At 64.0% G+C, this 114,415-nt stretch carries 102 protein-coding genes, 2 tRNA genes and 1 pseudogene (1 of these 105 cut by a window edge); 49 read left to right on the top strand and 56 right to left on the bottom strand.

Annotated elements, in window-relative coordinates:
* From IGS55_RS17670 to IGS55_RS17645, 6 genes are all read left to right on the top strand, one after another.
* Positions 1-263: the end of a hypothetical protein gene (locus IGS55_RS17670; RefSeq protein WP_230516795.1), read on the top strand. Its footprint begins 1,108 nt before the window's first position; the window shows 263 of its 1,371 coding nt (coding positions 1,109-1,371); the start codon falls outside the window, past its left edge; it ends in the stop codon at positions 261-263.
* Positions 256-990 (top strand): hypothetical protein, encoded by a 735-nt coding sequence (locus IGS55_RS17665; RefSeq protein WP_219329729.1) that lies wholly within the window; start codon positions 256-258, stop codon positions 988-990. The genes IGS55_RS17670 and IGS55_RS17665 overlap by 8 nt, the downstream gene beginning before the upstream one ends.
* 8 nt (positions 991-998) lie before the next feature.
* The gene (locus IGS55_RS17660) at positions 999-3,830 is read left to right on the top strand and encodes an ATP-binding protein (RefSeq protein ID WP_230516685.1); all 2,832 of its coding nucleotides are present in this window, start codon (positions 999-1,001) and stop codon (positions 3,828-3,830) included.
* Between the two features lie 5 nt (positions 3,831-3,835).
* The gene (locus IGS55_RS17655) at positions 3,836-4,834 is read left to right on the top strand and encodes a DUF4424 family protein (protein WP_230516684.1); all 999 of its coding nucleotides are present in this window, start codon (positions 3,836-3,838) and stop codon (positions 4,832-4,834) included.
* A gap of 2 nt (positions 4,835-4,836) precedes the next feature.
* A complete protein-coding gene (locus IGS55_RS17650; RefSeq protein ID WP_230516683.1) occupies positions 4,837-5,415 on the top strand; it encodes a nucleotidyltransferase family protein in 579 nt (192 codons plus the stop codon).
* Positions 5,416-5,503: 88 nt separating this feature from the next.
* Positions 5,504-6,313, top strand: coding sequence for a hypothetical protein (locus IGS55_RS17645; protein WP_230516682.1), 810 nt, complete (start codon positions 5,504-5,506; stop codon positions 6,311-6,313).
* Positions 6,314-6,323: 10 nt separating this feature from the next.
* On the opposite strand, the gene IGS55_RS17640 is transcribed toward IGS55_RS17645, so the two are convergent.
* Positions 6,324-6,842, bottom strand: coding sequence for a hypothetical protein (locus IGS55_RS17640; protein WP_070305427.1), 519 nt, complete (start codon positions 6,840-6,842; stop codon positions 6,324-6,326).
* A gap of 221 nt (positions 6,843-7,063) precedes the next feature.
* Here IGS55_RS17640 and IGS55_RS17635 point away from each other — a divergent pair, with 221 nt between their 5' ends.
* Both IGS55_RS17635 and IGS55_RS17630 read left to right on the top strand, forming a co-directional pair.
* Positions 7,064-7,216, top strand: a complete 153-nt coding sequence (locus IGS55_RS17635) for a hypothetical protein (RefSeq protein ID WP_175444616.1) — start codon at positions 7,064-7,066, stop codon at positions 7,214-7,216.
* 24 nt (positions 7,217-7,240) lie between these two features.
* Complete coding sequence (locus IGS55_RS17630; RefSeq protein WP_034753464.1) at positions 7,241-7,480, top strand: hypothetical protein; 240 nt, start codon at positions 7,241-7,243, stop codon at positions 7,478-7,480.
* 153 nt (positions 7,481-7,633) lie between these two features.
* Here IGS55_RS17630 and IGS55_RS17625 read toward each other — a convergent pair whose 3' ends face one another.
* Together IGS55_RS17625 and IGS55_RS17620 are read right to left on the bottom strand one after the other, a co-directional pair.
* Positions 7,634-12,049 (bottom strand): translocation/assembly module TamB domain-containing protein, encoded by a 4,416-nt coding sequence (locus IGS55_RS17625; RefSeq protein WP_329958129.1) that lies wholly within the window; start codon positions 12,047-12,049, stop codon positions 7,634-7,636.
* An 8-nt stretch (positions 12,050-12,057) separates the two neighbouring features.
* Entirely contained in the window at positions 12,058-13,956 is a 1,899-nt protein-coding gene (locus IGS55_RS17620; RefSeq protein ID WP_230516680.1) for an autotransporter assembly complex protein TamA, read from the bottom strand.
* 220 nt (positions 13,957-14,176) lie between these two features.
* On the opposite strand from IGS55_RS17620, the gene queC reads away from it, so the two are divergent.
* Complete coding sequence (gene queC, locus IGS55_RS17615) at positions 14,177-14,890, top strand: 7-cyano-7-deazaguanine synthase QueC (RefSeq protein WP_230516679.1); 714 nt, start codon at positions 14,177-14,179, stop codon at positions 14,888-14,890.
* 77 nt (positions 14,891-14,967) lie between these two features.
* Positions 14,968-15,885, top strand: a complete 918-nt coding sequence (locus IGS55_RS17610; protein ID WP_230516678.1) for a sterol desaturase family protein — start codon at positions 14,968-14,970, stop codon at positions 15,883-15,885.
* Here the strand turns inward: IGS55_RS17610 and IGS55_RS17605 are convergent.
* The gene (locus IGS55_RS17605) at positions 15,869-16,588 is read right to left on the bottom strand and encodes a helix-turn-helix domain-containing protein (protein WP_230516677.1); all 720 of its coding nucleotides are present in this window, start codon (positions 16,586-16,588) and stop codon (positions 15,869-15,871) included. The genes IGS55_RS17610 and IGS55_RS17605 overlap by 17 nt on opposite strands.
* Positions 16,589-16,812: 224 nt before the next feature.
* On the opposite strand from IGS55_RS17605, the gene IGS55_RS17600 reads away from it, so the two are divergent.
* Positions 16,813-19,851 (top strand): sensor domain-containing diguanylate cyclase, encoded by a 3,039-nt coding sequence (locus tag IGS55_RS17600; protein ID WP_230516676.1) that lies wholly within the window; start codon positions 16,813-16,815, stop codon positions 19,849-19,851.
* On the opposite strand, the gene IGS55_RS17595 is transcribed toward IGS55_RS17600, so the two are convergent.
* Positions 19,852-20,226 (bottom strand): hypothetical protein, encoded by a 375-nt coding sequence (locus tag IGS55_RS17595; RefSeq protein WP_230516675.1) that lies wholly within the window; start codon positions 20,224-20,226, stop codon positions 19,852-19,854.
* A gap of 211 nt (positions 20,227-20,437) precedes the next feature.
* On the opposite strand from IGS55_RS17595, the gene IGS55_RS17590 reads away from it, so the two are divergent.
* Entirely contained in the window at positions 20,438-20,674 is a 237-nt protein-coding gene (locus tag IGS55_RS17590) for a hypothetical protein (protein WP_072457088.1), read from the top strand.
* A 121-nt stretch (positions 20,675-20,795) separates the two neighbouring features.
* The gene (locus IGS55_RS17585) at positions 20,796-21,305 is read left to right on the top strand and encodes a hypothetical protein (RefSeq protein ID WP_034753470.1); all 510 of its coding nucleotides are present in this window, start codon (positions 20,796-20,798) and stop codon (positions 21,303-21,305) included.
* A gap of 176 nt (positions 21,306-21,481) precedes the next feature.
* Here the strand turns inward: IGS55_RS17585 and IGS55_RS17580 are convergent, their stop codons facing one another.
* The 5 genes from IGS55_RS17580 to IGS55_RS17560 form a co-directional block, all read right to left on the bottom strand.
* Positions 21,482-24,649 (bottom strand): efflux RND transporter permease subunit, encoded by a 3,168-nt coding sequence (locus IGS55_RS17580; protein ID WP_230516674.1) that lies wholly within the window; start codon positions 24,647-24,649, stop codon positions 21,482-21,484.
* Positions 24,650-24,674: 25 nt separating this feature from the next.
* A complete protein-coding gene (locus IGS55_RS17575) occupies positions 24,675-25,880 on the bottom strand; it encodes an efflux RND transporter periplasmic adaptor subunit (protein WP_230516673.1) in 1,206 nt (401 codons plus the stop codon).
* 12 nt (positions 25,881-25,892) lie between these two features.
* Positions 25,893-27,125, bottom strand: a complete 1,233-nt coding sequence (locus IGS55_RS17570; RefSeq protein ID WP_230516672.1) for a TolC family protein — start codon at positions 27,123-27,125, stop codon at positions 25,893-25,895.
* A 91-nt stretch (positions 27,126-27,216) separates the two neighbouring features.
* Positions 27,217-27,570 (bottom strand): cation efflux protein, CzcI family, encoded by a 354-nt coding sequence (gene czcI, locus IGS55_RS17565; protein WP_230516671.1) that lies wholly within the window; start codon positions 27,568-27,570, stop codon positions 27,217-27,219.
* Positions 27,571-27,599: 29 nt separating this feature from the next.
* On the bottom strand, positions 27,600-29,147 hold the full coding sequence (locus tag IGS55_RS17560) for a C13 family peptidase (protein WP_230516670.1): 1,548 nt from the start codon (positions 29,145-29,147) through the stop codon (positions 27,600-27,602).
* 185 nt (positions 29,148-29,332) lie between these two features.
* Here IGS55_RS17560 and IGS55_RS17555 point away from each other — a divergent pair, with 185 nt between their 5' ends.
* Positions 29,333-31,279: a GAF domain-containing sensor histidine kinase gene (locus IGS55_RS17555; RefSeq protein ID WP_230516669.1), complete on the top strand. Its 1,947-nt coding sequence runs from the start codon at positions 29,333-29,335 to the stop codon at positions 31,277-31,279.
* Positions 31,280-31,529: 250 nt separating this feature from the next.
* On the opposite strand, the gene IGS55_RS17550 is transcribed toward IGS55_RS17555, so the two are convergent.
* A complete protein-coding gene (locus tag IGS55_RS17550) occupies positions 31,530-33,035 on the bottom strand; it encodes a DUF3369 domain-containing protein (protein WP_230516668.1) in 1,506 nt (501 codons plus the stop codon).
* Between the two features lie 438 nt (positions 33,036-33,473).
* On the opposite strand from IGS55_RS17550, the gene IGS55_RS17545 reads away from it, so the two are divergent.
* Positions 33,474-33,977: a DUF3016 domain-containing protein gene (locus IGS55_RS17545; protein ID WP_230516667.1), complete on the top strand. Its 504-nt coding sequence runs from the start codon at positions 33,474-33,476 to the stop codon at positions 33,975-33,977.
* Between the two features lie 73 nt (positions 33,978-34,050).
* Here IGS55_RS17545 and IGS55_RS17540 read toward each other — a convergent pair whose 3' ends face one another.
* From IGS55_RS17540 to IGS55_RS17530, 3 genes are all read right to left on the bottom strand, one after another.
* On the bottom strand, positions 34,051-34,209 hold the full coding sequence (locus IGS55_RS17540) for a hypothetical protein (RefSeq protein WP_230516666.1): 159 nt from the start codon (positions 34,207-34,209) through the stop codon (positions 34,051-34,053).
* An 82-nt stretch (positions 34,210-34,291) separates the two neighbouring features.
* On the bottom strand, positions 34,292-34,735 hold the full coding sequence (locus IGS55_RS17535; protein WP_034753479.1) for a thioesterase family protein: 444 nt from the start codon (positions 34,733-34,735) through the stop codon (positions 34,292-34,294).
* Positions 34,736-34,891: 156 nt separating this feature from the next.
* Complete coding sequence (locus IGS55_RS17530) at positions 34,892-36,343, bottom strand: PQQ-dependent sugar dehydrogenase (RefSeq protein WP_230516665.1); 1,452 nt, start codon at positions 36,341-36,343, stop codon at positions 34,892-34,894.
* 276 nt (positions 36,344-36,619) lie between these two features.
* Between IGS55_RS17530 and IGS55_RS17525 the strand changes: the two genes are divergently transcribed.
* Positions 36,620-37,726: an S-(hydroxymethyl)glutathione dehydrogenase/class III alcohol dehydrogenase gene (locus IGS55_RS17525; RefSeq protein ID WP_230516664.1), complete on the top strand. Its 1,107-nt coding sequence runs from the start codon at positions 36,620-36,622 to the stop codon at positions 37,724-37,726.
* Positions 37,727-37,842: 116 nt separating this feature from the next.
* Positions 37,843-38,076 (top strand): hypothetical protein, encoded by a 234-nt coding sequence (locus IGS55_RS17520; RefSeq protein ID WP_152252186.1) that lies wholly within the window; start codon positions 37,843-37,845, stop codon positions 38,074-38,076.
* Between the two features lie 4 nt (positions 38,077-38,080).
* Here the strand turns inward: IGS55_RS17520 and IGS55_RS17515 are convergent, their stop codons facing one another.
* Complete coding sequence (locus IGS55_RS17515; protein ID WP_230516663.1) at positions 38,081-39,085, bottom strand: GlxA family transcriptional regulator; 1,005 nt, start codon at positions 39,083-39,085, stop codon at positions 38,081-38,083.
* Positions 39,086-39,200: 115 nt separating this feature from the next.
* Between IGS55_RS17515 and IGS55_RS17510 the strand changes: the two genes are divergently transcribed.
* From IGS55_RS17510 to IGS55_RS17500, 3 genes are all read left to right on the top strand, one after another.
* Entirely contained in the window at positions 39,201-42,134 is a 2,934-nt protein-coding gene (locus tag IGS55_RS17510) for a polymer-forming cytoskeletal protein (protein ID WP_230516662.1), read from the top strand.
* 89 nt (positions 42,135-42,223) lie between these two features.
* Complete coding sequence (locus tag IGS55_RS17505) at positions 42,224-42,922, top strand: dienelactone hydrolase family protein (RefSeq protein ID WP_230516661.1); 699 nt, start codon at positions 42,224-42,226, stop codon at positions 42,920-42,922.
* A gap of 140 nt (positions 42,923-43,062) precedes the next feature.
* Positions 43,063-43,479 (top strand): SRPBCC family protein, encoded by a 417-nt coding sequence (locus IGS55_RS17500; protein ID WP_230516660.1) that lies wholly within the window; start codon positions 43,063-43,065, stop codon positions 43,477-43,479.
* 47 nt (positions 43,480-43,526) lie between these two features.
* Here IGS55_RS17500 and IGS55_RS17495 read toward each other — a convergent pair whose 3' ends face one another.
* Complete coding sequence (locus IGS55_RS17495) at positions 43,527-45,143, bottom strand: M28 family peptidase (RefSeq protein WP_230516659.1); 1,617 nt, start codon at positions 45,141-45,143, stop codon at positions 43,527-43,529.
* Positions 45,144-45,277: 134 nt separating this feature from the next.
* On the opposite strand from IGS55_RS17495, the gene IGS55_RS17490 reads away from it, so the two are divergent.
* The 3 genes from IGS55_RS17490 (at position 45,278) to IGS55_RS17480 (ending at position 50,605) form a co-directional block, all read left to right on the top strand.
* Positions 45,278-46,159 carry an alpha/beta fold hydrolase gene (locus IGS55_RS17490; protein ID WP_230516658.1) on the top strand — a complete coding sequence of 294 codons (882 nt, stop codon included), beginning with the start codon at positions 45,278-45,280 and terminating at the stop codon, positions 46,157-46,159.
* Between the two features lie 200 nt (positions 46,160-46,359).
* A complete protein-coding gene (locus IGS55_RS17485; protein WP_230516657.1) occupies positions 46,360-48,513 on the top strand; it encodes a DEAD/DEAH box helicase in 2,154 nt (717 codons plus the stop codon).
* 436 nt (positions 48,514-48,949) lie between these two features.
* A complete protein-coding gene (locus IGS55_RS17480) occupies positions 48,950-50,605 on the top strand; it encodes a methyl-accepting chemotaxis protein (RefSeq protein WP_230516656.1) in 1,656 nt (551 codons plus the stop codon).
* Between the two features lie 33 nt (positions 50,606-50,638).
* On the opposite strand, the gene bamE is transcribed toward IGS55_RS17480, so the two are convergent.
* The 5 genes from bamE to IGS55_RS17455 are packed head-to-tail and all read right to left on the bottom strand — an operon-like array spanning position 50,639 to position 54,068.
* Positions 50,639-50,947, bottom strand: a complete 309-nt coding sequence (bamE, locus tag IGS55_RS17475) for an outer membrane protein assembly factor BamE domain-containing protein (RefSeq protein ID WP_230516655.1) — start codon at positions 50,945-50,947, stop codon at positions 50,639-50,641.
* A complete protein-coding gene (locus IGS55_RS17470; RefSeq protein ID WP_230516654.1) occupies positions 50,944-51,732 on the bottom strand; it encodes a hypothetical protein in 789 nt (262 codons plus the stop codon). The genes bamE and IGS55_RS17470 overlap by 4 nt, the downstream gene beginning before the upstream one ends.
* 49 nt (positions 51,733-51,781) lie before the next feature.
* Positions 51,782-52,141 carry a nucleotide pyrophosphohydrolase gene (locus IGS55_RS17465; RefSeq protein ID WP_230516653.1) on the bottom strand — a complete coding sequence of 120 codons (360 nt, stop codon included), beginning with the start codon at positions 52,139-52,141 and terminating at the stop codon, positions 51,782-51,784.
* Positions 52,138-52,599 (bottom strand): GNAT family N-acetyltransferase, encoded by a 462-nt coding sequence (locus IGS55_RS17460; RefSeq protein WP_230516652.1) that lies wholly within the window; start codon positions 52,597-52,599, stop codon positions 52,138-52,140. The genes IGS55_RS17465 and IGS55_RS17460 overlap by 4 nt, the downstream gene beginning before the upstream one ends.
* Before the next feature lie 35 nt (positions 52,600-52,634).
* The gene (locus tag IGS55_RS17455) at positions 52,635-54,068 is read right to left on the bottom strand and encodes a cytochrome P450 (protein ID WP_230516651.1); all 1,434 of its coding nucleotides are present in this window, start codon (positions 54,066-54,068) and stop codon (positions 52,635-52,637) included.
* Between the two features lie 108 nt (positions 54,069-54,176).
* On the opposite strand from IGS55_RS17455, the gene IGS55_RS17450 reads away from it, so the two are divergent.
* Positions 54,177-55,034, top strand: coding sequence for a helix-turn-helix domain-containing protein (locus tag IGS55_RS17450; RefSeq protein ID WP_230516650.1), 858 nt, complete (start codon positions 54,177-54,179; stop codon positions 55,032-55,034).
* Positions 55,035-55,073: 39 nt separating this feature from the next.
* On the opposite strand, the gene ilvB is transcribed toward IGS55_RS17450, so the two are convergent.
* Positions 55,074-56,825, bottom strand: a complete 1,752-nt coding sequence (gene ilvB / locus IGS55_RS17445) for a biosynthetic-type acetolactate synthase large subunit (RefSeq protein WP_230516649.1) — start codon at positions 56,823-56,825, stop codon at positions 55,074-55,076.
* Positions 56,826-56,924: 99 nt separating this feature from the next.
* Here ilvB and IGS55_RS17440 point away from each other — a divergent pair, with 99 nt between their 5' ends.
* Positions 56,925-57,386, top strand: coding sequence for an Lrp/AsnC family transcriptional regulator (locus IGS55_RS17440; RefSeq protein ID WP_034784295.1), 462 nt, complete (start codon positions 56,925-56,927; stop codon positions 57,384-57,386).
* A gap of 95 nt (positions 57,387-57,481) precedes the next feature.
* Complete coding sequence (locus IGS55_RS17435) at positions 57,482-59,980, top strand: TonB-dependent receptor (protein WP_230516648.1); 2,499 nt, start codon at positions 57,482-57,484, stop codon at positions 59,978-59,980.
* Here IGS55_RS17435 and IGS55_RS17430 read toward each other — a convergent pair.
* Both IGS55_RS17430 and IGS55_RS17425 read right to left on the bottom strand, forming a co-directional pair.
* Complete coding sequence (locus IGS55_RS17430) at positions 59,977-60,624, bottom strand: response regulator (protein ID WP_230516647.1); 648 nt, start codon at positions 60,622-60,624, stop codon at positions 59,977-59,979. The two genes, IGS55_RS17435 and IGS55_RS17430, sit on opposite strands and share 4 nt — an antisense overlap.
* 8 nt (positions 60,625-60,632) lie before the next feature.
* Positions 60,633-61,544, bottom strand: a complete 912-nt coding sequence (locus IGS55_RS17425) for a histidine kinase (RefSeq protein WP_230516646.1) — start codon at positions 61,542-61,544, stop codon at positions 60,633-60,635.
* Positions 61,545-61,973: 429 nt separating this feature from the next.
* Here IGS55_RS17425 and IGS55_RS17420 point away from each other — a divergent pair, with 429 nt between their 5' ends.
* From IGS55_RS17420 to IGS55_RS17400, 5 genes are all read left to right on the top strand, one after another.
* A complete protein-coding gene (locus IGS55_RS17420) occupies positions 61,974-62,789 on the top strand; it encodes an NF038120 family PEP-CTERM protein (protein ID WP_181877962.1) in 816 nt (271 codons plus the stop codon).
* A 1-nt stretch (position 62,790) separates the two neighbouring features.
* Positions 62,791-65,955 (top strand): S8 family serine peptidase, encoded by a 3,165-nt coding sequence (locus IGS55_RS17415; protein ID WP_230516645.1) that lies wholly within the window; start codon positions 62,791-62,793, stop codon positions 65,953-65,955.
* A gap of 157 nt (positions 65,956-66,112) precedes the next feature.
* Positions 66,113-66,730: an AIM24 family protein gene (locus IGS55_RS17410; RefSeq protein WP_181877963.1), complete on the top strand. Its 618-nt coding sequence runs from the start codon at positions 66,113-66,115 to the stop codon at positions 66,728-66,730.
* A 17-nt stretch (positions 66,731-66,747) separates the two neighbouring features.
* Complete coding sequence (locus tag IGS55_RS17405) at positions 66,748-67,389, top strand: AIM24 family protein (protein ID WP_034753503.1); 642 nt, start codon at positions 66,748-66,750, stop codon at positions 67,387-67,389.
* Positions 67,390-67,392: 3 nt separating this feature from the next.
* The gene (locus tag IGS55_RS17400; protein WP_034753505.1) at positions 67,393-68,130 is read left to right on the top strand and encodes an AIM24 family protein; all 738 of its coding nucleotides are present in this window, start codon (positions 67,393-67,395) and stop codon (positions 68,128-68,130) included.
* A 1-nt stretch (position 68,131) separates the two neighbouring features.
* Here IGS55_RS17400 and IGS55_RS17395 read toward each other — a convergent pair whose 3' ends face one another.
* Together IGS55_RS17395 and IGS55_RS17390 are read right to left on the bottom strand one after the other, a co-directional pair.
* Positions 68,132-68,932 (bottom strand): enoyl-CoA hydratase, encoded by an 801-nt coding sequence (locus tag IGS55_RS17395; protein ID WP_230516644.1) that lies wholly within the window; start codon positions 68,930-68,932, stop codon positions 68,132-68,134.
* 42 nt (positions 68,933-68,974) lie between these two features.
* Complete coding sequence (locus IGS55_RS17390) at positions 68,975-69,604, bottom strand: head GIN domain-containing protein (protein WP_128141199.1); 630 nt, start codon at positions 69,602-69,604, stop codon at positions 68,975-68,977.
* Positions 69,605-69,779: 175 nt separating this feature from the next.
* Here IGS55_RS17390 and IGS55_RS17385 point away from each other — a divergent pair, with 175 nt between their 5' ends.
* Positions 69,780-70,337: a flavin reductase family protein gene (locus IGS55_RS17385; protein ID WP_034753508.1), complete on the top strand. Its 558-nt coding sequence runs from the start codon at positions 69,780-69,782 to the stop codon at positions 70,335-70,337.
* A 50-nt stretch (positions 70,338-70,387) separates the two neighbouring features.
* Here IGS55_RS17385 and gdhA read toward each other — a convergent pair whose 3' ends face one another.
* From gdhA to IGS55_RS17335, 10 genes are all read right to left on the bottom strand, one after another.
* Positions 70,388-71,731 (bottom strand): NADP-specific glutamate dehydrogenase, encoded by a 1,344-nt coding sequence (gene gdhA, locus IGS55_RS17380; protein ID WP_230516643.1) that lies wholly within the window; start codon positions 71,729-71,731, stop codon positions 70,388-70,390.
* Between the two features lie 211 nt (positions 71,732-71,942).
* A complete protein-coding gene (locus tag IGS55_RS17375; protein ID WP_230516642.1) occupies positions 71,943-73,190 on the bottom strand; it encodes a DUF819 family protein in 1,248 nt (415 codons plus the stop codon).
* 183 nt (positions 73,191-73,373) lie between these two features.
* Entirely contained in the window at positions 73,374-74,735 is a 1,362-nt protein-coding gene (trhP, locus tag IGS55_RS17370) for a prephenate-dependent tRNA uridine(34) hydroxylase TrhP (protein ID WP_230516641.1), read from the bottom strand.
* A gap of 175 nt (positions 74,736-74,910) precedes the next feature.
* On the bottom strand, positions 74,911-75,156 hold the full coding sequence (locus IGS55_RS17365; protein ID WP_230516640.1) for a DUF1059 domain-containing protein: 246 nt from the start codon (positions 75,154-75,156) through the stop codon (positions 74,911-74,913).
* A 66-nt stretch (positions 75,157-75,222) separates the two neighbouring features.
* Positions 75,223-77,577, bottom strand: coding sequence for an acyl-CoA dehydrogenase (locus IGS55_RS17360; RefSeq protein WP_230516639.1), 2,355 nt, complete (start codon positions 77,575-77,577; stop codon positions 75,223-75,225).
* Positions 77,578-77,700: 123 nt separating this feature from the next.
* Complete coding sequence (locus IGS55_RS27905; RefSeq protein ID WP_268991886.1) at positions 77,701-78,033, bottom strand: collagen-like protein; 333 nt, start codon at positions 78,031-78,033, stop codon at positions 77,701-77,703.
* A gap of 392 nt (positions 78,034-78,425) precedes the next feature.
* A complete protein-coding gene (locus tag IGS55_RS17350; RefSeq protein ID WP_230516638.1) occupies positions 78,426-78,647 on the bottom strand; it encodes a hypothetical protein in 222 nt (73 codons plus the stop codon).
* Positions 78,644-79,075, bottom strand: a complete 432-nt coding sequence (locus IGS55_RS17345) for a VOC family protein (protein WP_230516637.1) — start codon at positions 79,073-79,075, stop codon at positions 78,644-78,646. The genes IGS55_RS17350 and IGS55_RS17345 overlap by 4 nt, the downstream gene beginning before the upstream one ends.
* A gap of 20 nt (positions 79,076-79,095) precedes the next feature.
* The gene (locus IGS55_RS17340; RefSeq protein WP_230516636.1) at positions 79,096-79,548 is read right to left on the bottom strand and encodes a helix-turn-helix transcriptional regulator; all 453 of its coding nucleotides are present in this window, start codon (positions 79,546-79,548) and stop codon (positions 79,096-79,098) included.
* A 118-nt stretch (positions 79,549-79,666) separates the two neighbouring features.
* Positions 79,667-79,742 (bottom strand) — tRNA-Phe (locus IGS55_RS17335).
* Positions 79,743-79,861: 119 nt separating this feature from the next.
* On the opposite strand from IGS55_RS17335, the gene IGS55_RS17330 reads away from it, so the two are divergent.
* Positions 79,862-80,632, top strand: coding sequence for a hypothetical protein (locus IGS55_RS17330; RefSeq protein ID WP_230516635.1), 771 nt, complete (start codon positions 79,862-79,864; stop codon positions 80,630-80,632).
* 20 nt (positions 80,633-80,652) lie between these two features.
* Here IGS55_RS17330 and IGS55_RS17325 read toward each other — a convergent pair whose 3' ends face one another.
* Positions 80,653-81,093 carry a hypothetical protein gene (locus tag IGS55_RS17325; RefSeq protein ID WP_230516634.1) on the bottom strand — a complete coding sequence of 147 codons (441 nt, stop codon included), beginning with the start codon at positions 81,091-81,093 and terminating at the stop codon, positions 80,653-80,655.
* Between the two features lie 220 nt (positions 81,094-81,313).
* On the opposite strand from IGS55_RS17325, the gene IGS55_RS17320 reads away from it, so the two are divergent.
* Positions 81,314-82,297 carry a cytochrome-c peroxidase gene (locus IGS55_RS17320; RefSeq protein ID WP_230516794.1) on the top strand — a complete coding sequence of 328 codons (984 nt, stop codon included), beginning with the start codon at positions 81,314-81,316 and terminating at the stop codon, positions 82,295-82,297.
* Positions 82,298-82,416: 119 nt separating this feature from the next.
* Here IGS55_RS17320 and IGS55_RS17315 read toward each other — a convergent pair whose 3' ends face one another.
* The 3 genes from IGS55_RS17315 to IGS55_RS17305 all read right to left on the bottom strand — a co-directional run bounded on the left by IGS55_RS17315 (position 82,417) and on the right by IGS55_RS17305 (position 88,126).
* Entirely contained in the window at positions 82,417-84,816 is a 2,400-nt protein-coding gene (locus tag IGS55_RS17315) for a S9 family peptidase (protein WP_230516633.1), read from the bottom strand.
* A gap of 92 nt (positions 84,817-84,908) precedes the next feature.
* Positions 84,909-87,185 carry a putative bifunctional diguanylate cyclase/phosphodiesterase gene (locus IGS55_RS17310; protein WP_230516632.1) on the bottom strand — a complete coding sequence of 759 codons (2,277 nt, stop codon included), beginning with the start codon at positions 87,183-87,185 and terminating at the stop codon, positions 84,909-84,911.
* 134 nt (positions 87,186-87,319) lie between these two features.
* Positions 87,320-88,126, bottom strand: a complete 807-nt coding sequence (locus IGS55_RS17305) for a YggS family pyridoxal phosphate-dependent enzyme (RefSeq protein ID WP_230516631.1) — start codon at positions 88,124-88,126, stop codon at positions 87,320-87,322.
* 92 nt (positions 88,127-88,218) lie between these two features.
* On the opposite strand from IGS55_RS17305, the gene ptsJ reads away from it, so the two are divergent.
* Positions 88,219-89,520 carry a MocR-like B6 salvage transcription factor PtsJ gene (ptsJ, locus tag IGS55_RS17300; protein WP_230516793.1) on the top strand — a complete coding sequence of 434 codons (1,302 nt, stop codon included), beginning with the start codon at positions 88,219-88,221 and terminating at the stop codon, positions 89,518-89,520.
* Positions 89,521-89,553: 33 nt separating this feature from the next.
* Positions 89,554-90,273, top strand: coding sequence for a glutamine amidotransferase-related protein (locus tag IGS55_RS17295; protein ID WP_230516630.1), 720 nt, complete (start codon positions 89,554-89,556; stop codon positions 90,271-90,273).
* A gap of 91 nt (positions 90,274-90,364) precedes the next feature.
* On the opposite strand, the pseudogene IGS55_RS17290 reads toward IGS55_RS17295, so the two are convergent.
* Together IGS55_RS17290 and IGS55_RS17285 are read right to left on the bottom strand one after the other, a co-directional pair.
* Positions 90,365-90,628: pseudogene (locus IGS55_RS17290) on the bottom strand (transposase); the annotation flags it as partial.
* Between the two features lie 140 nt (positions 90,629-90,768).
* A complete protein-coding gene (locus IGS55_RS17285) occupies positions 90,769-91,074 on the bottom strand; it encodes a PsiF family protein (RefSeq protein WP_034753527.1) in 306 nt (101 codons plus the stop codon).
* A gap of 264 nt (positions 91,075-91,338) precedes the next feature.
* Between IGS55_RS17285 and IGS55_RS17280 the strand changes: the two genes are divergently transcribed.
* Positions 91,339-91,878, top strand: a complete 540-nt coding sequence (locus IGS55_RS17280) for a DUF2058 domain-containing protein (protein WP_070223805.1) — start codon at positions 91,339-91,341, stop codon at positions 91,876-91,878.
* 159 nt (positions 91,879-92,037) lie between these two features.
* Here the strand turns inward: IGS55_RS17280 and IGS55_RS17275 are convergent, their stop codons facing one another.
* The 3 genes from IGS55_RS17275 to IGS55_RS17265 all read right to left on the bottom strand — a co-directional run bounded on the left by IGS55_RS17275 (position 92,038) and on the right by IGS55_RS17265 (position 93,155).
* Positions 92,038-92,469 (bottom strand): VOC family protein, encoded by a 432-nt coding sequence (locus IGS55_RS17275; RefSeq protein ID WP_230516629.1) that lies wholly within the window; start codon positions 92,467-92,469, stop codon positions 92,038-92,040.
* 20 nt (positions 92,470-92,489) lie between these two features.
* Positions 92,490-92,942, bottom strand: a complete 453-nt coding sequence (locus IGS55_RS17270) for a helix-turn-helix transcriptional regulator (RefSeq protein ID WP_230516628.1) — start codon at positions 92,940-92,942, stop codon at positions 92,490-92,492.
* A gap of 137 nt (positions 92,943-93,079) precedes the next feature.
* A tRNA-Phe gene (locus IGS55_RS17265) sits at positions 93,080-93,155 on the bottom strand.
* A 186-nt stretch (positions 93,156-93,341) separates the two neighbouring features.
* Here IGS55_RS17265 and dkgB point away from each other — a divergent pair.
* From dkgB to IGS55_RS17225, 9 genes are all read left to right on the top strand, one after another.
* On the top strand, positions 93,342-94,166 hold the full coding sequence (gene dkgB / locus IGS55_RS17260) for a 2,5-didehydrogluconate reductase DkgB (protein WP_230516627.1): 825 nt from the start codon (positions 93,342-93,344) through the stop codon (positions 94,164-94,166).
* Between the two features lies 1 nt (position 94,167).
* Complete coding sequence (locus tag IGS55_RS27900; protein ID WP_262984190.1) at positions 94,168-94,302, top strand: hypothetical protein; 135 nt, start codon at positions 94,168-94,170, stop codon at positions 94,300-94,302.
* Positions 94,303-94,368: 66 nt separating this feature from the next.
* On the top strand, positions 94,369-95,613 hold the full coding sequence (locus tag IGS55_RS17255; RefSeq protein ID WP_230516626.1) for an FAD-dependent monooxygenase: 1,245 nt from the start codon (positions 94,369-94,371) through the stop codon (positions 95,611-95,613).
* A gap of 168 nt (positions 95,614-95,781) precedes the next feature.
* Positions 95,782-96,498, top strand: coding sequence for a DsbC family protein (locus tag IGS55_RS17250; RefSeq protein WP_223279140.1), 717 nt, complete (start codon positions 95,782-95,784; stop codon positions 96,496-96,498).
* Between the two features lie 132 nt (positions 96,499-96,630).
* A complete protein-coding gene (locus IGS55_RS17245) occupies positions 96,631-97,089 on the top strand; it encodes a (2Fe-2S)-binding protein (RefSeq protein ID WP_230516625.1) in 459 nt (152 codons plus the stop codon).
* A 10-nt stretch (positions 97,090-97,099) separates the two neighbouring features.
* Complete coding sequence (locus IGS55_RS17240; RefSeq protein WP_230516624.1) at positions 97,100-99,373, top strand: xanthine dehydrogenase family protein molybdopterin-binding subunit; 2,274 nt, start codon at positions 97,100-97,102, stop codon at positions 99,371-99,373.
* Positions 99,374-99,386: 13 nt separating this feature from the next.
* Positions 99,387-99,995: a nucleotidyltransferase family protein gene (locus tag IGS55_RS17235; RefSeq protein ID WP_230516623.1), complete on the top strand. Its 609-nt coding sequence runs from the start codon at positions 99,387-99,389 to the stop codon at positions 99,993-99,995.
* Positions 99,996-100,022: 27 nt separating this feature from the next.
* Positions 100,023-101,909 carry a M61 family metallopeptidase gene (locus IGS55_RS17230; RefSeq protein ID WP_268991883.1) on the top strand — a complete coding sequence of 629 codons (1,887 nt, stop codon included), beginning with the start codon at positions 100,023-100,025 and terminating at the stop codon, positions 101,907-101,909.
* Between the two features lie 172 nt (positions 101,910-102,081).
* Positions 102,082-103,299, top strand: a complete 1,218-nt coding sequence (locus tag IGS55_RS17225) for a GGDEF domain-containing protein (protein WP_230516622.1) — start codon at positions 102,082-102,084, stop codon at positions 103,297-103,299.
* Here IGS55_RS17225 and IGS55_RS17220 read toward each other — a convergent pair.
* The 7 genes from IGS55_RS17220 to rpe form a co-directional block, all read right to left on the bottom strand.
* Positions 103,250-103,723 carry a hypothetical protein gene (locus tag IGS55_RS17220; RefSeq protein WP_230516621.1) on the bottom strand — a complete coding sequence of 158 codons (474 nt, stop codon included), beginning with the start codon at positions 103,721-103,723 and terminating at the stop codon, positions 103,250-103,252. The two genes, IGS55_RS17225 and IGS55_RS17220, sit on opposite strands and share 50 nt — an antisense overlap.
* A 20-nt stretch (positions 103,724-103,743) precedes the next feature.
* Positions 103,744-104,544, bottom strand: a complete 801-nt coding sequence (gene trpC, locus IGS55_RS17215) for an indole-3-glycerol phosphate synthase TrpC (RefSeq protein ID WP_230516620.1) — start codon at positions 104,542-104,544, stop codon at positions 103,744-103,746.
* Positions 104,545-104,578: 34 nt separating this feature from the next.
* Positions 104,579-105,622: an anthranilate phosphoribosyltransferase gene (trpD, locus tag IGS55_RS17210; protein WP_034753540.1), complete on the bottom strand. Its 1,044-nt coding sequence runs from the start codon at positions 105,620-105,622 to the stop codon at positions 104,579-104,581.
* A 65-nt stretch (positions 105,623-105,687) separates the two neighbouring features.
* The gene (locus tag IGS55_RS17205; RefSeq protein ID WP_092719017.1) at positions 105,688-106,251 is read right to left on the bottom strand and encodes an aminodeoxychorismate/anthranilate synthase component II; all 564 of its coding nucleotides are present in this window, start codon (positions 106,249-106,251) and stop codon (positions 105,688-105,690) included.
* 1 nt (position 106,252) lies between these two features.
* Positions 106,253-107,749, bottom strand: coding sequence for an anthranilate synthase component I (trpE, locus tag IGS55_RS17200; RefSeq protein ID WP_230516619.1), 1,497 nt, complete (start codon positions 107,747-107,749; stop codon positions 106,253-106,255).
* 269 nt (positions 107,750-108,018) lie between these two features.
* Complete coding sequence (locus IGS55_RS17195; RefSeq protein WP_230516618.1) at positions 108,019-108,723, bottom strand: phosphoglycolate phosphatase; 705 nt, start codon at positions 108,721-108,723, stop codon at positions 108,019-108,021.
* On the bottom strand, positions 108,723-109,397 hold the full coding sequence (gene rpe / locus IGS55_RS17190; RefSeq protein ID WP_034753544.1) for a ribulose-phosphate 3-epimerase: 675 nt from the start codon (positions 109,395-109,397) through the stop codon (positions 108,723-108,725). The genes IGS55_RS17195 and rpe overlap by 1 nt, the downstream gene beginning before the upstream one ends.
* A gap of 164 nt (positions 109,398-109,561) precedes the next feature.
* Here rpe and apaG point away from each other — a divergent pair, with 164 nt between their 5' ends.
* Positions 109,562-109,936 (top strand): Co2+/Mg2+ efflux protein ApaG, encoded by a 375-nt coding sequence (gene apaG / locus IGS55_RS17185; RefSeq protein WP_034753698.1) that lies wholly within the window; start codon positions 109,562-109,564, stop codon positions 109,934-109,936.
* A 24-nt stretch (positions 109,937-109,960) separates the two neighbouring features.
* Here apaG and IGS55_RS17180 read toward each other — a convergent pair whose 3' ends face one another.
* A complete protein-coding gene (locus IGS55_RS17180) occupies positions 109,961-110,107 on the bottom strand; it encodes a hypothetical protein (protein WP_230516617.1) in 147 nt (48 codons plus the stop codon).
* A gap of 49 nt (positions 110,108-110,156) precedes the next feature.
* Between IGS55_RS17180 and mltA the strand changes: the two genes are divergently transcribed.
* On the top strand, positions 110,157-111,386 hold the full coding sequence (gene mltA, locus IGS55_RS17175; protein WP_230516616.1) for a murein transglycosylase A: 1,230 nt from the start codon (positions 110,157-110,159) through the stop codon (positions 111,384-111,386).
* Positions 111,387-111,420: 34 nt separating this feature from the next.
* Here mltA and IGS55_RS17170 read toward each other — a convergent pair whose 3' ends face one another.
* Together IGS55_RS17170 and IGS55_RS17165 are read right to left on the bottom strand one after the other, a co-directional pair.
* Positions 111,421-111,858 carry a universal stress protein gene (locus IGS55_RS17170; RefSeq protein ID WP_070312619.1) on the bottom strand — a complete coding sequence of 146 codons (438 nt, stop codon included), beginning with the start codon at positions 111,856-111,858 and terminating at the stop codon, positions 111,421-111,423.
* Positions 111,859-111,995: 137 nt separating this feature from the next.
* The gene (locus IGS55_RS17165) at positions 111,996-113,297 is read right to left on the bottom strand and encodes an MFS transporter (RefSeq protein ID WP_230516615.1); all 1,302 of its coding nucleotides are present in this window, start codon (positions 113,295-113,297) and stop codon (positions 111,996-111,998) included.
* Between the two features lie 76 nt (positions 113,298-113,373).
* On the opposite strand from IGS55_RS17165, the gene IGS55_RS17160 reads away from it, so the two are divergent.
* On the top strand, positions 113,374-114,150 hold the full coding sequence (locus IGS55_RS17160; RefSeq protein WP_092719025.1) for an enoyl-CoA hydratase: 777 nt from the start codon (positions 113,374-113,376) through the stop codon (positions 114,148-114,150).
* A 33-nt stretch (positions 114,151-114,183) separates the two neighbouring features.
* On the opposite strand, the gene IGS55_RS17155 is transcribed toward IGS55_RS17160, so the two are convergent.
* On the bottom strand, positions 114,184-114,415 hold a 232-nt coding region (locus tag IGS55_RS17155), incomplete at its 5' end, for a hypothetical protein (protein WP_230537234.1).

Below are 114,415 nucleotides of genomic sequence, written 5' to 3'. Positions count from 1 at the left end.
CGAAATCGGTGCCCGTGCAGGACTCGCTGCTGCCTGCCAGCTTTGCCGTGGCGTCGTACCGCGCCTCGATGCTGCCGCTGCTGGGCGACGTCTCCGAAGCGAGCTTGCAAGGCTCGACGGCCGAACTGGCCCGCTTGCCGATCACCTTTACACCGACCGACGAGATGGTCCAACTGACCGACCCCCACGTGGCGGCCATGTCGATCGCCTCGCTTTCACTGAATGTTTCACTTGATTTAGATAGCGGCACCGCCGATGAATGACGATTCCCAAATCCTGATTGCGCGCCTGCTCACGCATCAAACCCTGCGCCGCGACGACAAGCTCGTCAAACGCGTGCTGTCCGACGAGCTGTTCCGCGCCGAGATCGATGCGCGACTGCTGGCCTGCGGCTTGAAGCTGCTCGACAACGTGTATGCCGACCACGTGACTTTGGCACTGACGCGCACCATCGAGCCGAAGATCTTCGGCGCGCGCGATGTGTGGCAAAACAATAATTTCGGTTTGGCGCGCGATGGCGTGGCCTTGCTGGTGGTGCTGTGGGCGCAGATCATCCTGCCCAAGCGTGAACGCCAGGAAACGCACCAGCATGCGGACGACGATCAGAACGATATGTTCGGCACGGAAAAGCCGCTGCCGCGCGCGGAAGACGCGTCGATCGGCATTTCCTACAAGGCGCTGCTGTCCGACTTCGGTGACAAGCTGGGCAAGAAGACGCGCATGGACATGAATTTGGGTACCTTGGCCAAGCTGGGCTTCATCGAGCGGCGCGGCGATTTCATCCTGGAAGGTCCGTTGCTGGACCTGATGATGGACACGGACGTGTTGAAAGAGCGCATCATCAACGGCGCCCTGGCCGACGTATTCAAGCGGGCGCCGGCGCGCCTGGTGGCCATCGATCCTGACGCCGATCTGGCAGACGACCTGTCCGCCGACATCGGCGACCTGCCTGACGCTGGCGACGAGCCCGCGTCCGACCTTCCTCACTGAAAGCGCCCATGTTTCATATCAAATCACTTGAACTGGTGCACTGGGATTACTGGCAGCGCATCAAGAATATTCCGCTCGACGCGAAGATCATCACCATCGCGGGCCAGAACGGTTCGGGCAAGACCACCTTGCTCGACGCCTTGCGCACCCTGTTCGGCCTCGACTGTTCGATGGGGCGCACGTATAAACACTATGCGCGCCACTCGGGCCAGCAGACGGCCTGGCTGCGCGCCGTGGTCGACAACAAGAACGTGGGCAAGCAGCTGTCGAACCGCCCGTTCCGCAGTTCCGGCTTCTTCAGCGACGATGAAGTGACCCTGTTTTGCCAGATCCAGAAAAATGGCGGCGACTGGAAGCGCCAGTATCTGATGCGTCCGGGCAATGTGCAGATCGAGGACATCACGGATGCCAACGACTGGCTCGGCGTGGAAAACTACCGCAAGCGCCTGGCCAACGCGGGCCTGTCGCCAGCCATGTCGAAAGTGCTGGCGCTGGAGCAGGGCGAGACGGACAAGCTGTGCGAATATGCGCCGCGCCAGCTGCTCGATCTGGTCTTCCAAGTGTTTGGCGACAAGGAAGTGCTGGATGCCTACGACGAAGCCAAGCGCCACCAGCGCGACACGGAAGTGGAGCTGAAACGTTTCGAGACGGAACTGGAAGCGTCGAAAACCAACCTGGAAGGCTTGCGCCTGCGCGTGGCCAATTACCACCAGTGGGAAGGGCTGCATAAAGAGCGCCGCAACCTGCTGGAAGAAGTGCTGCCCAGCCTGCAATACCACGAGGCGCGCGAAAAAGCGGCCATCGCCAGCCGGCAATTGCGCGATGCGCGCAAGCCGATGGCGCAGGCGGACCAGCAGCTGACCGATAAACGCAATGCGCTGGCTGCGCAAGCCAAAGCCCTGTCCGACGCGCAGATGAACGAAACCCTGCTGGAGCAGGAATCGATCGGCCTGCAGAGCCGCCTTTCCCTGATCAATGCCAAGCTGAAACCGCTGGACAGCCTGCTGGAACAGAAGGACCGCTTGCAGAAGCTGGCGGCGGACTCGGGCAGCGACATCGCCGAAGTGGCGGCCCAGCTGGAACAGAAGGAAGCGGAACTGCTGCGCCAGCGCCAGCAGCGCGACGCCTTGTCGGCGCGCATCGCGGGCGAGCAGGCGACGATTGCAGCATTGCAAGGCAAGACGGCCATGCCGGAGCCGGACAATGTGCGCGGCATGCGCCGCGCGCTGCGCGACGCGGGCATTGCCCACGCGATGCTGTCGGACATCGTCGAAGTGACGGACAGCCGCTGGCAGGGCGCCGTCGAAGGCGTGCTGGGCGGTTACGCCTCGGTCGTCTTGCTCGACAAGGCCAAGGATGCGGCCGCCGCTTACCGTCTGGCCGAGAAGGAGCGCTACCGCCACTTCATCGTGCCCGACCTGGTCACGGCGCCCGTGGCGAAAGACGAGAGCTTGCTGGCCGTGGTGAAATTTTCCGCGCCCGTGCCAAGCTGGCTGATCGAGCAGCTGTCGCGCATTGCCCGCGTCGATTCCGTCGAAGCGGGCTTTAAATTGGGCAACCACGAAGAGTGGATCACGCCCGAGGCCTACCACCGCGAACGCCGCGGCGGACGCTCGCTGTTCGTGGAAGCATCGCGCTACCGCTTCGGCCAGGCTGGCCGCAGCGGCCGCCTGGAAGCGCTGCTGCGCTCCTTGCCGGGCCTGGAAGGCCAGGAAGACACGCTCACCCTGGCGATCTCGAAGCTGGCGGCCGAAGTGGGCGCCCTGAAGGCGCGCATCGCCGGCGTCGACGCGGCCAAGGAACTCAGTGCGCGCCAGGAAGAATTCGCCGAAGCGCTGCGCAATTCGAAGCCGCTCAAGGAAGAGCGCCTGGAAGTGGGCGGGCGCCTGGGCGAGCTGCAAAACCTGACGAAGAACGCCACCGTGGCGCGCACGCGTGCCGATACGGTGTGGCAAAACGCGCGCCTGGCCTTGTCGGAAGCGGAAGCCGGTTCGCGCCTTGGCTACAAGAAGCAGATTGAACAGCGCGCCGAGCACGCGCGCGCCTTGCTGGCCCTGCGCCACGCATGGCGCCATCTGCCGAAAAGCTGGCGCCGTCCCGCGCGCCGCGCGGCGCTGGTGGCCGAGCACCAGAATGCGCACCAGGTCGATCTGCGCGTGGCCAGCCTGCAAAACAGCCTGGCGCGCGACGACTGGGAACTGGACGCGACCGTCATCGACCAGCACCACCGCCTGTCGGACCAGCTGCACGGCCGCCAGTCGGAAACGGACGAGCGCCGCTACCAGAACAACCGCGCCATCGAAGCGACGGGCAATGCCCGCGGCGCCTACATGGAGCGCTTGCGCTACACCATCAAGACCTACAGCAAGAACATCAAGGAGCTGGGCGAACTGGCCGGCATCGAAGTCCATGCCGACCCCGTGCGCCTGGAAAACGACGACGTGCAGCTGTCGCAGGCGGGCTTGCACGTGCGCTTCAAGTTCGACGGCAAGGGCGTCATCGGCATGAACGATGGCGAAGCGTCGGGCGGCCAGCAGGTGATGAAGTCGCTGGTGTTGTTGATCGGCCTGCTGAAATCGGAAGACGGTTCCGGCGGCTTCGTCTTCATCGACGAACCGTTTGCCCATTTGGATATCCGCAACATTCAGCTGGTCGGCGAATTCCTGAAGAACACGGAAGCGCAATACCTGATGACGACGCCGCTGACGCACAACACGGATGTCTACGATCCGTCGGAGCTCACTTTGATCACCAGCAAGAAGAAAAAGGATACCCAATGGGCGCAACCGATTTTCGTGCTGCAGCGCCGGGTCGATCCGGCACCGGGCAAGGCGGCGTGATGATCATGCGCAAGCTGGTTCTGGCCACGGCCCTGTCGCTGGCATTGGCAGCCACGGCCGTGGCCAACGACGGCATCGGCTCCGTGAGCGCGGGCGGCATCCTGTTCGGCAAGACGGATGCCGTGGCCATGAAAAAGGAAGTGCTCAGCGTGAGCACGGACTTGATCAAGGTCGAGTATGAATTCCTCAACGAGTCGGCCAAGGATGTGGAAGAGACGATCTTCTTCCCGCTGCCCGAATACTCGTCCGGCTACCATGGCTCGCCCACGTATTACGGCCAGCCGCAGCAGTTCACCGTCGACGTCGATGGCAAGCGCAAGGACTATCAAACGACCTTCGTCGCCAAGCTCGACGCCGAGGACGTGACGGCCCGCTTGCGCCAGCTGGGTCTGTCGGATGCGCAAATTGCCTATTTCCCCTCGCACACGCCGTTCGACAAGAAGGTGGCGCCGCTGACGGCCGCGCAGAGCAAGATCATGATACGCGAAGGCTTGCTGGCCCAGCTGTATGACGAGGAATGGGTGCCGGCCTGGACCGTCAAAGTCATCTACCTGTGGCAGCAGAAATTCCCCGCCGGCAAAGTCGTGCGCGTGCGCCATCAATATGCGCCGTTCGTCGCGGCCGGTCCGGGCGCGTCCTACCTGGGCGATGGCGATACATTTGAAAAGAAATACTGCGGCGACAAGGCCTTCTACAAGACGTGGAACCGCCTGGCGGCCAAGCAGGGCGAGAGCGGCTTCGTCAATGCTGTCTGGGTGTCGTACATTCTGACGACGGGCAACACGTGGAAGAATGGCATCGAAGACTTTACCTTGAACCTGATCAAGGGCAAGCCGGACGAGCTGATCAGCCTGTGCTTCCCCGGCACGTTCACGAAAATCAGCCCCACCACCTTGCAAGTCAAGCTGCGCAACTTCCATCCGAAGCAGGATCTCGACGTGTACTTCGGCAATGTCGAAAGCGCGGGCGACCACGACGGCGTGGCGCCACGGATCCGGCCATAGGAATGAGCACGCAGGAAGCGCTGGCCGCGCGCCTGCGCGCCATCGCCCGCGCCACGCCGTGGTGCATGCAAGCCCTGCGCGCCGTGGCGCAGCTGGGCTTGCCCCACTGCTGCATCGGTGCCGGCGCCGTGCGCAACCTCGTGTGGGACGCCTTGCACGGCTACGCGCAACCGTCGGCATTGAGCGACATCGACGTGGCGTATTTCGATGCGCACGATGTGCATCGGGAAAGCGAAACGCAGTTGCGCCAGCGCCTGGAAATCGTGCTGCCCGGTGTGCCGTGGGAAGTGTGCAACCAGGCCCGGGTGCACCTGTGGTTTGAAGATGACTTTGGCTACGCCGTGCCACCGTTGCTGTCGCTCGACGACGCCATCGCTTCCTGGCCCGAGTTTGCCACTTCGGTTGGCATCTATCTGCAGCCTGACGGCGAGATCGGCATCATCGCGCCGCATGGCCTCGATGACCTGTTCGCCATGGTGGTGCGACGCAACCCCGCGCGCATCAGCGAAGACGGCTATGCGCAACGCCTGGCCAGCAAAAACTATGCGGCGCGCTGGCCGCGCGTCACCCTCATCGCCTGAGAAAAATGATGGTTTAAAAGCAAGTAAATGCACTGTGGATACAGATTGCCTATAATTGCCAATTTCTCAATAGTGTTCTGCTGATTCCATGTCCCTGTCCATTTCCATGCCGCTGCGCCGCTTCGGCCGTTTGTTCTGCCTTTCCTCCGCCCTCGTGGCGCCCGCCGCCTGGGCCGACAGCTACAGCGATTTCCAGCAAGCGAGCGGCCAGCTCGAAGCGCTGATGGCCAAGGTGGCGCCGCAAAGCGGCTTGCCGCGTCTGGGCGACCCTGCCGTGGCGGCATTGTTTGCCCATATCGCCGATGGCCCCCGCCTGTTCCAGGCGCCCGTGGCCGCGCTGCAAGACATGAATCAGAGCGTGGCCGTGTGCGAGCGGGCGACCAATCTGGGCAAGGCGTATTACACGTTTGGCCTCGCGCGGCCGCTGCCGTTGTCGGGCGCGGAGCCGCAGCAGGCGCGCAGGGAACAAGTGACGCAGAACCTGGCCGATTACGGCGATGAAATGGCCGCCTTGTTCGCCTTTGGCATGCATTGCCATGCGCACTTGATTGGCTTGATGGAAAAGGAGTTCAGCAGCCAGCCCTTGCAGGAGGTGAGCAGTGCAGAGCGTATGCGCGCCCGCGCCTTCAGCAAGGGATCGAGCACCATGTTTGTGAACGTGGTGCAGTTCGTGCAAGTGCCGTTCTGGAACGTGGCGCAAAAGCAGCGGATGCTGGAAGCGGCGGCGCAGCACGCCGCGGCGAATGCCAATTTGATGGCGCCGCCCTTGCGCGAGCGTTTGCTGACCAGTCTGGCCGATGCGGACAAGGATCTCGATCCGGCCCTGGCGCCGGCGCTGGCGGCGATACGCCAGGCGCTGTCGGTGACGATGTGTACCGGCCTGTGCCAGTACTACTGACTGATGTGACTTACTCGGATGCCTGCAGCGGCTTGTTGCGCTGGCGCCAGCGCACGAGGCCCCACGCATACACGGCGTAGTAGCCGATGACGAGGCCGTAGGCGGCCATGGTCAGCGGACTCTGGCCGAACGGCGGCGGCGGCACGGGCACGTCCAGGCGCGTGTTCAGGTAGATTTCCATGCCGCGGTACAGCAGACGGGCGATGAACAGCATCGTGACGGCCAGGCCCAGGTAGCGGTGCTGGGTAAAGAAAAAATCCTTGCCGACCTGTTCGAAGCGCGTCAGCTTCAAGCCCAGCACGCCCAGCCAGCCGCCGGCCAGCGCGCCAGCGCCCAGGCTGGACAGGGGCAAGAGCTCGAATTTCGTCGTCGTTGCCAGGAACAGCAGCAGCGCGGGAAAGACGATCGCCACGCTCCAGTGGCGCCACAGCTGCGACTTCTGGCGCGCCACCAGTTTCTTCAGGCGCGAATAAATGCGCCAGACCAGCAGCGGGACCAGGAACAGCAGGGCGAGGGTAGTGGTTTCCATGTAGACATTCAGGTGCGGGTAAAACAGCGATTGTAAGCCAGATGGGGACGGGCGGCGATGCTTGTCAAACAGCAAAAGTTGCTGGTTGACATTTACATGGCATGAACGCACTATGCCCTGTCACATCATGCTGTGGCCGCGGACGCGAGGCCGGCAGGCAAATATGGGCAGCGGCACGCATCTCGTGGTATGGTCTTCCTTTGCCCGCAGGGAGGCCAGCCATGTCAGTCATCCATACCCACCGCGCGCCCGACCCGGCGCCCGTCGATGAACCCATGCCGGCGCCGGAGCCGCAAGAAGCGCCCGGGCGCCAGCCGGGGCCCGTGCACCCGGTGCCGCAGGACGATCCCGTGCCGCACCCGCATCCCAGTTAATCTCTTCAAGAAAGGCTGTTTTAGATGGCAATTGTCAAGGAAGTCTACACACGCAAAGTCAGCGGAGAATCGTTCGACTATGAACTCGACTACACCCAGGGCGCGGACGTGGCCTGGATTGCGCGCGTGTACCACGACGGCGTGCTGAAAGGCTCGCCGCACGGCGCGCTGACGGCCAACGTGCTGTCCGGTCCCGCACTGGAACAGTACCTGCGCGCCTACGTCGAAGGCATGATCGAGCGGGGGCTCGACGTGGCCGAGTAAGCTGTTTGCGTTAGAGCAAAGAAAAGGGCGCCGAGGCGCCCTTTGTGTTTCTGGTGGTGTCGGATGACGCGCATGCACATGTACCGTAGGTCGGATTAGCCCGCCAGGGCGTAATCCGACAACATGGTTGGCACCACGATGGCCACGACCAATCTAATCAAACGCCCACGTATACAACACGTCCAGCGCATTGTTCGTGCCCGTCTGGAATTGCAGGGTGATGCGGCGGTTCAGCTTATAACGGAGCTTGACCAGGCTCGTCGCCGTGCTGGTGCCTTGCTCGAACGTCAGGTAGGCGCGCGACGACAGGCGCTTGCCGACGGTGACGACCGTGCTTTCCAGCCCTTGCGCCTGCGACAGGCCCACTTCGTCGAGGCCCAGCGAATTGGCCAGCTTGCCTTGCAGGCCGCCGCCGGAGCCGCCGAAGAGGGCGCCGGCCGCCGTCGTCAGGAGGGCCATTTCATCTCCGGCCGCCGTTTCCGCGCCGTGACCGAGGATCAGCCAGGCCAGCTTGTCGCTGTCCGACACGCTCGGCGTGGACACCAGCTTGGCCGTCGGCGCCTGGGCCGTACCGCGCACTTCCACGCCCGCTTCCACGTTCGTTTCCGACAAGGCTTCGCCTTCGGGGCGCTTGCGCACGGCCAGGATGTTCAGCGACGGGTTATCGTAGGCGCCCGTGAAGGCGATCAGGCCCCGTTCGATCGACAGCTTCTGCCCGTAGGCCGCGTACTGGCCGCTGGTGACCTTGATGCTGCCCGTCACGCGCGGCGCGGCGCGGTTGATGACACGCGCGCGCACATTGCCCGCCAGATCCGCGTCGATGCCCATGCCGCGCAGGTGGAAGGCATTGCCCAGGTCGAACTCGAGGTCGATATTCAGGGGCAGCGACGGCGCTTCCTTGCCGCCCTTGACTTCCTTGCCCAGCACCACGACGTCGCTGCTTTGCGTCGGCGTGTCTTGCGGGGCCAGTTCGATCAGCGCGCGGTTGGCCTTGAACTTGCCCTCGAAGCTGAAACGCTTGTCGTTGCGCACCAGCGTGCTGTTGCCCGACAGGACCAGAGTGCGGTCGGGGCGCGACAGCGCCTGCAGGCGGTCGGCCAGCAGTTTCAGTTCCAGGCTCGCTTCGCCATTCGCAAAGCGCACCCAGCCATCGGCCTGCACCTTGCCGTCGCCGCCGTCAAAGCTCAGGCGCTGCAATTGCAATTGATCGCCGGCCAGCTTGGCTTGCAGTACGCCATTGCGCAATTTCAAGCCCTGGTCGGCCCAGTTCACGAGCAGCTTGCTGCCGTTGATGTCGCCATTCAATTGCGGCGCGCCGATGGTGCCGCTGCCGGACAGGGCCACCTTCAGGGCGCCGCCCAGTTCCAGACCCGGCTGGCCCGTCAGCGGCGCCAGCCACGCCAGCGAATCGATATTGGTGGCGCCCGTCAGCGAGAGGGCGCTGTCGTTGCTGATGCGTCCGCCCAACATTTGCACGGTGGCATTGATGTCGCTCTGGCCCGCGCGCGCGCCGTCGAGTTTCACGGCCAGGCGCAATTGCTGGTTGGCCACATCCACTCGCGCATCGAGCGTGCGCAAGCCCAGCGCCAGCGGCTGTTCCACGCCCACCGTCACGTCGCCTTTTTCGCGGTAGATGTGCAGCATGCCGGCCAGGGACGGATCTTTCTGCTTGGCCGTCGGCACCTGCATGTCGAGCGACCATTGCGCGCCCAGGGTCAGGTCGCTGCGCGCATTGGCTTGCAGCGCGGGAATCACTTGCGCCAGATAGGTCAGCGCCACGCCGGCCGCCTGGCCGGAACTGGTCCAGCGGGGGCCGTTCTTGACGAGGCTTTGCATGGTGATGCTGCCCGCCGGCAGTTTGATGACGGTATTGCCCACGCTGATCTGCTCGGGCTGGCCCAGGCCCGCCACGCCACTGCCGGCAGGGCCTGCCACTTTCACGGGCACGGGCGCTTGCAGCACGAGCGCATAGCGGCCCTTGTTTTGCAGGCTGTCGATCGTGCCCGTCCAGCTGGCGCCGCTCTGGCTGCCGCGCACTTGCACGGTGGCGTCGAAATCGTCATTGCGCGCCGCCAGGCTCACCGTATGGCTGCCGCGCGTGCCCGTCGTGCCCAGGCGGGCGCTGGCCAGCTTGAAGGTGGGTGTGCTGTAGCCCGTGATCTCCAGGCTGCTGACCATGGGGTCGAGCGCGCCCTGGCCAGTGCCCACGCTGGCGCTGCCTTTCACGGCTTTCAATTGCTGGTCGCCAAAGAAGGTCAAGTCCTTGCCGTCGAGCGTCAGTTGCGCGGCGGGCGCGTCCATCTTGCCGGAGACGGAACCGGCCGCATGCAGCACGCCGGCAAAGCGCGGTCCCAGGGTCGACAGTTGCGGCGCATCGAGCTTCCACGTCAGCTGGTCCGTGGCGCCGCCGAGCGCGCCCTTGGCCAGCAGGCTGTTCGGTCCCAGGCGCAATTCCGTATCGACGCTGTCGATGCGCTTGGCGTTGGCCGACAGCTTGGCGTAGCCGGCCAGCGGGGCGTTTTGCAAGGTCGATTCGCGCAGGGCCAGGTTCAGGGCCACCTGCCAGTCGCTCGTCAAGCGGCCGCTGCCGTTGAAATCCGCATTGACGTTGCCGTTCGGCAGGGATGCGCCAAACGCGGCCGGGTTGATCTTTTGCAGGGACCCCGTCATTTTCAATTCCGCCTGCTGCTTGGCTCCCGTCAAGCCCACTTCGCCGCTGGCGTGGATGGCGCTGTCGGGTGCGGGACGCTTGCCGCTGGTCAGGCCCAGGCCCTTCGCATCGGCAACAAAGCTCGTGCGCGGCTGCTGCATGGTGCCCTGCACCACGCCGCTGGCCAGCACCGTGCCCAGCAAGTCGCCCTGCAAGGCGGAAAGTTGCCGCGCATCGACGTTCCAGTTGAGTTTCTCGCCGGCGCCGCCAAAGTTGCCCTTGGCCGTCACGTTGTTCTTGCCCAGCGCCAATTGCACGTCGATGCCGCTGAAGTGGGCCGCATCGGCCGTCAGCTTGCCCTTGCCCGACAGGGGCTGGTCGAGCAGCTTGCTGGGGCGCACGGTGAAGTCCGCGTTCGCCAGCCATGTTGGTGCCACGTGGCCATTCGCGCGTACCTCGAGGTTCAGGTCGGCCACGGGAAAGGCGCCGAAGTCGGCGGGATTGAGACGGCTGGTGCTGGCCACGGCCTTGAACGGTTGCTCGTCCTTCAGGCTGATCTGGCCCGTCGCATGGACGCTGCTTTTGCCCGCTTGCAAGGTCGCCTTGCGCAGTTGCACCAAGGAGTCGGCCAAGGTCGCTTCCACGTCCAGGCGCAGCTTGGCTTCACCGAGCTTGGCGCGCAGGGTCTGCATCTTGCCGTCGCTGTCGAGCACGATATCGCCGACGATCTTGGTGCTGTTGATGCTGCTGTAAATGTGCTGCAAGTCGATCTTGTCCGTGTGCAGGGTCAATTGCGCATTGCCGATGGGCGCGTCGGCCGCGTCGCGGTTAAGCTTGCCGCCGCCCGTGAATTTGCCCGCGTTGCCGAAATCGATGATGGCCGACTCGAGCGTCGTGGCCGTCAGGGTGCCGCCCAGGCGCGCCTCGAACTGGCGCAGCGGCAGCTTTTGCTGGTCGATGGGGCCCGGCGTGGCGTGGTTGAGGATGGCCAGCTTGCCCGACACGGTTTGCGCGTTGGGGCGCGTGTCGATGGCGGCGTCGAGTTCCAGGCTCAGGTCCGCCTGCGGCAAGGTGGCGTCGAACTTGCCCGGATTGATGTTGCGGCCACGGATGCTGGCCGAGCGCAGGATGATGACGGGGTCGAACGGCGCCAGCGCCAGCCGGGCGTCGGCCGTGGCCGCGCCCGCGCTGCCCTTGGCCGTGACGTTCAGCACGCTCAAGTTGCCGCCCAGCTGCAGCGCCAGGGCGGCCGGTTTTTCGCCGGCCGGTGGCGTCACTTGCGTCAAGCCGGCCTTGCCTGACAGTTTGAATGGCTGCGTGGCGGCTATCGTCGCGCTGGCCGTGGCCTGGCCGAACGGCGTCAGGGCCGACGCGTCGTCCAGCTGCCATTGCGACTTGTCGCCCGACAGGGTGAAACGGATTTTTTCAAACACCGTGTTGCCGCCCGCGCTGACCAGGGTCACCTTGTCCAGGCGCGCGTCGGCAATGCCGATCCTGAACGGCGCGGCCAGGCTGGTGGGCATGGTCGACGGTTCCTCGGACGGCGCCGTGCTTTCCACGGACAGGCTGGCCACGTGCAGTTCGCTGATGGCGATACCTTCCGAGAAGAACTGGAACGGCGACCAGTTGATGTCGATATTGTCGGCCGTGATGTGCTGCGTCTTGCTGCGGTAGCTGACGTGGCCCAGGTGCATGCGGTTGTACAGTGAACCGGACACGCCCGACACTTCGATCTCGCCGCCGCTGGCGCTGGCCACTTTTTGCACCAGCATCTGCAAGGTCGATTCGCGGCCCAGGAACCAGAAGGCGCCGCCCAGCACCACGGCCAGGCTGGCGACGGCGATCAGTACGTAGCGCATCGCCCGGCGCGTTTTTTTGGCCGGCGGCGGAGGGATGGCGCCGGGGGATTCGGTAGTCATATCGGACATCAGAAAGTGAATCCCAGAGAGAAGTGCAAACGGTAGGCGTGGACGGCGTGGCCATATGCCACGTCGACATTGATGGGACCGACGGGGCTCTTGTAGCGCCCGCCCAGGCCGTAGCCCGATTTCGGCGTCATGGCCTCTTTCATGGTGTCGGCCGCGTTGCCGGCGTCATAGAAGGCGGCGATGGCCCACTTCGGCTTGAACCAGTACTGGTATTCGGCGCTGCCGGTGAGCATGTAGCGCCCGCCGACGGTAGCGTCGCCCTCTTTGACGCCCAGTTCCTGGTAGGCATAGCCGCGCACCGACTGGTCGCCGCCCGCGCGGAACAGGTAGACGGCCGGCACGCCGCGTTTTTCCTTCGAGCCCAGCGCGCCCATTTCGCCGCGCACGATCAGCTCGCCCTTTTCACCGAGCGGATGGTAATACACGGCCTTGCCGGCCACGCGCACGAAGCGCTCGTCCGTCAGCACGGGCAGCAGGGCGCCGCCCACCTGGGCGTTGATGACATAGCCCTTGGTGGGGAACAGCAGGCTGTCGAGGCTGCGCTTGGTGATGGCATAGGTCAGCGGCAAGCTCTTGCTGCGCGTCTGTTCCAGGCCCACGACGGTTTTGTTTTCACTGAGGAACTCGAACGTCAGGCTGCGCTCGAGGTTGGTGCCGCCCCAGTTGCGCTTGGCCGAGATGGTCGTCACAGCCGTGATTTCGTTGGAAATGTCGCTGCGCTCGAACGAGGCGCCCGCGCTGTCGTTGTAGCCGCGCTCGGTCGTTGGAAAGTAAAAATTGGCGTGCGCCGCCTGTTTCTTCGTTTCCATGGTGATCGCGCTCTTGAAGCGCGTGCCCCACACGTTCAGGTTGTCATAGTTGAGCTGGGCGCGATTTCCCGTGTTGGTACTGAAACCGAGACCGGCGCTGACGTTCTGCTGCTTGTTTTCCGTCACGCGCACGACCAGCGGCAGCTGCGGCGCGGGGCCGCGGTTGGCGGGCTTGGCGTCGGGCGCGGCGCCGGCGGCATCGGCTTGCTGGCTTTCCTGGCCCGCCTCGATCTGCTCGCTGAGGATGCTGCTCATGTCGGCGCTCACTTCCACGCTGGCAAAGTAACCGGTGTCCTGCAGGCGCGCCTGGAACGATTGCAGCGCCGATTCGCTGTAGTACTCGCCCGGACGTATCTTGTCGAGGTTGCGGATGATGCTGGCATCGTAGCGCTTCAAGCCTTCGATGCGCAGTTCGCCAAAGCGCAGCTCGGGGCCGCTGTCGAGCACCACCAGCAAGGAGACTTTGTGCGTTTCCGGGTCGACCACGGCTTGCGTATCGACCAGCTGTGCGCGCGGGTAGCGCGTCTGCACCACTTCGCGCAGCAGCGCGCGCTTGGCCGCTTCCCAGTCGGACTGGCGAAACACGCTGCCCGTCTTCAGGGCCCAGCTGCGCTTCAGCGCTTCCGTATCGTAAGGCTCGCTGGCGGCCAGCGGCGGTGTGGGGTCGAAGCCGCGCAATTCCAGCTCGACCTTGTCGATGGTCGCGGGCTGGCCCGGGTCGACGTCGACGATGACGACGGGCTTGGCGCCCGTCGTGTCGACGCGCACCGTGACGACGGGCGTGTAGTAGCCGGCCGTGGCGATGAGGTTTTTGGCTTCCTCGGGCGTAGCGCGCACGAGGCGGCGCAATTGCTCGCGGTCCATGCGCGGGTTGCCGCGGAAGCGTTCCAGGTCCAGGTTTTTTTCGAGCAACTCATCGAGGTCGCCGGGCGCGTTGACCTTGACCTCGTACTGCAGCGGCGCTGGCGCCGCTTCCGTGGCGCTGGCGCTCTCTGGCGCGGCATCCTGCGTGGCCTCTTGTGCGGCGGCATGGGCGGCAGGAAACAGCAATATGGCACCGCCGGCGGCCGCCAGTGTCAGTTGACCCATTACTTTTGCCACTACTTGTGCCAAAATTCGTGGTCGTATCGCCTTGCCGGCAGTCGTATGCCGTATGGGTCGTGCAGAAAACATGGTGCTCCAGATAAGTAAATGCTGACTGCATGTTACCGGAATAGGTAAACTGATGGCGGACGAATAAGTATTTTTTGCGCAGGGAATCATGTTTTCCCGCGCACTCGGACAGAATAAAACTGAAAAGAAAGAAATTATGCTAGCAACGGACTCCGCACTGGTGCTCTTTAGCGGTGGACAAGATTCCACCACCTGCCTGGCCTGGGCCCTCAAGCACTATAGCCGCGTCGAAACCATCGGCTTTGATTATGGCCAGCGCCATGCGATCGAACTGACCGTGCGCCCCGGCGTGCTGGAACAGATGCGCCAGCAGTCGCCCGAGTGGGACAGTCGCCTGGGCCAGGATCACATGATCGACCTGTCCCTGATTTCCGCCATTTCCGATACGGCCATGACGCAGAACGTCGAGATCGTCATGCAGGAAAACGGCTTGCCGAACACTTTTGTTCCTGGACGCAATCTGCTGTTCATGACGGTGGCCGCCACCGTGGCCTACCGCCGCGGCTTGACGGTGCTGGTGGGCGGCATGTGCGAGACGGATTTCTCCGGCTATCCGGATTGCCGCGACGATACGATGAAGGCGCTGCAAGTGGCCCTGAACCTGGGCATGGACACGCGCTTGAAGCTGGAAACGCCGCTGATGTGGCTGGACAAGGCGCAAAGCTGGGACCTGGCGGAAGACCTGGGCGGCCAGCCGCTGGTCGACCTGATCCGCAGCGGCACGCATACGTGCTACCTGGGCGAGCGGGGCCAGTTGCACGACTGGGGCTATGGCTGCGGCACTTGCCCCGCCTGCGCCCTGCGCGCGAATGGCTACCAGCAATACGCTGCGAGAAAAGCGCTGAAGTAACAGGTTGCGCCGTTTCTTCAAGCGGCGCGGCAGGGAGGCCAGCCATGCTGTGGTTTTTGCCACAGGAGCGTCTTGCCATGAAATCCCTCTTTGCCGCGCTGTACGGCCCCGTGTTCTGGGCCGGCTTCATCGGCGCCGCCGCTTGCCTGATCGCGGCGTGCCACTATTCCCTGTGGGCCTTGCCGCCCTTGCTGCTGCTGGCCCTGCTCACTTCCTTTCTTGCCGAACGCTATCTGCCGTATGACGGCGCGTGGAACCACGGTCACGGCGACGGCTGGCGCGATACGCTGCACGCGCTCGTCAATGAAGCGCTCTACCTGCTGGGCCTGGCGGCCTTTCCCGTGCTGGCCGGGCACCTGGCGCTAGGCCCATTCTGGCCAGTCCAGTTGCCGTTCTGGGCGCAGCTGCTGCTGGCGATCCTGATTGCCGATTGCGGCATCACGCTCGTGCATTACCTGAGCCACCGTTATTATTTTTTGTGGAAACTGCATGCCGTGCACCACAGCGTACAGCGCATGTACGGTTTCAACGGTTGGATGAAACATCCGCTGCATCTGCTGCTCGAAGCGGCGGGCGGCATGCTGCCCTTGCTGCTGCTGGGCATACCGGAGAAGGTCATGGCCGTGCTGGCGTTTGCCGTGGCGATCCAGCTGTTGCTGCAGCACGCGAATGTCGACATGCGCATGGGGCCGCTGCGCCACGTGTTCGCGTGGGCACCCTTGCACCGTTTTCACCACATGAAGTATGGCACGGCCGGCGACGTGAATTTCGGCCTGTTCTTTACGTGCTGGGACCGCCTGCTGGGCACGGCGTTCGACGCGCCCGGCTACCGCATGCGGGGCGAGGACCTGGGCATCGGCAGCCGTCCCGATTATCCCGTCGCTTATGGACCGCAGCTGCTGGAACCGTTCCGCTCGGAAGAGGGCGTGCGCGCGCCCGCGCTGCCGGCCGGCTTGCAGCAGGCGCTCAATCGTGCCGTCAATCGAGCAGCTTGACGTCGAGCTGGCGCAAGCTGCGGTCGGCGCGCACGCCGAACAGGCTGCGCATGGTGCGTGAAAAATGCGCGGCATCGGCAAAGCCGGCGCCGTGGGCCGCCTGCGTCAGAGTACTGCCGAGCAAGATGAAACGGATGGCCAGGCGCAAGCGGCGCCACAGCACCAGCCGCCGTACGGGCAAGCCCAGCTGGGCGCTGAACAGGCGTTCCAGCTGGCTCAGCGACAAATGCGCGGCCTCGGCCACGGCGGCCGCGCTGACCTTGCCGGACAAGAGCGCATCGACCTTGTCCAGCGCCCGCAGCAGGCGGGGATCGGGCAAGCGCTCGCGCGGCTGCGCCTGCAGCGCGGCGGCCAGGCTGTCGAGGCTGGGTACGCCGGCGCTGGCGGCCGCCGCCAGCAGGGCCGCGCCACCCAGGCGCTGCGGCTCCGCATAGATGGTCAGCATGGGGGCCGGCGCGGCCACGATGGCGTGCGGGCGCAGGCTGTCGACGAGCAAATGCCGCGCCGTGTGGACGATGCCGTCGAGCTCGGCCGTGAAAGGCGCTCCCGTGCTCAGCATCAACTGGTGCGCATAATGGGCGTGGCTGTCCGTGGCGCCCGCTGCGCCATGCAAGATGGCAAAGTCCGGCGCCAGCCAGAGTGTTCCCTGCCAGCTATCTTGCTGCAAACGCGGCTCCTCGGTGATGGATTGCGGGGCGATCATACCAGTGTCGGGCGATGGTTTTCATGGCATCGAATTTTCCTGGAGTACCCATCATTGCATCGATGAAATATGTGCTCTTTTTAATACAATATTCAGCATTGCAAGGGCGCCCGCTGTAACGTACTATCATTCTCATCGACTACCGATGGTAGTTGTACAGCCCGCTGCCAGCCCTGTTGCCGGCCGTGAAATGGTTTGATGTTGGTCCTGCCTGTCAGCCTGTCATGTCTACACGCGCGTCTTCGTCGTGGTTTGCCAAGCCAGTGTCGCACTGGGTGGGACCGCGCGCGTTGGCCGCGCTGGTGCTGGCGCTGTGCCTGGGGTTGACGTATGGCGCCTGGCGCAATGCCCATGATGCCAGCGAACAGCAGGTGCAGGCCGATTTCGATTTCCGCGTGCGCGAACTGGTGGGCAACATCGCCGGCCGCATGCAGACCTACATCCAGGTGCTGCACGGGGTGCAGGGACTGTATGCCAGTTCGCAGGAAGTCACGCGCCGCGAATTTCATGCCTATCTGTCGGTGCAGCAGGTGGACCGTCACTTTCCCGGCATCCACGGCATCGGCTACCTGCCGCTGTTGCCCGGCGCCGCCCTGGCGCGGCACGAGGCCAGCGTGCGCGCGGAAGGCTATCCCGGCTATGCCGTGCGTCCGCACGGCCAGCGTGCCTGGCATGCGCCCATCACCTATCTGGAACCTTTAAGCGACAGCAACCTGTTGGCCTTCGGCTATGACCTCTGGTCCGAACCCGTGCGCCGCGCCGCGCTCGAGCAGGCGCGCGATACGGGGCGGGCCGCCATGACGGGCAAGATTCACCTGGTGCAAGATGGCGGCAGCGACCAGGCGCATGGCTTCCTCGTCGTGCTGCCCGTGTACGGGAATAGTGTGCCGCATGGCACTGTGGAACAGCGGCGCGCCGCCTTGCGCGCCTGGGTGTTTGCGCCGTTCCGCATGGACGACCTGATGGCGGGCGTGGGCGGCGAGGCGGCGCGTCAGCTGGACCTGGAAATCTATGATGGCGCGCAACTGGCCGAGGCGTCCCTGATGTACGACAGCTTGCCGGGCGGCTTTTCCTCTGCCGCGTCGGACAGCCTCGTGTCGCGGCAAGTCATCACCATCGCCGGCCGACCCTGGACCTTGCGCGTGCGCGCCATGCCGGGCTTCGATGGCGAACTGCTGGCGCGGCCCCGTCTGGTGGCCTGGACGGGTGTGCTGGCCAGCATCGTGCTGGCGCTGGCCGCCTGGCTGCTGGCGGCGGGCCGCGCCCGCGCCCAGGCGGCGCTGGCGCGCTCGAGCGAACTGACCGGCCAGTTGGAGCAGGGGCAGGCGAGCGTGCTGGCGATGGCCGAGGCGGCGCAGCGCAGCCAGGCCATGCTGCGCAGCATCCTCGATTCGACCATCGATGGCATTCTGGTCGACAATATCAATGGCCGCATCTTCACGTCGAACCGGCGTTTCCGCGACCTGTGGCAAGTGCCCGACGCGCTCGACTGGCAAGCCGATGGCGCGGCGCTCGTGCGTCACGTGGAAAGCCAGCTCGAGCAGGCGGCGCCTTTCCTCGGAGCACGCACCCACGCGCCGCACGGCCACCGTGAGCGGCGCGACGTGCTGCACCTGCGCGATGGACGGGTGGTCGAACAATATGTGCGCAGCATGCAGTTGGGCAATGAGCAGGCGCGCTTGTGGACTTTCCGCGATATCAGCGAGCGCAGCCAGATGGAACGGCGCGAGCATACGCGGCGGCAAGTGCTGGAAATGCTGGCCACGGGCGCGCCGCTGGAACGGGTGCTGGAAAGCGTGGTGCTGAGCGTGCAAGCCGACCATCCCGCCATGCTGTGCAGCATCTTGCTGCTCGATGAAAGCCGCCACCGCCTGGTGCTGGGCGCGGCGCCGAGCTTGCCCGCGTTTTTCAACCTGTCCAGCCATGGCCATGACCTCGACACCTTGCAGGGCGTGCATGGCATCGCCGCGCAAGCCGTGCGCGACGGCCAGCGCGTGATCGTCGGCGACTTGCATGCCGCTGCGCAGGAAACGATGGAACTGGCGTGCCGGGCCCAGCTGCAATCGTGCTGGGCCGAGCCCGTGCGTGGCGGCTCGGGCAAGCTGCTCGGTGTGCTGATGGCGTATCACCGCCAGCCGACCTTGCCGGGCGCCGCGCATCTGGCGCGGTTGAGCGAGGCGGCGCACCTGGCCGGCATGGCCATCGAACAGGCGCAGGTGGCGCTGGCCCTGCGCGCCGGCGAAGCGCGTTTCCGCAGCCTGTACGACCATGCGCCCGTGGCCCTGTGGGAACAGGACTGGTCTGCCGTGCGCGCCGCGCTCGATGCTCTCGAGCAAGCGGGCGTGCGCGATCTGGGTGCCCACTTCCAGGCCAATCCGGACGCGCTGCGGCGGCTGGCGGGGCTGGTGCGCATCATCGACGCGAACGGCGCCGCGCTGGCGCAGGTGCGGGCCAACGAGGACGACCAGCGCCGTGGCGCGCTGAGCCTGGCGCAGAATTTTGACGACAGCGCCTTGCCCCGTTTCGGCGATGCGCTGCTGGCGCTGGCTGGCGGCGCCCACCTGTACGAGTGCGAGAGCAGCTTCGTGCGTCTCGATGGCGCGGCGCGGCAAAATGAATTGAGCTTGCTGGTGATGCCCGGCCATGCGGACAGCCTCGATTTCGTCATGGTGTCGTCGCTCGATATCACCGAGCGCAAGCGCATGAACGCGGAATTGCTGCAGCTGGCCACCACGGATTTCCTGACCGGCTTGCCGAACCGGCGCCACTTCATGGCGTCGCTGGAAAACGAGCATGCCCGCTTGCAACGCGAGCTGGCCAGCTGCGCCAGCGTGCTGATGCTCGACATCGATCACTTCAAGCGCGTCAACGACGAGTATGGCCATGCCGTCGGTGATGCCGTGCTGCGCCACCTGGGCGCGCAGATGTGCCAGGCGCTGCGCAAGGTCGACGTGCCGGGCCGCGTGGGCGGCGAGGAATTCGCCATCTTGTTGCCGGGCACGGATCTGGGCGCCGCCGCCGTGTTTGCCGAACGGCTGCGCCGGCGCGTGGCGGAAAGTTCGCTGACCATCGATGGCGGCACGGTGATCACCATCACGGTGAGCATCGGCATGGCCGCCATGGCCGGTACCGATGCCGATTGCGACGCCGTGCTGGCGCGCGCCGACGAGGCGCTGTACCGGGCCAAGCGGGGCGGGCGCAACCGCATCGAACAGAATGACGGCGGCGGCGACGGCGTGCTCAGCAAGTTTATGGCGCAGTGATTACAGGCTGTGCTGACGCGCTTGCGCCTGCTTGCGGTTGCGGCTGACGATGAGCCAGACGATGGCGACGGGAATCAGCAGCGGCAGCAGCACGGGCGTGCTCAGCGCGAGCGCCAGCACCACGCACAGGGCCACGGCGGCGATCAGCACCACGCTCACGCCGGCCAGCACCACGCCCGCCACGATGGCGGCGCACACCACCGCAATGGCGGCGATCAGCAAGCCGCCGCCGGCAAACACGAGGCCGAACAGCCACTCGAGCGGACCGTCGATATCGTCGCCGTTGAACTGCATGTGCATGTCGCTGCCGCCGACCTTGTCGAGGAACAGGCAGGCGAGCATGACGATGAGGACGAAGGTGAGCAGTTTTTTCATGGTAGGCCTCGCAGTGTGGGTGATCGGGTATTGCATGGTCACACTGTAGGGGCGCGCCCGGCTTGCCGCCAGCGGCGTGCGACAGGCCGTCATTTTCACGGTATGGAAGGCGCTGGAGGCCAGAAAACGCTGATCTGGAACAAGATTTCTTTTCTTGTAATGTGCGCAAGCCGTCCTATACTGAATACCTCACTCTCGCAAGGAGGGCAACATGCTTTTGTTTGCAGACACCGGGGATCAATCGCTATCCCCCCCTGACCATCGAATCACGCGCCAGCGTAGCGCCACGCAGTCCTGCGCCGAGCCCGTCGGTGCGCCATCGGCGATACCGCCGATCATCATCAATCCTTTTAATTACCATGCGCCGCTGCCGGCCATCGACCCGCGCTGGGTACCGCCGGGTCCGCCGCTGACCTGGCCCAACCGGCCTGCCATGTCCATGTGCTGACAGTCGCGTGGGAAGATGCCGGACGGAAGTGTTGAACGTTCACCCGTGCCGCCGGGAACGCGGCACGGGCGGGCGTTTTCGACTATCATGCTAGCCCCGACCTTCCATCACGAGCACCGCCATGAGTACCGATTTCCCCGACTTTTCCGACGAAGCAGCCGAGCAGGACAATGACGCCCCGATCCAGGAGCCGCGCCTGTGGGTCGGCAATGGCTGGACGGCGAGGGTGATCAAGAACGAGGAAGATGAAGGCTGGGCCGTGGCCATGATCAAGGATGGCGAACCGGAGCCGGCGCTGGTGGGCCCGTGGACCATGGGCCGCGACAAGAAAAACCCGAAGCCGCTCGACGTCAACGCCTTCAATACCCTGGTCAAGACGGCGTCGGAAGTGCTGCGCCGCCACGAGCAGCAGCTGCATGCGCAATTGCACAAGAACCTGTTCGTCGCCACGGACGAGGGGCAAGTCAAGGTGATGTTCGACATCGTCCCCGACGAAGACCACCCGTACGCGGAACTGAGCGCTTACGACGCCGATGGCGAACAGATCGCCAAGGTGCGCACCTCGGCCGCGTTCAAGTTCAACGCCACGTCAGCGGCGAACTGGATCGAGGGCGGCTACCGCCGTCCGTAATCCAATGCCACCACCGGCGTCAACAATGTGTCGGATTACGCGCTTGCGCGCTAATCCGACCTACCTCCTCTTTTTTCCTGCGATACGCGAGCCGGTACAGCAGCGGCAGGCGTAGGTCGGATTAGGCCTGAAAGGCCGTAATCCGACATCTTGTTTGCGCCAGTGGTGGTGTCGGATTACGTTACTTCGGACCTAATCCGACCTACATCCGACCTACCTCTTGCGGCATACGCGAGCCGGTACAGCAGCGGCAGAACCAGCAAGGTCAAGGCCGTCGACGATAAAATGCCGCCGATCACCACCGTGGCCAGCGGACGCTGCACTTCGGCGCCCGTGCCCGTGGCGATCGCCATCGGCACGAAACCCAGCGACGCCACCAGCGCCGTCATCAGCACGGGCCGCAGCCGCGTGATCGCGCCTTCCCGTATGGCATCCTGCAAGGGCATGCCCTGTTCGCGCAGCTGGCGGATGTAGGCGATCATCACGAGGCCGTTCAGCACGGCCACGCCGGACAGGGCGATGAAGCCGACGGCCGCCGAGATCGACATGGGTATGTCGCGCAGCCACAGGGCGACGATGCCGCCCGTCAAGGCGAACGGGATGCCGCTGAACACCAGTAAACCATCCTTCACGTTGCCGAACATGGCGAACAGCAAGACGAAGACGAGGGCCAGCGCCACGGGCACCACCAGCTCCAGGCGTTTCGTGGCCGACTGCAGCTGCTCGAACTGGCCGCCCCAGCTGGTCCAGTAGCCGGCGGGAATGGCCACTTGCGCTTGCAATTGCTGCGTGGCGTCGGCGACAAACGAGCCGATATCGCGCCCGCGCACGTTGGCGCTGATGACGATGCGGCGCTTGCCGTCTTCGCGGCTGATCTGGTTCGGTCCCGGCGCCACTTGCAGGCTGGCCACTTCACCGAGCGGAATGAAGCGGGCACGGCCTTCCGCCGCTGCGCCCAGGGGCAGGGCGATGGGCAAACGTTTCAGCTGCTCCAGGTCGCTGCGCAGGCTGTCGGGCAGGCGCACGACGATGTCGAAGCGGCGGTCGCCCTGGAACAGGGTGCCGGCCTCCTGCCCGCCGATGGCCGTGGCAATCGCCGCTTGCACGTCGGCAATGTTGAGGCCGTAGCGGGCCGTCTGCTCGCGGTCGATCTGCACCGTCAGCATGGGTAAACCCGTCGTCTGCTCGACCTTCACTTCCGTCGCACCGGGTATCTTGCCCAGCACGCCGGCGATCTTCGCGGCCGTGCTGTCGAGGACAAGCATGTCGTCGCCGAACAGTTTGACGGCCACGTCGCTGCGCACGCCGGAAATCAGTTCATTGAAACGCAGCTGGATCGGCTGCGAAAACTCGTAGTTGTTGCCCGGTAAACTAGTGGCCGTCGCTTCGATTTCCGCCAGCAATTGCTCGCGCGATTTTCCCGGTTCCGGCCATGCGTCGCGGGGCTTGAGCATGATGTAGCCATCGGAAATATTCGGCGGCATGGGGTCGGACGCGATCTCGGCCGTACCCGTGCGGGCGAAGACGCGCGCGATTTCCTTGTGGTTTGCCATGAGCTTGCTTTCCAGCTGCTGCTGCATGGCCAGCGATTGGCTCAAACTGGTACCGGGGATGCGCAGGGCCTGGATGGCGATGTCGCCCTCGTTCAGGCTGGGCACGAATTCGCTGCCCATGCGCGTGGCCAGCAAGCCGGACAGCACGACGGCTACCGCCGCGCCCGTCAACACGACGGGCGTGTTGCGCATGACCTGGTCCAGCAGCGGCGCATACCAGCGCTTGGCGGCGCGCATGATGGCGTTTTCCTTCTCCGCCACCTTGTCGCCGATAAACAGCGCGACGGCGGCGGGAATGAAGGTGATCGACAGCAGCATGGCACCGAGCAGGGCAATCACCACCGTCAGGGCCATCGGCGTAAACATGCGGCCCTCCACGCCCGTGAGCGCGAAGATGGGCAGGTACACGACCATGATGATCAGCTGCCCGTACAGCAGGGGCCGGCGCGCTTCTTGCGAGGCTGCAAACACTTCCTGAAAACGTTCCTGCAAGGTCAAGGGCCGCCCCAGTTTTTGCTGCGCATGGGCCAGGCGGCGCACGCAGTTTTCCACGATGACCACGGCGCCATCGATGATGATGCCGAAATCGAGCGCCCCCAGACTCATCAGGTTGGCGCTCACATGGTATTGCACCATGCCCGTAAACGTGAACAGCATGGCCAGCGGAATCACCATGGCCGTGATGACGGCCGCGCGGATATTGCCGAGGAATAAAAACAGGATGGCGATCACCAGCACGGCGCCTTCCAGCAGGTTTTTCTTCACCGTATTGATGGCCTTGTCGACGAGTACCGTGCGGTCATACACGGTGACGGCGTGCACGCCTTTCGGCAGGCTGCGGTTGATCTCGACCATCTTCTTGTCGACGGCTTGCGACACGGCGCGGCTGTTCTGTCCGATCAGCATGAAGACGGTGCCGAGCACCACTTCGCGGCCGTTTTCCGTGGCCGCGCCCGTGCGCAGCTCGCGCCCCAGCACCACGTCGGCCACGTCGCGGATGCGGATCGCCACGCCCTGCACATTGGCGACGACGATGTTGCCGATGTCGCTTTTTGACGCCACCTGGCCCGGCGCGCGTATCAGCAACTGCTCGCCCTGCTTTTCGATATAGCCGGCGCCCACGTTGCTGTTGTTGCGCTCGAGCGCCGTCACCACGTCTTGCAGGCTGATGCCGTAGGCGGCCAGTTTTTCCGGATAGGGCGCCACCTGGTATTGCTTGGCGTAGCCGCCGATGGCATTGATTTCCGTGACGCCCGTGACATTGCGCAACTGCGGCTTGATGATCCAGTCCTGGATTTCGCGCAGGTCCGTCGGCGTGTAGGGCGTGCCGTCCGGCTTTTTCGCGCCGTCCTGCGTTTCCACCGTCCACAGGTAGATTTCACCGAGGCCCGTGGACACGGGCCCCATCTTGGGCGTGATGCCGGACGGCAGACTTTCCTTGGCTTCCTGCAAGCGCTCGTTGATCATCTGGCGGGCAAAATAAATATCCGTGCCATCCTTGAAGATCACGGTCACTTGCGACAAACCATAGCGTGACAGCGAGCGCGTCTGTTCCAGGTTCGGCAAGCCGGCCATGGCCGTCTCGATGGGGAACGTCACGCGCTGCTCGGTTTCCAGCGGCGAATAGCCGGCGGACTGGGTATTGATTTGCACCTGCACATTGGTGATATCGGGCACGGCGTCGATGGGCAGCTTTTGATAACTGTAGATGCCGAGGCCGGCCATGGCGGCGACGGCCAGCATCACCAGCCAGCGCTGGTCGATGGCGAAGCGGATCAAGCGTTCAAACATGATGGTTTCCTTAGCTTTGACGTGATCAGTGTTCGTGGCCGGCGGAGTCCTTGCCCAGCTCGGACTTCAGGACAAAACTGCCTTGCGCCGCGTACGGCGTGCCGGCGGCCAGGCCCTGCTTGATGTGAGTCAATGTGCCATCGCTGCGGCCCAGCACCACGGGCGTGGCCTGGTAGCCATCTTTTATCTGCACGAAGACGACGGGCTTGTCTTCCACCGTCTGGATGGCCGTGCTGTGCACGGTGACGGGCGCGTCCGCTTCGCCGGACACGACCTCCACCGTGACGAACAGGCCCGGGCGCCAGGCCATGTCCGGGTTCTGCAAGCTGATGCGTGCCTTGGCCGTGCGCGTCTGCTCGCCCAGCAGCGCGCCCACGTAGGTGATCGTGCCTTGCGCGCTGGCGTCAAACGCGGACGCTTTCACCTCCGCCTTGCCTCCCATGCGCACGGTGGCCAGGTCTTTCGCCGGCACGGCGATTTCCGCCCACACGGTCGACAGGTCGGAAATGACGAAGATATTCGCGTCTTCCTTGACGGCCTCGCCCAGGGTGATGTGTTTTTCCAGCACCATGCCATCGAACGGCGCGCGGATGTCATAGCGGTTCAGCGGGCCTTTGCTGATACCGCTGGCGCCCAGCGCGCTGAGCTTTTGCTGCGCGTTCTGCACGGCGATCTCCGCTTCGCGCCACGCCTGCTGCGCCTGCAGGTAATCCTGTTCGGCCGAAATTTTCTCGCGCCACAGTTTTTCCTCGCGCTCATACGTGGAGCGGGCCAGCGACAAGCGCCGCTGCGCCGACAGCAGCGCGCTGCGCTGTTCCGACAATTCCGTGCTGGCGATGACGGCCAGCACTTGTCCCTTTTTCACCAACTGGCCCAGGTCCGCCTGCACGGCTTCGACCACGCCGGCCAGGCGCGGCACGACGTGGGCCGTACGGTCTTCATTGAACCGGATTTCACCGGGCAGGGCGACCGTCGTCTTGATGCGGCCAGGCGCGGCCGTGGCGATGACGACGCCAGCGGCCTTGCTTTGCGCCGCCGTCAATTCCAGCTTGCCTTCCACTTCTGCGTGGCCATGTTCGTCTTTCTTTTCAGCATGTGCTTCCGCCTTGACGGCAGGGGCGGGCGGGGCGCTGGACTTGCCGGTACCGAGGATGAGGATTGCCAGCACGATGCCGGCGGCCGCGATGGAAGCGATGGCGACCGCCTGCTTTTTGTTGAGTGTGATGTTCATGGATGGTGTTCCTTACAGGGGAGCTGGTGTGCCCAGCAGGCGCTCGATGTCGGCGGCGGCGCGTTGCGCTTCCGTCAGCGCGCGCAGGTATTGGTTTTTGGCTTGCAGCAAGGTGCGCTGGGCATCGAGCACGTCGAGGAAGGCGAACTTGCCGAACTCGAAACCTTTGCTGGCCGCGTCATAGGCGCTTTGCGCGCCAGGCAAGATGTCCTGGCGCAAGCTTTCCACGTCGAGCCGGGCCGTGGCCAGGCGTTCGGTGGCGGCGGCCACGTCCGTTTGCACGGCGATGCGCGTGGCGGCCAGCTCGTCGCTGGCCTTGTCGCTGCGGCGCAGGGCGTCGAGTTTGTTGCCGGCGTTGCGGTCGAACAGAGGCAGCGGCAGGGCCAGGCCGATGATGGCCTGGTTGCGTCCCAGCTCTTCCGAGCGCTTCATGCCGATGCTGACGGTGACGTCGGGCGTGGCGCGCCGCTGTTCCACGTCCAGCATGGCTTGCCGCTGGGCCAGCGCGCTTTGCGCCTGGCGCACGGCCGGGGCTTGCTCCAGGCGCGCCGCCAGTTCGCTTGCCTGGGGCAGCTCCGGCAAGGTTTCCAGGCGTCCCTCGGCGATGCTGAAGCGGGGCGTGGCGTTGCCCCACAGGGCGGCCAGGCGCTTGCGGGCGCTGGCCAGGGTGCTGCGGGCCAGGTTCAGCTCCAGCCGCACGCTCGCTTCCGCGACCCTGGCGCGGGTTTCCTCGACGGGCGAGGCCTTGCCAGCCGTCACTCGTCGGGCCGTGATGTCGCTGGCGCGCGCGGCCAGAGCCTGTGCGCTGTCGGCCAGGCGCAAGCCTTCCTGCGCTGCCAGCACATCGACAAAGGCGGAAGTGACGGCGGCGCGTGTGTCGGCTTGCTGCATTGACAGGCCCGCTTGCGCCAGGTCTGCGCCGCGCTGCGCGACGGCGGCGCGCGCACCGCGCTTGCCGCCCAGCTCGATCAGCTGGTTCAGTTGCACGGTGGTGCTGCGCGTGGCGCGCCGCGTGTCTTCCAGCACGGTTTGCAATTCCGGGTTGGGCAGGGCGCGCGCCTGCTGCAGGGCGCCGCCCTGCGCCGCCAGTTCATGGCGGGCGGCCGACAGGGTGGCGTTGCCGCCTTCTGCCAGGGCCAGCGCGGCGGGCAGGGTCAACGGTGAGGCGGGTTCCACGCTGGATTGCGCGTGGACAAGGTTGCCGGCCAGCAGGCCAGCGGATAGCAAGAAAATGAATCGGTGCATCGAATTCTCCAAAAACATGGAAAAGAATTCGACGGGACGCGCAGGCCTGCGCCTGACTTACTGCGATAAGCGATTGAAACGTCCCGTCGGCCTAGATGGCCGACGACCAGTCAGGGCGCTTGGGAGCGTCCGGGATGTGGGAAGCGTAAAAGAAGGGGGAAGTGTCCGCGTTGACGGACGCCGTGTCGCCGATGGGCAGGCTGGAGCCAGCTGGCAGCCACGCGTGGCCGATGCCATGGCAGACGTTGCAGTCGCTGTGGGGCTGGCCTTTTTTGTCACTGGTGGGCTGCTTGTCCGCATCGGACTCGGCCTTGTGCTGGTGGCTGTGGTGGCCCAGGTGTTGCGCCGCCTTGCCTTCCTCGTGCAGGCAATACGCGCTCGCCGCGGCCCAGGACATCTGGAGCGGAAGCACGAACAGCAGAAAAATGAGGAAGAATCGGCGCATGGTGACGGCTATTGTACAGAAAGAAGCGCTTAGCGGGGTTGGGCGCGCCACGCCTTCAGCTGCGCGGCGATGGCCTTGCCCTGGAACAGCTGCGGCTCGGAATGCTCTTCCGCTTCCATGCCGCCCTCGCGGAAATCGGCCGCCTCGCGCGCCTGCACCAGCACTTTGGCCTTGTCGAAGGCTTCGGCAAAGCCGGCGCTCTTTGGCAAGGCTTCCTTGAAATACGCTTCGCTGAAATACGTAAAATCGTTCTGGTCGTCGCAACCGAACGAGGTGCGGTCGCTGCGCGCGGCCGTGATGATGAGGGTGTTGTCATCTTTTAAGGGCGCAATGAAGCCGCCCGCATAGCAGGCCGAGATCACGATGACTTTCCAGCGGATGCCGCTGTGCTTGAGCATGGACGCCAGCTCCTGCGCAGGCAAGCTGTGCAAGTCCATGCCGTTTTGCGCCAGCGCCAGTTCGTGCTCGGGCGAGCCGTGGCTGGTGAGGAACAGGAACAGGATGTCGTTCTGCTTGTCCATCTTCGCGCCCAGCGCGTCGAGGCTGGCCGCGATGCTGGTGCGCGTGGCCATCGGTTGCTGCGCCACCGTGTTGCGGCTGTTGACCAGCATCAGGGAACGCCCTACGGTGCCGTAGTCGCGGTCGAACTGGCGTTGCACGAAGGCCGTTTCGCGGTGAAACACTTCCTGTGCGCCATCGCCGGCCACGCCCAGCAGGTACAGGTTGATCTTTTTCGCCGCATCGCGCGGCGCGATGCGGGCCAGGGCGCCGTCGAGCAGGCTGCGCTGGTTGTACAGGGCCAGTTCGATATTGTCGCGTGTGAGCTTGTCCAGGGCAGGGTCGTCCAGCTGGCCTTCCGTCCAGTTGCCGCTGTCTTCGCGCCGGCCGTCCGCCTGCGCCACGGCGTAGCGCAGCACGCCCTTGCCGTCAAACTGGCCATTCTTGAAGGCGCCCCGGTATTCGTCGCCGTCGGCCGTGCGCAGCACGCCTTCGCCTTCGAATTTCCAGTCTTTCAGCTCGCCTTCGTAGTGGATGCCGTCGCTGGTGGTGACCTTGGCCTTGCCTTGCACCTGGCCCTGGACGAATTCGCCTTCGAAGACGGTGCCGTCCGTGTCGGTCAGTTTGCCGACGCCGTGCGGGCGCCAGTGCTTGAAATGGCCTTCGAAGGTGGCGCCGTCGGCGCCCTGGAAGCGGCCTTGTCCCTCGAAGCTGCCCTTGACGAAGTTGCCCGCATAAATCTCGCCCTTCGGCGAGGTGTAGCGGCCGATGCCGTCGAAGGCGCCCTGGCGGAAGGCGCCCGTGTATTCGACGCCCGACGCCTGGCGCAGCTTGCCCTGGCCGGAAAACACGCCGCGCGCGAAACCGCCTTCGTAAAACGCGCCGCTTGCGTACTCGAGCCGGCCCTGGCCATGCATCTTGCCCGCGACGAGGGGGCCGAAATAGCGTCCGCCATCGGCCGTTTCCGCCGCCGGCGCCTTGGCTGGCGCGGCGCACAGCGGCGGCATGCCCAGCGCGGCAAAGGCCAGCAGGCCGGCGAGGGTGTAGGGACGAAGCGAGGCGCGTAGCGTGGCGGTCATGAGGACAGTCTGGTCTGTAGGAAGGGGCCTAGTCTGCCACTGTATTGCCAGCGTGGCAAATGTGCGCGTGGCGTGTGTTGCTCTGCCTCAAGGCAAGATTCTCCGTTTTATGCCGTGCCAAGGCCGGGCTGAACTGATAATATTGATTTTCAGAACATATACTTGCACAAGGTACATAGTCACCCATGGAAAGCCGCCTCAGCCGTCTGGAAGCCGTTCAAACCGTGTTGCTGGAGATCGGGCAGCGCTCGAGCACCTGCAGCGATATCAGCGAATTCCTGCAGGCGGTGCATGCGGCGCTGGGACGCATCATGTATGCGGCGAACTTTTACGTGGCGCTCAGCGACCATGACGACGGTCTCGTGCGCTTTCCCTATTTTGTCGATGAATTCGACGCCGCGCCCGACCCGGACGAGGGCGTGCGCCTGGCCAGCGCCGCGCAGTCGCCCACGGCATGGGTCATCGTCAACCGCAAGCAGCTGGTGATGACGGCCGACGACGACGCCATGCGCGCCATCGGCGGCGGCGCCTGGGGCGGCGGCACGGCGGCCGAGCACTGGATCGGCTGTCCGCTGCTGGACCAGCAGCACCAGGTGCTCGGTGCCATCGTCATCCAGAGCTATGACGCGCAGCACCGCTTCAGCCTGGAAGACCAGGCCCTGTTCGCGCTGATCGCCACGCACGTGTCGAGCGCCCTGCAAGGCATGCAAAGCATGGACCGGCTGGAAAAGGCGGTGCAGGAGCGCACGGCCCTGCTGGCGCACGAGGTGGCCGAGCGGCGGCGCGCGGAAAACCTCCAGCATGCGCTGTATGAAATCGCCAACCTGTCGGCGCAGGCGGCCGACGCGACGACCCTGTATGCGCGCCTGCACGCCATCATCAGTGAGCTGGTGACGGCCAAGAATTTCCTGATCGCCCTGTACCACCCGGACAACAAGGACATCACGATCCCGTATTTCGTCGACGAGAAGGATGCGCAGGCGCCCGTGAAACGCTTTCATTACGGCATCGGCATGAGTTCGTACGTGCTGGCGCGGCGCAAGGCTTGCCTGCTCGATGCCGGCAGCTATGCGGCGCTGGTGGCCAGCGGCGAGATGGACGAGCCGCTGGGCAATGTCGGCATCGCCAGCTGGATGGGCGCGCCCATGCTGCTGGGCGAGCGCAAATATGGCGTGATCATCGTGCAAAGCTACGACGAATCCGTCGTGTATGGCCAGGCGGAACTGGACGTGCTGGCCTTCATGGCCAGCCACGTTGCCGTGGCGATGGCCCGCATCCAGGCCGACAGCGCCATGCGCCAGGCCAAGGAAGCGCTGGAAGAGCAGAACGCGGCCTTGAACAGCGCCCTGAGCGCCTTGCAGGAAGCGCAGTCGGAACTGGTGCGCCAGGAAAAGCTGGCGTCCCTGGGCCGCCTGGTGGCGGGCGTGGCGCATGAAATCAATACGCCGCTGGGCATATGCGTGACGGCCACCAGCCATCTGGTGCAGGAATTGAAGCTCACGCGCGAAGACCTGGACGGCGGCCAGCTCGATGAAGACGGCTTGCGGCAATTCTTCGACATCATCGACCAGACCTTGCGCATCATGACGACGAACACGCAGCGCGCCGCGGCCCTGGTGCGCAGCTTCAAGCAGGTGGCCGTGGACCAGTCCTCGGACGAACTGCGCAGCTTTAATTTGCGCAAATACCTCGACGAAATCCTGCTGTCCTTGCAACCCAAGCTGAAAGGCAAGCCGGTCAAGGTGGAGATCGACTGCGCGCCCGAGGTGCAGCTGCGCAGCTATCCGGGCGCCGTCTCGCAGATCGTCACGAACATGGTGGTCAATTCACTGGTGCACGGCTTTGCCGAAGGCGAGCCGGGCAAGATCAAGCTGTCCGCCCGGACGGTGGGCGACATGCTGGAACTCGACTACAGCGACGACGGCATGGGCATGGACAGCGCCACCCTGGCACAGCTGTTCGATCCCTTCTTCACGACGAAGCGGGGTTCCGGCGGCAGCGGACTTGGTGCGCACATCCTGTACAACCTGGTGACGGGACCGCTGGGGGGGACGGTGAAGGTGGTCAGCGCGCCGGGCATGGGCTTGCATTACAAGATACGCTTCCCGCTGGAGCCACGTAGGTCGGATTAGCGGCAAGGCCGCGTAATCCGACAACACCGTTGGCGTGGCTGGCGGTGGTGTCGGATTACGGCCTGCGGCCTAATCCGACCTACGTCGCTGGAGCCGAAGAGTGCTTGAAATTTGAAGCTTGAAAACGGCGGGCCCGCTTGGCCCGGAACGCCCAAATGGGGCCTTGGGCCGCAGCGTGGTTTGCCGATGTGCGTATCGCGTAGGTCGGATTAGCGGCGCAGCCGCGTAATCCGACAACATAGGCTAGCTTTTAATCCGGGAAACGCTGATTCAACGCCAGCGCCTCATCCAGATTCGCAATCAGCAACTCCACATACTGCGGATCGAGGTGGCTGCCGCTTACTTCGCGCAGGTAGCTGACGACGCGTTCCAATGGCCAGGCGTCCTTGTAGCAGCGCTTGTGCATGAGGGCGTCGAAGACGTCGGCGACGGCGGCGATGCGCGCGTATTTGTGGATGTTTTCGCCGACGAGACCTTGCGGGTAGCCGCTGCCGTCGAATTTTTCATGGTGCTGGTGGGCGATCACGGCCGCTGCCTTCAAGAGCGGGCGCTGCGAGCCGTCGAGGATGGACATGCCCACCGTCGGATGCTGCTTCATGATTTCCCATTCGGCCGCATCGAGCTTGCCCGGTTTGAGCAGCACGGCGTCGGGCGTGGAAATCTTGCCGATGTCGTGCATGGGCGCCGCGTGGCGCAGCACCATGGTTTCCTCTTCCGACATGCCGGACGCCTGCGCCAGCAGCTGGCACACTTCGGCCATGCGGCGCACGTGGTTGCCGCCTTCGTGCGAGCGCGATTCGACCACATCGCCCAGGCGCAGGATCAGCTCGGCCTGGGTATCGGTGATTTCCTGCGTCAGCAGGATGTTGTCGAAGGCGATCGCCACGCCCGAACAGAATACTTCCAGCAATTGCGCGTCGAGGTCGGAAATTTCTTCCACGCCTTTCAAGACCAGCAGCGAGGCCTTGCCGCTGCTGTTCGGGAAATAGCCGACATAGGTGTCGCCGTGCAGGCGCGAAATTTTATTGCTCTTGGCGTCGTCGAGCTGCGACAGCAGGGACGGGCTGAGAATGCCGTCGTCCGTGTCGCCGATCTGCGCGAGGATTTCGTAGTCCTGCTCGCCCGTGATGGCGCTGGCGCCGCGCAGGCGCAGCAGCATGCTCGTTTCCAGGCGGAGCAGGGCGACGACTTGCTGCAGCAGGCCGCTGGCAAAGTCGCGCAAGTTGCGCTGCTTGAAGATGTGCGCCGAGGCGGCGATGACGCGCTCGAGGCCTTCGCGGTAATGGAGCTGGGCCTGGCGCGCCTCTTCCACCTTCATGATGTCGCGGTAGGCGCGCAGGGCGGCAAAGGTGGTGGTGAACAGCTTGGTGCGGTCCAGTTCCGTCTTTTCCTTGTAGTCGTTGATGTCGTAGTTGACGATCACGCGTTCTTCCGGCGCCTGTCCCGGCTGCCCAGTGCGCAGCACGATGCGCGTAAACTGGTTGCCCAGGTCTTCGCGCATCCAGCGCGCCACTTCCAGGCCGCTGTCTTCGCGTTCCATCACCACGTCGAGGAAGACGAGCGCGATGCCTTCTTCGCGCGCCAGCACCTGCTTCGCTTCGGCGCCGCTGTACGCGTGCACGAAGCTCAGGGCGCGGCCTTCGAGGCGGAAACGGCTCAGCGTCAGTTCGGTGATGTCGTGGATGTCGGGTTCATCATCGACGAGCAGGACTTTCCAGGGAGGTAACTTGGGCGATGCTGAAGACAAAAATGACATAAGGGCAAGTTCCGCTAAAAGGCATAACTGACGCAATGCTGAGACGCCCGCGCCAGGAATTCCTGTGCGCCACTACCGGCGTTGCGCGTTTTTCGGGCGCATTTTGTCGATTGTAGACTGACAGCTAAGTATTAACAATAAGCAAGAACAATTGACTAAAATCATGCAACACACGTGCTAAAAAAGCACTTTAAATCCGCGCTGCCGACACTATCTATACTTTATCGCTTAGGCAACTATATTTTCAAGACAATACTTTGTTTTAATTAATATTGCCAATGAATCTGCAAAAAAGTCTGCGGCCGGTCTTGTCAAAGTTGCCGTAGGAAAAGGTAACAAGGTATGAATTTCGCTTTGAACGGCGGCGCATGGGGGTATAGTGAAGCGGATCAAAAGTGGCCCATGCGCCACCCACATTTTTCCTGAAAGGATTACATCATGAAAAAGAAGACAACGCGCGCCCTGATTGCCGGCCTGGCATTGCTGGCCAGCAGCGCGGCTTGGGCAGGAACCGAAGTGCATTTCAGCAAACCGGATCAATTCACGGATGTGCCGTTCGACCCGCAAGAACGGGAAGACGTACTGAAGGAGCTGACCCGGCATTTCGAGAAGCTGGGTACGGCGCTGCCGCCCGGGCGGACCTTGAAAATCGACGTCACGGACGTGGATCTGGCGGGGCGTGAAAATCCCTCCCTGCGTGCCGGCCATGATATCCGCGTCATGAACGGCCGGGTCGACTGGCCGCGCATGCGCTTGCAGTATGTGCTGGAACAGGATGGCAAGGTCATCAGCAGCGGCAATGCTGCCCTGTCCGATATGTCGTACCTGAGCCGCATCAATCCTTACTTCAGCAATGAAAAGTTGCGCTATGAAAAGCTGATGATCGACGACTGGTTTTCCGATACCTTTGGCGTCAAGCTGAAGCGCCACGCGCGCAAGTAGTGAGTCAGCGGAGGTAAACATCTTTCGATGCGCGCCTGCTCGCCATTTTGCCGTATGGCGAGCAGGGCGGCATTCATCTTCTCGATGAACCCGTGTTGACGCCGATGGTCAGGCCGGCAAAGTCGGTCGGGAAGTGCGCGCGCGGCATGTGCATGACGGCGTCATGGCAACACAGCACCGCCAGGATGATGGTTGGCGGCGCGGCCAGGGCGCACGGCAAGACGCCCAACAACGCACAGTCCTGCCCTTATCGGTAATCGCATGCCGCTCCGGAATTAATTATCTTCCTGGCGCATGGCGGCCTTGAACTGCTGTCAATCGATCCAGTTCACCTGCGGGAACTTGCTGCCGAACTCTTCCGGCATGGGCACGACCTGGCTGCGCTTGTAGTTGAAGAAGACAAAGCCGGACTTGGCCATCGCGATCAGGGTGTTGTCGCGCGGGCGCGTGATGCGGAAGGTGATGTCGCCGCCATACTTGTTGAAATCCATGACCCCCACTTCGAACAGCAGTTGGTCGCGCGCATGGGCTTCGGCGCGGTAGGTGGTGGCCAGGTCGGTGACGATGATGCCGGTGCCGTCCGCTTCGATGTCACGCACGCCATATTCGAACAGGAAGCGGGCGCGCGCCTCGGAAATCATGGAAATCATGGAATCGTTGCCGAGATGGTTGCCGGCGTTGATGTCCGTCGTGCGTACCGTCAGTTGCGAGGAATAGCAGTACTGGTCTTCGGGAAATTCAAGTTTCAAACGGGCCATGGTGTTCTCTTGGGCTGGTGCGCAGGGCGCGGCGGAAATGCCAATTCTAGCCGGTTCCCCGCGCTCCGTCGAAAAACGCGGCCTCAGGCGTGCACCGCCATGACTGCTTGCACATGCTTATTGGCCCACCTTATTGGCCCACCTTTTTGCGTACGCTTATTTACGTACAATCTTGTACACCTTGCCCGTGCCGCTCAGCATGTACAGCTCGTTTTGCGCATCCTGACCGAACGACAGGATGTTGCCCACGTTGGTGATGCCCCAGTCTTTCACGGCCGATGCCGTGCCATTGCTGTAGCTGAAACTCTTCAGCCAGGCGCTGCAGTAATCCGAATACAGGTATTGCCCCGCCAGTTCCGGCAGGGCCGTTCCCCGGTACACATAGCCGCCTGTGATTGAGCAGCCGTTGGCCGTATCGTTGTTGTACGTGATGGCGGGCAAGACCAGCCCCGCCTGGTTGCAGCTGGCGCTGTTGTAGCACTGCGTGCCTTCCATGATGTTCCAGCCATAGTTGTTGCCCGCCTGGCCCACGGGGCGCACGTCGACTTCTTCCAGATTGGCCTGGCCCACGTCGGCGATGTACAGCAGCTGGGCTGGCACGTCGAAGGCATAGCGCCACGGGTTGCGCAAGCCGTAGGCCCAGATTTCAGGACGCCCGCCTGCCGTGGCAAACGGGTTGCCAGGAGGAATGGCGTACGGCTGGGCGGCGCTGCTGGCGTTGACGTCCAGGCGCAGCAGCTTGCCCAGCAGTACATTCGTGTTTTGCGCGTTGCGTGGCGGGTCGCCCGCGCCGCCGCCATCGCCCGTGCCCGCATACAGATAGCCGTCCGGCCCAAAGCTGAGCAGGCCGCCATAGTGGTTGCTGAACGTGGGGTGGGGAATCGTCAGGATGGTCAGCGCGGACAGGAAATCGGCCACGTTGGCGTTGCCGGCCGACACCTGCCGGCGCTCGATGACGATATCGCCGGCCAGGTTGGTGTAATACAGGAAGAAATAGCCATTGCTGGCGTACTGCGGATGGAAGGCCATCGACAGCAAACCCCGCTCGCCGCTGGTGGTGGTCAGGGCGCTGATGTCGAGGTAGGGCGTGGCCAGCAGAATGCCATTTTGTACCACGCGGATGCGGCCGGCCCGTTCGAGGATGAACAAACGGCTGTCGCCGGGCGGCGCCGTGAGGAAGATGGGCATGTTCAAGCCGCTGGCCACCTCCTGCAGGCCCAAGGCCAGCGGCGTGGCCGCCGCATACTGGATGCTGGCGCTGGCCGTCGCCCCCGCATTGATTTGTACCTGCTGCGTGACGGGCGTGGGCGCCAAGGTCCCCGTGCCTTGCGCCACGCTGGCGGCGTTGAGCGTATAGGCGCCGGGCGCCAGGTCCGTCAAGGTGGTGCTTGCCGTCAATGTCTTGCTGTAGGACGCAGGTCCCGTGACCGTGACGGCACCGGCCACGCCGGCCGGCAAGCCGCCGATGCTGACCGCCAGGCTGCCTGTGGTGGGGCCGGGCGCGGGGTCGTCGTCGCCACCGCCGCCACAGGCGGCCAGCAGGGCCAGGCAGCATGCCAGCAGCAGGGCCAGCCAGGGCCGGGGAAAGCGGGGAAGGAAATCGCGCATGTCAGTCTCCTGCGGGAACGGCGCAACGGTGGCTCAATCGGGGCAGCCTGTGCCAAGAATGCGCGTCTTTGCAACGGGTAGGTTGAGCTGGCGCAAACAGACATCGCACTGGCGCCAGCATACGCCCCGCGTGCGCCGCGCTTCCGTGCGCTGCTGCACCGTGCGGCGCCATCGGACAAATGCGCCGCGTTTTCAGACAAGCGCGGGGCCCGCTGTGCCGCCGCGCCCGCTGGCGCCCGATAATGGCGCATCTGAAACCGAGCAGGAAGACACACCATGAAAACCAAAGCCGCGATTGCCTGGAAGGCGGGCGCCCCGCTGACGATCGAAGAAGTCGACCTGGCCGGCCCGCGCGCCGGCGAAGTGCTGGTCGAGCTGAAAGCCACGGGCATTTGCCATACCGATTACTACACCCTGTCCGGCGCCGATCCGGAAGGCATCTTCCCCGCCATCCTCGGCCATGAAGGCGCCGGCGTCGTCGTCGACGTGGGACCTGGCGTGACGACCCTGAAAAAGGACGATCACGTCATCCCGCTGTACACGCCGGAATGCCGCCAGTGCAAGTTCTGCCTGTCGCAAAAGACGAATTTGTGCCAGGCCATCCGTTCCACGCAGGGCCGCGGCCTGATGCCGGACGCCACCAGCCGCTTCTCGCTCAATGGCCAGCCGCTGTTCCACTACATGGGCACGTCCACGTTCTCGAACTACATCGTCGTGCCGGAAATCGCTCTCGCAAAAATCCGTTCCGACGCGCCATTCGACAAGGTCTGCTACATCGGCTGCGGCGTGACGACGGGCGTGGGCGCCGTCCTGTTCTCGGCCAAGGTGGAGGCGGGCGCCAACGTGGCCGTGTTCGGCCTGGGCGGCATCGGCCTGAACGTGATCCAGGCGGCGAAAATGGTCGGCGCCGACAAGATCATCGGCATCGACATCAACCCGGCGCGCCAGGCCATCGCACGCAAGTTCGGCATGACGCATTTCATCAACCCGAACGAAGTGGAAAACGTCGTCGACGCCATCGTGCAGCTGACGGACGGCGGCGCCGATTATTCGTTCGAATGCGTGGGCAATACGCACTTGATGCGCCAGGCGCTCGAGTGCACGCACAAGGGCTGGGGAAAATCGTTCATCATCGGTGTCGCGGCGGCGGGCCAGGAAATTTCCACCCGTCCATTCCAACTGGTGACGGGGCGCGAATGGCGCGGTTCGGCCTTCGGCGGCGCGCGGGGACGCACGGACGTGCCGAAGATCGTCGACTGGTATATGGAAGGCAAGCTCAACATTGATGACCTGATCACGCACCGCTTGCCGCTCGAACGCATCAACGAGGGCTTCGACCTGATGAAGAGCGGCGAATCGATCCGTTCCGTCGTGTTGTATTAATTTTATCGGACTGTACTCATTGCGCAACACATGACGGACGGGGCAGGGCGGCACGCTGTACTTCCCCGTCTGCCCCTGCTAGTGTGAAGACATCCGCCTTGCTTTGGGAGCCGTCCATGTTTGCCACTGCCTATCTCGCGACCTTGCGCCGCATGCTGCCCGTCTTCCTCGGCGCGGCCCTGTCTTCCCTGCTGGCCTTGTGGTGGAGCAATGCCGCCATCTTGGCCACGCCCGCCATCTGGCTGGCGCTGCTGGCCACGTATCTGCTGTGCGCACTCCTGTTTACGCCGCTGGCCCGGCAGAGCCGCCAGCTGGCCACGCGCCACGTGCGTCACGGCAAGCCGCGCTGACCTGCTAGCGCGCCGTGCTGGAAAAGCGCTCGCGATAGTCGCGCGGCGTGATGGCGAGTTTCTTTTGAAACAGGCGGCGCAACCTGTCCTCGCTATGCAAGCCCGCCTGCACGGCCACCTGTTTTAAGGAGGACACATTGTCTTCCAGCAAACGGCGCGCCACTTCGAAGCGGGCCGTGTCGATGAATTCCGTGGGGCTGGTGCCCGTTTCGCGCTGAAACACGCGCGTAAAATTGCGCTCGCTCATGGCCAGCCTGGCCGCCAGCAGCGGCACGGTGAGCTCTTCGGCAAGATGTTCCATGATCCAGCCCTGCAACTGGCGGATGGTCGGATGCGTCGTCATCTGGCTCGACAGGTGCACGGAAAACTGCGACTGGCCGCCGGGCCGCTTCAAATACACGACCAGGTCACGCGCCACTTCCAGCGCGATATCGCGGCTGAAATCGTCTTCCACCAGGGCCAGCGCCAGGTCGATGCCGGCCGTCACGCCCGCCGATGTCCAGAATTTCCCTTCCCGCACGAAAATCGCATCGGCATTGACCTGTATCAATGGATAGCGCTGGCGCAGGCTGTCCACGGCGCTCCAGTGCGTGGCCGCGCTCTTGCCGTCGAGCACACCGGCTTCGGCCAGGAAGAAGCAGCCCGTGCACAGGGCCGCCAGGGTATCGATGCGGGGCGCCGCCTCGGCCACCCAGGCGGCGAGCGCGGGGATGTCCTGCAAGACTTGCTCGACGTGGTGGCAGCCGACGATGACGGCCAGGTCGGGCAGGCGGCTGGCGTCGAGCGCCTTGCTCGCGTGCAGCGACATCAGGGTGTCCGATTCGATCGGGCCGATGGCCGTCGAGGCGATGCGCACGTCGTAGCCGCCGGGCAGCTTGCGCAGGCGCAAATGGGTGTTGGCGTAGTCAAACACCTTCATGGCGCCGATGGCTTCGAGCGCCTTGAAGCCGGGATAGACGATGATGTCGACGGTGCGCAGGGGAAATTCTTTGGGGCTTTGCTTGATCATGCGATATGCGCGAGGGGGATAAATACTGCCATAATGCAACAACAGCGATGGCGTAGGTTAGCATGAAATAATCGGCGCGCCCGCTGGCTCCCCACCCATCGGATTCCTGAATATCGTGCGCTTACTCCACATTTTTGCCGCCCTGACTTTGTTGTTGGGCTCATCCCTTGCCCACGCGGCCACGCTCAACTTCAATGGCGGCGCCGTCAGCGGCTGCGGCCTGAGCCAGGATGGCTTGCAATACACATGCTCGTCGCTGGCGCTCGGTTCTACCGACGTCATCGTCATCGGCAGCGCGTATGGCGTGACGGTCAACAGTTCCTTGTCGATGAGCTATAACCAGGGCTTGACGATGAGCGGCAACGCCGCGCTGACGGTCAAGGGCAATCTCGATATCAAGGATATCAATCCGCCGAACCTGAAGGTGACGGGGGGGAGCTTGACGGCCGATGGCGGCACTTTCTTCCTGGGCGCGCAGGAACAGACCATCACGGCGAATATCTTCGCCACCAGCATCAAGATGGGCTCGAACAACGTCACGGTGACGGGCAAGATCAGCGCCAAGGGGCCGGTGGAAATCGCCTCGGGTTCGGTCATCAACGGGCCGATCAGCGGCACCATCGTCAATATCCTGGCCGCCAGTACCCGCATCCAGGGCGATATCACGGCGACCACTTCGCTGACCATCGGCTCCGGCAGCCAGGTGACGGGCAACCTGAAATCGCCGACGATCGACCTGAAAGCGTCCGGCCTGCTCGTCACCGGCGACGTGGAGGCAAGCAATTCCTTGTCGATCGCCTCCGGCAATGGCATCAAGGGCAATGTGGACGCTGGCGAGGTAACGCTCGACTCGTCCAACGCCTATATCACGGGCAACGCCAAGGTCGACCACATCACCCTGGGCTGGCAGGGCCGGGTGCAGCAAACCATCACTTGCAAAACCTATACGCCATCCAATCCGTGCAGCTGCGTGACGAACAACAGCGGTTATCCCGTGGGTAGCGTGAATGGCCCGAAATGTGGCCCGGCAACCCCGGAAGGCGCCCACCATTTCCAGATCGAGCATTCGGGCAATGCCCTGACGTGCGCGCCACAGACGGTGACGGTGACGGCATGCGCGGATGCCGCCTGCAGCGTCAAGTACACGAACGGCGTGAATGTCACTGTCAGCCCTGGCGGCACGGCGACGCAGATAGGCAACACCGGCGTGGCGACGGCCAGCGTGCGCCAGTACACGGTCGGCACGGCCACCCTGAGCCTGACGAGCGTGCCCGGTACCACGGGCGCGCTTGTATGCAAGCGTGCTTCGGACAACAGCAGCAGCTGCGACATGAGCTTTGCGGCGACAGGCTTGACGGTGATTCCCGTCAATCATGTTTCTGGCACGCAAAAGGCGTTCGGCATCAGCGCCGTGCAGGCGCCCCCCAGTGCGACCCCGCAAGCTTGCGTGCCCCTGTTCAAAAATACCAGCAAGACCCTGAATCTCGCTTGCAGCTATGGCAATCCCGCCAGCGGCACCCTGCCTGTTTTCGTGCAGGGAACTGGGGCCTTCGTGCCACTGGCATCGAACAGCACCAGCGCCTGCAGTACGGCGGGCGCGAACGTCAACCTGGCGTTCAACGACCAGGGCGTCGCCACCGCCATCATGTCGTATGCGGACGTGGGGCAACTGAATTTGAAGGCCACCTATATGGGGTCGGCGACAACCGGCGACGCCGGCTTGAGCATGACGGGCATCGGTAATGTTACCGTCGTGCCCGCCGCGTTCGGCGTCCCCGTCATTACCAGCCCCCAGCGTGCGGGTGCGCCGGTGGCGGTCAGCATGCGCGCGCTCAATAGCGCTGGCGCCGTGACGCCGAACTTCGGCAATGAAAATCCGGCGGAGACGGCGCTGCCGACACTGGCCAGCCTGGTCAGGCCGACGGCCAGCGAGATCGCCGCGCCGGACACACCAGCCAAGCCGGCCATGCAGGGTGGCGTGGTCTTTACGAATGGCAGCGTTGTCAGCAGCGACATGAACTGGCCGGAAGTGGGCACCATCACCATCGCCTTCAATCTGGCCAACCCCAACGGCTACCTGGATGCCAACCTTGCTGTGCCGGCCTTGCCCAAGGCTTCGGGCGTGAGCGGGGAGGTGCAGTTCATCCCGCACCACTTCATTACGGAACTGGTGAAGACCGGCGCTCCCGCCGGCATCGCCACGCCGTGCGCGTCGCCGCTCACCTGCGCCAACGATGGGGCGACAGGCCGCTACGCGTATTCGGGGCAGGCGATAGGCGTGCGCGTGACGGCGCGCGCCTTGGGCGGGACGCCGACCAAAAACTATGACGACCGCGTCCCGAGCGTCCTGGCGCCCGTGCTGCTCGAAGGCCTCGATGCGGCCACGGGCACGATTTCCTTTCCGCCGAGTACCCCCGATGGCAGCAGCCGGCTTACCGACGGCAGCAAGGCGCAAACCACCGTCACCGGCGTGGCGCCCGCGAAATTTACCCTCGGCGTTGCCCTACCCATGGTCGCCTACCGTTTTCCGGGCAAGGCCGGCGTGCCGCTGAAGGTGGCACCTACCGACGTGCGCTTGCGCGCCAGCAGCACCTATCCCGGCGGCGCCATCGTCAGCTCAAGCTCGGCAGTGATACAGAACGAGGCCCGAATGACTGTGTTGTCGGGGCAATGGATGGTGCCCCACGGCTATGGTTCCGAGTTGTTGCCCGTCAGGCTGGCCGTGCAAGTCCAGTACTGGAATGGGACGAAGTGGGTCACGAATCTGCTCGACAGCATCAGTGCGATCAAGAAGCCGGATGTGGTGCTGGCCAATTGCAAGAAAACGCTGGACTGCGCCAAGCTGGCCGTTGATGACCGGACATATACCGTCGTCCAAGGCGCATTGCCGCAAACCAATCTCCTGACATTGCTGGCGCCCGGCGCCGGCAATGCCGGCAGCGTGGACGTTTCCGTGGGCAGCCATCCTTACCTGGCCAGCACTGTGGGCACCGTCGTCTTCGGCGTCTTCAAATCGGGTCCCGTGATTTACCTGCGCGAGATGTATTGAGCCTGGACCAAGGGCGGGGACAGAAAAAAGGAAAAACCAGTAACATGGCTGGCTGTGGCATTTTCCCCAACCTCAGACTGGAGTTTTCTATGAGCACAACTTCGCAGTGGATCGATATCGCCGGCCTGGACGGCAGCTTCCAGGCTTACCTGGCCGTGCCGCATGTGGGCAAGGGCCCCGCCATTATCCTGTTGCAGGAAATTTTCGGCGTCAACGAGCATATCCGCGCCGTGGCTGACCAGTATGCGGCCGATGGCTACGTGGTGCTGGTGCCGGACCTGTTCTGGCGCGCCGGCGCGCACATCGAGCTGGGCTATGACGCGGACGGCTGGAAGCGCGCCGTCGAGCTGATGCAGGCCACCGACAATCCGCAGGCCGACGCCGATATCGCCGCCACCGTCGCTGTCCTGCGCGCGCGTCCGGAAGTGACGGGCAAGCTCGCTTCGGTCGGCTACTGTTTCGGCGGCCGGCTGTCGTACCAGGCGGCCGCGGCCGGTCTGGTCGATGCGGCCATCGCCTATTACGGCGGCGGCATCCAGAACAAGCTGGACCTGGCCGACCGGATCAAGGTGCCGCTGCTCATGCATTTCGGCGGCCAGGATAGCCATATTCCGCCGGAAGCCGTGCAAAAGATCGCCGAGCGCTTCGAAGACCGCCAAGACGTGGAAATCCATATCTACCCAAGCGCCGAGCACGGTTTCAACTGCACCCACCGCGACAGCTACCAGCAGCGCGCCGCCGCCCAGGCGCATGGCAATTCCCTGATTTTCTTGGCGGAAAATCTGTAAGACTGCCTCGCCAGCCAGGCCAGCCGCCATTGCCAGTTCAGCAGCAACGCTGCATGGGCGTTAAAATAGCGGCTGTGCCGGGCAACTCCGGCCGGCCGGGCACGGCGCCCGGCAAACCTGGATGAGGAACCGAATTAAAGATGGCCCAAGTAATTGTTTCTGTAACATTGGCGGCAAGCGCCGAACGAGTGTGGGATTTTATCGGCGGCTTCCAGTCGCTGGCTGAATGGTCGAGCTCGATCAAAACCAGCCTGTCCGAGCACGGCGGCCGCGTGCGCCGCCTGAAAACCACGGACGGCGCCATCATCGCCGAACGCCTGCAAAGCTACAGCGAAGCGGCCAAGAGCTACAGCTACACCATCGTCTCGGGCCCGATCCCCGTCAAGAACTACCGTTCCACCTTGCGCGTCACGGGCGAACCGGGTGCGAACGAGTGCGTGGCCGAATGGTCGAGCGAATTCGACGCGGCCGAAGGCGTGGAAGAGGTCATGGTGGGCGCGTTCCAGCATTTGTACGAGACGGCATTCGTCGACCTGAAACGCATCATGGCGATTTGAATGAAAAACACCGGCCGAGGCCGGTGTTTTTTTATGTGTGGAAAGTTTTAGCGCTTCACTTTTCCAAACGCCTCGCCCTTGTTCCACACCGGCAAATTCTTGCCGTTCGCCACTTCATAGCCGAGGTTCAGAGTGAATTGCGCCTGCTGCACCATGCCGGACAAATCCCACGATGGGTTGTACTCGTCGGTGACCTGATGGTAATCCTTTTTAAACGCCACCAGGCGCTCGCCCGACGCTGTCGGCTCCTTGACGAAGTCGAACGAGCCGTCGCCGGAAAACACGGCCGAGCCCACGTTAAAAGCGGGCACGCCAGCCTTGGCAAACGCGAAATGGTCGGCCCGGTAAAACGCGCCGGACAGGTCGGGGATGGTCGGCGCCAGACGCAGGCCCATGCGCTTGGCGACCTTGGCGGCGCTCGCGTACAGGCTGCTGCGCTCGGCGCCGGCCACGCCGATGTCGTGCGTCTTGCCGACAAAATTCATGCTGTCGAGGTTCAGGTCGGCGGCCGTCTTGGCCAGCGGCCACAGGGGCGCGCGCGTGTAGGCCGTGCTGCCCAGCATGCCCGTTTCCTCGCCGGCCGGCCACAGGAAGATCTGCGTGCGGCGCGCCGGCTGTTTCACGGCCACTTGCGCCATGGCCAGCAAGGCGGCCGCGCCCGAGGCGTTGTCGATGGCGCCGTTGTAGATGTGGTCGCTCTGGCCGGCGCGCTGGCTGCCTTCGTCATCCTTGCCCAGGTGGTCCCAGTGGGCCGAGTAAATGACGGCCTCGTCCTTGAGTTTCGGGTCCGTGCCCGGCACGATGCCGGCCACGTTGAATTGCTCGATGCTGCGCACCTGGCTGTCGAGCGCCACCTTGACCGTGGCGTTCAGGGCCACGGGGCGGAACTCGCGCGTTTCCGCCTGCGCGCGCAAGGCGTCCAGGTCCTGTCCGCCGGCTTGGAACAACGTGCGCGCCATGTCTTCCTGCAGCCAGCCTTCCATCGCATTGCCCGCACCGGCCAGGTTGAAGCGTTCATGGCCGAAACCGTTGGCCGGTACCGACCAAGGGTACGAAGCCGATGCGGTCGTGTGTATCAGCAGCACGCCGGCGGCGCCCTGGCGCAGCGCTTCCTCGTACTTGTAGACCCAGCGGCCGTAATAAGTCAGCGACTTGCCGGCGAAGCGCTGCGGTTCGGCGCTTGTGGGTTGCGGGTCGTTGACCATCATGATGACGAGCTTGCCCTTCAGGTCGACGCCCTTGAAATCGTCCCAGTTTTCTTCTGGCGCGCGGATGCCGTAGCCGGCGAACACGACGGGCGCGTCGAACGCCACTTTCTGCTGGCCATTTGCCGCGCCAAAGACGATGTCCTTGCCGAAAGCGGGAGACAAGGCCTTGCCGCCCGCGCTGAACGTGACTTTGCTGGATGGCAAGGCCTTGCTGCCGACGATGGTCAGCGCCTGGCGGTACGTGCCATCCTTCAACGGCTGCAGGCCGGCCACGGCCGCCTGCGTTTCCAGGTAGCGCACGGCCAGGTCGCCGCCGCGCTGGCCCGTGCCGCGTCCTTCGAGTAAATCGTCGGCCAGGAAGGACAGGTGGGCACGCAGGGGCGCTTCGGCCACGAGCGGTTGGGCGAGGGCGGCCGTGCTGAACAGGCTGGCGGCGAGGACGAAGGGAAAACGCATGACGACTCCAAAAGTGAATACGGGAAAGCAAAGCAGCGACAATCTTACTCTACCGCAATGCCTGGCGTAGCGCGCGGCGCGCGCGGGCCGATTGCGGCCACAATGGCTGCTCGTCCACCGACAAGGAGCGTTCCATGACTGCCACGAACTTGCAATCGAGCAATACCCTGCGTACCGCCGACGGCACATTGATCCACTACAAGGACTGGGGCAGCGGCCCGCCCGTCGTCTTCAGCCACGGCTGGCCATTGTCGTCCGACGCGTGGGAAGACCAGATGTTTTATCTGGCCTCGCGCGGCTACCGCGTCATCGCGCACGACCGGCGCGGCCATGGCCGCTCGAGCCAGCCGTTCGACGGCAACGACATGGATACCTATGCCGACGACCTGGCCGCGCTGATAGCCGCGCTGGATTTGACGGGCGCCACCCTCGTCGGCCATTCGACGGGCGGCGGCGAAGTGGCGCGCTACATCGGCCGCCATGGCACCGGGCGCCTGGCCGGCGCCGTGCTCGTGGGCGCCGTGCCGCCGCTGATGCTGCAAACCACGGAAAATCCGCTGGGCTTGCCCTTGTCCACCTTCGACGCCATCCGCGCCGGCGTGCAAGCCGACCGCAGCCAGTTTTTCCAGGATTTGAGCGTAGCCTTCTATGGCTACAACCGGCCCGACGCGAAGCCGTCGCAGGGCGTGCGCGACGGTTTCTGGCGGCAAGGCATGCAGGCGGGCATGCCGGCATCCTACCTGTGCATCAAGCAATTTTCCGAGACGAATTTTACGGCTGACCTGGCCAAGTTCGACGTGCCGACCCTGGTGATCCATGGCGATGACGACCAGATCGTGCCCATCGCCGCCTCGGCGCGGCGCACTGCCGAACTCATCATCGGCAGCAAGCTGCTCGTGTATGCGGGCGCGCCGCACGGCCTGGCGACGACGCACAAGGACCGGCTGAACGAGGACTTGCTGGAATTTTTGCGCCACTCGGTCGATGCGGCAAGCAATATCGAGGCGCATCTGTAAAGTAGCCGAATCTATTGCAAAACATATAATATTTCTTGGTTTTTGCACCAATTGCGTGCGGATCGCCGATTTTTCTGCGTTTTAGACTGCAAAAAATGGCGTTCTGCCGCCCCGTTCCACCCGGTAAGGTCCAGTAAAGAGTAAACTAGCAGATACACTCTTTCGCATTGGGCGATTCGAGCGAACTTGTGAGTGATTTCATGTCTGATACACCAATTTCCTTATTTTCCGACCTTAACCTGAGCGAGCCGCTGATTCGCGCGCTCAAGGATGTCGGTTACGAAACACCGTCGCCTATCCAGGCGGCCACGATTCCATTATTGCTCGCGAACCGCGACGTGCTGGGCCAGGCGCAAACGGGCACGGGTAAAACCGCCGCCTTCGCCTTGCCGATCCTGTCGCGCATCGATCTGAAACAAAGCTCACCCCAAGCCCTGGTCCTGGCACCGACGCGCGAACTGGCCATCCAGGTCGCCGAAGCATTCCAGGTGTACGCCGCCCACATCCCTGGCTTCCACGTGCTGCCGATCTACGGCGGCCAAAGCTACGGCCCGCAGCTGTCGGCCTTGCGCCGCGGCGTGCACGTCGTCGTCGGCACGCCTGGCCGCGTCATCGATCACCTGGACAAGGGTTCGCTCGACCTGTCCAAGCTGAAAACCCTGGTGCTCGACGAAGCCGATGAAATGCTGCGCATGGGCTTTATCGACGACGTCGAACGTATCTTGCAAGAAACGCCGGACGGCCATCAAACGGCCCTGTTCTCGGCGACCATGCCTTCCGTCATCAAGCGCATCGCCACGACCTACCTGGTGAACCCGGCCGAAGTGACGGTTGCCGCCAAGACGGGCACGGCCGACAACATCCGCCAGCGCTACTGGCTCGTGTCGGGCATGCACAAGCTCGACGCGCTGACCCGCATCCTGGAAGCGGAAGCGTTTGACGGCATGATCATCTTTGCCCGCACCAAGCTGGGTACGGAAGAGCTGGCCGGCAAGCTGCAAGCCCGCGGCTTCTCGGCTGCCGCCATCAATGGCGACATCCAGCAAGCCCAGCGCGAGCGCACGATCCAGCAGTTGAAAGACGGCAAGATCGACATCCTCGTGGCAACCGACGTGGCCGCCCGCGGCCTGGACGTCGAGCGCATCAGCCACGTCGTCAACTACGACGTGCCGCACGATCCGGAAAGCTATACCCACCGCATCGGCCGCACGGGCCGCGCCGGCCGCAGCGGCGAAGCGATTTTGTTCATCACCCCGCGTGAAAAGAACTTGTTGAAAGCCATCGAACGCTCGACCCGCCAGCCGATCGGCATGCTGGAATTGCCAACGATCCAGGCCGTCAACGACGTGCGTATCGCCAAGTTCAAGGAACAGATCAGCGAAACCCTGGCCTTGGGCGAACTGGAACAGTTCCAGTCGCTGATCGAGGATTTCGAACGCGAACAGAACATTCCCGCCATTGAAATCGCCGCCGCCCTGGCGAAGATGGCGCGTGGCAATGTGCCTTTGTTGCTGGACAAGAACAAAGCACGCGAGCAAGCCACGTGGCAAGACGACCGTCCTGTGCGCCAAGACCGTTTTGAGCGCAACGACCGTCCGGAACGGGGCGACCGCTTCGACCGTAACGAGCGCAGCGAACGTCCGGCCTTCCCGAAAAAGGAACGCATCTCCCGTCCTGCCGACGCCGGCATGCAGACTTTCCGTATTGAAGTCGGTCATCAACATGGCGTGAAACCAGGCAATATCGTGGGCGCCATTGCCAACGAAGCGGGCATCGATTCGAAAAACATCGGCCGCATCGAAATCTATGACGACTACAGCGTCCTGGACTTGCCGGACAGCATGCCGAAAGAATTGCTGGATCAGCTGAAAACCGTGTGGGTCGCGGGCCAGCAGCTGCGCATCAGCCGCGACGGCGACGCGCCGGACCTGGCGCCGCCAGCCGCGCCGCGCAAGCCGTTCGCCGCCAAGTCCGCGCCAGCGTTCAAGGATGCGCCTGCGGATGCGGGCGACGCAGCCCCTGCGCCGCGCGCGCCGAAGAAGGAACGTCCACGTCCAGGCGTGACGGCCTACCGTATCGAGGTGGGCCGCGAGCACGCTGTGACGCCAAGCAACATCGTCGGCGCCATCGCCAACGAAGCGAACCTGGAAGCCAAGCATATCGGCCGTATCGATATCTTTGACAACTTCAGCGTGCTGGACCTGCCGGAAGGCATGCCGCCGGAAATCCTCGACCACCTGAAATCGGTCGTCGTCTCGGGCCAGAAACTGCGCATCAGCCTCGATGACGGCACGACGGAGCGCAAACCGGCGCCACCGCGTCCGAAGTCCCCGCCCCGTAAGACCTACAAGTAATCGATCCTCACGGGCGCTGCGGCGCCCGTGTCGCGGATTGGAGACAGTTCCCCCACTGGCGCATTCGCGCCAGTTTTTATTTTCCCTCAAGAAATGAATATTGTTGCCGCGTTATGGTTGGTAGCAGGCGTCGCCGTGCTCCGGCCATTGCGCCAGTTCCCTTGCGCCTTTTTATCGACGCATACGCCGTATTTATTAACTGTCGCGCCAACAAATAATTTTTTATTAATTATTGTCTCTGCGCGCAATTTGAATTTTACATTCAATAAAATCAATCAAGTTGAGTCAAAGTAAATTCTAAAACATAAATGAATTGGCTTTTATTAAATTATTTGACCAGTGTCACTGTCGCCGGGGCGATATATCATGGGTGCTTGATGTGGTATATTGTTTTTATGATTTTGTTATGCTAGTTGAAAAAAATAGAGGAGCGACGATGCGGGTCAATACGCCTATCACGCAAAATGAATACGTATTAAATGAAGGCATGACGATTGTTTCCACCACGGATTTACAGGGAAACATCAATTACGCCAATCAGTATTTCATTGAAGTCAGCGGTTTTTCAGAAATGGAACTGCTGGGTACGCCACAGAATATTCTGCGTCATCCCGATATGCCGGCCGAAGCGTTTGCCGACCTGTGGGACACCATCAAGACGGGCATGCCATGGACCGGCATGGTCAAGAACCGCTGCAAGAATGGCGATTTCTACTGGGTCTTCGCCAATATCACGCCCGTCATCGAAAACGGCCGCCCGATCGGCTATATGTCCGTGCGCACCAAGCCCACGCGCGAGCAGATCAACGAAGCGGCAGCCCTGTATAAAAGTTTTAAAGACGGCAATAGCGCGAACCTGGCGATCCGCAATGGCCGCGTCGTGCGCCAGGGCTGGGCCGCCAAGCTGGCCGAGTGGCGCAAGCTGACCCTGTCGCAAGACCTGGCCCTGCATTGCATCGTCTTCGGCGTGGTGCTGGCCATCCTCGGCTGCGCCGTGTGGAATATCGATGGCGACACGAGCACGGCCACGCGCAGCTGGCTCAGCGGCGCCGCCGCCGCGGCCGTGGCGCTGATGCTGTATTTCTGGGCCCACCTGCACAATTCCCTCGTCGCACCGCTGGGCGAGGCCATCACGGTGGCGCGCAAGATGGCTGGCGGCGACTTGACGGGCGTCATCGACAAGGTGCGTGACGACGACATGGGCCAATTGATGGCGGCCTTGCGCCAGACGAATATCAACCTGCACAGCATCATCGGCGACGTGCGGGCCAACTTCGAGGATATCCGCGTCACCACGGCCGAGATCGCCACCGGCAATATGGATTTGTCCAGCCGCACGGAATCGCAGGCGTCCAGCCTCGAGCAGACGGCGGCCAGCATGGAGGAACTGACGTCGACCGTGCAAAACAGCGCCGACCACGTGGCCACGGCCAACGACCTGGCGGCGCAGGCGTCGACCGTCGCGGCCAAGGGCGGCACCATCGTCAGCGAAGTGGTCACCACGATGGATGAGATCAGCACGTCGTCGCGCAAGATTCTCGACATCATCGGCTTGATTGACGGCATCGCCTTCCAGACGAATATCCTCGCCTTGAACGCGGCCGTGGAAGCGGCCCGCGCGGGCGAACACGGCCGCGGTTTCGCCGTCGTGGCCGGCGAAGTGCGCAGCCTGGCGCAGCGCTCGGCAACGGCGGCAAAAGAAGTGAAAAACCTGATCGACCATTCGATCGCCACCGTGAACGCGGGCAGCGTACTGACCAGCAATGCGGGCGCCACCATGACGGAGGTGATCGCCTCGGTAGCCCGCGTGACGGAAGTGATGGACGAGATTTCCTCGACCACGCGCGAGCAGAACCAGGGCATCGGGCAAGTCAACCAGGCCGTCATCCACATGGATGGCATCACGCAGCAGAACGCGGCGCTGGTGGAGCAGGCGGCGGCCGCCGCCACCAGCCTGGCGCAGCGCACCGACAGCGTGGCCCAGTCGATCGGCATCTTCAAATTGAAGGCGTCGCCCAAGCGCAAGACGGCTGGCGTGGGACGCAGCGTGGGCGCGGGCGCGGCGTCGCGGGCCTTGCTGAAGGCACGCTAAGACAATCTCCCGCCAGCGCACCGCTGGCGGGATTTACTTCGCTACCCGGTACACCTCTCCGCTGCGCACCTTCCGCACCACCCCATCCCCGCCAAACAGAATCACGTATTCTCCCTGCGCGCCCGAGGCGGCCGGGTAGGTGTACATCCACACTTCATTGCCGCTGTCGAAACGGATGGACGTGCTCTCGCCCAGCGCCGCGCGCACCTGTTCGCGCGTGCTGCTGCCCGGTTGCACCGTCTGTTCCAAGGTTGCGTACGGCACGTTCTTGCTTGCCTGTAAGGCGCGCGTGCCGGAGCAGGCGGCGAGCAGCACCAGCACGAACACACTGAGCCACTTCATGGCGCCACCTCGTCCATGTAAGTAAATTCCAGCAGGGTGTCGTCGGGCCAGCGGGCATCCCACAAGGGCGCGTAATACGTGCGGTCAAGCAAGACCTGGCAGTCGCAATAGGGCAGCGAGGCGGGCGTCTGCTCGCCGCCCGCGTACAGCATCCTGAACGGTAACGCCAGGCGGCGCTCGCCATGCACGAGGGTGACGCCGAACAGGGGACGGTCCGTGAAGAACAAATAGTTGCCGTCCGGCTGCGAGCAGACTTTGTCCGTGCTGTAGAGCATGCTGGACAGCCAAGCGATGATTTGCGGGTCGTTCGAGATCAACCCGGAATCCATGCCGGCGCGGCATTCCAGGCGCAGGTCGCCCAGGCGCCGCGTGCCGGGCGGCAAGCCGGGCGTGATCACTTGCGCGCGCCAGCTCATGGTGGTGGCCTTGCGGTTGGCGATCAGCACGGCGTCTTCGCGCGCCGCTTGCGCATTGCGCACGGGGGCGAAGCTGTTGTCTTCGGCCAATGGTAACGGGATGCTGACGGTGTCGCCGGCGATGCGCAGCCGCACGCCCGCCATGTCCACGCCGGGCTGGCGCGGCAGCAGGCGAAAGCGCAGGCTCGCTTGCGGCGCCAGCGCACGGTCGCGCTCGAAACGGTCCACGCCCTGCAGCATCTTGCGGTACGATTTATCGACGGGGTCGCGCGTGGCGTCCACTTTTACCTGCGGCACGGGCGCGGTTTGCGCGAGGGCAACCGGGCCAGGGAGCAGGCAGGCAAGCAGCAGGGGAATAGGGATGCGCATGGCTTGATGCTACGCTTTTTTACGCGGCAGCCACGCACGGGTGGGCCTATCAATATTCGCTATATTTGCGCGCATCGCCGCGCACCTGCCGCGCCGGGTATTTCTGCGCATTGAGTTCCATTTTTTCCAGCACGGCCGCGTGCAGGTCGACGCCGCTCTTGTCGGCCAGGCGCACCAGATACATCAGCACGTCGGCCAGTTCGTGGCGGATGCCCGTGCGTTTGACCTCGTCCAGCTCGGCATCCGCGCCCGTGGGCAGCCACTGGTAGTGCTCGGCCAGTTCCGCCACTTCGACGGACAGGGCCATGGCCAGGTTTTTCGGCGTGTGGAACTGGTCCCAGTCGCGCTCGTCGGCAAAGGCGCGCAGGCGCGCGCGGATGTCAAACAGGCTGTCGGCGGGCGCGTTCATGCGGCCACCTGCAGCGGTTTTTCCATAAAAACACTGAATGGATCGTCAGGATAGTCGCCGTATGGCCCGCGCCGCTGGTAGCCGTGGCGCGCGTACAGGGCGATGGCTTCGGGCTGGTGGATGCCCGTCTCTAATGTCAGCAAGCGGCAGCCGCGCGCCAGCGCCTGCTCTTCCAGCAGGGCCAGCAGGCGCTTGGCCAGGCCCAGGCCGCGGCTGTCCGGGTGCACGTACATGCGCTTGACCTCGCCGAAATCGGGCGTGACGACGATGGCGCCGCAGGCCCGCGCCGCGCCTGCCGCATCGCGGGCGACGGCAAACAGCAGGGTATCAGGCGGCACGCACGCCAGGTCCAGCGAATAGACGCACTCGGCCGGATACAGGGTCTGTTGGTAGGCGTCAAGCTCGGCGATCAGGGTTTGCACGTCGGCTTGTTGCGGCGATTCCAGGCGGATAGTCATGGGAAGGTCGAATGTATGGGACTTCCCCCATGGTATCACCGCGGTGGCGCCAAGCGCATCGTCAGGCCGATGGGCGACATCACAAAACCCATCAGTTCCTGCGCTTCGCCGCCATCGGGCGTGTCGACGCCGGCGATGTCGAAGCTGCCCAGCAGCATGGCCATGGCGATCTTGATTTCCAACAAGGCCAGGTAGCGGCCCGGGCACGTGCGCAAGCCGGCGCCGAAAGGCATGGCGGTGCGCTTGTTGTTCTCCTCGCCGCCTTCCAGCCAGCGTTCGGGCTGGAAAGCCTGTGCATCGGGAAAGTGTGCATCGGACACGCTGTCGTGGCGCATCACGCACCACAGCATGCTGCCGGCGGGCACGGCCACGTCGCCCACCACCGTGTCGCGCAGCGCTTCGAGCGGAATGTAGGGCGCTACGGGTTTCAAGCGCATGGCTTCGCTGGCGCAGGCGCCCAGGTAGTCGAGGCTATCCATTTGCGCCACGCTGAACTGCGCCACGTCGGGTGCCAGGCGCCGCACTTCCTCGCGCGCCTTGGCCAGGCTGTGCGGATGGCGCTGCAACAGGTAGATGATCCAGGAAATCGTGTTGGCCGTCGTGTCTTCGCCGGCCAGCAGCATGGTCAGCACATTGCCGGCCACGGCGCGGTCGTTCACGCCGCTGCCGGGTTCGTCGGCGGCGGCGATCATGGCTTCGAGCAGGTTGGGCGGGCGCACGCGCCGCGCGGGGTCTTGTTCCATGCGTTCGCGCGCCTGCCGCACCAGTTGCGCCACGGCCACGTCCAGCGCCGCCACGTCGCGGTCCAGGCGCCGGTCGACGGGCAGCTTGACGTAGCGCCAGTACGGCAGCATCGACAGGCTGCGCCGCGCCACGGCTGGCAGGATGGCGTCCAGGTGGCGCTGGATCACGTCCTCGCCCGATTCGAGCGTGTTGACTTCCGTGCCGAAGGCCAGGCCGGCGATGATGTCGACCGTGTAGCGCTTCAGGTCGCCATCGAGGGCAATGGGCTGGCCTTGCGTGGCGGCATGCTGCCAGCGCCGCTGCAAGCGCTGCGCCACCGTCACCAGTTTCGGAAAATACGCCTTGATGGCGCCCGGCGCCATGCCGGCCATCACCATGCGGCGCTGGTTGCGCCATTCGCTGCCTTCGGCCAGGAAGACGCCGGGATTGCCGCCCATTTCCTCCGAGACGATGTAGCTGCTGAGGGGGCGGCGGAAACCATCGGGACGGTCGCGCAGCACGGCGGCCACCGCCTCGCTGTCGGCCACCACCAGTACCAGAGTGCGGCCGAACCAGGCACGCATGAAAGGTCCATAGCGGCGTACCCAGCCTTCCACGTCGCGGTGGATGCGCGGCAGCCGCACTTGCATGGCGTTGCCGATGATGGGCAAGGCGAATGGCCCCGGCAACTGGCGGATCTGGCGCAGGGTGGCGGCGGGTGCGGCGGCGTGGTCGAGTGGCGGCATGGAAAGCTCCTGTGGGAACGATGGCTAGACTCTAGCGCGCTTGCGGGCGCGCGTCTTGAACGAATACGACATCGCGCGCGGCCAAAAATTGCCGGTACAATCGTCGCCATGCCTGCCGCCCCCACGCCCCTGACCCGTTTGATCGCGCCGCGCACCGCGCTCGCTTCCTGCGTGCGCGCCTTCCTCGTGCGCGACACCACGCATTGCGCGCCGCTGCCGCCCGCGCAGCGCCTGAACCGCTTTCCCGCCACGCCCATGTGCTGCCTGCTGTGGACGGTCGCGGGCGACGTCGAGGCGGCCGGGCCCGGCCCCGACCTGCTGCACGTGCGCATGCCGCCCGCCCTGTTCAGCGGGCCGCGCGGCTATCCGCTGGTCAGCTACAACCCCGGCCCCGTGCACTCGTTCATGGTGATGCTGTATCCGGCCGCCCTGCACGCGCTGACGGGCATCGACATGGCGGCCCTGTTCGACCAGGTGCGTCCGCTGGAACCGCTGTTCGACGCCGACTGGCTGGCCTTGTCCGACGCCGTGCTGGCCGCGCCCGACGATGCAGCGCGCATCGCGCTGGTGGAAGCATTCCTGGCGCCGCGCTGGGCGCTGGCGCGCAAGAGCGGCGACCATCCCACCGGCGCCATCCAGGACTGGGTGCGCCGCCTGGGCGTACAGGCGGCCTCGACGGGCCTGGCCAGTGGCGCGCGCAACATCGAGCGCCGCATCAAGGCCTGGGCCGGCCAGCCCATGCGCACCCTGCGCCGCATGCGCCGCGCGGAACAGTCGTTTCTCGACGCACGCGAGGCCATGCTGCAAGGCAATGCTTCATGGACCGATATCGCCGCCGAGGGCGGCTACGCCGACCAGGCCCACCTGTGCCGCGAAGTGCGCGCCATCACCGGCCTGAGCCCCACCGAACTGGCACGCGCCAGCCGCGAAGATGAAAGTTATTGGATCTATAGGATATGGGCGTAATCCGGCAACATGGTTGGCGCGGCCGGTGGTGATGCCGACCTACCGCTCGCTGTACACCTTGCCCTTGGATAGGGTCACTTCATGGTGTCCCGCGCCGGGCGCCATCATGGGGAAACAATTTTCTGCGCCATGCACGCGCACGTCGAGGAAGTACGGGCCGTCGGATGCCAGGCAGGCCGCCAGCGCCGCGTCGAGCTCGTCGCGCCGGCTCACCGTCTGCGCCTGCCAGCCGAACGCGCGGGCCAGGGCGACGAAATCGGGCAGCGCTTCCGTGTAGCTGTGGCTGTAGCGCCCGCCATGGATGAGTTCCTGCCACTGGCGCACCATGCCCATGTAGCCATTGTTCGACAGCACCACTTTCACGGGCAGACGGTGCTGCACGGCCGTGGCCAGTTCCTGGATATTCATCAAAATCGACGCGTCGCCGCTGACGCACACGACGCGCTTGCCCGGATGGGCGATCTGCGCGCCGATGGCGGCCGGCAAGCCATAACCCATGGTGCCGGCGCCGCCCGAGGTGAGCCAGCGGCGCGGCTGCTCGAAGCGCATATGCTGCGCGGCCCACATCTGGTGCTGGCCCACGTCGGTGGACACGATGGCGTCCTGTCCGTCCAGGGCCGCCTGCAGCCGGCGCATCAGCGCCTGCGGCGCGATCACGTCCGGCGTGTCGTCGAACGTCAGGCTGTCCTGCGCGCGCCAGCCGTCGATGCGCTGCCACCACGGCTGACGGTCCGCCAGCAGGCGCCCGCGCAACTGCGCCAGCAGGGCGGCCAGCACGGGCGCGCAATCGCCGCGCAGGGCCACGTCGGCGCGCACCACCTTGCCGATCGATGCCGGGTCGATATCGACGTGGATGATTTTCGCTCCGGGGCAGAAGGCGTCCAGCCTGCCAGTCACCCGGTCGTCGAAGCGGGCGCCGACGCAGACGATCAGGTCGGCATGGTGCATGGCCAGGTTCGCTTCCAGGGTGCCGTGCATGCCCAGCATGCCGAGGAAGGCAGGGTGCGAGGCGGGAAAGGCGCCCAGTCCCAGCAGGGTCAGAGTGCATGGCGCGGCGGCCAGTTTCACCAGCTGCTGGAAAGCGGCGCAGGCATCGAGGCCGGAATTGATGAGGCCCCCGCCGCCATAGAACACGGGCTGCCGCGCGTTGGCGATCAGGCTGGCGGCCTGCTCGATATCGGCCGCGTCGGGTAGGGACGCGGCCAATGCGGCGGCGGATGGCAGCGGCGTGTTGTCCGCAACGGGCGCCAGCTGCATATCCTTGGGAAAGTCGATCAGCACGGGGCCGGGCCGGCCCTGCGTGGCTTGCACGTACGCTTCGTGCACGACGGCCGCCGTCTCGTCGGCCGTGCGGATTTGCCGGTTCCACTTGGTGACGGGGCGCGAGATGCCCAGCGCGTCGCATTCCTGGAAGGCGTTCGTGCCGATGCTGGTGGTGGCCACCTGGCCGCTGATGCAGATGACGGGAATCGAATCGCACAGGGCGTCGAGCAAGCCCGTGGTGGTATTGCTCATGCCGGGGCCGGAGGTGACGAAGACGACGCCGGGCCGGCCCGTGCTGCGCGCATACCCTTCGGCCGCATGCACGGCCGCCTGTTCGTGGCGCACGAGCACGTGGCGCAAACGCGGCTGCGCGTGCAGCGCATCGTACAGGGGCAGCACGGCGCCGCCCGGGTAGCCGAAGACGGTGTCGACGCCGAGCGCCAGCAGGGTGTCGATCAGGGTACTGGCGCCGTTGCGCGGCGCAAGATCATGGGCGGGAGCGAGGAGGGGCGCGGGATCGGGTTTCATAGGTCTATTTTCTGCTTGCCCCGGCAGAAAAGGCTGCTGGTTTTCTCGTATAGAATGACTTGATCAGCAAAATTTGCTGCAAACATGGGAAATCGCAAAATGAAGCTCGACAAATTCGACCTCGCCATCCTGACGGCCCTGCAGCAGGATGCCCGCATCAGCCTGCACGAACTGAGCGCCAAGGTGGGCCTGACCTCGTCGCCGTGCTGGGCGCGCATCAAGCGCATGGAGGACGATGGCGTCATCGAAGGCTACACGGTGAACGTCAACGCGGCCAAGGTGGGGCTGGCCGACACCGTCATCGTGCAAGTGACCTTGGACGACCATTCCGACCAGGCCCTGTTCGAGTTCGGCCACGCGCTGGCCATGATCCCGGAAGTGCTCGAAGCGTTCCTCGTCTCCGGCGACTACGACTACTACCTGCGCATCGCCGTCAGCGACACGCGCGACTATGAACGGCTGCTGCGCGAGCGTTTATACAAAATCCCCGGCATCCGCCACAGCAAATCGAGTTTCGTACTGCGCCAGCTCAAGCAGAGCTACTTGCCCTTGCAGCGATAGCCTGCCCGCACGGCGGGAGTTTTTCCCTAGTTCATCGATGGTGGCTGTCCGATACTGGGCAGACATAAAAACCATGATAAAAAACGGGGACCCGCATGAAACTGACTTTATTGGCCGCCGCCGCCATGGCGCTGTGCCAGGCGCAGGCTGCCGAACCTGCTGCCGCCAGCTTGGCCGCGAACCTGGCCGCCTCGGGCGACTTGCCCACCGTCATCATCACGGGCAGCATGCCGCTGCCCACCGTGGAGCAGCCGCGCGATGCCTTGGCCGCGCCCGTGCAGACGGCCAGCGCGCAGCAGATCGCCTCCAGCGGCGCGCTCGATATTTCCGCCTTCCTGCGCCGCAACCTGGGCAGCGTCTACGTGAACGAAGTGCAGAACAACCCGTTCCAGCCCGACGTCAGCTACCGCGGCTATACGGCCTCGCCGCTGCTGGGCACGCCGCAGGGACTGTCCGTGTACCTGGACGGCATGCGGCTGAACCAGCCGTTTGGCGACGTCGTCAGCTGGGACTTGATCCCGCGCATGGCGATCAAATCGCTGACCTTGATGCCCGGCTCGAACCCCCTGTTCGGCTTGAATACCCTGGGCGGCGCGCTGGCCCTGCAGACCAAGGATGGTCGCAGCCATCCCGGCACCGCCGTCGAGGCGCGCCTGGGTTCCGATCAACGTCGCGGCGTCGAGGTCGAGCATGGCGGCAGCAATGCGCAGGGCTGGCACTGGTATGTGACGGGCAACCGCTACAAGGAAGTGGGCTGGCGTGACGATTCGCCATCCGACGTGCGCCAGGTGTTTGGCAAGCTGGGCTGGAGCGATGCGCGCACCGATATCGCCGTCACGCTCGCCCACGCGGACAATGCGCTGACGGGCAATGGCTTGCAGGAACAGCGCATGCTGGCGCGCGACTACCGCAGCGTCTACACCAAGCCTGACCTGACGGAAAACAGGTCGACCCTGCTGAACCTGACGGGCAAGCACCAGGCCGGCGCCGCCTTGCTCTTGTCCGGCAATGTCTACTACCGCAAGATCGACACGCACACCTACAACGGCGACCTGAACGACGAGTCGCTCGACCAGTCCGTCTACCAGCCCGGCGCGGCCGAGCGCGCGGCCCTGGCGGCGGCCGGCTACACGGGTTTTCCCGTCAGCGGGGCGAATGCCGGCAATACGCCTTTCCCGAAATGGCGCTGCATAGCCAACGTGCTGTTGAATGACGAGCCGGCCGAAAAATGCAATGGCATGATCAACCGCAGCCATACGCAGCAGGAAAACTATGGTTTTTCAGGCCAGTTCACCGCGCTGGCCGACGTGGCGGGCGCGCGCCACGCCGTCACCGCCGGCGCCGCCTTCGATGCCAGCCGCGCCACGTTTCGCCAGACGAGCCAGTTCGGCTACCTGAACCCGGACCGCGGCATCACGCCCGTCGACTTCTTTGCCGACGGCACGCAGATCGACGACGACGGCATACCGGTCGACAACCGGGTCGACTTGAGCGGGCGCATGCGCACGTGGAGCGTGTATGTGAGCGACAGCATCGCGTTCAATCAAGACTTGACCCTGACCGTTTCCGGCCGCTACAACCGCAGCACCGTGCGCAACCGCGACGCCATCACGCCCGGCGGCGGCAGCGGCTCGCTCGACGGCGACCACCGTTTCAGCCGCTTCAATCCCGCCATCGGCCTGGCCTACGCACCGGCCGCAGGCATCAGCGCCTATCTCGGCTACAACGAAGGCAGCCGCACGCCGACGGCCATCGAACTCGGCTGCGCCGACCCGGACAACCCTTGCCGCCTGCCCAACGCCATGGCCGGCGACCCGCCCTTGAAACAGGTGCTGACGAAGACGTGGGAAGCGGGCATGCGCGGCCAGTGGGGCGAGGTGGCGCGCTGGAGCGCGGGCGTGTTCCGCGCGGAAAATCACGACGATATCCTGTTCGTGGCCGACAACCAGGCCGGTTTCGGCTACTTCAAGAATTTCGGCAAGACGCGCCACCAGGGCGTGGAGCTGGCGGCGGGCGGCAAGGCGGGCGTGCTGGACTTCGGCGTCAACTACACGTGGCTGCAGGCGACGTATCAAAGCCGGGAAACCGTCAACGGCAGCGCCAACAGCAGCAGCGACGCGGAGGCGCCCGGCCTGGAAGGCAATATCGCCATCACGCCGGGCAACCGGATTCCGCTCACACCGAGCCATATCCTGAAGGCGCACGTGGAGGTTCAGGGCGGACGCGACTGGACGGTGGGCCTGGCCATGACGGCCGTGTCGAGTTCCTATGCGCGCGGCAATGAAAACAATGCGCACCAGGCGGGCGGACCAGCGTACCTGGGCGCGGGCAAGAGCGGCGGCTACGCCGTGGTCGAGCTCAACGGCAAATACCAGCTGACACGGCAGCTGAGCGTGTTCGCCCAGGTCAACAACCTGTTCGACCGACACTATGCGACGGCGGCCCAGCTGGGCGCGACGGGTTTCGACGCCAACGGCAATTTTAGTGCCCGGCCGCTGCCGGCCGTGAACGGCGAGTATCCGATGGTCAACGCGACCTTCTATGCGGCCGGCGCCCCGCGCAGCGTGAATGTGGGCTTGCGCTACGTGTTTTAAGGGTGGACGTGCTCGATGACGCCATTGCGCAAGGCCAAGTGGACGAGGGCGGCGGGGCCGGGCACGTCGAGCTTTTCCTTGATGCAGGTCTGGTGGTTGGCCACCGTCTTGCTGCTCAGGTGCAGCAGGCGGGCGCAGTCGGCGGCGCTGCGGCCTTCGGCCAGCAGGCGGAAGATTTCGAATTCGCGTTGGCTCAGGCTGCTCAAGCGCTGCGCTTCCATGCGGGCCGTGCCTTGCAGCACGCCCGGTGCGCTGTGCGGGTCCAGGTAGCGCCGGCCCGCGTGGGCGGCGCGCACGGCATCGACCAGGTGTGCCGGGTCGGCCTGCTTGCTGACGAAGCCGCAGGCGCCGCCGTCGAGCGCGCGGGCGATCAGCTGCGGCGTGTCGTGCATGCTGAACACGAGCACGCGGGCGCCGGCATCGCGGACGATCAGCTTGCGCAGCAATTCCAGGCCGCCGATGCCGGGCATGGACAAATCCGTCACGCAGACGTCGGGCGCGTGCTCCAGGTGCAAACCATACGCCGTTTCGCCATTGCCCGCCTCGGCCACGACGGCGATGTCGCCACCCTGTTCCAGCAGGCGCCGGTAACCGGTGCGCACCACCGGGTGGTCGTCGACCAGCATCACGCGGATCGGGGTCATGGCCGCGTTCATGCCGCACCGGCCGCCAGCGGCATCGCCACTTCGATGCGCAAGCCGTTGCCCAGCGCGCTGATCCAGCGGATATGGCCGCGCAGGCCGGCCACGCGCTCGCGCATGCCCAGTATGCCGAAGCCATCTGCCAGCGTTTTATCCGGGCATAAACCCTGGCCATTGTCTTCGATGGCCAGGTGCAGCACGCCGTGCGCATCGGCGCGCAATTCCACCGTGGCACGGTCGGCGCCCGCGTGGCGCGCCACGTTCGTCAAGCCTTCCTGCACCAGGCGGTAGATGGCGGTGGCGGTGCTGTCGTCGAGGCTGGCGGGGACGGCGTGCGGCGCGAAATGGCAGGCGATGCCGTGCTGCTGGGACCAGCTGTCGCACAGCGCCTGCAGGGCCGGCGCCAGGCCCAGGCTGTCGAGCACGGGCGGGCGCAGCCGGCGCAGCATGGTGCGCACCATCGCATGCAGCGCTTCCGACGAGCGGGCGATGCTGGCCGCGCACGCCTGCACATGCGCCTGGTCGCCATCGCGCGCGCGCAGGATGTAGCTGGCGGCGGCGCGGATGGCCGTGCAGTCTTGTCCCACTTCATCGTGCAGCTCGCGTGCCAGCGCGCAGCGCTCCTCTTCCTGCGCGCGCAGCAGGCGCTGCGTGAGGGCGCGGTTTTGCGCCAGCAGCAGCGCCACCTGGCGCCCGCGCCGCACGGCAAAGCCGGCCAGGGCCAGCGTCAGCAACAGCAGGCTCAGGGCCAGTTCATCGAGTTGCCAGTGCTCGTGGCGCCACAGCGCGTAGGTCAGCCGTTCGGCCAGGTCCAGTCTGGCGGCCAGCAGGAAAAAAGCCAGCGCCAGCGCGCTGCACACGAGGAGGCGCCGGGCCGGCCGCGTGCCTGAGCGGCCGTTGCCGGCCAGTTGGTAGTGTTCCATGATGCAGCTCCCTGTGCACGGTCGATCTCTTCGTTGTGCAAGCTTCATGCCATCGGCGCAGGGGCTGTGGCCGGGCGCGCAGGGGAGAGACAAGTGTTCCAGGATGGAACAGGTGTACCGCGATGTGACGGGTGGTGCTATGTCGCGGCGGGCGCGGTTTTCGAGCTTATCTGAAGTCGCGCCGGCATGCTGGCGCACACGTCTGCAGTGTGAGGCATTGTTGTTCCAATGTAACGTTGAGATTGCTCAAGCTTTCATAGATAAAACAAAACAAAGTATCGCAGAGCTAGATAAAAAATAAATAAATGATATTAAAAATATGTTATTTGTTTTATGCGATTTGCTATATTTGTTGACACTTTTGTGAAAAAGCTGAAAGCGGGCGCCAGACCTGCCGACCTATCTATCCACAACAAACAAGGGAATAGAATGAATCGTCCATCACATGCGCGGGTATCGCCCGCCACTGCCCATCCGCCCGCTACCCGCGGTCGCGCCACCATCCTGGCCGCGCTGGCCACCTTGTCCGTGCTGGCCTCGGCGCCGGCCATGGCCGATGTCCTGACCTTCGATAATTTGCGTCCCGACGTGTATGAAAGCGGCCAGACGCTCAATACGTCGAGCTACAACCTGCTGTTCCTGGCCGACCCGACCACGGCGGCCGGCGGCGGCGTCAGCGGCGTGGGCGCCATCCTCGATGGGCGCGCGGGTTCGTCGTGCGATATCGCCGCCTGTCCGCAGGGCGGCACCGGCAACTACCTGGCCATCCTCAACGATGGCGGCGTGAATTTCGCGCGTGCCGACCACCAGGCGTTCAGCCTGGCCGGTTTCGACTATTCCTTCATCGCCCCCGTCTCCGGCTTGCCCAACATGCAGTGGGGCCAGCTGCAGCTGAGCGGCACCCTCAGCAACGGCCAGGTGGTCAGCACCTCGCTGGCGTTCCCTGGCCAGGGCAGCGATGGCAACTACCATTTCCAGGGCGCTTCCCTGCTTGGCGGCTTCAGCAACTATGCGTTTACGGGCCTGACCTTCAACGCGTGTATCTTCAACGATACGGGCGCGTGCAGCAATTCCATCGATTTCCCCGCCTTTAACCAGGGCCAGTTTGCGCTCGACAATATCAACATCAGCGCCGTGCCGGAGCCGTCGACCTACATGCTGCTGCTGGCCGGCCTGGGCGCCATCGGCATGCTGTCGCGCCGCCGCGCTGGCAAGTTCGCCGCGTTCACCGTGCAAGGAGCATGAGATGAAATTACGTCCCGTTTCACTCGCGATCCTCCTGCTGGCCGCCAGCCTGGCGCAAGCGGCGCAGGCGCAGGAACGCCGTTCCTACATCGTGCAGCTGGTCGACAAGCCGGCCGCCACCTACACGGGCCAGGTCGACGGCCTGGCCGCCACCAAGCCGGCCCCGGGCGCACGCATCAACGTGGGCGCCGCCGATGTGCAGGCCTATTTGAGCTATCTCGACACCAAGCAGGCCGCCGTGGCCGGCACCGTCAGCGCGGCGGAAATCACGCACCAGTACAGCGTCGTCTTCAACGGCTTTTCCGCCTTGCTGACGGACGATGAAGTGCGGGCCCTGAAGAAAAACAGCGGCGTGGCCAGCATCAGCGCCGACTCCATCCTGCAGCTCGACACCAGCTACACGCCGACCTTCCTGGGCCTGGACAAGCCGGGCGGCCTGTGGGAGCAGCTGGGCGGCAAGGCGCACGCGGGCGAAGACATCATCATCGGCATCGTCGACAGCGGCATCTGGCCCGAGAACACGGCCTTTGCCGACCGCCTCGACGAGAACGGCGTGCCCAGCCACAGCGGCGGCAACGTCGTGTACGGCGCGCCGCCGGCCAGCTGGCAGGGCACTTGCCAGACGGGCGAAGGCTTTGGCGCCGAGAATTGCAACAACAAACTGATCGGCGCGCGCTACTACCGTGCCTCCACGTCGGCGCTGCACTGGACGGAATTCCGTTCGCCGCGCGATTCCGTCGCCGGCCTGACGGGGCACGGCGGCCATGGCACGCATACGGCGTCCACGGCCGGCGGCAACAATGGCGCCTTGGCCACCTCGAACGGCGTGTCGCTGGGCAAGGCATCGGGCATGGCGCCGCGCGCCCGCATCGCCGCCTATAAAGTGTGCTGGACGGCCGCATCGACGGGCCGCAACGGTTGCGCCACGGCCGACAGCGTGGCCGCCATCGACCAGGCCGTCAAGGATGGCGTCAACGTCATCAACTTCTCCATCGGCCCGAACGCGGGCGGCGGCGCCTTCGACGAGCCGACGGAAGTCGCCTTCCTCGGCGCGGCGGCGGCCGGCGTGTTCGTCGCCACGTCCGGCGGCAATTCCGGTCCATCCACGCCGGCGCCCGACGTGCCGGCGCCCGTCTCGCACATCAGCCCCTGGCTGGCGACGGTCGCCAATTCCACCCACAACCGCCTGTACGCGGGCAATGTCATCCTCAGCAACGGCACCAGGCTGGAAGGCGCGTCGAGCAATGCGAAGACGCCGGCCCTGCCGCTGATCCGCTCGCGCGATGCGGGCCTGGCCGGCGTGCCGCCGACGGACCTCAATCTGCTGCGCTGCTTCGGCGGGGCCGATGCCACGTCCGCTTATCTGGACCCGGCGAAAGTGGCGGGCAAGATACTCGTGTGCGACCGTGGCGGCAACGTGCTGGTCAACAAGAGCGCGAATGCCAGGACGGCGGGCGCGGCGGGCGTGGTCATCGCCAACGTGGCTGGCGGCGCCAACACCATCATCAACCAGGCGCACACGCTGTCGACCGTGCACCTGGCGCAGGCGCAGGGCGACGCGCTGAAGGCTTTCATGGCGTCCACTCCGGACGGCACGGCGGCATTGGGCGAAATCCATACCATCCCCGACACGACGGTGCAGGCGCCGATCGTCAGCGACCGTTCCTCGCGCGGACCGAACGTGGCCAACGCGAACATCCTGAAACCGGATCTCTCGGCGCCCGGCACCAACATCCTCGCCGGCGTGACGGCCGACCTGACCCCGGCGCAGCGCGATGCCGTGGCGGCCGGTGGCGTGGCGCCAGTGGCCGAGTGGGATTTCTATTCCGGCACGTCGATGGCCAGCCCGCACGTGGCCGGCGTGGCGGCGCTGCTCAAGCAGCAGCATCCGAGCTGGTCGCCCGCGGCCATCAAGTCGGCGCTGATGACGACGGCCTTCAGCACGTATCCCGATGGCTTGAACGGTTCCGTGTCATGGGATGCCACGGCGAAGAACTCGGGCCAGCTGCCATGGGGCCAGGGCGCCGGCCACATCGCGCCGAACAGCGCGGCCGATCCCGGCCTCGTGTACGACGTGTCGGAAATCGACTATGCGCGCTTCCTGTGCGGCCTGAACCTGAAGGTCTACAGTCCCGCCACGTGCCAGGCCGTCGGCACCATTCCTGCCTACAACCTGAACCTGGCGTCGCTGACGGCGGCCAATGTGCTGGGCACGCAAGTGCTGACGCGCACGGTGACCAACGTGGGCGCCAGCAGCGCCGTCTATAACGTCTCGGCCAGCCTGCCCGGCTACACGGTGGCGGTGACGCCAACGAGTCTGAGCCTGGCGCCGGGCGCCAAGGGCCAGTATCAGGTCAAGCTGACGCGCACCACGGCGCCGGCCAATACCTGGACCTACGGCGCCCTGAGCTGGACGGATGGCACGCACACGGTGCGCAGCCCGCTGACGGCGCGCGGCACGTCGCTGGCCGCCATTGCGCTGGTCAGCAGCGAAGCGGCCACGGGCAGCAAGGTGCTGACCCTGGGCACGGGCTTCACGGGCGCGCTGGTCGGCGTCAAGTCGGGTCTCGTCGAAGCCGTGCGCCAGACGCGCACGATCGGCCAGGCGGTGACGGGCGCTGCCGCATCGGCTGCCTGCAAGGCCGGTGGCGCCACGGGCGTGAACGTGCACAATGTGGTGATCCCGGCCGGCACCCTGGCGGCGCGCTTTGCCACCTACGACTCGGAAACGACGGGCGGCGCGAATACCGACCTGGACATGGAGGTCTACAACGCCGCCAATGTGCTGGTCGGCAGCAGCGGCAATGAAAGTTCCAATGAGCAGGTGGAACTGCGCCTGCCCGCCGCCGGTACCTACAAGGTGTGCATGATCGGTTTTGCGCCGCAAAACGGCCAGGCCGACTACGCCTTGTCGTCGTGGGTGCTGGCGCCGGGCTTGAACAACGGCAGCTTCAAGGCGTTGATGCCGGGCACGGCTTTCATGGGCGGCACGGCGTCTGTCTCGCTGAGCTGGTCCAACCTGGCCGAAGGCAAGCGCCACCTGGGCGCCGTCGGCTACCAGGTAGCTGGCGTGGTGCAGGGCGTGACGGTGGTCGAGGTCAATACCAATGATCCCGTGCCGCTGTTCCAGAACGCGCGCGGTGCCAAGCCGGTGCTGGCCGAGTAAACCGTTGCAGATGTCAGCGCAAGGCGTGCCTCCGGGCACGCCTTTTTTTTAACGGAGACCCCCGTTCGGGAGGAATAGCACTTGCATGGCGGTAACGCCCCCGGTATCTTGTCGGCTAGCCAAGGCTTTGTGGCCTGGCATTCTTGGGGAGTCGCGCGTGACCAGTTTCCGCACCAATACCGACCGCCTGCTGGAAGTGCGCCTGCAGGATGAAAAAGTGCTGGCGATTGCCGGCGCCATGGTCGCCTATACGGGCGCCATCAAATTTGAAAAGTCCCTGCTCGGCGGCGAGGGCCTCTTCGGCGCGCTCAAGCGCAAGGTGACGAACGAAGGCATGCAGGTGATGCAGGCCTCTGGCACGGGCACGGTGTTTTTCGCGCAGAATGCGGCCGAGATCACCGTCATGGCCCTGGCCGGCGAAAAGCTGACCATCGAAAGCAGCAGCCTGCTGGCCTACGACACGAGCCTGAAGACGGGCACCAGCTTTGCGGGCCTGCGCGGCGCCAGCTCGGGCCAGGGTCTGTTTTCCACCACCGTCGAAGGCAACGGCAACCTGGCCGTCATTTCGCGCGGCAACCTGATCATGCTGGAAGTGACGCCCGCGCATCCGCTGCGCGTGGATCCGGACGCCTTCGTCGGCTTCAAGGGCGACATCCGCCAGGAATTCGTCTTCGACGTCAACTGGCGCACGATGATCGGCCAGAGCTCGGGCGAATCGTACCAGCACAAATTCACAGGCCAGGGCGTGGTGTTCATCCAGCCCGCCGAACGTTAAGTTAGCGAGGACCCGCGATGCCTGTCTATCAGCAGATCAATGAAAAGATGCTTGAGGTCAAACTCGGCAATGAAGAAGTGTTCGCGCGCAAGGGCGCCATGGTGTCGTACCAGGGCGACGTGGCGTTCAGCCGCTCCTTCCTGGCGGGCCAGGGCGTGCAAAGCCTGGCCATGCGCGCCGTCACGAACGAAGGCTACGCCATGATGTCGGCGCGTGGCACGGGCAGCGTGTTTTACGCGCAGGGCGGCCTGTTCGTCACCATCGTCCCCGTGCGCGGCGAAACGTTTTACGTGGAAAGCGATTCCCTGCTGGCCTTCGATGCGCGCCTGACGGCCGGCACCATGTTCCTCGGCAACCAGGGCGGCGTGCAGGGCGTGGTGCGCGGCATGGCCTCGGGCCAGGGCTTGTTTACCACCACCTTGCAAGGCACGGGCGATGTGGCGATTTTGTCCGACGGCAACGCCATCGGCTTGCCCGTCACGCCGGACGTGCCCGTGTTTGTCGACCCGCAAGCGTATATCGGCCACACGGGGCAGCTGAGCTCGACCATCGTCACGGACTTGAACTGGAAAACCTTTGTCGGCCAGGCGTCCGGCGAATCGTACCAGGTGAAGTTCACGGGCCAGGGCACGGTCTACATCCAAGCGAGCGAAAGGTAAGCCATGACGATTTACACTCCCGATACCTTGCCGAAGAACGATAACCTGAACCGTTTTTCGTATGTCATCGACGTCAAGGAACAGATCTTCATTCGCAAGGGCAAGATGATCGCCTTCTATGGCGAGCTGCGCTTCGAAGCCATGGGCAGCAGCGTGCTCGACTTGATCGTGCGCAATGCCTTCAATGCGCCGAAATACATCCACCACTTTGTCGTCGCGCAAGGGCAGGGCCAGTTGATCCTGGGCGACAACGGCAACGACCTGGCCTGCTACGACCTGGACAACGCCAACATGACCATCCGCGCGAAAAACCTGCTGGGTTTTACGAAGGATGTGATTTGCCAGGAATCGACCTTGCCCGGCTATCTGACCATGATAGGCACCGGCAAGGTGATCGCCTCGTCGAACGGCCCCGTGCATTTCCTGGAATTGCCGTGCCGCGTGGACGAGCAGGCCGTGCTGGGCTGGGCCGATTGCCCCAGCCCTTCCTACCACTACGATTATGCCCACGTGCAAGGCTGGGCCTCGGCCGCCGGCGCGCTCACGGGCTTTACCTTGTCGGGCGAGGAAAAGCAGATCGACTTCACGGGCGCCGGCACGGTGCTGGTGCAGTCATCCGAGCTGGACGTGACGGGCAGCTCGGCCCTGGCCAACCTGCTGGCGCAATTGCCGATGCTGGGCAAGGAAGACCTGGGTACCTTGAGTCTTTCCGTCCAGCAGCAGATGAAGCAGGAACGTTAAGCTACTTGACGGCCGCCCAGCTGGGCGGCCGTTTTTCCAGGAAGGCGGTGACGCCTTCGTCCGCATCCTCTTCCATCATATTGCGCGCCATCACGTCGCCCGCATACGCATACGCGTCGTCCAGCGACAGCTGGCGCTGCCGGTAGAACATGGCCTTGCCGTAGCGGATAGCCGTCGGGCTTTTCGCCATGATCTGCCGCGCCAGGCGCGCCACGGCCTCGTCGAGCGCCGCGTCGGCCACCGTCTCATTGATCAAGCCCCAGTCGGCGGCCGTGTCGGCGTCGATGAAACGGCCCGTCACCAGCATGTCGAAGGCCCGCTTGGGCGACACATTGCGCGACAGGGCCACCGATGGCGTGGCGCAGAACAGGCCCACGTTGATGCCGGAGACGGCAAAGCGGGCCGATGCGCCCGCCACGGCCAGGTCGCAGCTGGCCACCAGCTGGCAGCCGGCCGCCGTGGCGATGCCGTGCACGCGGGCAATCACAGGCACGGGCAAGGTTTGAATGGCTTGCATCACGCGCGAGCATTGCGCGAACAGGGTTTGATAATACGCAAGCTGGCGCGTGGCCTGCATCTGGCGCAAATCGTGGCCCGCGCAAAAAGCCTTGCCTTCGGCGGCCAGCACCACGCAGCGCACGCGCGGCTGCTGCGCGATGGCATCGAACGCTTCCTGCAGCGCGGCCAGCATGGCTACCGACAGGGCATTGAATTGCAGGGGGCGGTTCAGCCGCAGGGTGACGAGGCCGCCCTCGTCCTCGCGCAGCACCAGCGGCGCTTCGGTATCATGTGTTGCGGTCATGCGGTCTCCAGTGGCCTGATGGCCTTGTTGTTCTAGGAAATCTTATTTGGCGGCATTGACGCTGCCGATGCCGGCGACCGACTTGTGCACGATCTTCGGCTTGCCGTAGTAGGTCAGTTCGCCCATGCCGCGCACCACGGCGTTCAGCTCGCCCGAGGAATACACCTTGACGGAGCCGATGCCTTCGAAATTCACATCGACGTTTTTCGCCAGCAAGGCTTTCGTATCGACTTCGCCCACGCCTTGCGCCTTCAGGCGCAGCCAGTCGACCTGGCCATCGGCGGCCAGGCGGCCCGCGCCCTTGTAGCTGATGTCGACTCTTGGACCATTGAGCTTGGTGAGGATCTTTTCGCCCGCGCCTTCCGCGATCAGCTTGCGCAAGGTGGGCATGGTGATGATGACCCGCGGGTCGCCCTCGGTCTTCTTGATGTCCTTGTCCTTCATGGAAATTTTCAGCTCGCCATCGACCACTTCCGTGATCACGCCGCTGAGGAATTTCTGGTCGCCGCGCAGCAGCAGGCTTTGCTCCTTGCCCGATTCCACTTCGATGCTGATGGGGCCGCGGATGTCGATGGCGTTGAAGGCGGCTACCGTGCGGGTTTGCTCGTCGGCATGCGCGAGGGTGGAGAGGCAGGCGAGGGACAGGACGGACAACAGGAACAGAGGACGCATGGCGGTTTCCTTGAGTAGTTGATCAGTGTATTCTATTGTGCAACATCTCGATTGGGGAGAAATTTGCGACGAACGGCACAAATCGCGGTGCGGATGACACGGCGCCGCCGGCCAGCCGCGCGCCCGGCAAGGCGCCATTGGTCTATGCTATGGCGTACCGCGTCCTGGAGAGCAGATGAAAAATTATCACAAAGAAGATTATCCCGTCGCCGATATCCGGCGCTTCCTCGAACCGGGGCCGGTGGTGCTCGTCAGTTCAACGTGGCAGGGCGAAAGCGACGTCATGACCATGGCCTGGCATATGCTGATGGAATTCACGCCATCGTTGCTCGGCTGCTTCATTTCCGACGCGAACCACAGCTATGAAATGATCAAGCGCAGCATGGAATGCGTGATCAACCTGCCCACGGCCGACATGGTCGACCAGGTCGTCGCCATCGGCAATTGCAGCGGCGAAGACACGGACAAGTTCACGGCCTTCGGCCTCACGCCCCAGCCCGCCGAGCTGGTGGGCGCACCCCTGATCGCCGAATGCTACGCCAACTTCGAATGCAAGCTGGCCCAGGTGGCGGGCAATCCGAAAGGCGGCTTCTTCATCTTCGAATGCGTGAAAGCCCACGTGGCCACCTCGCCCAAGCTGCCCGAAACGTTACATTACCGCGGCAACGGCGAGTTCATGGTGTCGGGCCGGACCATCAGCCGCAAGAGCTTGATGAAACCTGAAATGTCGTAGGTCGGATTAGCGCGGCTATGCCGCGCGTAATCCGACGACATTGTTGACGCTTAAATCACCCCTTGCGCCAACATGGCATCGGCCACTTTGACGAAACCGGCGATATTGGCGCCATCGACATAGCTGACCGTGCCATCGGCGCGCGTGCCGTATTGCTTGCACGCGGCGTGGATGCCTTGCATGATCTGCAGCAAACGCGCGTCGACTTCTTCGCGCGGCCAGGAAATTCGGGCCGCGTTCTGGCTCATTTCCAGGCCGGACGTGGCCACGCCGCCCGCATTGCTGGCCTTGCCCGGCGCGTACAGTACGCCGGCCGCTTCGAATGCCTTGGCTGCCTCGATGGTGGTGGGCATGTTGGCGCCTTCGGCCACGCATTGCACGCCATTGGCGATCAAGGTGCGCGCATCGTCGATATGCAATTCATTCTGCGTGGCGCAGGGCAGGGCGATGTCGACCGGCACATGCCATGGCGACACGCCGGCCTCGAAGCGCACGCCCGTGCGCGCGGCGTAGTCGCTGACCCTGCCATACAAATGGTTCTTGATTTCCATCAGGATGGCCAGCTTTTCCGGGGTAAAGCCTTCCTCGTCGATGACGGTGCCGCTCGAATCGGAGACGGTGATGACTTTCGCGCCCATGGCCATGGCTTTTTCCACCGCGTACTGCGCCACGTTGCCCGAGCCGGACACGGACACGCGCATGCCTTCGAACGAGCGGCCCCGCGTTTTCAGCATTTCCTGCGCAAAGTACACGGTGCCGTAGCCCGTCGCTTCCGGCCGCATCAGCGATCCGCCGAAACTGGCGCCCTTGCCCGTGAACACGCAGTCGGCGCGGTTGCTGAGCTTTTTCATCATGCCGGCCATATAACCGACTTCGCGCCCGCCCACGCCGATGTCGCCGGCCGGCACGTCCGTGTCCGAACCCACGTGGCGGAACAGTTCGCTCACGAAGGCCTGGCAGAAGCGCATCACTTCGCCCGGGCTCTTGCCCTTCGGATCGAAATCGGCGCCGCCCTTGCCGCCGCCCATCGGCAAGGTCGTCAGCGCATTCTTGAACGTCTGCTCGAAGGCGAGAAATTTCAGCACGGACAAGGTCACGGAAGGGTGGAAACGGATGCCGCCCTTGTACGGCCCGATGGCCATGCTGTGCTGGATGCGGTAGCCGCGGTTGACTTGCACTTGCCCGTGATCATCGACCCACGACACGCGGAACATCACCACGCGCTCCGGCTCGATCAAGCGTTCCAGCAAGCCTTGTTCCGCGTATTTCGGGTGCTGTTCCAGGAACGGCCACAAGCTCTCCATGACTTCGGTGACGGCTTGCAGAAACTCGGGTTGACCTGGATTGCGTGCGGCGACATGCTGGACATACTCGTGAGCAGATGCGTATTTCATCAGAATTCCATGGAGGTAATCGGTTATTTGGGCAACTATCATCGCAGATTTCGCACAAAAATGGTGCGAAAATTTGGTTTTGAGGGGTTTCTGCTACATTGTGGGGCGAATTTTCCCGCTGGCCGATGCGGAAAGACAGAGCGGTGACGAACTCACAAATGACAACGCCAACCCGAAGGTTGGCGTTGTCGTCAGTATGCTGCCAGGAGCATCACCCTGCCATGCCGCGCAGGATCAAGCCCGTGATGTAGGCGCCGTAAGTGCCCAGGGCGTAGCCGAGCACGGCCAGCAGCACGCCCACGGGGGCCAGGGCCGGGTGGAAGGCGCTGGCGATGACGGGAGCCGAGGCGGCGCCGCCGATGTTCGCTTGCGATCCCACGGCCATGAAGAACAGGGGCGCGCGGATCAGCTTGGCGACGAGTAGCATCAGGCCGCCATGCACGGCGATCCAGATCAGGCCCAGCAGGAACAGGAAAGGCTTGTCGAACAGGGCTTTCAAGTCCATGTGCATGCCGATGGTGGCCACCAGCACGTACAGCATGGCCGAGCCGATGGTCGAGGCGCCCGCGCCTTCCAGGCTGCGCGCGCGGGTAAAACTCAGCAGCAGGCCGAAGGTGGTGGCGAGCACGACGATCCAGAAGAAATTCGACGTCAGGCTGTAATCCTGCAGGCGCCATGCGGCCGGCAGGGTGGCGATCCAGCTGATGATGGGGCCGGCCAGGAAATGCGACAGGCCCGTCACGCCCAGGCCCACGCCGAGGATGATCATGATGTCGGTCAGGGTGGCGATGCGCGCGTGCTGGGCGCGGTAGCTTTCGATGCTGTCCTTGAGCGCATTGATGGCGGACAAATCAGCACCGGTCCAGCGGTCGAAGGCGCCCGCGCGGCCGGCCAGGAACAGCAGCACGGCCGTCCAGACGTTGGCCACCAGCACGTCGACGGCGACGAACTGGCCAAACAGCGTCGCATCCACTTCAAACACTTCCTTCATGGCCGCCTGGTTGGCGCCGCCGCCTATCCACGAACCGGCGACAGTCGTCATGCCGCGCCAGGTGTCGCCCGCCACCGTTTCCGGGTGGATCAAACGCAGCGCCTCGAACGAGACGAGGGCGCCCAGCATCACGCCCAGGGTGCCGGTCAGGAACATGATGATGGCCTTGGGACCGAGGCGGAGGATGCCGCCGAAATCGATGGCCACGCACAGCAGGACCAGCGCGCTGGGCAGCAGGTAATCGCGCGCCACGGCGTACAGGCCGGACGCGTTGCCGTCGATGATGCCAAACGTGTTCAGCAACGCCGGGATCAGATAGCACATCAGCAGGGACGGGATATACGTGTAGAACTTTTTCCAGAGGCCGTCTGGGCGGGAGGCGGTCCAGAAGACGGCCCCCAGGGTCATCGCGAGCAAGCCGAGGACGACGGCGTCATTGGTGATCAGGGCGGGTGTGGCAGGTGGCATCGGGGATTCCGGTGAACGTGTCAGGGACGCACGGGATGCCGATCAGGCCCCCGGGCGCGGGTGGCCGTATCGTATAGCAATGTTGAGGCCTAAACAAATTATTTAGGCCGTGCCAGTGGAAATTTTTCTTGCCAAATCAAACACTTGTGGATTGCTTCGCCTCCCTGCGCGCCAGACTGGCGGTTACAAATAGCGCGCCAGCAAGGCTTTGTCGAGGGCGCCGTCGAGTTCGATGCGCACGAAGTGGCCGCTGCCGGGCGCCACCTGGATCTCGCTGCCGTCATCGCTGAGCATGCGGGTAATGGTGAAGTCGCGGTTGCCGCCAGGATGCACGGCCTCGATGCGGTCGCCCACGGCGAAGCGGTTTTTCACTTCCACCCTGGCCCAGCCGTCCGCCACGCCCAGCACGTCGCCCACGTACTGGCTGCGATCCGCCTCGGACGCGCCGCGCATGTAGTTCTGGTGCGCCTGCGTATGGTGGCGCTGGTAAAAACCGTCCGTGTAGCCGCGGTTGGCCAGGCCTTGCAGCTGGCCCAGCAGGCTGATGTCGAAGGGACGGCCCGCCACGGCGTCATCGATGGCCTGGCGGTAGACTTGCGCCGTGCGCGCCGCGTAGTACAGCGACTTGGTGCGGCCCTCGACCTTGAGCGAATCGACGCCGATTTTCACCAGGCGCTCGATATGCTCGACGGCGCGCAAGTCCTTCGAATTCATGATGTAGGTGCCGTGCTCGTCTTCGAGGATCGGCATCAGCTGGCCCGGGCGCTGCGCTTCTTCAATCAGGTAGGGCCGGTCGGCCAGCGGGTGGCGCGGCTGCTGGTGCAGGGCGGAAAATGCATTGTTGTCGGCCTCGGCCAGCGCCTGGTGAAATTCCAGCGGCACCACCTGCATGCCGCCCAGGTCGCCGCTGGCGTCTTCGGACGCATTTTTCACCTTGTAATCCCAGCGGCATGAATTCGTGCACGTGCCCTGGTTCGGGTCGCGGTGGTTGAAATAGCCGGACAGCAGGCAGCGGCCCGAATAGGCGATGCACAGGGCGCCGTGGACGAAGACTTCCAACTCCATTTCCGGGCAGCGCTGGCGGATTTCCTCGATCTCGTCGAGCGACAGTTCGCGCGACAAGATCACGCGCGTCAGGCCCATGCGGTGCCAGAATTTCACGTCGGCCCAGTTGACGGCATTCGCCTGCACCGATAAGTGCACGGGAATCTCCGGCCACTTGTCGCGCACCATCATGATCAGGCCCGGGTCGGCCATGATCAGCGCGTCCGGACGCATGGCGATCACCGGTTCCATGTCGCGCAAATACGTTTTCAGCTTGGCGTTGTGGGCGAAGATATTGCTGGCGACAAAGAACTGCTTGCCGCGCGCATGGGCGCCATCGATGCCTTCCTGCAAGGCTTGCAGGGTCGAAAAATCGTTATTGCGCACGCGCAAGCTGTAGCGCGGCTGGCCCGCGTAGACGGCGTCGGCGCCGAAGTCGAAGGCGGCATGCATCTTGGCCAGGGAGCCGGCAGGCAGGAGGAGTTCGGGAGCGTGGCGCATGGGGGATGGGCAAAGCCGGCGATCTTATGCTGGCTGGCCGCATATTGCATTGCCTTGGGTCAAGGGATTGGCATACGCCGCAAGGTGCTCAGACGTCAGGCGTTCAAGCCTGTGTGTCCCTGGTGCCGCTCGTGCTGGGCTTGCGCTTTCAGAAACCGGCGCAAGCCCTGGCAGGCTAGTGCGCGTGCGCGGCCCCGCTGTTGCCGGCCTGTCCCGTCATGGGCAGGTGTTCGGGCGGCATGCCGTCCTTGAACAGTTGACGCAATTGCTGGCGCAGTTCCGGCGTGTCGTGGTGATGGTGTACCGAGACCGCGTGCTCCACGGCAATACCCAATAGCTCTTCCTCGCTGTCGGCCGAGATGGCCACCGAACAATGCGTGTCGCTTGGGAATTCCCGGCAATCGATGAATTTGCGCGTCATGATCGACTCCTTTCCGAAAAGAGCGGGCACAGCACCCGCTCAATTCAGTATAGGCCGCAATCCGGCTCAGGCTGCGCGGCTGTTGATATCGGCCCCGTGCGCCTGCAAGTGTGTTGGTTGCGCCGCAGCGGGCGCAAAATCGTCGACCTGTATCAAGCCGTCGACCAGGCGCGCATAGTCCAGCAAGGTATTGTGCTCCTGGCAGTTGACGGTGCCCGTCGCCTTGGCCGTCGCCAGCCACTGCTGCATGGCGGACAGGCTTTGCGGCAGGTGCCGCAGGGCCGCGCCTTCGGGCGTGTCCTTCAGGCGTTTTTCGATGTGCAGAACGTCGGGCAGCAGCGCCAGGGCCCGCTCGGCGCAGGCCACGGGATCGCTGGTATCGATGGCCACATAACCGTCGGCCAGCAGGCGTTCGCGGTCGGCGCCCGGCGTTTGCAGGGCCAGCGCCACCTCGCTGCCCAATTCGTCGGATGGCGGACGATGGGGCTGGCCGAACGGGAACAGCAAGGTGCGCAGCAGCACGGCCAGCACGCGCGCGGGGAAATTGTCCAGCACGCCCGTCAAACCCTGCTGCGCCTTGACCAGCGCATCTTGCAGCGACCAGTGCACGTAGGGCAGGTCGGCCTCGGGACGGCCATCGTCCTCGTAGCGCTTCAGCACGGACGACGCCAGGTACAGCTGCGCCAGCACGTCGCCCAGGCGGGCGGACAACCGCTCGCGGCGCTTGAGTTCGCCACCGAGCACGAACATCGACATATCCGTCATGACGGCAAACGCCGTCGACAGCCGCGTCAGCGCGCGGTAGTAGGGCGCCAGTGCGGGCGCGCCGGCATCGGGCACGGCCGCCAGGCGCGCGCCGCCCAGTCCGTACCACAAGCCCCTGGCCAGGTTGCCCAGCACAAAGCCCACGTGGCCAAAGAAGGCCGCATCGAAATCGCGCAGTGCCTTGCGGCCGTCGCTTTCGTTGACGGCGGCCATTTCCCTGAGCACATACGGGTGCGCGCGGATGGCGCCCTGGCCGAAGATGATCAGGCTGCGCGTGAGGATGTTGGCGCCTTCGACCGTGATGGCGATGGGGATTTGCTGGTAGGCGCTGGCGAGGAAATTGTTGGGGCCGATGCAGATGCCTTTGCCGCCGAGAATGTCCATGCCGTCGTTGACGAGCGCGCGGCCCCGTTCCGTGACGTGGTATTTGACGATGGCGGAAATGACGGCCGGTTTCTCGCCCAGGTCGACGGCGTGCGCGGCCAGGGTGCGCGCCGCGTCCATCAGGTACAGGTTGGCGCCCATGCGGGCCAGCGCTTCCTGCACGCCTTCGAACTTGCCGATTGGCATGTTGAACTGGCGCCGCACGGCCGCATACGCGCCGGTGCCGCGCACGGCCATCTTGCCCATGCCCACGCTGGACGAGGGCAGCGAAATGGCGCGCCCGGCCGCGAGGCACTCCATCAGCATGCGCCAGCCTTTGCCCACTTGCGCCTGGCCGCCGATGACCCAGTCGACGGGGATGAAGACATCGTTGCCCGACGTGGGGCCGTTCTGGAAGGCGGCGTTCAATGGGTGATGGCGCCGGCCGATCACGACGCCGTCGTGGCTGGCGGGGATCAGGGCGCAAGTGATGCCCGGCGCATCGTTGTCGGACAGCAGATGCTCGGGGTCGCTGGTCTGGAACGCCAGCCCCAGCAAGGTCGCCACGGGCGCCAGAGTGATGTAGCGCTTGTTCCAGCTGAGGCGGAAACCCAGGGTCGATCTTCCCTCATGCATGCCCATGCACACGACGCCCAAGTCGGGGATGGCGGCCGCGTCGGAACCCGCATACGGACTGGTCAGGGCAAAGCAGGGAATCTCGGTGCCGTTGGCCAATCGCGGCAGGTAATGGTTTTTCTGTTCCTCGGTGCCGTAGTGCAGCAGCAGTTCGGCCGGTCCCAGCGAGTTGGGCACCATCACGGTCACGGCCAGTGCCGAGCAGCGGCTCGACAGTTTCATCACCACCTGCGAATGCATGTAGGCGGAGAACTGCTTGCCGCCGTATTGTCTGGGAATGATCATGCCGAGGAAACCCTGGCTTTTCATGTAGGCCCAGGCTTGCGTTGGCAAGTCCTGCGCCTGCTGCGTTTCCCAGTCGTCGACCAGTTCGCACAGCCGCTCGACATCGTGATCGAGAAAATGGCGCTCCTCGGCCGTGAGCGAGGCGCGTCCATAGCCCAGCAGCTTGGGCCAGTCGGGCTTGCCGGAAAACAGGTCCGCATCCCACCACGTGGTGCCGGCTTCGAGCGCGTCGCGCTCCGTGTCGGACATCGTCGGCAGGATGCGCTTGAACAGGGCCAGCAGGTGCGGCGTAATCAGGGCGCGGCGCACGGGGCCGGGCGCGAACAGTACAACCAGGCCCAGCAGGGCCACCATCAGTATGAGCGTCAGCATGCGATATCTCCCTGTTAGATGACAACAGGATAGGCCGAGATGGCGAATGTTACTGTGCGGTACAGCGCATACGCACAACGCCAACCGGATGGGTTGGCGTTGTGGTGTGTGGCGTGAGGCGTATTAGCGTTGCGGAACGACAATCACCGTGTCGCCCGTCTTGCCCTTGGCACCGTCGTCGCCCTTGGCGCCATCGTTGCCTTGTGCACCCGTAGCGCCCTTGGCGCCATCGTATCCGGCGGCACCGCTGTCGCCGGTCTGGCCCGTGGCGCCGGTGGCACCGGTCGCGCCGGCAGGCGCTTCAGCACCCGTGGCACCCGTGGCGCCGGCAGGGCCAGGCGCGCCGGCAGGGCCGGGAACGACTTGGACGACGGTAGGCGCAGGTGGCGCTTCGCGCTGGCAAGCGCTCAGGGCGAGGGTAGAGGCGAGCGCGAGCAATATCAAGGTAGGTTTCATGATGCATCCTTTGGCAGTGAGCCGTAATGTACGGAACGGCTCGACGGCGTCGGGCGCGAGTTTCGCATGGCGGTGTGGCGGGGAGAGCTGACCAGGTGGCCGTTGCGCCGTGTCGCGCAGGGCGCTGGCGGCGGGAAGGGATGTGGTCTGCCTGCATCATGTACTCTTGGGCGGCTGCAGTCCGTTCGTTTGCGTACACAGTGGCGGGCAGGATGAGATTTTGTGCAAAAGAAAACAAGAACGCCACCAGGAAGTGGCGTTTTTGATAATCCTTGCTGAATTCCTGGTGGTCCGGGGCGACTCGAAGCTCCGGCACAAGGATGTTCAACAAGCGCCTTGCGTCCGGCAATCGCCAGGCCGTGCCGTCAAGCGGCGCCGGTGTGCTTGCCTGGTCAGGCGCGTGGCCTGCTGCGCCGCCTGGCCGCATGCGGCAGCGCGAACAGGTACAGGCCGGAAATTAGCATGAGAAAGAGCGGGGGCAGCGGCGAGTACGTGATCCATGGCGACGGCTCGGCCTGATCCATGGCCCTTGCCGCAAAGTTGGCAATCACAGTCACGGTGAAAACGATGGATAGCCAGCGGTGGCTTTGCCGAATCGAATGGCTCCAGTTCATGACGTTTTCCGCGAATGCGACTTGGTTGCGGCCCCGATCATTTTCCAGCCATTGCCTGACGGGTCGCGAAAGCCGGCATCCACCTGTCCGTAGCGGTCCACGGGCTCCTGCGTGAATTCAACGCCGCACTTGCTCAGACGTTCGTATTCTGCACGGCAGTCGTCGACCAGGAGCACCAGTGGCGGCATGGCTCCCTTCGCTACGATCTCATGCAGTGCCTGCGCGGTTGCCACGTCATGTATCGGCGGTCCGGGGATGAACAAGCCGAGCTGGAACGATGGCTGCTCCGCATGCTGGACCGTCAGCCAGCGGTAATCGCCGTTTCGGACGTCGGTGTGGACGCGGAATCCCAATTTGTCGACGTAGAACGCAAGCGCTTCATCCTGATCGCGCACATACAGACCGACGACATTGACACTGTGAGTCATATTAGCTCCTTGGATTGAAGCTACAGTTTGCCAGTTGCTTTCCTGCGCCGCTTCTCCAAAACTGCGGTATTCAGGTTGGGCCGCCGGGCATTGCGCATGACGCACTCGGGGATATGCGCCGCCAGGTGAGGAACTGCCCGCTCACGCGTTCGAAGCTCGCCCGGGCTTGCGCCGGTGATGTCACGGAAGATGCGCCCAAAGGTGCCAAGACTGGCCCACCCCGTTTGAAGCGCGATCTCCGTAATGGGCAGATCGGTATCGCGCAGCAGTGCTGTGGCCCGTTCGATACGACGGGTAAGCAAGTAGCGATGGGGCGGTACGCCGAAGGCCTTCTTGAATTCGCGCGCGAAGTAGGCCACCGAGACGGCGCTCACTTGCGCCAGGCGGTGGACGGGCCAATCCTCGTGGGGAGCGCCGTCCATCTTGTCTTTCGCACGCAACAATCGCCGCAATAGCAGGGGACTCTGACCCATTCTATCCTCGCGCCAAACATGGAGCGCCACCAGGAGCGCAATGAACCGATACACGGACTCCCGGCCGCAAACGAAAACGCCAACCTGCGAGGGTTGGCGTTTTGTCACAACGAATTCTTGGTGGCCCGGGGCGGAATCGAACCACCGACACAAGGATTTTCAATCCTCTGCTCTACCGACTGAGCTACCAGGCCAAGGCGGCGAATTATAGCAGAAAGACTTTCTACCTGACCAGAGCTAGCTGTGTTCAAATGCAACAGATGGCCAAAACATGGTGTTTTGGCATCCTTGTATGACCTGAAGGGATGTGGCGATGCAGCGACGTATTGGAGTGCAGGGCCTGGCGGTGGCGGGCTTGTTCAGTTTGTTTTGCGGCGCGGTGCGGGCCGATGGGTTGGCCGATTTGAATGCGGCGCTGGCCCGATTGCAGGGCCAGATGCCGATCAAGGCGCAGGTGGAATCGAAAAGCTGGCGCCGTGAGGGCGAGGGCAAGGCGGCGGAAGAGGATAGCGGCCAGGCGACAGTCACCGTCGAAGGCGGGCCGGCGGGCTTGCAAGTGCTCTACGGCAAGGATTTGCTGGCGAAAGTGGAGGCCGAGCAGCGCACCAGGGTGAAAGATCCGAAGGTGAAGACGCCGATCGGCTTTGCGCTGGGAGAAATGAAAGCGACGGAGCTGCGCTCCATGGTGTCGGCGGCGGACGCCTTGTCGCGCGAGATCGAGGAAGCCGTGTTCAGCAGTGAAAAGGTGGATAGCTACAAGGGCAAGCCGGCGCGTCTGCTCAGCTTTACTTTATCGCTCGACAAGGTGCCTGAGAAAGACCGCAAGTATGTGAAGAAGTTCGAAGGCGGCATCGAGGTGTGGATCGCCGCTGACGGCACGCCGCTGGCCAGCCATTTCCACTTTGACGTGAGCGGGCGCGCCTTTGTCGTCGTCAGCTTTACGCAAAAGTCGGACGAGACGCGCCAGTATGGCGTCAGCGGCGACCATTTATTGTTGCTGCGCAAGGAGAGCAAGAACACCACCTCGGGCGCGGGCGAGAGGGTGGAGAGCAAGATCGTCAAGACCCTGCAATTGCAGTCCTGACGTGTTGCCGAATCATTTCATTACATGGCGGCGCTGCCGCCCATGGCGCTCTTTTGCAGCACGCAGCGTCCCGCTTCGCAGGTGGCGCCCGGGTCCGTGACGATGGAGCAGGTCGACATCATGCCGTCCGCTTGCTGCTGCTTGCGGCTCGCTTCGGCTTGCGCCTGGGCCAGTGCCTTGAGTTTCTTGCCGTCATTGCCCTTGCTGGACCAGGCCAGGTAGCGCTCGGGGCCGCCGCAAGCCTTGGCGCCGATGGCGATGGTCTGACATTGCTGGGTGGAATCGCAGGCGGCGGTGCCCACTTCCGCCTGGATTTGCGCCAGCAAGCCGGCATTGCCGGGGGCGGGCGGCGCATCATCTTGCGTGGGGGCACTGCCGCAGGCGCTGGCGGCCAGCAGCAGGAAGCTGGCGCACGTGGCGCGCAGCAGTGGCAACAGGGTTGGGTAGGTAGGCGTTTGCATGCCCTTATCATGTGCCACGCTTGCGTAAATGGCAAGCGCGATTCGCACTTGGCCAGAACCTTGATCCCGGTCATTTTCATTGCCAACCCGTCAAAGTTAATATAAATCAACATCCAATCAGCGATGTACGGGTGGCGACCGGGCCGGCGCGCTGCATTCCCGCGCTGGCGCGCGCCGCCGATTCGGGAATGTTTCCAGGAGATAGACTATGCGCCGCACCATGTCCCCCTTCCTCTTCATCGCCAGCCTCGCTCTCAGTGGCGCGTTGCACGCCGCCAGCAAGGAGCCGATCCAGCCCATCACTGCCGCCAAGGTGGCCAATCCAGCGATGGTCGAGCTGGGCAAGAAACTGTTTTTCGACCCGCGCCTGTCGCGCTCGGGCTTTATTTCCTGCAACAGCTGCCATAACCTCAGCATGGGCGGCACGGACAATATCAAGACCTCGATCGGCCACAACTGGCAGCGCGGGCCCATCAATTCGCCCACCGTGCTCAATGCCAGCTTGAACGTGGCGCAATTCTGGGATGGCCGCGCCAAGGATTTGCAGGAGCAGGCGGGCGGACCCATCGCTAATCCCGGCGAGATGGCTTTTACGCACGAGCTGGCCATTGACGTGCTGGCCTCGATACCCGCCTACCGCGCGGAATTCAGGCAAGTGTTTGGCCAGGACAAGCTGACCATCGAGCAAGTGACGCGCGCAATCGCCGCCTTCGAGGAAGTGCTGGTGACGCCCGGTGCGCGTTTCGACCAGTGGCTGTCGGGCAAGAAAAGCGCGCTGACGAAAGACGAGCTGGCCGGCTACCAGCTGTTCAAATCGAGCGGCTGCATCGCCTGCCATAACGGTCCCGCCGTGGGCGGCAACACTTTCCAGAAGATGGGCGTGGTGGAGCCGTATAAAACGGCGATGACGGCGCAAGGGCGCTCGGCCGTGACGGGCAAGGATGCGGACCGTTTCAACTTCAAGGTACCGACCCTGCGCAACGTGGAGCTGACGTACCCCTACTTCCACGATGGCGAAGCGGCCACCCTGACGCAGGCCGTCGATGTGATGGGCCGTTTGCAGCTGGGCCGCACGTTTACGCCCGACGAAAACGCCAAACTGGTGGCCTTCCTGAAAACCCTGACGGGCAAGCAGCCGCACCTCGTGCTGCCGATCTTGCCGCCATCGAGCGATACGACGCCGCGGCCGGTGCCGTTTGACTGAGTGCTTGTGGTGGGTGTGGTGTCGGATTACGCCCTTGCGGGCTAATCCGACCTACACCTGAGCGAGTAGGTCGGATTAGCGGCGCAGCCGCGTAATCCGACATTTTTTGTTGATATCGCTTATTTCAACGTACGATTGAACAGCTGATAGATACGGCGGTACTGGTCATACCACGCTTCCGGCTGCACGAAGCCGTGGCGCTCCATCGGATAGCTGGCCATTTCCCAGTTATCCTTTTTCAGTTCGATCAAGCGCTGCGACAGGCGCACGGAGTCCTGGTAAAACACGTTGTCGTCGATCATGCCGTGGGCGATCAAGAGGTTGCCCGTCAGCTTGTCCGCGTATTCGATCGGCGACGAGATTTTATACGCTTGCGTATCGACGTCCGGCGTGTTCAGGATGTTGGCCGTGTACTCGTGGTTGTAAGTGGTCCAGTCCGTCACGGGACGCAGGGCGGCGCCCGACTTGAAGACGTCCGGCGCGCGCATCAGGGCCATCAGGCTCATGAAACCGCCATAGCTGCCGCCATAGATGCCCACGTTCTTGATGTCGCCCTGGTGCTGGGCTGCCAGCCAGTTGGCGCCATCGATGAAATCTTCCAGTTCCGGGTGGCCCATCTGGCGGTAGATGGCCGTGCGCCAGGCGCTGCCGTAGCCGAGCGAGGCGCGGTAGTCGACGTCGAGCACGATATAGCCTTGCTCGACCAGCAGGTTGTGGAACATCTGTTCGCGGAAGTACACGGGATAGCGCTCGGTCACATTCTGCAGGTAGCCGGCGCCGTGCGCGAACATGACGATCGGATAGCGCTTGCCCGCTTCCAGCTGCTTTGGCCGGTACAGCTTGGCCCAGATCGGTGCCGCGCCATGCGTGGACGGCACTTGCACCAGTTCCGGCATGACCCAGTTGCGCGCCTTGAAGGCGTCGCTGCGCGTATCGGTGAGGATAGTCGCCTTGCCGCCAGAGATAGAAACGGTGGCCAGCTGGGCCGGCATATAGCTGCTCGAATAGCGCAGCAGCAGCTTGCCGTTGTCGGGCGACAGGCCGAAGTTTTCCACGCCTTTCAAACTGGTGACTTCGCGCGCGCCGCCATCCTTGGCCGTGCTGGCGCACACTTCATACGTGCCTGGCGCCTGTCGGTTGCATAAAAAATAGGCGTTCTTGCCGTCACGGCTCCATTCGACGGCGCTCACTTCCCACTGGCCGCTGGTCAGCGCGCGCGCCGGGGCCGCGCCCTGTTTCGTGTACAGGTGGGCGTAGCCGCTTTCCTCGGACAGATACCACAAGGTCGTGTTGTCTGGCAGCCAGCCGAATTCCTCGGCGCGGCGGTTGACCCAGGCCGTGTCGCTGATGCGGTGCGCCGGCACGAGGGCGCCGTTGGCCAGGTCGACGGTGGCGAGCCAGCCGTCCTTGTTGTCGATGGCGCGGATGCGCACGGCGGCCTTGCCGCCGTCATCGGTCCAGGCGATGCCATCGCGCTGGGCGTCGATGCGCACGGGGCGGTTGCCTTTCAGGGGCGGCAGCTTCTGTTCGGCGCGCAAGGCTGCCAGCGGGTCGGTGGCGATGCCGGGCAGGCTGTCAAAGGCGATCTCGCTTACCTGGCCCGTGCGCAGGTTCGCCAGTTTCAGGCTTTGCGCGATCGGCATGTTGCGGCCCACGCGCGTGCGCTCGTCGTCCGCTTCCGGATAGCCCGTTTCCGTGACGTAGCGGGCCAGTTTGCCCAGCTTGCCCTTTTCGGCGGCCTTGTCTTGCGTGACGAACAGCAGCCAGCGGCCGTCCGGCGACAGGGCGCTGCCGGAAATCGTCACTTTGTCGCCCAGGTAGATCGGTTCCGGCGCGCGCGTGGCGTCCAGGCGGCGCTCTTCATGGCGGCGTTCGCGGTTCGTGTCGCGGTCTTCCTTCTGGCGCGCCAGGTTGACGATCAGGCGCAGTTGCAGCTCGCGCAGGGCGTCCGCTTCCGGCTTGGCGTCCGGGTCCTTGGCCGCGCGCAGCAGGGCCACGGGGGCGCTCAGGCGATCAAGACGGTTCCAGCTGAACCAGTCGCTGCCGCTGCGGTACTGCACGGCGCCGCCGTCGGCGGAATACTGCGGGTCGCTGATGGCGGAGACGCCCCGCGTGATCTGGATCAAGGCGCCGTTTTTCAGGTCGCGCTCGAACAAGTCGCCGTTGCGCAGCAGGATGGCGCGCGTGCCGGCCCGGTTGACGACCATTTGCTGGCCATCGAGGTTGGCCAGCTGTGCATCGTCGACCTTCTTGCCGCTATTGAGTTTCGCATGCGCGCCCGATACTTGAAACGTGTCGCGCAGGGGCGAGCCGAGGCGCTTTTGCTTGTAGTAGAGCTGGCCATTCCAGCCCCACCATGCCGCTTCGACGGGTGTGCCGATCCAGTCGGGATCGGCCATGGCCTGGTCCAAGGTGATCGGCGTGGGCGCGATGGTGGTGGCGGTGGAGGAAGGGGCCGCATGCGCGGCGGGCAGCAAAGAGAGCAGCAGGAGCGGCAGCAGGGGAGGAACCAGACGCATCGGGGATCACTTTAATCAAAGGGGATGATGAAGGTACAGGCTATGAGGCCGGTATTCTAGCGGAGGAGTTGCGTGCAGGAAATGTCGGAAAGCTAAGCCTGATGCCCGGCCAGCCAGGCGAGAAAGTCGGCGAGCGGCATCGGCCGCGCATACAGGAAGCCCTGCAAGCCGTCGCAATCGTGGGCGATGAGGAAGTCGGCCTGCTCCTGCGTTTCCACGCCTTCGGCCACGACGCGCAAGCCCAGGTGGCGCGCCATGGCCAGGATCGCCTGCACGATGGCCGTGCCGCGCGCATCGTGCGGCGTGTCGTCGATGAAGCGCTTGTCGATTTTGAGTTCGTACAGCGGCATCGAGGTCAGGTAGGCGAGGCTGGAATAACCGGTGCCGAAATCGTCGATGGAAAAGCGGATGCCCAGCTCCGCCAGTTCGCGCATGCGCGCCAGCGAGGCGTCGCGCTGGTCGATCAATAAACCCTCCGTCAATTCCAGGATCAGGGCGCCGGCCGGCGTGCCGTGTTCGGCCAGCGCCGCCTGCACGCGGGAAGCGAAATCGGGCTGGCGGAACTGGGCCGGGCTGACGTTCACGGACAGGGGGACGGGCGATCCCGCCTGCGCCAGCACCCTCGCGGCGCGGCACGCTTCGCGCAGGGCCCAGTGGCCCAGCTTGACGATCAGCCCCGATTCTTCGGCGATGGGAATGAAGATGTCCGGCGCGATATGGCTGCCGTCCGCCTGCGGCCAGCGCATCAGCAATTCGGCGCCCGTGACCCGGCCGTGACGGTCGACCTGCGGCTGCACGTGCATGCATAAGGCGCCGTCATCGAGGGCGCGCGCCAGCGCCCGTTCCAGGGTCAGGCGGCGCTCCACGCCTGCCTGCATGGCCGCTTCAAAGAAGGCGATGCCGTTGCGCCCTTCCGCCTTGGCGCGGTACATGGCGATGTCCGCTTCGCGCAGCAGGTCGTGCGCCTGTTGTTCCATTTTCGGCAGCAGGGTCACGCCGATGCTGGCGCTGCAATGATAGGACTGCGCGCCGATCTCGAAGTCGCGCGCGATGGCGGCGCGGATTTTCTCGGCCACCTGGGCCGCCGCGCGGGCGGCGCTGTCCAGGTCATCGGCCAGGTGCGCCAGCAGCACGACGAATTCGTCGCCGCCGAGGCGCGCCACCGTGTCGGCCTTGCGCATCAGCTGCGCCAGCCGTTCGCCCGCCAGGCGCAGCAGCGCGTCGCCGGTGGCGTGGCCGCGCGCGTCGTTGATGTGCTTGAAGTGGTCGAGGTCGATGAACATCAGCGCGCTGATGGTATGGTTGCGCGGCGCGGCGGCCAGCAGGTGGCCGATGCGGTCCATCAGCAGGCGCCGGTTGGGCAAGCCTGTCAGCACGTCGTAGAAGGCCAGGCGGTGGATGTCCGCTTCCGATTTCTTGCGCTCGTCGATTTCGCGCTCGACGGCCACCCAGTGCGTCTGCCTGCCATCCGCATCCGTAAACGGCACCAGTTCCGCCTCGACCCAGTAGGCCTTGCCGGCCTTGTTGTAATTCAGTAATTCCGCCCTGGCCGGCTGGGCGCGGGCCATGGCGGCGGCGACGCGCGCCAGTTCGTCCGCATCGGTGGCGGGGCCTTGCTGGAACAGCAGGCTGCGGCCCAGCACTTCGGCGCGCGCATAGCCGCTGCTGCGCTCGAAGGCGTCGTTGACGAAGATGATGCGCGTGGCCGGCGCGGCACCGGTGCCGGGATCGGGGTCAGGCAGGACATCGGCCACCTCGGCGATCATCACCATGTCGTTCAGGCGGGCCAGCGCCGTGGCCGTCAGGCGCAGATCGGCGTTCAGCTGCGACAGGGCCTGGCTGCTGCGCTCCAGGTGGCGCAGCAGGAAGGCGCACGACAGGGTCAGCACGGCGGCGATGAACAGGAAGTTCAGGGCCACGATCAGCGCGCGCAGCACGGGCGAATCGGGCACGCCGCGCAATTGCAGTTCCACGTCGGGATGCAGGCCGAGGAGGAAGATGGTCAGCGACGTCAGCGCCAGGGTGGACAAGGCTGGCCGCATGCCCAGCAGCAGGGCCGCCAGCACGGGCATGAGCATCATGTAGATCTGGCTGACGGGGCCGATTTTCATCAGCAGGCCCACGCCCACCAGATAGGCGACGATGAGGAATTGCCACACGCGCCAGCGGTAGGGCATGGCGCGCAGATGCCAGATGAGGCCGATCCAGCCGATGGCCAGCAAGTCGAGGGCGACTATGGACCAGATAGCTTCGCGCGCGGCCAGCAGGGCGCTGGGGATGGCGGTGACGATACCCAGCAGCAGCACCGCCTGCAGCAGGCGCGCAAAAATCTGTCCGCGCCAGTGCGCGAGATCGTTTGACGCGGCCACGCTGCCGTCCTTTCCCCAGGGAGCTTTGCTGCCGAGCTGGGCAGTATGGTAAAAATATTACGCGGTATCTTTCAGCATGTCATCTTGATCATTCGGCATGATTGACGGCGCGACCACATGGCGCACCGGACCGCTTATCCCTCTTCCTCCGTGGGCCAGTAGTGGCTATCGGGCGTGTCGCGCGCGCCGAAGATGGCCTGGCCGACGCGCACGACGGTGGCGCCTTCCTCAATGGCGATTTCATAATCGCCGGACATGCCCATCGACAGCTCGTCGAGGCTGATGCCATCAGGGACGTCCTGGCGCAGCCGGTCGCGCAATTCGCGCAGCAGCACGAAGCAGCGGCGCACGCGCACGGCTTCCGCCGACAACAGGGCCAAGGTCATGAGTCCGCGCACGCGCAGCGCCGGGAAGGCGGACAGCTGGCGCAGGAAAGCGGCCACCTCGTCCGGCGGCAAGCCGTACTTGCTGGCATCTCCCGAGGTGTTTACTTGCACGAACACGTCAAGCCCGCGTCCTTCCGCTTGCAGGCGCCGTTCCAGCGCCTCGGCCACGCGCAGGCTGTCGAGCGCCTGGAATTCGCTGGCAAAGCGCGCCACCAGCTTGGCCTTGTTGGTCTGCAAATGGCCGATCACCGACCATTGCAGGTCGGCCAGGTCCGCCATCGCTTCCCATTTGCGGCCCGCCTCCTGCGGCTTGTTTTCTCCCAGCATGCGGCAACCGGCGGCGTAGGCCAGACGCAGGCTCGCCTCGGGCTTGGTCTTGCTGACCGGTAGCAGGCGCACGCCGGCCGGATCGCGCCCGACCCGCTGGCATGCGGCCGCCATGCGCGCATGCACTGCCGCCAGATTGCGGCGGAAGTCGTCCACCGACACGGCTTGCGGCCAGCGCCCATGCCGCTCATGCATGGTGGGAGTGAGGAGGGGAGTGTCGTTGTGCATGTGTCAGCCTTGTATTTGCCTTATTAGCGGCAGGAGTCGCCGCAGTGATGTATGATTGTCCTATGCCAAAATATATCATGTCTGAGACTATCGTGAAGATTGCCGGAAAAACCGCCGCGGAACTGTTCGACAGCATCCGCGCGCTGACGCAGGCGGGCGAATTGCTGCCGGGCCAGGAGTTGCCGACCGTGCGCGAGCTGGCCGCGACCCTGGGTGTCAACCGCAATACCGTGTCATTGGCCTACCAGCGCCTGGTGACGGCCGGGATCGCGGTCACGCAAGGGCGCTTGGGCACGGCCATCCGCGCGCAGCGCGATCCCGGCGAGCAGGAAGGCTTGCTGCCCGGCTCGCCATTGGCCGACCTGGGCGGCGGCAATCCGAACCTGGCCTGGCTGCCCGACGTCGGCGCGGCCCTGTCGCGCAAGCCATACCGCCCGCGCCTGTATGGCGAAGCCACCGTCGATCCGGAGCTGGAAGTGCTGGCGCGGCGCTGGCTGGGTGGCGATTGCCCCGAAGGCCACGACATCACCGTGACGAATGGGGCCGTCGATGCGGTCGAGCGCCTCTTGGGGACGTACCTGGCCGCGGGCGACAAGGTGGCCGTGGAAGACCCGTGTTTCGTCAGCAGTATCAACACCTTGCGCATCGCCGGCCTGCACGCCGTTGGCGTGGCGGTCGATGCCGAGGGCATGCAGGCCGCAGCGCTGGAACGGACGCTGGCGCAAGGCGCGCAAGCCGTCATCGTGACGCCGCGCGCGCACAATCCCACCGGCTGCAGCCTGAGCGCCGCGCGTGCGGATCAGCTGCGCGCCGTGCTGGCCGCCTACCCGCACGTGCTGGTCATCGTCGACGACCATTTTTCGCTGTTGTCCACGGCCGGCTACCAGGACGTGATACCCCCGGCGGCCCGGCGCTGGGCCCTGGTCCGTTCCGTATCGAAGATCTTCGGTCCCGACCTGCGCCTGGCCGTTGTCGCCAGCGATGGGCAGACCGCCCAGCGCCTGCGCTTGCGCCTGGCGCCCGGCACGAACTGGGTCAGCCATCTTTTGCAGGATGCCGTGAGCGCCTGCCTGTCGTCGCCCGACGTGTCCGCGCAGGTGGTCCTGGCCCGCGCCGATTATGCGCGCCGCCGCGACATGGTGGCGGCGGCGCTGGCGGCGCAAGGCCTGGTCTGCGCCAGTCCCGCCGATGGCCTGAACCTGTGGCTGCCGCTGCCGGACAGTAGCCAGGCGGCCGTGCTGGCGCTGGCCCGGCATGGCTGGCTGGTGCGCGGCGGTGAAGCGTTCGGCGTGCAGGCGCCAGCGCAGGGATTGCGGATCACCGTATCGGCCATCGATGAAGCGGGCGCGCAGGCGTTCGCCGCGGTGCTGGCCCAGGTGCTGGGCCGGCCATAGTTTTTTAATTTCTCGCCACAGAAAGGGAACATCATGAAAGTCCATTTCGTCGTGCATGAAGCATTCGAGGCGCCGGGCGCCTATGAGACTTGGGTACGTGAACGGGGCCACGAGGCCACGTATTCCCGCGTCCATGCCCAGGAGCCGCTGCCTGCTTCCATCGCGGACATCGACCTGCTGGTCGTCATGGGCGGGCCGCAGTCGCCGTTGACGGCGCGCGAGGAATGCCCGCATTTCGACGCCGCAGCCGAACAGGCCCTGATAGCCGCCTGTGCCGCGGCGGGCAAGGCCGTCGTCGGCGTTTGCCTGGGCGCGCAGCTGATCGGCGCGGCCCTGGGAGCGCGCCATGCGCACAGCCCTGAAAAGGAGATCGGCAAGTTCCCCATCATGCTGACGGCAGACGGAAAGGTGAACGACAAGTTCGCCCATGTCGGCGACGTCCTGGAAACCGGGCATTGGCACAGCGACATGCCGGGCCTGACCGACAGCGCGAAGATCATCGCCTATAGCGAAGGGTGCCCCCGCCAGATCGTCGAATACGGCAATCTGGTGTACGGCTTCCAGTGCCATATGGAGTTCACGCCGGAGGTGGTCGAACTGCTGATCGCCGCGTCAGCAGCAGAACTGGCCACGCTCACGTCGCACCGCTTCGTGCAGCAGCCAGCGGCCCTGCGCTCCCACGACTGGCAAGCCATGAATGGCCAGCTGTTTGTTTTCCTCGACCGGCTGATGCAGGCTTACGCAGGGCAATAAAAAAGGCTATGTCACCGTCAGATGTGGGAATGCACCCAGCGTTGCTTTCAATAACGTTTCCGGTGAACGGATGCGCCTGGCGTCGAGTATCCAGCGGCGTGCGGGTGAGCGCATTGAAGGTGCGCCCGCACGGCCCGCAGCGGTAGCGCTGCAGTCCATGCGCATGGCCGTGCCGGTGCAGGTGCGCCGAGTGGCAGGCGGGACAGGCCAATCGCGGCTGCGCGACACTTTCCAGCAGCGCGACGGTCGCGTCGTGTGGTGCGTTGCCACGCAGCAGGACAATGCCTGCCTGCCGCTGGCGTCGGTTCAACTGCGCAAACTGCGCAATCAAGGTGATCCATTCGGCTGGCCGCATGATCTGCTCCTGCAGGGTAAGTATGCAGAGTCAGACAACACAACCAAGGGAAGATTCCGGCATTTCCCTACTTGCCGATGACAGAGCCATAAAAAACGCCAGCATGATGCTGGCGTTGCGGGGACAGGCCGGTGAGGCGCTTATTTCTTCGGCGCGCTCAGGCATTCCTTCATGAACGCCTTGCGGGCGTCGCCCTTCATGTCCTTGGCGTCGACATTGCACGCCTTCATCTTGTTTTGCTGCGTCATGGCCGGCGCCGGCTTGGCGCTCAGGCATTCCTTCATGAAGGCCTTGCGCTCATCGCCTTTCTTGCCGGCGGCATCCGCATTGCAGGTGGTCATTTTTGACTGTTGCGCCGTCTTGGCGACGGGCGCCGCTTCCGGTGCGGCGGCAAAGGCGGTGCTGGCAAACGCGGCGGCGATGCAGAGGGCGATGAATTGTTTCATGGTAAATCCTTTAGGCGCAGTCGGTGGAAGGGGACATGCAAGCGGCAGGCAATGCCGGTATGCAGAACGTAACTAACTATATGACATTTATCAACAAAATTTCCACTCGAGTGTGTCTTTTTGTTACTGACAGGCACAAGGCGCTCCCCGGCTGGCCCGGGCAGCCATGTTGCGGCGGCAGCGCCCCTGTTTTTTGCTATGCTAGCGTCTTTCCACCGGCCGATGCTGCTGCCTTGGCCGGCGCACCCTCAATACGGAGTAGTTATGGTCTCGTTGCAAGAGCAGTTTTTAAAGGCCGGCCTGGTCGACAAGAAGAAGGTCAAGCTGGCCAACCAGGACAAGAGCAAGCAAAAAAAGGACGAGCGCAAGAGCGGCACGCAAAGTGTCGACGAGGTGCGCCTGGCCGCGCTCGAGACGCAGCGCAAGAACGCGGAACGCGCGCGCGAACTGAATGCCCAGCGCGACGCGGCCGCCAACCAGAAAGCCATCGTGGCGCAGATCGCGCAAATGGTGCAAAAGAACCGCCAGAGCAAGGGCAACAACGGTGACGTGCCGTATAACTTCACGTTCAACAACAAGATCGAGCGCATCTACGTGACGGCGGCCGTGCAAGCCCATCTGGTGGCGGGCCGTCTGGTCATCGTCTGCCTGGGCGGCGCCGTGGAACTGGTGCCGCGCATCATCGCCGACAAGATCGCCGAACGCGACCCCGCCATCGTCGTGCGCGTCAAGCAGGCCAGCACGCAAGTGGATGAGGACGATCCGTACGCGGCGTTCCAGATTCCTGATGATTTGATGTGGTAAGAGGGCGATCATCGGGCGCCCGGTGCGCCGGATGGGTGTCGCTACGGGCCGGAAACGGCCCGTTTTTGCGTGGTGCCGCGCCGCTTGCTCACATGCGGCAGCGCGAACAGCCAGCGATGGACAGCCAGCGGTGGCTTTGCCGTATCCCATGGTGCCGGTTCATGGCGATGTCCGCGCAGACGGCTTGGCCGCGGCTCCGATCATTTTCCATCCATTGCCGGAAGGATCGCGAAAGCCGGCATCCACCTGTCCGTAGCGATCCACGGGCTCTTGCGTGAATTCGACGCCGCTCTTGCTCAAACGCTCGTATGCGGCGCGGCAGTCGTCCACCAGCAGCACCAGTGGCGGCATGGCTCCCTTCGCCACGATTTCATGCAGGGCTTGCGCGGTTGCCGCGTCATGTATCGGCGGTCCGGGGATGAACAAGCCGAGCTGGAACGAGGGCTGATCCGCAGGCTGCACCGTCAGCCAGCGATAGTCGCCGTTTCGGACGTCCGTGTGGACGCGGAATCCCAATTTTTCGACGTAGAACGCAAGCGCTTCGTCCTGATCGCGCACATACAGTCCGACCACATTCACATTTTGAGTCATATCAGCTCCTTGAATTGAAGCTACAGTTTGCCAGCTGCTTTCCTGCGCCGCTTCTCCAAAACTGCGATATTCAGATTGGGCCGTTCGGCGTCGCGCATGACGCACTCGGGAATATGCTCGCCCACGTGCTGGACCGAGCGTTCGCGCATTCGCAGCTCGCCCGGGCTTGCCCCGGTGATGTCGCGGAAGATGCGCCCGAAGGTGCCAAGACTGGTCCAGCCGGTTTGCAGCGCGATCTGCGTAATGGGCAGGTCGGTGCCGCGCAGCAGTGCCGTGGCCCGCTCGATACGGCGGGTAAGCAAATAGCGATGTGGGGGGAGGCCGAAGGCCTTTTTGAATTCGCGCGCGAAGTACGCCACCGAGACGGCGCTCACTTGCGCTAGCCGGTGAACGGGCCAATCCTCATCGGGGGCGCCGTCCATTCTATCTTTCGCACGCAACAATCGCCGCAATAGCAGGGGACTCTGACCCATCCTATCCTCGCGCCAAACGGTTAGTTATCCGGGCCGCCCACAGGAGCGGGAATCGACCGATATGCGATATGCGGACTTCTCGGCCGCAAACGAAAACGCCAACCGGCAAGGGTTGGCGTTCTGTAACAACTAATTCTTGGTGGCCCGGGGCGGAATCGAACCACCGACACAAGGATTTTCAATCCTCTGCTCTACCGACTGAGCTACCAGGCCAAGGTGGCGAATTATAGCAGACCGAAACGGGAATGCAAGAGCCGGCGACGACTTTTCCCGGATTTCCTGCATGGCTATCACATTACTTGCCTGTGGATCAAATATGATTTGATATAAACGGTATTTTTCTCAACAAAGGATGGGCGCATAGTGTGCTCATCGTTACTGACTTGAGAGGACTGCCGCATGAATACGACTACCCAACACACAACCATCCCTGAAATCGGCCTGGGCACCTTCCGCCTGCAGGGCCAGGTCGTCATCGATTCCGTCACCACGGGGCTGGACGTCGGCTACCGGCATATCGACACGGCGCAAATCTACGGCAATGAAGCCGAAGTGGGCCAGGCGATCGCCGCCAGCGCCGTCCCGCGCGGTGAGCTGTTCGTCACCACGAAGATCTGGATCGACAATCTGCAGCGCGACAAGCTGATTCCGAGCCTGAAGGCCAGCCTGCACAAGCTGCGGCTGGAGCAGCTAGATTTGACGCTGATTCACTGGCCGTCGCCGCAGGACGCGATTCCCGTGGCCGACTACATGGCGGCGCTGGCGGAGGCGAAGGCGCAGGGGCTGACCAAGGCCATCGGCGTATCGAATTTCACGAATGCGCAGCTGCGGCAAGCCATCGATACGGTGGGCGCGGCGGAAATCGCCACGCAGCAGGTCGAGATCCACCCCTTCCTGCAAAACCGCCAGGTCGTCGAGTTCGCGCGCAGCCAGGGCATCCACATCACGGCCTACATGCCGCTCGCGTATGGCAAGGTGATGGCCGACCCCGTGATCGCGGCCGTCGCCGCCAGGCACGGCGTGACACCGGCGCAAGTGGCCCTGAGCTGGTCGCTGCAACAGGGCTTTGCCGTGATCCCATCGTCGACCAAACGTGCCAACCTGGAAGCGAACCTGCATTTCCAGCGCATCACCCTGTCGCCGGACGAGATGGCGCAGATGGCCGCCCTGGAACGGGGCGAGCGCCTGGCCAACCCGGACGGCCTGGCGCCGCAGTGGGATTGAAATGGGCGCCATGACGAAGCTGGGGCAGGGCGGTTTCAGTATCGGCCTGGAACTGCGGCAGAAGCGCCGCCCGCTGGCCGAGACGATGCAGGAGATCGCGGACCATGTGCTGCCCGTCTTTCATGGCGCCGCTTGATCTGAGGCACGCGTTCTGTACTTCCGGACTATCTAAAACAGGTGGGGCAAACGCTATAATGGCCGCATGAACAGTCCCACTTCCCCCACCATGCGGCGCTTCATGCACAGCCACAGCGACGTTTGCATCGTCGGCAACGGCGCCATCGCGAAAACCACGGCGCTGGCGTTTGCCCAGGCAGGACAAAGCGTCACCCTGTTATCTCCGGCGAGCCCGCCGGTGACCGCATCCCCTTCGGCCGCCAAGCCGGTCGAAGCCAGCTGGGATGTGCGCGTGTATGCGCTCAACCACACGGCGCACGACTTGCTGTCGTCGCTGAAGGTGTGGGGCGCTTTAGAGGCCGACAGGGTGGCGCCCGTCGACGCCATGCTGGTCAACGGCGACGGCGCGCAGGCGGGCGGACTCGGTTTCGACGCCTATGGCGCCCATGTGGGCAGCCTGGCGTGGATCATCGAAGACCGCAACCTGGGCCAGGCGCTGGACGCCGCCCTGAAATTCGCGCCGAACGTCAGCGTGCTGCAGGGCCGTGCCAGCCGCATGGAATGGACGAACGACTCGGCCATCGTGCACCTCGACGGCGGCGACACCATCACCTGCGCGCTGGTGGTCGGCGCGGACGGCGCCCAGTCGTGGGTGCGGGGCCAGTGCGACATCGGCCTCGATTACCGTTCCTACGGCCAGCGCGGCGTGGTCAGCAACTTCGCCTGCGAAAAGCCGCATCATGGCGCGGCGCACCAGTGGTTTACGGGCAGCGAAGGCATCGTCGCGCTGCTGCCGCTGCCGGGCGAGCGCGTCTCTCTCGTCTGGTCGGCGCCCGATGCGCTGGCCGATACCTTGATGGCCGAACCGGCCGATGCCCTGGCCGCGCGCCTTGCCGCATACTGCCGGGACAAGTTGGGCAAGCTCACGCCTTTGCAGCCGGAGCTGGTGCGCGCGTTTCCGTTGACCCTGATGCGCCCGCACGCCATGGTGGCGCCGCGCGTGGCCCTGGTGGGCGACGCCGCCCACGTGGTGCACCCGATGGCCGGCCACGGCATGAACCTGGGCTTTGCGGACGTGGCGCAGCTGGTCAAGACGATCAGCGAACGCGAAGCGCACCGCGGCATCGGCGACGAACGCGTGCTGGCCCGCTATGCCCGCGCGCGCAAGGAAGACGTGCTGCTGATGCAGCTGGCGACCGATGGTCTGGCGCGTTTGTTCGGCACCGATCTGGAGCCGTTGCGCGTGGTTCGCAATTTGGGATTAAACTTGCTGGATAAATTACCGGCCCTGAAGCGGAAAATGATCTCGCACGCATTGGGACATCCGTAAATATCAGCATATCTTAAGATATCGCCGGATAATGGCGGTAGTGAAAATTCAAGGTCGCCGCAGCTGGTCTGCGGCGTTCGTTTTGTTAAAAGATCGCCGCCGGACCAGAGTCCAGTCCCGCCAGGCGTGTCAAGTGGAGAAGTGATAGTGATAACAATGAACAGAAGCATGAGCAAAATCGCCTTGCTGATGGCCTCGGGCCTGATGATGTCGTGCGCCGGCGCGGAAACGCCGACGGAAGCGAACATCAAAAAGCTGATCGAGCCGCGCCTGGGCGAAGGCGCCAAGGTCGATTCGGTCAAGGAAACGCCATACGGCGGCCTGTACGAAGTGCGCACGGGTGGCGACATCCTGTACACGGACAAGAGCGCGCAATACCTGTTCGTCGGCCACGTCTTTGACGCCAAGACGTCGCAGGATCTCACCAAGGTGCGCCTGGACGAAGTCAACCGCATCAAGTTCTCCGATCTGCCGCTCGATTCCGCCATGAAGACCGTCAAGGGCAATGGCAAGCGCGTGATCGCCGTGTTCGAAGATCCGAACTGCGGCTATTGCAAGCGCTTCCGCCAGAACGCTTTGAAGGAAATCGACAACGTCACCGTCTACACCTTCATGTACAACATCCTGTCGCCGGACTCCATCGTCAAGTCGCGCAATGTGTGGTGCGCGCCGGACCGTAACAAGGCCTGGGATGACTGGATGCTGAACGGCAAGGCGCCAGCCACGGTAGCGGCCACTTGCGCCAACCCGCATGAAAAAATCCTGGCCCTGGGCCAGCAGCTGCGCGTCTCTGGCACGCCAGCCATCTTCTTTGCCGACGGCAGCCGCATTCCTGGCGCGGTCGATGCGAAGACGCTGGAGCAGAAATTCTCGACCATTAAGTAATCCGGGCTGTCGCCAGGAAGGCTGGACGGCGCGCCCTCGCAAGGCGCGCTTTTTTTTGCGTTTTTTTCCGCTGTCGTATCATCAAGTGTTGTTCGTAGACGCCATAACAATCCAAAAAAGGGGAAGCAGCAGATGATTACCTTGAATATCAACGGACGCGACACGCAAGTCGACGCCGATCCCTCCACGCCCATCCTGTGGGCGCTGCGCGATAACCTGAACATGACGGGCACCAAGTTCGGTTGCGGCGCGGCCCTGTGCGGCGCCTGCACGGTGCACCTCGACGGCCAGCCGATACGCTCGTGCATCACGCCGATTTCGTCGGTGGGCGCGCAAAAGATCACCACCATCGAAGCGATGGAAAACGACCAGGTGGGCAAGGCCGTGCAGGCGGCATGGGTGCGCCACGACGTGCCGCAATGCGGCTACTGTCAGAGCGGCCAGGTGATGAGCGCGACGGCGCTGCTGCGCGCCAACAAGGCGCCCAGCGATGCCGACATCGACGGCGCCATGAGCGGCAATATCTGCCGCTGCGGCACCTATCAACGGATCCGCGCGGCCATCAAGGACGCGGCCAAGACCCTGGCCTGAGGAGAACGGCATGCGTATCGAATGGTTGAATCAGGAAGCATTGCAGCATGGCGGGGTGACCCTGGGCGCGGCGCTGGCATCGGCGCCGGTGGCCGTCGTTGGCACGGCCGATGGCGTATCGCGGCGCGGTTTCATGAAGGCTGGCGCGGTGGCTGGCGGCGGCTTGATGCTGGGCTTTTTCCTGCCGGGCGCAGGCAAGCTGGCGCGGGCGGCCGATGCCGCTCCCGCCAAGCCCGTGTATGCGCCGAACGCGTTTTTGCACATCGCCCCCGATAACACGGTGACGGTGCAAGTGAACCGGCTGGAATTTGGCCAAGGCGTGCAAACGAGCTTGCCCATGCTGATCGCCGAGGAACTCGACGCCGACTGGAGCCTGGTGCATGGCGCACTGGCGCCGGCCGGCGAGCAGTACAAGGATGCCGCCTACGGCATGCAGATGACGGGCGGCTCGGGCAGCATCGCCCACTCGTTTACGCAGTACCGCGAAATCGGCGCCAAGGCGCGCGCCATGCTGGTAGGCGCCGCTGCCGCACAGTGGAAGGTCAATCCCGACCAGGTGCGCGCAGCCAAGGGTGTGCTGTATGGGCCCGGCGGACAAAAGGCGACGTATGGCGAGTTTGCCGACGCGGCCATGCGCCAGCCCGTGCCCACCACCGTCAAACTGAAAGACCCGCGCGAATTTTCCATCATCGGCAAACCCGTGAAACGCCTGGACGCGGCCGCCAAGTCGACGGGAAAACAGCAGTTCGGCATCGACTTCAAGCCGCCAGGCGCGAAAGTGGCCATGGTGGCGCGTCCGCCCGTGTTTGGCGCGAAGGTGGCGAAATTCGACGCCAGCAAGGCGAAGGCCATCAAGGGCGTGCTGGACGTGCTGGAAGTGAAGACCGACCGTGGCGGCAGCGGCGTGGCCGTCATCGCCGACGGCTACTGGCCCGCCAAGCAGGGGCGCGACGCGCTGGTGATCGAGTGGGATACGAGCGCCGTGGAAAAGGTCAGCAGCGACAAGCAGCTGGCCGCCTTCAAGGCGCTGGCGAAAACGCCGGGCACCGTCGCCAGGCCTGCCGACATGGGCAAGCTGGCCAAGGCGCCGAAAAAGATCGAAGCCGTCTACGAATTCCCCTACCTGGCGCACGCGCCGATGGAGCCGCTCAACTGCGTCGTCGATCTGCAAGCGGACAAATGCACGATGTGGGTCGGCTCGCAATTCCAGACGGGCGACCAGGCGGCGATTGCCGCCACTTCCGGCCTGAAACCGGAGCAGGTGACCTTGCACACGATGATGGCCGGTGGCGGCTTTGGCCGGCGCGCCGTGCCCTCGTCCGACTACGTGGTCGAAGCCGTCAATGTCGCCAAGGCGTACCGCGCGGCGGGCAAGAGCGGTCCATTAAAGCTGATGTGGAGCCGCGAGGACGACATCAAGGGCGGCTACTACCGGCCGTCGCATGTGCACCGCGCGCAGATCGGCCTCGACGCCAAGGGCAAGATCCTCGCCTGGGACCACACCATCGTGGGCCAGTCCATCATGGCCGGCACGCCGTTCGAAGCCTTCATGGTGAAAAATGGCGTCGACGGTACCATGGTCGAAGGCATGGGCGAGCCGTACACCCTGCCGATGAAGCTGTCCGTGCACACGGCCAAGGCGAACGTGCCCGTGCTGTGGTGGCGCTCCGTCGGCTCGACGCACACGGCCTTCGTCATGGAAACCCTGATCGACGAAGCGGCGCATGTGGCGAAGATGGACCCCGTCGCCTACCGCAAGCAGCTGATCGACGCCAGGCACACGCGCCACATCGCCGCGCTGGACCTGGCCGTGGCCAAGTCCGGCTACGGGAGGAAGAAGTTGCCGAAAGGGCAGGCATGGGGCGTGGCCATGCACGAGTCGTTCAATTCCGTCGTCGCCTACGTGGTGACGGCCTCGGTGGTGGAAGGCGCGCCCAAGCTGCACCAGGTATGGGCGGGCGTGCATTGCAACCTGGCCGTCAATCCCTTGACGATCGAGGCGCAAGTGCAGGGCGCCGCGCTGATGGCGCTGGGCATGACCATCCCCGGCGCGGCCATCACGCTCAAGGATGGCGTGGTGGAGCAGCAGAACTTCGGCGACTACCCGGTGCCGCGCATGCCCGACATGCCGGTGATCGAGGTGCACCTGGTGCCGTCGGGCGACGCGCCGACGGGCATGGGCGAACCGGGCGTGCCGCCACTGGCGCCGGCATTCGCCAATGCGCTGTTCGCCCTGACGGGCAAGCGCTTGCGCAAGCTGCCGTTCGACCTGGCGGCCGCATGACGGCAGCGGTTTTTTGAGTACGGTCGGCATCTTGCTGGCAGCCGGAAGGGGACGCAGGTTCGACCCTTCCGGCGTACAGAACAAATTATTGCAGCCGCTGGCCGAAGGCCCGCACGCGGGCTTGCCGGTGGTGGTGGCGGCAGCAAAAGCCATGCTGGCCGCCTTGCCGCGCGTGCTGGCCGTGGTGCGTGCCGACGACACGCAGGTGGCGCGCGTGCTCGGCGCGCTGGGCTGCGAGGTACGCGTCTGCCATGACGCGGACACGGGCATGGCCGCGTCGCTGACCTGCGCCATCGATTACGTGCGCGGCGCGCCGGGCTGGCTGATCGCCCTGGGCGACATGCCTTTCGTGGAAGCGGCTACAATCGCCGCCTTGTCGCAAGCCATCGGCGATGGCGCGCGCATCGCCGTGCCCGTGTTCCAGGGACGGCGCGGCAATCCTGTCGCGTTCAGCGCTTTCCACTTGCCGCTGCTGCTGGCGCTCGATGGCGACCAGGGCGCGCGCAGCATCGTCAACAGCCATGCCGTATGCGAAGTGACAGTGGACGACGGCGGCATCTTGCGCGATATTGATACACCTGACGATTTGTCGCCGGTGCATGGCGCGCCCGGGCGATTGTAGAACATCCATGCCAGACACGAGGAAAACATGAAGAAAGCACCGATTAAAAAAATCACCGCAAAAGCCTCCGGCAATGCCACAAGCAAAGCCGTTGCGAAAACCAAGGCGAAAGCCGCACCGGCCGCCGGCATCATCTACAGCATCGCCGCAGCGGACCTGGCAGGCCACATGTTCATGGTGACGTTGACGGTCAAGTCGCCGGCCGCCATCGGCCAGGTCCTGTCCTTGCCGGCCTGGATCCCGGGCAGCTACATGATCCGCGAATTTTCGCGCAACATCGTCAGCATCCGCGCCGAGTCCGAGGGCAAGGCCGTGGCGCTGACCAAATTGGACAAGCACTCGTGGCAAGCCGCGCCGTGCAAGGGTCCGTTGACGGTCGAATACGACGTATATGCGTGGGATTTGTCCGTGCGCGCCGCCCACCTGGACCAGAATCACGGCTTCTTCAATGGCACCAGCGTGTTCCTGCGCGTGCTGGGCCAGGAATCCGACGCCCATGAAGTGCACATCGTGCAGCCCAAGGATGCCGCCTGCAAGACCTGGCGAGTGGCCACCACCCTGCCGGAACTCAAGGCCAAGCGCTATGGTTTCGGCAGCTACCAGGCCGCCAACTACGATGAATTGATCGACCACCCGGTGGAAATGGGCGACTTCGCGCTGGCCACCTTCTCCGCGCATGGCGTGCCGCACGATATCGTCGTCACGGGCAAGGTACCGAACCTGGACCTGGACCGTCTGTGCCGCGACCTGAAAGCCATCTGCGAAACGCAGATCGCCTTCTTCGAGCCGAAGACCAAAAAAGCGCCGATGGACCGCTATGTGTTCATGACCATGGCCGTCGGCGACGGTTACGGCGGCCTCGAACACCGCGCCTCGACGGCGCTGATCTGCGCGCGCGCCGACCTGCCGACGACGGCGTCAAACGGCACCGAGATCGGCGACGGCTACCTGAAATTCCTGGGCCTGTGCAGCCACGAGTACTTCCACACCTGGAACGTCAAGCGCATCAAGCCGGCCGCCTTTGCGCCGTACAACCTGCAGGCGGAAAGCTACTCGCCGCTGCTGTGGCTGTTCGAAGGCTTCACCAGCTATTACGATGACCTGATGCTGGTGCGCGCGGGCCTGATCGACGAGGCGGCCTATTTCAAATTGCTTGGAAAAACCGTCAACAGCGTCTTGCGCGGCAGCGGCCGCACCAAGCAAAGCGTGGCCGACTCCAGCTTCGACGCCTGGGGCAAGTACTACCGCCAGGATGAAAACGCGCCGAACGCCATCGTCAGCTACTACACCAAGGGTTCGTTGATCGCGCTGGCCTTCGACCTGACGATCCGCAGCAAGACGAACGGCGAAATGTCGCTGGACGACGTGATGCAGGCGCTGTGGCAGCGCTATGGCCGCGATTTCTACAAGGGTAAAGCGCGCGGCGTGACGCCGGCCGAAGTCGAAGCCCTGTTCGATGAAGTTTCCGGCACGCGCATGAAGCCGTTCTTCGAGCGCTACATCCGCGGCACGGACGACGTGCCGCTGGCGCGCCTGCTGGCGCCGTTCGGCGTGAAATACAGCGACGCGCGCAAGGCGGAAAAAGCCAGCCTGGACGTCAACCTGGGGCGCGACGGCAACGACGCCAAACTGGCGCAGGTGCACCAGGGCGGCGCCGCCCACGCAGCCGGCCTGTCGGCGGGCGACGTGCTGGTGGCCGTCGATGGCTTGCGCGTAACGGGCAACCCGGCGAACCTCGACACCTTGCTGGGCCGCTATGCCGTCGGTGCCAAAGTGACAGTGCACGCCTTCCGCCGTGACGAGCTGATGACGTTCGCGGCCGTGCTGCAGGGCGACCGCGTGCCCGGTGTCAGCTTGGCCCTGTTGCCGGCGCCAAAGAAAGCCACGGGGCCGAAGCGCCCTAGCGCTGTATAAGCTGTTCGTCATGCGGTAAGATAGAAAACCGGCCGTCACTGGCCGGTTTTCTATTTCAGGCTGCAATTTCTCAATGCCGCGTATCCGCCGGCATTGGCCTCTTGCCATCATTATTTACTGCATATGAACTAATTTTTCCTTAACTAAACTAAAATTGCCGAACTGATTCTTTTTGACCGCGCCCAACGTGCAAACCCTCGATCCTCGAACGATCATGCTGATGACGACCCTGATGTGCGGGGCGATGAGCATCGTCATGTTCTCGGTGTATCGCAGCTTCCGGCGCGAGGTGCAGGGCCTCGGACATTGGGCGGCCGGTTTGCTGCTGCTGGTGTGCGCGTCCCTGTTGTTCGGCACCCGCGAGGTGCTGCCGCCGGCATTGTCCATGATCGCGGCCAATGCGGCGTTGGTGGCCGGCATCGGCCTGTCGATGCTGGGCACGGAGAAATTCTTCGGCCTGGCGCCCAGCCGCCGCGCCTATCTGCTGATACTTGCCCTGGCCATCGCCGGCAATAGCTGGTGGCTGCTGGCGCGCCCCGATTTCTCGGTGCGCGTGGCGGTCTTTTCCTTGCTGGTCTTCCTGTTTTACGCGCGCCAGGTGCAGCTGGTGTGGCGCCATGGCGAGCGCCACTTTTCCAGTTTTTTCTTTGGCGGGCTGATGCTGATGCAAGCGGCCGTGGTGCTGGCGCGCGGCGTGTCGGCCTTGCTGCATGGCGGCGCCAGCGTGAACCTGATGGTGGCCGGCACGCCGGCCGGCATCTATCTGGCGGTCGCCAATTTCATGGCGCTGCTGCTGACGGTGGGCTTCATGACGGTGGCCACGCGGCGCCTGCAGCAGATACTGGAGCGCCGTTCGACCCACGATCCGCTGACGCAGGTGCTGAACCGGCGCGGCTTTGGCGACGCCTATGCGCGCGAGACAGGCAATCTGCGCCGCCGCCGTTTGCCGCTGACACTGCTCAGCATCGACCTCGATTACTTCAAATTGATCAATGACCGCTACGGTCACGCGGTGGGCGACCAGGTGCTGGCGCACGTGGCCGCCGTCATCGGCAGCGCCTTGCGCGAATCGGATTGCGTGGCGCGTTTCGGCGGCGAGGAGTTCGTCGTGCTGATGCCGGACATGCCGGCGCATAACGCGCTGGGCGTGGCCGAACGCATCCGCGCCTTGCTGCACGAGCCCGGTCATGCGGGGCTGCCACCGTGTACGGTCAGCATCGGCGTCGCTTGCCAGGCATCGGTGATGGAGGGGCTGGAACAGCTGCTGTCGCGCGCCGATGCGGCCCTGTACCTGGCCAAGGAGCGGGGACGCGACCGCATCGAACTCGATGCTTGCGCGGTTACTGAGGGCCGGACAATGTCCGCAGCTGGAAGCGGTACTGGCCGTTGAAGACGTTGAAGAGGAAGGTTTCGGAGAAATCGAAGCTCCGGGCGTGGCGGCGCATCAGGTGTCCCGCCGGAGGAAAGTAGGCCGGCATGCGCCGCACGGCGGCCAGCGCGGCGGCCGATGCTTCGCCGTCGCGCGAACGATGCACGTGCACGCTTTTCAGCTCGCCGTCCGGGCCCACGCTCAGGTCGAGCACGACGATGGCCGGCAGCATGGGCGGCAGGCGCCCGCTGAACGTATATTCTGCGTTGGCGGCCATGATCTGCTGCGCCACCAGCGATTTGTAGGCATCGATGCTGGCGGCGAGCTGTATCGCGGCCGGCGTGCGAGGGGGCGTGGACGTGGGTGCGTTCACCGCTGGTGGCGGCGTACTTTGGCAGGCTGCCAGCAGGCTGGCGACGGCAAGGATGGTGATCGCGTGTCTCATGGCTGCCAGCCTACCATGGTTTAACTGAACAGGCGTTCCAGTTCCACGCCGGGGTCTGGCGCGCGCATGAACGCTTCGCCCACGAGGAAGCTGTGGATGTGCGCATCGCGCATGCGCTGCACGTCGGCCGTGCTGTGGATGCCCGATTCCGTGATGATCAATTTGTCTTGCGGGATGCGCGGCAGCAGGCCGAGTGTCGTTTCCAGCGACGTCTCGAACGTGCGCAGGTTGCGGTTGTTGATGCCGATCAGCGCGCTCTTGAGCTTGAGCGCCGCCGTCAGTTCTTCGCCGTCGTGGCTTTCGATCAGCACGCCCATGCCCAGTTCGTGGGCGCACGCCTCCATCTCCGCCATCAGGCCATGGTCGAGCGCCGCGACGATCAGGAGGATGCAGTCGGCGCCCATGGCCCGCGCTTCATAGATCTGGTACATGTCGACCATGAAATCCTTGCGCAGCACGGGGATGGCGCAGGCGGCACGCGCCTGCTGCAGATACTCCACGCTGCCCTGGAAGAACTGCTCGTCGGTCAGCACGGACAGGCAAGCCGCGCCGTGCTGGGCATAGCTGGCGGCGATGTCGGCAGGGCGGAAGTCGGCGCGGATCACGCCTTTCGACGGCGATGCCTTTTTCACTTCGGCGATGATGCCGGGCTTGCCGGCGGCGATGTGCTGGCGCAGGCTGGCTTCGAAGCCGCGCAGGCCGGCGCGCAGTTCGCTGTCGCTTTCCACGTCGCCGCGCAGGCTGGCCAGGCTGCGGCGGGCTTTGGCCTTGGCCACTTCATCGGCTTTTACGGCCAGGATTTTATCGAGTATGTCGGACATGATGGTCGCTATTCTATAAAGGAGGGCGGAGGACTTACGCTTGCGCCGGGGTGCCAAGCTGCTGCGTCACCTGCACGAATTGGTCGAGTTTCGCCAGCGCGGCGCCCGAGCTGACGGCGGTGCGCGCGCGCGCCAGGCCGTCTTCGATCGAGCTGGCCACGCCGGCCGCATACAGCGCCGTGCCCGCGTTCAGGGCGACGATGTCGGCAGCGGCACCAGGCTCGCCGCGCAGCGCTTCCATCATCTTCGCTTTCGATTCGGTGGAATCGGCCACTTTCAGGTTGCGGCTGGCGATCATCGACATGCCGAAGTCTTCCGGATGGATTTCATATTCGCGGATTTCGCCGTTGACCAGCTCGCCCACGAGGGTAGAGGCGCCGAGCGACACTTCATCCATATTGTCGCGGCCATACACGACGATCGCATGCTGCGCGCCCAGGCGCTGCAGCACGCGCACCTGGATGCCGACCAGATCGGCGTGGAACACGCCCATCAAGATGTTCGGCGCGCCGGCCGGATTCGTCAGCGGCCCCAGGATATTGAAAATCGTGCGCACTCCCAGCTCCTTGCGCACGGGCGCCGCATGCTTCATGGCCGCATGGTGGTTCGGCGCGTACATGAAACCGATGCCCGTTTGCGCGATCGACTGGGCGATCTGCTCGGGCTGCAGGTTGATGTTGACGCCCAAGGAATCGAGCACGTCGGCGCTGCCGGACGAGGACGACACGCTGCGCCCGCCATGCTTGGCCACGCGCGCGCCGGCCGCCGCCGCCACGAACATCGAGGCGGTGGAAATGTTGAATGTGTGCGCGCCGTCGCCGCCCGTGCCGACGATGTCGAGCAGGTTGGTGGTGTCGGCCATGGGCACCTTGGTGGAAAACTCGCGCATCACTTGCGCGGCGGCGGCGATTTCGCCGATGGTTTCCTTTTTCACGCGCAAGCCCATGGTGAGGGCCGCGATCATGGTGGGCGACATTTCGCCGGACATGATCTGGCGGAACAGGTACAGCATTTCGTCGTGAAAGATCTCGCGGTGTTCGATGCAGCGCAGCAGGGCTTCTTGTGGTGTGATCGGCATGATGCTTCCTTCTTCAATGATGGCGCAGGAGGACACTGATGGCACGCCGGAGCGTGCGCATGGGATCAGCGCTCGAGAAAATTCTTCAGCAGGGCGTGGCCGTGTTCCGAGAGGATCGATTCGGGGTGGAACTGCACCCCCTCGATATCGTATTCCCGGTGGCGCACGCCCATGATTTCGCCGTCGTCCGTCCACGCCGTCACTTCCAGGCAGGAAGGCAGCGAGGCGCGTTCGATCGCCAAAGAGTGGTAGCGGATCACTGTGAAGGGGCTGGGCAAGCCTTTGAAAACGCCCACGCCCGTATGCGCGATGAGGGAAGTCTTGCCATGCATGACTTGCTTGGCGCGGATGACCTTGCCGCCAAACGCTTCGCCGATGGCCTGGTGGCCCAGGCACACGCCCAGTATCGGCTTCTTGCCGGCGAAGTGCTTGAGCACTTCCACCGAGATGCCCGCCTGCGCTGGCGCTTTCGGGCCGGGCGAGATGCAGATGCGGTCCGGGTTCAGCGCCTCGATCTGTTCGATCGTGATTTCATCGTTGCGGTAGACCCGCACGTCTTCGCCCAGCTCGCCAAAATACTGCACGATGTTGTAGGTGAAGGAGTCGTAATTGTCGATCATGAGCAGCATCTTAAAACCCTCCATCCAGGCCATCTTGCACTTGTTCGGCGGCGCGCAGTACGGCGCGCGCCTTGTTTTCCGTTTCCTGCCATTCCATTTCGGGAATGGAGTCGGCGACGATGCCGGCCGCGGCCTGCACGTACAGCATGCCGTCCTTGACCACGCCCGTGCGGATCGCAATCGCCACGTCCATTTCGCCGCCAAACGACAGGTAGCCGCAGGCGCCGCCGTAGATGCCGCGCTTGGTGATTTCCAGTTCGTCGATCACTTCCATGGCGCGCACTTTCGGCGCGCCCGTCAGGGTGCCGGCGGGGAAGGTCGCGCGCAGCACGTCGAGGTTCGACAAGCCTTTCTTCAAGGTGCCTTCCACGTTCGAGACGATGTGCTGCACGTGCGAGTATTTTTCGATGACCATGCGGTCGGTGACGTGCACGCTGCCCGTCTCCGCAATGCGGCCGATGTCGTTGCGCGCCAGGTCGATCAGCATCACGTGCTCGGCGATCTCTTTCGGATCGGCCAGCAGCTCGGCCGACAGCTCGGCGTCGCGCTCCGGCGTGGCGCCGCGCGGACGCGTGCCGGCGATGGGGCGCAGGGTGACTTTCTTGCCGCCATCGGCCGTGCTTTCGTTGCGCACCAAAATCTCGGGCGAGGCGCCGATGATCTGCATGTCGCCGAAATTATAGAAGTACATATACGGCGACGGGTTCAGCGAACGCAGGGCGCGGTACAAAGTCAGCGGCGAATCGACATAGGGTTTACGGATGCGCTGGCCGATCTGCACCTGCATCAGGTCGCCCGCCATCACGTATTCATGCGCCTTGGCGACGGCCTTCAGGTAGTCTTCCTTGGAAAAGTCGCGGATGGTTTCCGTGCGCACGGAAGCGCTGGTGACGGGCGCATCGACACCGCGGCGCAGCATCATGCGCAAATCCTTCAGGCGCTGCTGCGCTTTCGAAAACGACTCGGCTTGCGCCGTGTCGGCGTAGACGATCAGGTAGAGCTTGCCGGACAGGTTGTCGATGACGGCCAGTTCTTCCGTCACCATCAGCTGGATGTCGGGCAGCTTCAAGTCATCTTTCGGCGCGCCGCCGGCCAGTTTTTTCTCGATGTGGCGCACGGTGTCGTAGCCGAAGTAGCCGGCCAGGCCGCCGCAGAAGCGCGGCATGCCGGGGCGCAGGGCGACCTTGAAGCGCGACTGGTACTGTTCGATGAAGTCGAGCGGATTGCCTTCGTGCTCTTCGATCACGACGCCGTTCTTGACGATTTCGGTGCGCTTGCCATGGCTGCGCAACACGGTCGTGGCGGGCAAGCCGATGAAGGAATAGCGGCCGAAGCGTTCGCCGCCGACGACGGATTCAAGCAAAAAGGTGTTCTTGCCGCCTTGTTGGGCCTGTGCCAGTTTCAGGTACAGGGTGAGCGGCGTTTCCAGGTCGGCGAACGCTTCCGCGATCAGGGGGATGCGGTTGTAGCCTTGCTGGGCCAGCGATTTGAATTCGAGTTCGGTCATGTTTCTCTCCATGCCGTCAGGGTATGAGTGTGCATAGTGCACAAACCCTGCGGTGGGTTATCAAAAAACTTGCCGGGGCACGCAACATGCGCAATATGCGCAAACTATACGGGTGCAGCCGGCAGCAATCGTAACGGCTCGGCCCTTAAGCCTGCCAGGATTGCCAGCGTCGCCAAAGCCAGGCCTCAATCGAGCCGGTTTGGGTGACATTGTGTTTTTTGATGAGAAACGTGTTCACGATATGGTGGTGGGTTTGGTCAGTATGCCGGTTAATTTTGCATGCTAATAAAACGGGCTGCTTCGAGCAGTGTCTTTACTATACCATCGGAATCGGTATCGTGTATAGAGTGTCCGTGATTGTAGCCATACGGTACGGTCAATACGGGGCAAGCCGCAGCCCTGGCCGCTTGCGCGTCATTCGAGGAGTCGCCGATGGCCACCACTTTGGCGGGCGTCAGGTCGAAGTCCGCACACACTTGCAGCAGCGGCATCGGGTCCGGCTTCTTCCTCGGCAGCGAATCGCCGCCGTAGACGATCTCGAAATACTGGTCGAGGTTTTTCAGTTTCAGCAGGGGCAGGGCGAAGGCGATCGGCTTGTTGGTGACGCACGCCAGGCGCAGGCCCGCCGCCTTCATCGCCGCCAGCCCCGCTTCCACATCCGGGTACAGGGTGCTGAACTGGCCGTTGATGGCCAGGTAGTGGCGCTGGTAGCCGTCCATCGCCTGCTCGAAACGCTGTTCCACGCCGGCCGCATCGAAGTCGAGCGCCAGCACGGTGCGGATCAGGTTTTCCGAGCCCTTGCCGACCATCAGCTGGATGGCATCGGCGCTGATGGGCGCCAGGTCCAGTTCGGCGCGCATGCCGTTGATGGCGACATGAAAATCGGGCACGGTGTCGAGCATCGTGCCATCGAGGTCGATGATGGCGGCGCGCACGCCGGCCAGTACGTGGTCTTTCACCGTGCCCGCTTGCATCAGGCGCCCTTGACGGCTGCCAGCTCGGCGCGCATGGCGTCGATGACGGCTTTGTAGTCTGGCTTGCCGAAGATGGCCGAGCCGGCGACGAAGGTGTCGGCGCCGGCAGCGGCGGCGGCGGCGATGTTGTCGATCTTGATGCCGCCATCGACTTCCAGCATGATGTCACGGCCCGATTCGTCGATCATGCGGCGCGCTTCGGCGATTTTCTTCAGCGCCTGCGGGATGAAGGACTGGCCGCCGAAGCCTGGATTGACGGACATGATCAGGATGATGTCGATCTTGTCCATCACGTGTTCCAGGTAGTGCAGCGGCGTGCCCGGGTTGAACACCAGGCCCGATTTGCAGCCATTGTCGCGGATCAGTTGCAAGGAGCGGTCGACGTGATCCGACGCTTCAGGGTGAAAGGTGATGATGTTCGCGCCAGCCTTGGCGAAATCCGGGATAATGCGATCGACAGGCTTGACCATCAGGTGCACGTCGATGGGCACTTGCACGTGCGGGCGGATCGCTTCGCACACCAGCGGGCCGATGGTCAGGTTCGGCACATAATGGTTATCCATCACGTCGAAGTGGATGATGTCGGCGCCGGCGGTAACGACGTTGCGCACTTCCTCGCCCAGGCGGGCAAAGTCGGCGGACAGGATGCTGGGAGCGATACGGAATGTAGTCATGGTGGAGTAGCTAAAGGATAGAAAATGCGAAGATGCGCTATTTTACGCTTGACGCCGCTGCCATGCCTCATTGAAGCACGATGAAACACAGAATACACGGCGCGCCGTGGCCTATGCGGCACACGCGCCGCCATAATGACTGCAATGTCTGAATAGGAATGACGATGGCGACTTATGAATTTACGGTAACGGTCAAGACGCAATACCTGCCCGAGCAATCGGCACCGGACCAGGGGCGGCACGTGTTCAGCTACACGATCCGCGTCGTCAACACGGGCACGGCTGGCGCGCAACTGATTTCGCGCCACTGGGTCATCACGGATGCGAACAATAAGGTGGAAGAGGTGCGCGGCCTGGGCGCCGTCGGCCACCAGCCGCTGCTGCAGCCGGGCGAACAGTTCGAATACACGAGCGGCACCATGCTGGGCACGCCGCAAGGCTCGATGCACGGCGAGTATTTCTGCGTGGCCGAAGATGGCCATCAGTTTGAAGCGCCGATTCCCGAGTTCGTGCTATCGGTGCCACGCACCCTGCATTGACGCAACGCCGGGGGCTTGCGCCCCTTACTTCAGTTTTTCGGCGCTGTCCTGTTCTTCGCCGAGCTGCTTGCGCGCCGGTGGGACGGGTTTTTTACCCGAATACATGGTCCACCAGACTATAAATGCCAGCAAGAAGAACGCCACCAGCGCCTCTATCATCAAGATCCACATACGCACCCCTATGTTATTTACCCGCAGCTTAGTATTTACCCGCCGTCTGTTGACACGCGGTAGTCTACCCGTTTCAATCGGCGCCGTCGCGCTCGCGCTGTCCGCCTGTACCACGCCGCCCACGCCACCGGCCGCCGCCGGCGGCAAGGCGCCGCCCATCGCGCCGACCGTCGTCAAGCCGGTTCCGGCCAAGCCGGCCGACGCCAAGGATGCCGCGGATGTCGCGACGCCCACCTTCGTGCCCGCCAAGTTTGCCGCCTTGCCTGGCTGGGCCCGCGACGACATGCGCGCCGCCTGGCCAGCGTTCATGGCGTCGTGCGGCGTGCTGGTCAAACGTCCGGACTGGAAGGAATCGTGCACGATCGCGCGCCAGGTGAATGCCGACAGCGACAAGGCCATCCGTCTGTTCTTCGAGACCTTCTTTGTGCCGAATCAAGTGATCACCGCCGATGGCGCCAGCACTGGCCTCGTCACCGGCTATTACGAGCCGCTGCTGCACGGCGCGCGCAAGCGGGGCGGCCCCTATCAGACACCGCTGTACAAGGTGCCCGACGACCTCGTCTCGGTGGATTTGTCCGGCGTGTATCCGGAACTGAAAAACATGCGCTTGCGGGGCAAGCTGGTCGGCAAGAAGGTGGTGCCGTACGCGACCCGCGCCGACATCGAGCGCGCCACGTCCGTCACGGGCAAGGAATTGCTGTGGGTGGATGATGAAGTCGAGGCCTTCTTCCTGCAGGTGCAGGGCTCAGGCCGCGTGCAGCTGACCGATACGCAGGAAACCGTGCGCGTGGCGTACGCGGACCAGAATGGTCATCCGTATAAATCGATCGGCCGCTACCTGGTCGACAAGGGCGAGCTGACCTTGAGCCAGGCCTCCGCGCAGGGCATCAAGGCGTGGATCGCCGGCCACCCGACGCGCAAGGATGAATTGTTCAACGCCAATCCCAGCTATGTCTTCTTCAAGGAAGAGCGTTTGCCCGATCCGAAAGTGGGGCCGAAGGGCGCGCTGGGCGTGCCGCTGACGCCGCAGCGCTCGGTGGCCATCGATTCGCGCTTCCTGCCGCTGGGGGCGCCCGTGTTCCTGTCTACCACGCAAGCCAATAGCGAGATTCCCATGCAGCGCCTGGTGATGGCGCAGGATACGGGCGGCGCCATTCGCGGGCCGATCCGTGTCGATTACTTCTTTGGTTTTGGCGCGGAAGCGGCCGAGAATGCGGGCCGCATGAAGCAGAGCGGCGCCGTGTGGGTGTTGTTGCCGAAGCAGGCGCCGGCGCGCTGAGTTTCTCGCGGCGCCGGGCGGTTCGTGGTGTGACTTAGCGCAAGACCATCACTGGCAAGTGAGTGTGCGCCAGCACTTTTTGCGTTTCGCTGCCCACGAACAGCTTGTTCAAACCCTTGCGGCCGTGCGAGGCCATCAGGATGATGTCGCAATGGTAGGTTTGCGCCGCATTGACGATTTCATCGTGCGGGCTCGGCGACACGGCGACCACGCCTTCGAAAGGCACGCCGGCGGCACGCGCCGCTGCGCCGATCTTGTCGATAGCGCGTTGCGACGCTTCCTGCATCTGCTGTTCATACAGGCTGGCGTCGAGCACGATGCCGCCGTCCGCCATCGGCGAGAACGGAAACGGCTGCACCACGCTGATGGCAACCAGCTTGGCCTTGTTCAATTGGGCGAAGGCGAGGGCGGTCTCGGCGGCTTTGTCGGACAGCGGCGAGCCGTCGGTGGGAAATAAGATGGTGTTAAACATAGCGTGCTCCTCAAATGATGTAAGACAGCTTATGGATTTACATCAATTAAAACCTTGATATAAATCAAACCTCACAAGCTTTGGCGTGAATAGTGTCGCCAAGGCAATCTTTTGCCAGTGTATTCCCGTTCACCGCTTCAGGTGCGCACGCTACGCAGCGGCGTGCCCCACACCATGGCCACCGTCAACACGATGCTGCCGGCCGCGATGCAGGCCAGGCTATTGCGCACGCCAAAATGTTCCGCTATCCAGCCGGCGGCCAGCGCACCCAGCGGCGCCGTGGCCACCGTCAGGAAGCGCATGGTCGACGTCATGCGGCCCAGCATGGGGTCGGGTGTGACTTTCTGGCGCAAGCCCAGGTAGGGAATAAAGAACAGCATCACGCCGCAATCGAAAAAGAACATCAAGATGGCATAGGCCACGGCGCTGGCGGCCGCGCTGCCGAACAGCGCGGCGGGTATCGTGGGTGTCAGGGCAAAACAGAGCGAAGTCGATGCCAGGCCGATCAGGATGGTGCGGCCGGCGCCGTGGCGCTTCGTCAAGGGTTTGACGATGAAGGCGCTGAGCAGGACGCCGGCGCCGCCGAGCATCTGCGTCATGCCCAGCACGCCCGGGCTCATGCCCAGGTCGCGTGTGGCGAACAGCACCGTCAAGGCTATGCTGGCGTAAAACAGGAAGTGCCAGATGCCGGCGCCCCAGGCCAGCGCGCGCAGCAGCGGTTCGCGCCAGACGAACAGCAAGCCGTCGGCGATGTCGCGCAAGGCGTGCTTGTCGGAGGGGGCTGGCCGAGGGTCGCGCACGCTCATGGCGCGCAAATTGCAAACCGAAATCAGATAGCCGCACGCCGTGCACAGGATGGCGACGGGCGCCGACAGTACTTGCACGAGTACGCCGGCCAGGCCGGGACCGATCAGGCGCGAAGCCGATTCGGTGGCGGCAAATTTCGACTGCGCATCGATCAAGCCATCGCGGCCCACGAGGAAAGTCAGAAACACCTGCTCTGCGCCGCCCCCGACGACGAAGCCCGTGCCGATGATGAAGCCCACTATATATAACCATGGCATCGACAGCACGCCGCACCAGTAAGCTACGGCGACGCTGGCCAGGGCCAGGCCCGACATGCTTTCGCTGAACAGCATGATCGGGTGCTTGCTGCGCCGGTCCAGCAGCACGCCGACGGGCAAGCCGAAGAGGGCGAACGGCAGCGCCTGCAGCGCAACCAGCACGCCCATCTGTTCCGGCGTCGCATGCAACAAGAGCACCGCGCACAGGGGCAGGGCCAGCGAGGTGATCTGGGCGCCGAAGCAATTGAGGCCATTGCTGAACCACAGGCGGCGGAAATTGACGCTGGCGGCGCTGCCGTCGCCGCGCAGGTAGTGGGCGCAATACTGGAAGAGGGAAGAGAAAATATGCTGCTCGATAAAAAAGATCGGGCTCACAATAATAGCAGCGCACCTGCCGCGCCGCTGCCGTTAGCCGCTACAATCGTTGCACCGTTCATCGAGAGGAGACACTATGCAATACGAAGACCTGATTATCGATATCCAGGACAAAGTGGCGGTCATCCGCCTGAACCGCCCCAAGGCGCTCAATGCCTTGAATGAGAACATGATGAATGAGCTGGGCGACGCCTTGCTGAAGTTCGACGCTGACGACAATATCGGCTGCATCGTCCTCACGGGCAGCGAAAAAGCATTTGCCGCCGGCGCCGATATCGCCGCCATGGCCGATTACACCTACCCGGATACCTATACCCAGGGCTACATCAGCCGCAACTGGGAGCATATCTTGCGCGTGCGCAAACCGGTGGTGGGTGCGGTGGCGGGCTATGCGCTCGGTGGAGGCTGCGAACTGGCCATGATGTGCGATTTCCTGATCGCCGCCGACAGCGCCAAATTCGGCCAGCCGGAAATCAAGGTCGGCGTCACGCCGGGCGCGGGCGGCACGCAGCGTTTGCCGCGCGCCATCGGCAAGGCCAAGGCCATGGATCTGTTGCTGACGGCGCGCACCATCGATGCCGCCGAGGCGGAACGCATCGGCCTCGTGTCGCGCGTGGTGCCGGCTGACAAATTGCTGGAAGAAACCCTGGCCGCCGCCAAGACCATCGCCGCCATGCCGACCTCGGTTGCAATGATGATCAAGGATTGCGTCAACCGCGCCTTTGAAACCACGTTGACCGATGGTGTCGCCTACGAGCGCCGCTTGTTCCAGGCCGCCTTCGGTACGCCTGCGCAAAAAGAAGGCATGCACGCTTTCCTTGAAAAGCGCTTGCCAAACTTCGACGGTCTTTGATATGATTCGCCTCCCCGATGAGACGCAGTGGTTTTAGCGAAACAGAGGGAGCCGGATGCAGTAGCAAACGGCAAAAAAAGAAGGTTGACGAATTAGCCGAAACGCTGCATACTCTTCCTTCTTCGCAGCTGACAAACACAACGCTTTGTCGATAGCGCGAGAGTGGCAAATAAGCAGTACCGAATACCGTTCTTTAACAATTAACAGTCGATAAGTGTGGGCATTTGATGTAAGTGCAGCAGTGATCTTCGGATCGCTGTAAAAC

The organism is Janthinobacterium sp. EB271-G4-3-2 (assembly GCF_020858035.1).
Classification (GTDB): domain Bacteria; phylum Pseudomonadota; class Gammaproteobacteria; order Burkholderiales; family Burkholderiaceae_D; genus Janthinobacterium; species Janthinobacterium aestuarii.
Note: the sequence above shows the minus strand (reverse complement) of the source record. Positions and strands in the feature narration are given on the sequence as shown.

Bases quoted from the DNA above. Each gene is read 5' to 3' on its own strand.
- IGS55_RS17665 (WP_219329729.1), top strand. From the start codon at position 256: ATGAATGACGATTCCCAAATCCTGATTGCGCGCCTGCTCACGCATCAA.
- IGS55_RS17660 (WP_230516685.1), top strand. From the start codon at position 999: ATGTTTCATATCAAATCACTTGAACTGGTGCACTGGGATTACTGGCAG.
- IGS55_RS17655 (WP_230516684.1), top strand. From the start codon at position 3,836: ATGCGCAAGCTGGTTCTGGCCACGGCCCTGTCGCTGGCATTGGCAGCC.
- IGS55_RS17650 (WP_230516683.1), top strand. From the start codon at position 4,837: ATGAGCACGCAGGAAGCGCTGGCCGCGCGCCTGCGCGCCATCGCCCGC.
- IGS55_RS17645 (WP_230516682.1), top strand. From the start codon at position 5,504: ATGTCCCTGTCCATTTCCATGCCGCTGCGCCGCTTCGGCCGTTTGTTC.
- IGS55_RS17640 (WP_070305427.1), bottom strand. From the start codon at position 6,842: ATGGAAACCACTACCCTCGCCCTGCTGTTCCTGGTCCCGCTGCTGGTC.
- IGS55_RS17635 (WP_175444616.1), top strand. From the start codon at position 7,064: ATGTCAGTCATCCATACCCACCGCGCGCCCGACCCGGCGCCCGTCGAT.
- IGS55_RS17630 (WP_034753464.1), top strand. From the start codon at position 7,241: ATGGCAATTGTCAAGGAAGTCTACACACGCAAAGTCAGCGGAGAATCG.
- IGS55_RS17625 (WP_329958129.1), bottom strand. From the start codon at position 12,049: ATGACTACCGAATCCCCCGGCGCCATCCCTCCGCCGCCGGCCAAAAAA.
- IGS55_RS17620 (WP_230516680.1), bottom strand. From the start codon at position 13,956: ATGGGTCAACTGACACTGGCGGCCGCCGGCGGTGCCATATTGCTGTTT.
- queC (WP_230516679.1), top strand. From the start codon at position 14,177: ATGCTAGCAACGGACTCCGCACTGGTGCTCTTTAGCGGTGGACAAGAT.
- IGS55_RS17610 (WP_230516678.1), top strand. From the start codon at position 14,968: ATGAAATCCCTCTTTGCCGCGCTGTACGGCCCCGTGTTCTGGGCCGGC.
- IGS55_RS17605 (WP_230516677.1), bottom strand. From the start codon at position 16,588: ATGATCGCCCCGCAATCCATCACCGAGGAGCCGCGTTTGCAGCAAGAT.
- IGS55_RS17600 (WP_230516676.1), top strand. From the start codon at position 16,813: ATGTCTACACGCGCGTCTTCGTCGTGGTTTGCCAAGCCAGTGTCGCAC.
- IGS55_RS17595 (WP_230516675.1), bottom strand. From the start codon at position 20,226: ATGAAAAAACTGCTCACCTTCGTCCTCATCGTCATGCTCGCCTGCCTG.
- IGS55_RS17590 (WP_072457088.1), top strand. From the start codon at position 20,438: ATGCTTTTGTTTGCAGACACCGGGGATCAATCGCTATCCCCCCCTGAC.
- IGS55_RS17585 (WP_034753470.1), top strand. From the start codon at position 20,796: ATGAGTACCGATTTCCCCGACTTTTCCGACGAAGCAGCCGAGCAGGAC.
- IGS55_RS17580 (WP_230516674.1), bottom strand. From the start codon at position 24,649: ATGTTTGAACGCTTGATCCGCTTCGCCATCGACCAGCGCTGGCTGGTG.
- IGS55_RS17575 (WP_230516673.1), bottom strand. From the start codon at position 25,880: ATGAACATCACACTCAACAAAAAGCAGGCGGTCGCCATCGCTTCCATC.
- IGS55_RS17570 (WP_230516672.1), bottom strand. From the start codon at position 27,125: ATGCACCGATTCATTTTCTTGCTATCCGCTGGCCTGCTGGCCGGCAAC.
- czcI (WP_230516671.1), bottom strand. From the start codon at position 27,570: ATGCGCCGATTCTTCCTCATTTTTCTGCTGTTCGTGCTTCCGCTCCAG.
- IGS55_RS17560 (WP_230516670.1), bottom strand. From the start codon at position 29,147: ATGACCGCCACGCTACGCGCCTCGCTTCGTCCCTACACCCTCGCCGGC.
- IGS55_RS17555 (WP_230516669.1), top strand. From the start codon at position 29,333: ATGGAAAGCCGCCTCAGCCGTCTGGAAGCCGTTCAAACCGTGTTGCTG.
- IGS55_RS17550 (WP_230516668.1), bottom strand. From the start codon at position 33,035: ATGTCATTTTTGTCTTCAGCATCGCCCAAGTTACCTCCCTGGAAAGTC.
- IGS55_RS17545 (WP_230516667.1), top strand. From the start codon at position 33,474: ATGAAAAAGAAGACAACGCGCGCCCTGATTGCCGGCCTGGCATTGCTG.
- IGS55_RS17535 (WP_034753479.1), bottom strand. From the start codon at position 34,735: ATGGCCCGTTTGAAACTTGAATTTCCCGAAGACCAGTACTGCTATTCC.
- IGS55_RS17530 (WP_230516665.1), bottom strand. From the start codon at position 36,343: ATGCGCGATTTCCTTCCCCGCTTTCCCCGGCCCTGGCTGGCCCTGCTG.
- IGS55_RS17525 (WP_230516664.1), top strand. From the start codon at position 36,620: ATGAAAACCAAAGCCGCGATTGCCTGGAAGGCGGGCGCCCCGCTGACG.
- IGS55_RS17520 (WP_152252186.1), top strand. From the start codon at position 37,843: ATGTTTGCCACTGCCTATCTCGCGACCTTGCGCCGCATGCTGCCCGTC.
- IGS55_RS17515 (WP_230516663.1), bottom strand. From the start codon at position 39,085: ATGATCAAGCAAAGCCCCAAAGAATTTCCCCTGCGCACCGTCGACATC.
- IGS55_RS17505 (WP_230516661.1), top strand. From the start codon at position 42,224: ATGAGCACAACTTCGCAGTGGATCGATATCGCCGGCCTGGACGGCAGC.
- IGS55_RS17500 (WP_230516660.1), top strand. From the start codon at position 43,063: ATGGCCCAAGTAATTGTTTCTGTAACATTGGCGGCAAGCGCCGAACGA.
- IGS55_RS17495 (WP_230516659.1), bottom strand. From the start codon at position 45,143: ATGCGTTTTCCCTTCGTCCTCGCCGCCAGCCTGTTCAGCACGGCCGCC.
- IGS55_RS17490 (WP_230516658.1), top strand. From the start codon at position 45,278: ATGACTGCCACGAACTTGCAATCGAGCAATACCCTGCGTACCGCCGAC.
- IGS55_RS17485 (WP_230516657.1), top strand. From the start codon at position 46,360: ATGTCTGATACACCAATTTCCTTATTTTCCGACCTTAACCTGAGCGAG.
- IGS55_RS17480 (WP_230516656.1), top strand. From the start codon at position 48,950: ATGCGGGTCAATACGCCTATCACGCAAAATGAATACGTATTAAATGAA.
- bamE (WP_230516655.1), bottom strand. From the start codon at position 50,947: ATGAAGTGGCTCAGTGTGTTCGTGCTGGTGCTGCTCGCCGCCTGCTCC.
- IGS55_RS17470 (WP_230516654.1), bottom strand. From the start codon at position 51,732: ATGCGCATCCCTATTCCCCTGCTGCTTGCCTGCCTGCTCCCTGGCCCG.
- IGS55_RS17465 (WP_230516653.1), bottom strand. From the start codon at position 52,141: ATGAACGCGCCCGCCGACAGCCTGTTTGACATCCGCGCGCGCCTGCGC.
- IGS55_RS17460 (WP_230516652.1), bottom strand. From the start codon at position 52,599: ATGACTATCCGCCTGGAATCGCCGCAACAAGCCGACGTGCAAACCCTG.
- IGS55_RS17455 (WP_230516651.1), bottom strand. From the start codon at position 54,068: ATGCCGCCACTCGACCACGCCGCCGCACCCGCCGCCACCCTGCGCCAG.
- IGS55_RS17450 (WP_230516650.1), top strand. From the start codon at position 54,177: ATGCCTGCCGCCCCCACGCCCCTGACCCGTTTGATCGCGCCGCGCACC.
- ilvB (WP_230516649.1), bottom strand. From the start codon at position 56,825: ATGAAACCCGATCCCGCGCCCCTCCTCGCTCCCGCCCATGATCTTGCG.
- IGS55_RS17440 (WP_034784295.1), top strand. From the start codon at position 56,925: ATGAAGCTCGACAAATTCGACCTCGCCATCCTGACGGCCCTGCAGCAG.
- IGS55_RS17435 (WP_230516648.1), top strand. From the start codon at position 57,482: ATGAAACTGACTTTATTGGCCGCCGCCGCCATGGCGCTGTGCCAGGCG.
- IGS55_RS17430 (WP_230516647.1), bottom strand. From the start codon at position 60,624: ATGACCCCGATCCGCGTGATGCTGGTCGACGACCACCCGGTGGTGCGC.
- IGS55_RS17425 (WP_230516646.1), bottom strand. From the start codon at position 61,544: ATGGAACACTACCAACTGGCCGGCAACGGCCGCTCAGGCACGCGGCCG.
- IGS55_RS17420 (WP_181877962.1), top strand. From the start codon at position 61,974: ATGAATCGTCCATCACATGCGCGGGTATCGCCCGCCACTGCCCATCCG.
- IGS55_RS17415 (WP_230516645.1), top strand. From the start codon at position 62,791: ATGAAATTACGTCCCGTTTCACTCGCGATCCTCCTGCTGGCCGCCAGC.
- IGS55_RS17405 (WP_034753503.1), top strand. From the start codon at position 66,748: ATGCCTGTCTATCAGCAGATCAATGAAAAGATGCTTGAGGTCAAACTC.
- IGS55_RS17400 (WP_034753505.1), top strand. From the start codon at position 67,393: ATGACGATTTACACTCCCGATACCTTGCCGAAGAACGATAACCTGAAC.
- IGS55_RS17395 (WP_230516644.1), bottom strand. From the start codon at position 68,932: ATGACCGCAACACATGATACCGAAGCGCCGCTGGTGCTGCGCGAGGAC.
- IGS55_RS17390 (WP_128141199.1), bottom strand. From the start codon at position 69,604: ATGCGTCCTCTGTTCCTGTTGTCCGTCCTGTCCCTCGCCTGCCTCTCC.
- IGS55_RS17385 (WP_034753508.1), top strand. From the start codon at position 69,780: ATGAAAAATTATCACAAAGAAGATTATCCCGTCGCCGATATCCGGCGC.
- gdhA (WP_230516643.1), bottom strand. From the start codon at position 71,731: ATGAAATACGCATCTGCTCACGAGTATGTCCAGCATGTCGCCGCACGC.
- IGS55_RS17375 (WP_230516642.1), bottom strand. From the start codon at position 73,190: ATGCCACCTGCCACACCCGCCCTGATCACCAATGACGCCGTCGTCCTC.
- trhP (WP_230516641.1), bottom strand. From the start codon at position 74,735: ATGCGCCACGCTCCCGAACTCCTCCTGCCTGCCGGCTCCCTGGCCAAG.
- IGS55_RS17365 (WP_230516640.1), bottom strand. From the start codon at position 75,156: ATGACGCGCAAATTCATCGATTGCCGGGAATTCCCAAGCGACACGCAT.
- IGS55_RS17360 (WP_230516639.1), bottom strand. From the start codon at position 77,577: ATGCTGACGCTCATACTGATGGTGGCCCTGCTGGGCCTGGTTGTACTG.
- IGS55_RS27905 (WP_268991886.1), bottom strand. From the start codon at position 78,033: ATGAAACCTACCTTGATATTGCTCGCGCTCGCCTCTACCCTCGCCCTG.
- IGS55_RS17350 (WP_230516638.1), bottom strand. From the start codon at position 78,647: ATGAACTGGAGCCATTCGATTCGGCAAAGCCACCGCTGGCTATCCATC.
- IGS55_RS17345 (WP_230516637.1), bottom strand. From the start codon at position 79,075: ATGACTCACAGTGTCAATGTCGTCGGTCTGTATGTGCGCGATCAGGAT.
- IGS55_RS17340 (WP_230516636.1), bottom strand. From the start codon at position 79,548: ATGGGTCAGAGTCCCCTGCTATTGCGGCGATTGTTGCGTGCGAAAGAC.
- IGS55_RS17330 (WP_230516635.1), top strand. From the start codon at position 79,862: ATGCAGCGACGTATTGGAGTGCAGGGCCTGGCGGTGGCGGGCTTGTTC.
- IGS55_RS17325 (WP_230516634.1), bottom strand. From the start codon at position 81,093: ATGCAAACGCCTACCTACCCAACCCTGTTGCCACTGCTGCGCGCCACG.
- IGS55_RS17320 (WP_230516794.1), top strand. From the start codon at position 81,314: ATGTCCCCCTTCCTCTTCATCGCCAGCCTCGCTCTCAGTGGCGCGTTG.
- IGS55_RS17315 (WP_230516633.1), bottom strand. From the start codon at position 84,816: ATGCGTCTGGTTCCTCCCCTGCTGCCGCTCCTGCTGCTCTCTTTGCTG.
- IGS55_RS17305 (WP_230516631.1), bottom strand. From the start codon at position 88,126: ATGCACAACGACACTCCCCTCCTCACTCCCACCATGCATGAGCGGCAT.
- IGS55_RS17295 (WP_230516630.1), top strand. From the start codon at position 89,554: ATGAAAGTCCATTTCGTCGTGCATGAAGCATTCGAGGCGCCGGGCGCC.
- IGS55_RS17285 (WP_034753527.1), bottom strand. From the start codon at position 91,074: ATGAAACAATTCATCGCCCTCTGCATCGCCGCCGCGTTTGCCAGCACC.
- IGS55_RS17280 (WP_070223805.1), top strand. From the start codon at position 91,339: ATGGTCTCGTTGCAAGAGCAGTTTTTAAAGGCCGGCCTGGTCGACAAG.
- IGS55_RS17275 (WP_230516629.1), bottom strand. From the start codon at position 92,469: ATGACTCAAAATGTGAATGTGGTCGGACTGTATGTGCGCGATCAGGAC.
- IGS55_RS17270 (WP_230516628.1), bottom strand. From the start codon at position 92,942: ATGGGTCAGAGTCCCCTGCTATTGCGGCGATTGTTGCGTGCGAAAGAT.
- dkgB (WP_230516627.1), top strand. From the start codon at position 93,342: ATGAATACGACTACCCAACACACAACCATCCCTGAAATCGGCCTGGGC.
- IGS55_RS27900 (WP_262984190.1), top strand. From the start codon at position 94,168: ATGGGCGCCATGACGAAGCTGGGGCAGGGCGGTTTCAGTATCGGCCTG.
- IGS55_RS17255 (WP_230516626.1), top strand. From the start codon at position 94,369: ATGAACAGTCCCACTTCCCCCACCATGCGGCGCTTCATGCACAGCCAC.
- IGS55_RS17250 (WP_223279140.1), top strand. From the start codon at position 95,782: ATGAGCAAAATCGCCTTGCTGATGGCCTCGGGCCTGATGATGTCGTGC.
- IGS55_RS17245 (WP_230516625.1), top strand. From the start codon at position 96,631: ATGATTACCTTGAATATCAACGGACGCGACACGCAAGTCGACGCCGAT.
- IGS55_RS17240 (WP_230516624.1), top strand. From the start codon at position 97,100: ATGCGTATCGAATGGTTGAATCAGGAAGCATTGCAGCATGGCGGGGTG.
- IGS55_RS17230 (WP_268991883.1), top strand. From the start codon at position 100,023: ATGAAGAAAGCACCGATTAAAAAAATCACCGCAAAAGCCTCCGGCAAT.
- IGS55_RS17220 (WP_230516621.1), bottom strand. From the start codon at position 103,723: ATGAGACACGCGATCACCATCCTTGCCGTCGCCAGCCTGCTGGCAGCC.
- trpC (WP_230516620.1), bottom strand. From the start codon at position 104,544: ATGTCCGACATACTCGATAAAATCCTGGCCGTAAAAGCCGATGAAGTG.
- trpD (WP_034753540.1), bottom strand. From the start codon at position 105,622: ATGCCGATCACACCACAAGAAGCCCTGCTGCGCTGCATCGAACACCGC.
- IGS55_RS17205 (WP_092719017.1), bottom strand. From the start codon at position 106,251: ATGCTGCTCATGATCGACAATTACGACTCCTTCACCTACAACATCGTG.
- trpE (WP_230516619.1), bottom strand. From the start codon at position 107,749: ATGACCGAACTCGAATTCAAATCGCTGGCCCAGCAAGGCTACAACCGC.
- IGS55_RS17195 (WP_230516618.1), bottom strand. From the start codon at position 108,723: ATGCAAGCGGGCACGGTGAAAGACCACGTACTGGCCGGCGTGCGCGCC.
- rpe (WP_034753544.1), bottom strand. From the start codon at position 109,397: ATGACTACATTCCGTATCGCTCCCAGCATCCTGTCCGCCGACTTTGCC.
- apaG (WP_034753698.1), top strand. From the start codon at position 109,562: ATGGCGACTTATGAATTTACGGTAACGGTCAAGACGCAATACCTGCCC.
- IGS55_RS17180 (WP_230516617.1), bottom strand. From the start codon at position 110,107: ATGTGGATCTTGATGATAGAGGCGCTGGTGGCGTTCTTCTTGCTGGCA.
- IGS55_RS17170 (WP_070312619.1), bottom strand. From the start codon at position 111,858: ATGTTTAACACCATCTTATTTCCCACCGACGGCTCGCCGCTGTCCGAC.
- IGS55_RS17160 (WP_092719025.1), top strand. From the start codon at position 113,374: ATGCAATACGAAGACCTGATTATCGATATCCAGGACAAAGTGGCGGTC.